This window comes from Paenibacillus sp. J31R122, assembly GCF_056269185.1.
The window spans coordinates 230,686-346,028 of the sequence record NZ_JBWDNM010000001.1; the positions used below are offsets into that span (position 1 = coordinate 230,686).

Genomic DNA, 115,343 nt, shown 5'->3' on the forward strand with positions numbered 1-115,343 from the left:
AATCCCTTTCGGACTGCATCATATTCTGAATAATATCGCATGGTTCCAGATCGGGACTTACACTGAAGCTACTGGGCAGGTATATCACGGCGATATTAACCGCTTTTTTGCTGGTGATCCTACAGCAGGGCTGTTCATGACTGGTTTCTTCCCGATTATGATGTTCGCGCTTCCGGCAGCCGCACTTGCGATTGTTCATACAGCCAAGAGGGAAAACCGAAAGCTAATCTCATCGATTTTTCTGAGCGCGGCGTTAGCATCATTCCTGACTGGCATTACAGAACCGCTGGAATTCGCTTTTATGTTTGCCGCCCCCCTCCTGTACATTGTCCATGCGATCCTTACGGGTATAAGCGCATTTATTGTCGCTGAGCTAGGTATTAGACATGGGTTTGGCTTTTCTGCAGGATTTATAGATTATGCTCTTAATTACCCGCTAGCAACGAAACCTTTGCTAATCATTCCGCTCGGATTGCTCTTCGCCGTCAGTTATTATTTTCTCTTTAGAATTATGATTGTGAAATTGAATCTGATGACTCCTGGCCGGGAACCCGATGATGGGAATAAAGAGGAGATACCTGCTAAACGGGCACCAGTAGAGGAGAATATCGCTGTCCATGTTGCTAAGGCGCTTGGCGGGGCAATAAATATTCAAAGCATTGATGCTTGCATCACACGCCTGCGGGTAATCGTACACGATGAAGGCCTTGTGGACGAACGAAAGCTGAAGGAATTGGGAGCGGCAGGCGTCATTCGATTAGGTAAGGGATCCATACAGGCGATTTTCGGTATGGAAGCGGAAAAGCTGAAGGATCGAATTAAATCGATATTATAGGAGTGCGTTCCTTTGCAAAAAAACTACACGATTACGAATTTAACGGGAATTCATGCACGCCCTGCAAAAAAAATCGTCGAGGCGGCCATTCGATACTCTTGTGAGATCTATTTGATAAAAGAGGGAAATCGGTTCAACGCCAAAAGCTTGGTCGCGATGATTTCAATCGGCGCGAAATTTGGGGATAAGATTATTGTTGTTGCTGTTGGGGAACAAGCAGAGCACGCAATAGAGGAAATTGGCATTATATTATGCTCCGATCATTAAAAAATCAATTGCGGGAGTTGGATGTGACAAATATTTCCTTGGAGGTTAGAGGCATGCAGATGATAGGGATACCAGCATCCGAGGGGATTGCATTCGGTCAGGCATTTATTATACGCACGGCAGTTCGGTCACCACAGGAGACTGCGATGATTAAGCCGTCCATGGTCCTTTCTGATTTGAGTCGTTTCGATACTGCGGTTGAGCAAGCCAGCAGAGATTTGAATGAAATCCGCTTCGGGCTATTATCGGAAAATCGGAAGAACGATGCGGAAATTATAGAAGTGCAGCTGCTTCTCTTAAAGGACGCAGCGTTGATCGACACTGCTAGAAATAAAATCAAGAAGTTATTTTATTCACCCCAAATCGCGATTGATGAAACAATGAGAGAAATCGTAAAAGATATTCAACGCCTGGATGATGAATATCTGAAAGAAAGAGCAGCGGATGTAGAGGATGTATGTCGCAGAATTATTCGGAAGTTATGGGGAGAAGAAGAGGAACTTAAAGCGATAGAAAGTAAAACGGGATTGATATTGCTTTGTGAGGATCTTACACCTTCGGAAGCAGTGCGCCTTAATCCAAAGGTAGTAGCGGGTCTGGCCATGGTGGATGGAGGGACGATGTCGCATTCGGCTATAATTACCCGCTCGATGGGAATTCCTACCGTTGTTGGTATGAGTGATAAGCTGTTCGAGATTCATGACGGACAATGGCTGCTGTTAGATGGTACGAACGGTATATTAACCGTAGACACATATGAGATGCTTAAAGATGAGTATCAGAAGTCTTTGGTGATTGAAAAGCCTGGGAGCTCGGTAATTGATATACAATTGCTTTCTACGACTGTAAAGAATGAGTTCCCGGTAATCGTCTCCAACATTAGCTCGGTTACGGAGGCACAAGCCGCGAAAATGAATGGAGCGGAAGGGATCGGTTTATTTCGCACCGAGTTTCTGTTCATGGGAAGGGAAGACTCCCCTTCGGAGGATGAACAATACGAAGCATATAGAGCCGTAATTTCAACCTTTGATCAAGGGGCTCCAATCGTTATTCGGACGATGGATGTGGGAGGAGATAAGCAGCTTCCTTCACTAAAGCTTGAGAGAGAGGATAATCCCTTTCTCGGCAATCGCGGTATTCGTATTTCACTTCATCACATCGATCAGTTCAGAACGCAGATCCGTGCTGTTCTGAGGGCAAGTCGATTCGGAAACGTAAAACTACTGTTCCCGATGATCTCCACACTGGCTGAGTGGAGGAGAGCTGTTGCCGAAGTGGAAGCTATGAAGTCCTCGCTTCATGAGAAGGGTGTGCCGTTTAACGACAAGATGGAACTCGGGATGATGGTCGAGGTTCCTGCGGCGGCACTGATGGTAAATCGGCTGGCGGACGAGGTTGATTTTTTCAGCATTGGAACAAATGATCTGATCCAATACATGATGGCCGCAAGCAGAACGGCCACTCACTTGAATGCATTGAACGATCCACTTCAGCCGGCGGTATTGCATTTAATCAATAATGTCATTACAGCAGCGCATGCGAAAGGGAAAAAAGTAGGGATGTGCGGCGAGATGGCCGCTCATCCTTTGGCAGCTCCGTTACTGCTTGGAATGGGATTGGATCTGTTCAGCATAAGTGGAGCGACGGTTGTGCAAATGAGAAGTCTGTTGAGCCAATATGACAGAAAGCTTCTGGGGAGTATGGTGGAAATTGTCTTGAACTTGGATGATGCGGAAGAGATTAGACATTATATGGTGCGAGAACTGCAGCGTAGTTGAGTTCATAGAAAGACGGACTTCATGTTGTCGGTTAGGATTACACCCTGAATTGTGAATACGAGAGCAGCAACTGTAGCCCCTATTTTTTCTGTCTAACTTAGTTCAGCCTATCCACAAGATATCTTGACAGGGGTAGGGTTCTGCTATATTATGGAATCAATCAAGCGATATTGTTATATGTAAATTAAATATAGCGTTTACGTGTTACCCTGAGGGCTAGACAGAAGGGGCATTAGTAAAAAAGTTCACACTTTTTGCTAATGCCCTTTTTTTGTTGGAAAAAATAGCCAAGCAAGACACAACTAGTCGGCGGGAGCCCGGTTGAAGTCTCGCGATTATAGGTGAAGACCAATGTCACTATACAAAAAAAGGGGGGGAGGTGTATAGTTTGATACAAATTGTATCCAACACAATCAAACAATGATTACCATGAACAAGCTATAAGGAGATGAAATGAATTGAGAATAGTAGCATAGAGGAGTGATAAAGTGAAAATATTAGTTGGAAAAATAGTGAGTATCATTTGCATCATCACGATGGTTCTATTTTCAATTCCGCTTCAGTCTTCATCGGCTGCTGAAGCATCAACTAACCCCAAGCCTAAAGTCATTCCTAGTTTGCAGCAATGGAGCGGGGATTCGGGCATGTTTACCATGAGTGAACATACTCGTCTAGTCATTCCCGGTGCTAGCGATTTTGAAGTGTACCAGCCTAACCCGAACAACGAACCGGTACCGAAAATTCGCTATGAGCAAAACTTCGAGGATAATCAGGTCGGAGGCTGGCAGCACGTAATAGGTACGGGGAGCGGCAGTATGGCTCTGGTAAGTGGTCCGACACAAGCAAGTCAGTATGCGCTTCAGCTTACGGCTAACAATGTAAACAACGTCTTTATCGATCAGAATTCGCCGAACATTAAGGATGGCGAGATCGAATTTCAGATCACGCCGACAAATACAGGCAATATTCGCGCGGGCATTATATTCCGTTATACGAGTAAGGATGCTTGGGCATCTGTCGGTTACGATAACGGCAGCTGGTATTGGGTGAATGCACAGGACAATTACGGACTGATGACCAACAATGCCGGGGCCAAACTGGCACAGGGCGTCACATCTACGGTGAAAGTGAAATTCGATGGATCGCTCATTACTCTGTTTGTTAACGGTATGCAGTATTACCAAGGTACATTGACCTCCCTCCCGAGCGCAGAAGGTAAGATGGGCGCCAGAGTGTTCGGTCCGACGGTAGCCGTCTTCGATAACTTCAAATATCGCAATAACGTGCCGGATACGGCAGTGCCTGTAACTGGAGTGCAGCTTGATAAACCGTCATTATCGTTAAAACTCGGGGATACGGCGGAGCTTTCAGCTACCGTATTGCCGGAGAATGCCACGAATAAGAACGTAATCTGGAAAAGCAGCGATGAGAATGTAGCGAAGATTGAACAAATTGGCGGCAAAGTGACGGTAATCACTAAAAATGCCGGCAGTGCAAAAATAACGGTGACTACGGCGGATGGCTCTTTTGTGGCAGAGTGTGTCATTACTGTAGAGGAATCATCCGCTCCAAGGCTAAGGGTTCTTACTTATAACATTCATCATGGTGCAGGTACCGATGGTGTTTTGAATTTGGATCGTATCGCGAATGTAATTAAGAGTGCGAATCCAGATGTTGTTGCACTTCAAGAAGTTGATGTAAATGTACCGCGTAGCGGAAAAGTAAACGAAGCGACGGAACTGGGAAGATTGACGGGCATGAATGTCATCTTTGGCAAAGCAATTGATTTTTCCGGAGGAGAATACGGCTTGGCGATTCTGTCCCGATTCCCGATCACCTCTTCGGAGAAAATTTTCTTACCAAATATAAGCGGCGGTGAGCAGCGGATTCTATTAACGGCCAAGATCGCTCCGCAAAACGGTCTCCCTGAGTTCACATTTACAGACACGCACCTTGAATATATTCAAGAAAGCATTCAAATGGCTCAGGTAAATAAAATCGTAGAGCATTATGGTACTACCTCTCCTTATATTTTAGCGGGTGACCTTAATGCAACTCCGGATACCGATGTCATAAAGACTTTGACGAATAAGTGGACTGATGCAACGTCTAACATTACCGATTGGACCAATTTGGAAGGCGGGAAAATTGACTATGTTATGTATGGCAACAACAATCAGTGGCGAGTAGCCAGTGCACAAGCGATCCACGAAGATATCGCTTCCGATCATAGACCGGTATTGGCCGTATTGGAATGGCTAGGTTCGCAGGAGCAAGCAGTGACCGGAGTGCAGTTGGATAAAACGGAGATAGCACTGCGTCCGGGCGAATCAGCAGAACTTGTGGCCACCGTATTGCCGGAGAACGCGAGCAACAAGAACGTCACGTGGAAAAGCAGCGATGAAGCGGTAGCCAAAGTGGAAACGAACGGTGGCAAAGCGGTCGTAACTGCCCTGAAGGAAGGAACCACAAGCATTACCGTCACGACTACTGAGGGCGGATTTACATCTGTCAGTAATATTACGGTGCGAGCGGGTACGGACAGTCCTGCGACAACGCTTAGCGGAGCAAGCTCCGCCACGGCAGGCAGTACGTTCGCAATCCGGCTGGGGCTGAAGGATATAACGCAAAATGTATACGGCCAGGATATCACGCTGAGCTATGACACGAGTGCTATGGAATTTGTTTCGGCGAAATCGTTGATAGAAGGCGTCAACATTGTCGAGTCTAGGGATCAAGCGGGTACGCTCCGCCTGATTATGGCGAGCCTGGGCGCCGATCATGCCGTTACGGGTATGTCAGAAGTAATCGAAATCGTCTTCAAGGCGAAGGACGTATCGGCGCCGGTTACCGGAACCATTGAGGTAACGGATGCAACGCTTGGCGATGACAAAGGAATCGAAACGGAAGCGATTGGTTCGTCAATCCGTATTCAGGTTACGCCAGTTCCGATAGGCATCCCGGGAGATGTCAACGGGGACGGAAAAGTCACCATCGGTGATTTAGGCCTCGCGGCGGCGAACTACGGCAAGGACTCTACGAGTCCGGATTGGCAGCTCATCAAAGGCGTGGATATGAATGGCGACGGTAAAATCGACATCGAGGATCTTGCTGCCATTGCCAGAATACTCATTCAATAGCTTCATATAAGAAAGGTGAGACGAAGGAGCGGGAAACTTCTCCTTCGCCTCAAAATGAAGCTTAGAATTGTTTTTTGGGTTCAATATCGACAGACAATAGGCATGACCTAAAGGAAATATAAAATGTAGAAGAGGTGAAAGAATGATAAAAAAATCAATTGTTAAAAAAGTAGTTTCTACAGCCTTCGCTTTACTTTTATCAGTGAATATTATGAGCTCAATTCCTAATATTGCTAACGCTGCAACAAGTCAGCCTTCGATATTGCCAAAGCCTGTTAGCTATACCGTTGGATCCGGGCAATTTCTTTTAGCACAAACCGCGTCCATCTTTGTAGCTGGTAATACCGCTGAGGAAACAGATGAGCTATTCAAAATTGGGCAAGTACTCGCCAATAAGCTGAATGCATCGACAGGGTACCAGATCAGCGTCATAAAATCAAACAATCCAAGTGCAGGTAGTATTTACCTAACTACAATAGGTGGAAATGCTGCCCTAGGCAATGAGGGTTATGATTTAATCACAACTTCCAATCAAGTTACAATCACTGCCAATAAACCGGTAGGTGTTTTTAGAGGCAATCAAACCTTATTCCAGCTCTTACCGGCAGATATTGAAAAGAACACCGTTGTATCCGGGGTACAATGGGCGATCCCTAATTCCAATATTAGTGATAAACCTGCTTACGAATATCGTGGACTCATGCTTGATGTGGCACGACACTTCTTTACCGTGGATCAAGTTAAACGTCAGATCGATCTGGCATCGCAGTATAAGATCAACAAGTTTCATATGCATTTGTCAGATGATCAGGGTTGGCGTATTGAAATTAAATCCAGACCTGATCTGGTGGAGATTGGAAGCAAGGGACAGGTAGGCGGTGGTCCTGGCGGACACTACACACAGGAGCAGTTTAAAGAAATCGTCAACTATGCGGCTGAACGATATGTTGAAGTCATTCCAGAAATCGATATGCCTGGTCATACGAATGCCGCTTTAGCTTCCTATGGTGAACTAAATCCTGATGGCAATAGAAAAGCTATGCGTACCGATATAGCAGTTGGGTATAGCACACTAATGCCCCGATCAGAGGTTACCTATGAATTTGTTGATGATGTCATTAGTGAGCTTGCTGCAATATCACCTTCACCGTATATTCATATTGGAGGAGATGAAGCTGATTCAACTTCATCTGCTGATTACGATTACTTTATTGGAAGAGTTACAGCTATTGTTAATAGTTATGGTAAGAAAGTGGTTGGATGGGACCCATCGGATACTTCAAGCGGAGCAACTAGCGATTCTGTTCTGCAGAACTGGCATTGTAACGCTTCAACTGGAACTTCGGCGAAAGCAAAAGGGATGAAAGTCATCGTATCCCCAGCAAACGCTTATCTCGACATGAAATACTACAGTAACTCGCCAATTGGCTTACAATGGAGAGGATTTGTCAATACAAGCAGAGCTTATAATTGGGATCCAACTGATTGTATATCAGGAGCAAATATTTATGGGGTTGAAAGTACATTATGGTCAGAAACCTTTGTGACTCAAGATCATTTGGATTATATGCTTTACCCAAAATTAATAGCGAATGCTGAAGTCGGCTGGACGGCTAAGAGCGATAGAAACTGGGATGATTTTAAAGAGAGAGTAAACGGTCATACTTCAAGATTACAAAATAAAGGAATTAAATTTTTCGCCGATCCTGCTGTATGGGAGGCTCCGATTGTCCCAATTAATTCCGAATGGAAGATGGATGAAGGAACTGGGACTGTAGTAGTCGATACGTCAGGTTATAAGAATGGCGCTCTAGTTGGCGGCGCAACGTGGACAGAGGGTAAACATGGAAGCGGGGTGAGTTTTAATGGAAGCACCGGCTACATTAATCTAGGCGGCGAAGATATAACAGGAAACTGGACAATAGGCGCTTGGGTTTACGGGAAGCCGAACACGGTAAGTAATGAGGTGCTTCTAAGCGGCTCATCTTCATCAATTAAGATTAACCAGTGGAATAAAACAGGTAAAGTCGGGATTTCCATTTATGGTGTTGATGACTATATGTACAATTATAGTATTCCTGCCAACCAATGGACTCATCTGACTTTTGTAGGCACAAGCACCGGAACTGCTCTTTATGAAAATGGTGTGCTAAAAGAAAAAATCGCTGTTAAAATGAATGGCCCAATGGCATCTGTTGGAGTAGAAAAAACGCCAGGGACTGGAACTTTAACTTCTTTTTTCAAAGGCAGTTTGGATGAATTGAGAATTTTCAACAGGGAACTAAGCGCTAGCGAGATTGTTGCTTTGACAAAATCATCAACAGAGCCGAGAGCAGTATTAACAGGTCCTCAGTCGGTGATTGCAGGCCAAACGGTTGATCTAACGATGGGATTGGCCGACGTTCCTCAAAGTGAATACAAGCAACTCTATGCGCAAGACTTAACACTTCACTATGATGCTACAAAATTACAATTTGATTCGGTTACATCGCTGAAAGAAGGATTTCAGATTATTGAGCAAAAGGAGACAGCACCTGGTCAAATCCGGATTCTTGCTGCCAGTGTGGGTGTAAACCAAGGGGTGCTTGCTCAAGGCAATATGTTTGCTTTCAAATTTACAGCGAAATCAGCTAGCGATGCAACGACAATTACAGTAGACAATATTGTGATTGCAAACGGACAAGGGAATGAACTGGAGCTTAACGGAGCCTCCCATGAAATACGAATTAGTATATCTGTGGATAAATCACTCTTGAATGCTTTAATCACAAGTGCTCAAGCTAAGTACGATGCTGCAGTGGAAGGCAATGAGCACGGGTTATATACGATTGGAGCCAAAGTGCAATTGCAGTCGGCTATCGATGCGGCTCATACAACAGCAAACGATCCGAATGCGACCCAGCAGCAGGTGGATAGTGCGAAAGCCACATTGGAAGAGAAGATTCAAGTGTTTGACAGCAAGAAAATAAACGCCGATATCAATGGACAAAGTGGTGTCACGATTGGAGACTTGGCTATCGTTGCAAGTGCCTATGGAACACAAAAAGGTCAAGCAAATTGGAATGAGAAAGCGGATGTGAATCACGACGGTAAAGTTGACATATTAGACCTTGCAATCGTAGCCAATGCGATCTTGCAATAGAACAGCCTGTACAATGTTTAATTGAAGGCCGGATGGCATGATCTTTGTTGCGAAATTTTGGATTGATCGGTAACGAGAAGGGGAGAGCCAATGTTCTCCCCTTTTCAATTAGACATGTTTCATAAATATCCAATTTGATTTCATCCGCTATCCTGTACATTTATTACTGTAGTGAATCTATAAATGGAGGTTTAATGATGAAGACAATGAATTCCCGTAAATCAAAACGATGGCTAGCAACCTTTTTGATAGCGACAACGGTTGCTTCTCAGCTTCCTATACATTCCAATGTCTTTGCTGCAACGGCAGGTGATTTGGCGCTGAATAATCCCGTCACGGTCTCATCCTCTGAAACAAGCGGCTTCTCCGCACAGAAAGCGGTAGACGGCGATTCTACGACACGCTGGTCAAGCCTTTACACAGATGGGGAATGGATCTCAGTGGATTTGGGTCAAATCTATGAAATAAATGGTGTCAAGCTGAATTGGGAAGCAGCATACGGCAAAGGATACAAAATTCAAGTATCGACGGACGGAAATACGTGGAAAGATGTGTTTACCACGGGCACGGGAGACGGTGGATTCGATTATATAACTTTCGATCCGGTCCAAGCGAAATTCGTCAAAATGCAGGGAACAAGCCGCGCTACGAGATACGGTTATTCATTATATGACCTCGAGGTCTTTGAACCGACGAATGAAGTTACAGGCATTCAAATGAACCAGACGAGACTCACGATCAAGGAAGGCGAGCTTGGGAAATTGGAAGCGTTACTGCAGCCGTTTAATACGTCCAATAACCAGATCAACTGGACAACTAGCGATGCGTCAGTTGTGAAAATTGTAAGCGCTAGCGGCGGCAAAGCTACACTAGATGGTATAAAGGAAGGCACATCAACCGTGACTGCCACAACAGCGGACGGCACCAAGCTGACAACGGCTACGGTTAAGGTTGCTAAAGAAATCATTAATCCTTTTAATCCTAATTACCGCGCCTTCGAGCCGCCGCCATCGACTTACCAATATAATGAATTTCAGCTTGCGGGCAGCGTCCAATTCGAGAAGAATAACGCACAAATTCGATCCCACAAAAATAAATGGACCGTTCGCATACCAGGGCAGACAGTGAAGGATGAATTGACATTGGGCGATGTAACGGTGACCGGGTTGCCAAATGGATTAAGTTACGATTTAAAGAAAAGCTCCAATGAGACGATCGACATCATTGTGAAGGGCAGCGTCGCAGTTCCGGTTCAAGATGATACACCTATTCAAATAGTAGTGAAGCAAAGCGCCTTTAGCGGGACAAAAGACCTCGAGCCGATACCAGCAATAATTCATTATGGCGGACTTGAAATTCCTTCGTTCGCCCAAGTCAACTGGGCAAATCAAGAGATCGGGATGTTCATGCATATTAACCGTCATCCCAATGGTTCAGCCCTGCCACCGTCGCAAATGACATTGTCAAAATTGAATACGGATCAATGGGCAGACGTTGCCGAAAGTTTGGGCGCGAAATATATGGTTGTCGTTATTAAACATATGGATGGTTTCGCATGGTGGAATTCCCCGGATAATGTTCTCGGTATCCATCAGATACCTTATAAAGACGGAGAAGGCGACGTCATGGCGGATCTCGCCAAATCTGCGAAAGAGCGCGGGCTGAAACTTGGATTCTACCTCTCCCCGCAAGACAAAGCTTTTGGTGCTGGATTGGGAGGTACGATTAGTGATCCAAACAAAATGGAAGAGTATGTTGACTACTATGTACGGCAGTTGGAGGAATTAACGACGAAATATGGCGATATTTTTGAAATTTGGTTCGATGGTAATTTGGATCCTCGTCTCGTAGAGCGTGTAAAAGAAACGATCGACCGCAATCAGCCGAATACGATACAGTTCCAAGGCACATACAACCTGGTGCGCTGGGTAGGCAACGAGGGAGGAAGTAAACCGTATAAGCCATGGAATACGGTCTCTCAGGCCGGTTTGGATCGATTTATGAACAAAGAAGGTGATGTGACGAGTGATTATAGCGATCCGAACGGCGTTTATTGGCTGCCGAATGAGACGGATACCAGTTTGCATGAAGGCGGAACATACGAAGGACAGTGGTTCGGGGGAACGCCAAAGCCGCTGAATACGCTGGTAAATGCCTTCTACAATTCGGTAGGAGAAGGAACAAATTTGCTGTTGAACGTATCGCCGCAGACCGATGGCATGATTCCCGATAATTATGTTCAGCGGGCCAAGGAGTTAGGGAACACCATTTCGGAACGGGTCGGCAATCCACTTGCCGTCACCAAAGGGGAAGGCAAGACGATCGAGCTTGACTTGAACGGTGCCAAGGAGATCGACCATATCATTGCCATGGAAGATATCGCATTTGGTGAAAGAGTCCGAAAATATACGTATGAAGGACAAAAGGAAGACGGAACATGGATAAAGCTTGCGGATGGCGATGCGATCGGCCACAAGCATATTATCAAATTGAATCCCGTAACGCTCAAGAAAGTTCGTCTGCAAATCAGCGAATCCGTTCTGACGCCGAAAATTTCGAAATTATATGTTACTCGAACGGGTGTTACAACCTTAGATCTAACACCGCCAACGATTCCAACCGAACTTAAGGGCGAGGCGAAGAATGATACCTCCGTTACGTTATCCTGGAAAGCCGCCTCAGATCCGGAAACGGGAATTAAACAATATTATATTTACCGTAACGGGATTAAGGTCGGAGAAACGTCTGGAGCAAATTACACCGATAACGGATTAATCGAGGCGAGTGAGTATACGTACCAGGTGTCGGCTGTAAATGGTCAAGGAATGGAGGGAGAGAAGAGCGGTACGGTGACCGTTCGAACAGGCGTGGATACGACTCCTCCTATGGTTGATAAAGTAACATCTCTCCAGAACGATAAGATTTCCGTTATATTCAACGAGCCTGTCGATCCGCATACTGCGCAAAATATAGAAAATTATGTACTGGACACACAAATCTCTGTGCGCTCTGCCGTGTTGGTAGACGACAGGACGGTGGAACTGACGCTAGCTGTACCGCTTGAGGAATTGAAAAGTTATACCCTTACGATGAATGGGATTAAAGATCGTGCGGCTGCGTCAAACACAATTGCAGCGAATACGAAAATCACATTCAAGGGCAATGCGAGTCTTGAACAATATTTTCAATTCGACGAGAATCAGGGCAATACTGTAGTCAATAAAGTAACGGGACAAAGCAGCAACATTCAAGGACCGGCTCCGCTCTGGGTGGAAGGCAAAGCTGGTCAAGCGCTCGACTTTAACGGCAAGGATCACTCGATCATTATTGATCCAATTGTTACTCGCTCTAACTTCACGTTATCAGTCTGGATCAATCCGCGTTCATTTGATGATAAAAAAATGATTTTATCGCAGGGACAGCAGAACAAATCTCCATATCAATGGGATTGGTGGATTTCGAAAGGGAGAATGTACTTCCAAATAACAAACGAACTTGGCCAAGATTTTGGTCTATATGAGTTTGTTACGCCGGCAGGCTCGATCCCACTTAATGAATGGTCCCATGTTGCCGTTACTCGGGATGGGAATAAATATAAAATGTTAATAAATGGGGAAGTGGCAGCAGAGAAGGTGATCTCCGGATTTATCGATCAACCCTATAACCCTTACCAATTTCGGATTGGTTCTAGATTGAATGAGAACGGATCGACATTGGTGAATGTGTTCGATGGCGCGTTAGACGAAATTCGTTTATATAGCAAGCCGCTATCGAACGAAGAAGTGCGCAACCTATACACGTCAGTTAACGTGGTACCTACTGTAGATCCTGCTGCTGTGTTAACAGGTGCGCAAACGGTTCAGGCGGGAGATACCTTCAAGCTGAATTTGGGATTGGAAAGAGTCAAGGGGATTTATGCCGAGGATATAGTCTTTAATTTCGATCCGAATATGTTCGAATTCGTCTCGGCAAAATCGCTGCGGACGGGAACGGAAATTCTGGATATGGTCAAAGAGCCCTTAGGCAAGCTCCGCTTCATTCTTGCAAGCCAGGGTGGCGACCATGCTATTGACGGGGATGCTCAACTATTGGAACTAACGTTCCGGGCGAAGGATACAAATGAGGATACTTCCGGGATTGTGGAGCTGAGTAAAGCGCTATTAGCGGATGGACTTGGCCAAGAGACACTGCTTCCGAATGTATCCGCAACAATCGACATTTTGGCAGCCGGCATGATCGAGGATGTGAATAAAAACGGCAAGGTCACCGTTGGCGATCTGGCAATGATCTCATTCTATTATGGCAAAGATCAATCCGACGGCGACTGGCAGGAAGCGAAGAAAGCGGATGTGAACCGTGATGGCAAAGTGGACATTTCCGATTTGTCGATGGTTGCAAGCAAGATCATTGGCGGTTGATGCCTCAATTAAGCGTCATGCCGATGCTGGCAGTCACATCCTAACGGCAATCGGAGATGCTAGTGTCATTGTGGGCCAATCCTTTGATGTGACCTACGTCTTGAGCAATATTACAGAAAGCGTGTATGCGCTGGATCAAACGATCCATTATTACCCGACCCAATAGGAATTAGGCAAAATAATATTTTAAATGGCTTCCGCTTCGTCGTATAAGACGATAGAGGAAGCCATTTTTATGCAGCCTGATCGATTTTACACCTTATTGAGGTAGCAATTATAAGTAAATTAAAACGTACTTGCTACTTTAACAGCTTTTTCAAGCCCTGCGGCAATAATTTCTTTTGCTTTATTAGGGAATTGGTTGTGACCTTCAATTATTACTGTCGTTATATCTTTTACACCGAAGAAACTCATCATGCTTGTCATATATTTAACAGACATTTCCACTTCAGACGCTGGTCCATTAGAATATACACCGCCACTTGCATTTAATAATGCAACTTTCTTATTTCCAAGGAGACCTACTGGACCTTCTGAACTATATTTAAATGTTTTGCCTGCGCGGTTTAAGTAATCAAGATATGTGTGAAGTACAGCTGGGATTGTTAAATTCCATAATGGAAAACCAAATACTACTTTATCAGCTGCAAGAAATTGATCTAAATATTTATCAGCAACAGCTACTGTGTTTGCTTCCTTTACTGTTAAATCAAGTCCTTTATTAGCCTTAAATGTTCCGTTAATCATGTCTACTCCTACATATGGCAATTCTTCATTGTATAAATCAAGCTCTGCCACTGTATCATTTGGATGTGATTCTTTATAGCTCGCTAAAAAAGTTTCATATAATTTCACGCTAACCGATTGTTCGGCTGGACGATTGTTTGCTTTTACAAATAATACTGTTGTCATTTTCTGTTCCTCTCGTGTTGCCATATTTTCTGCGAAATTGTCTTGATTCATACACGAACCAAAGGCAATTACGTGCTCTTATTTTTGATGACAAAGTGTCGAACATTGATTTTACAATATTTTTTTAAAACTATACTCCATTTCTCCAGCCATAGCTTCAGGAGTATCACCAGTTTCTCTGAAATCATGCGTATAAATTTGTTCAAACGGTCCAAAGTTTACTTGCTTATAAAATTCAAAACAAGGAAATCCATCATGTGCTCCTTGCATATTGACAGTACCATCTTTTTTGACATGTACTATTAATAGGTAGTCAACAGGAGGAGCATATACATTTAATGGATTGCTAGCACTTGCATTCATTTGAAACTTGACGTCATCAGAACCCCATACAATATCAGTACACAAAATACCTTCTGTACTAGCTTTTCCTTTTTTTTTAATAACAGAACCATCTGGAGTTGTGACTCTTTCTGTTGTTATGCCAGTATTTGCATATGTGAAAATTTCTTTTTTGTAAAAATCTACAACTACTTCTTGTTCAACTCTGGAGCGCATAGCGTTGACAGCATATGGTGTAAACTCACGTGAGTCACCTTCGAATTGGATTATGTTTCCCGTTTGATTATCTTTCTTAGGTTCAGTCCAGGACATAGGGATAAATACGCTTGCTCTAATTTTAACGATATTAGCCATGAGAAACCTCCATAAAGTATTGATTTTTATTTCAGCGAATCCTATTTCTTTTATAAGTGAAACATAGTCAATTTGATTGACCATGTTTAGCATAGTACAATAGGACTTAAATAAAGTCAACTTAATTGACTTTATCTGAGGAGGTTTTATGTATGAATCATCAAATATATAGTGAATTGGATTTCACATCACTTTTGTCATTTTCCTTTAATGCATTGATTGATGAATTACATGGCAGATTGAGCGAATTAGGGTTTGCAGATATTAGACCTGCACATGGCTTTATGTTTAAATATATGACTACTAGTGGAGCAACAGGTATAGAACTAGCTGAGTATTTAGGCATTACAAAGCAGGCTGTAAGTAAAATGGTGGATTATCTAGAGAAAAATGGTTATGTAATACGTCAGAATCATCCCACTGATAAAAGGGGGAAAATTATTATTTTGACCGAACGAGGTTGGTTAGTAGTGAAAGCAAAAGAGAAGATCCTAACTGAGATTGAGGGACGCTGGATTGAAGACATAGGTATCGAACGAATGCAAATGCTCAAAGAAGATTTAACAAAATTAGTTTATAAAGCAAATGAAGGAAAATTATCATCTAGGTCAAGACCTGTTTGGTAAATATTATAACCAACGCTTCGCTACCCGATGTCACATTGGCTTCGATCAGTATTAAACACTCTTATTTGGAGGTCAATCAGATGGTAAACGATAATCGATTTCGTGGTTGTTTTATTGGTCTTGCTATAGGGGATGCGCTTGGTACGACAGTAGAATTCAGTGCTCCGGGTACATTTGATCCGGTAACGGATATCGTCGGCGGTGGTGTATTTGGTCTGCAGCCTGGTCAATGGACGGATGATACTTCAATGGCATTATGTCTTATGGAGAGTTTAATTCAATCAAACGGATTTGACCCTGAAGATCAAGTGCATCGTTATGTACAATGGTTTAGAAAAGGTCACCTTAGCAGTACAGGGACATGTTTTGATATAGGGAATGCGACAAGACAAGCATTGTTGCATTTTGAACGTACTGGCGAGGCTTATTGCGGATCTATGGATCTGTATTCCGCAGGAAATGGATCGATCATGCGGTTAGCCCCCGTTCCAATGTATTATGCTCAGGATCCCTATCGCGCTATTGAATATGCGGAACAAAGCTCCCGAACAACACATGCAGCACAGGAATGCATTGAGGCATGCGGCATTATGTCTGCTATCATACTATCTGGTTTGCACGGATCAACGAAAGAACAGATGCTTGATCCTGAAGCTTATACTCAATGGAGGAAAAAAGAAGTTTTAAGTGAAAGAGTCGCAGATATCTTGGGAGGGTCCTATAAGAGAAAAGAACCTCCAGTGATTCAGGGGACAGGGTATGTGATCCAATCACTAGAAGCAGCGCTGTGGGCATTTTACAAGTCTTCCAGCTTTGAAGAAGGAGCCTTATTGGCGGTTAATCTTGGGGATGATGCTGATACAACAGGGGCTGTATTTGGACAGATCGCAGGGGCTTTTTATGGATACAGCGGAATTCCAGAGAAATGGTATCGCAAACTGGCCATGAAAGACCTTATGGATCAATATGTTGATCAACTTTATGCCAAGAGCAAGAATATAGTTACCCACAAATGATTCGTACAGAACCGATGAAACGTACATCAAAATCTCGACACAAGTGAAGAATTTCATCATAGTGGAGGCGAGGGGAGTTCAAATCCACTCGCCTCAACCATCTGAACACCACTCACATAAGGCATTATCTACTATTAGAGAAAGTACTATGTTAAGTGAATGGTATAAATATAATTCTTGAAAATTTGGATGTCATTATAAACCAGAGACAAAAAAATAACGATTTGATATAATTATATAAAAATACAGTAAAGGAGATTTCTGGATGGTCAGTGTGCATAAATCACCCAGCAGGATTAGAGTGATTTTATATATTTTTTTAATCATATCAATTTTAATCATTGCACTGACCTTGTTCATCAAAAGAGGCGACCAAAACACATTAGATTATACAGATTTTCAGAATAGTGTGGACAAGTATTTAGAGGAAAAAGAGTTTAACGGGGCTGTGCTTATTGCTCAAAGGGGCAACATTATCGTCAATAAAGGATATGGGATGGCTGATTTAGAACAAAACAAGCCCAACAATTCGGATACGGTATTTAGAGTTGGTTCCTTTACTAAGCAATTTACAGCAATGGCGATATTGCTTTTGCAGGAAGAAGGATTGTTAAGTGTACAGGATCCTATAAGTAAATACATAGATGGATATCCAGACGGTGATGAAATGACGATTGCACACTTACTTACCCACACCTCTGGCACGCCCCAAAATCAAGAAGTTGTAACAGCGAGTGGCGATATTGAGGACATTATTGAGCAAAACAAAAAGATGTCGCTTGACTTCAAGCCTGGTGATCAATTCGCATACAGTAATACGGGCTACGGTATTCTGGGATATATTATTGAACAAGTATCACAGATGACTTATGAGGAATATTTGCAAAAGAATATATTTGATAAGGTAGGTATGAGTTCTAGCGGTATAGAGGACAAAGAGTATAAAGTATTCGATAATCGGGCTTGGGGATACACGAAATTCGATCAAAAGAACACCAAAAAAGAGCCGTTTTTCCTGCATTATAAAAGTGCTTCGGGATTATATACGAATACTCATGATTTATTTTTGTGGGATCAGATGTTATATAAAGATGATGTGTTTTCAAAGGAATTAATAGAGAGTATGTTTACTGACTACGGCAAAGGATATGGGTATGGCTGGTTCATTAATAAGGATGATCAACAGAGAACAATTTATGAACACTCGGGTGTTGTTTCTGGGATTGTGTCAAATATCATAAGGTATCCAGAAGAACAAGCTCTCATTATTGTCATACGGAATGTGGTGCCACTGAAATTGCATGATGACAAAATGCAGACTGATTTGGCAAAGATGCTGTTAGAACTTGAGTAATTATGGCGTGATCTTCGGACAGGGGTTCAAATCTCAATTCAAAGTCGTGGACATTTTTAGAAAAAGTGCCCCATCCAAAAAAATGGTAGAGATAACTTTAGAATTTGTTCTAATTGATAGCAAGCAAATGTTGACCTCTCCCCACAGCGGTGGAGGTTTTTTCATGCGAAAATATACTCGAACATAGAGAAGCATGGATTGGGTATTGTTAATTTGACTAATATGAGCTACTACGGTTAAAAGCCTATTCAGAAGAAAATTGAGAAACGCAAGGTTGCTTGTATTTGGTATGATCGATGTGTTGGTTATTGTATTATGGATAATAGAAGCAGTGCCTCAATAGGTATTTATTATATAGAACATAGGAGGATATATGTCCTGGAGCAAATTGAAGCAACAATTGGAGAGTTTTCTCTGTCCTGCGTTATATGGAAGGGTCGAATACCGTGCAACCAGCTACCGTTATTTACCTGATAAATCAGGACTTTGTTATATTGCGGTAGATAAAAAGAACGTACTCAATATGAGTGATATAACTACCTTAATCAGATGGTATCAGACAGAGCTGGAAATTAAGAATGATTCAGATATCCAAATTCCTATCAACAATGAAGAAATTGAAGCGGTCAGAAAAGATACCAAGGGGATAGTTCCGGAGGATCGTCTAAAAGTAATTGCAAGAAGTAGAAAAATATCAGAATATGCAAAGGAGCTTCTGTCAGCACAGTCATCATTAAGTAAATCAAATTTTATCGTTGTAGCTAATAAGTTTTTATCCGTTTCTATAGAGGAAAGCATAGAGAGCAATGATATCTTATTGAATATTCTAGCTTTGGTAGATAGACGAGTTGGAAAAAAGCGGATTTTAAACATGGCCGAGAAGATGAAGTTAAAGCATCCAAGTGTGCAGTATTTTTATGAACTACGGCTTAGTACATTATGAAAATAAATAACTCATTCACCTCCAATCGGGAGGGGATGAGCGGACGCAGCGGGAGATTGCGAAGGAGCTGGTGATTTCACGGAGCTATGTGTCGCGTATAGGCGATATTGACGACATCCGAGGTTGAGGGTTACCATAAGAATGGGAACCTCCTGTACAAGTAGCCTTTGTTTGGGCCGGAGGCTTTTGCCGAACTGCGGAGTATTTTTGAAGAGTAATTGGCCCAGAAGGGCGCCAAGCTATCAGATGAATTGGATACGCCACATTTCCGCGAGGAACGGTTGCTGAAGTTTTTGCTGAGCGACGAGGTGCTGACCTGGTGGAACGATTATCGGTTTCAACATTGGGCTCTGGTCGAGCCATTTTATTACGGATGCTGCCGGTTCGAACGGAACGAACGTAATGGGAGAAACAAACGGAACGACCAGTGAGTCGGATAGCCGTCACCTACACCCTTCGATAGGCAGCGATGTGATTTTCATCCAGCATCACTTCCGTGACCCTCTTACGCTACGACGTAGCCAAGCATGCCGGTCTGTCATTCAATTACTTCAGCGAGTGCTTCCGCAAACAGATCGGTGATTCTTTTCAAATCTATTTGTATGAACAGTGGCTGCAGTTTTCTCATTCGCTGCTATGCGTCACAGCGCATCCCGTTACGGAAATTTGCTTAGAAGGAAGAAAAGTAAGGGGAGGGCAATATGCCATTCAGGCTTGTGATATTGTTCACTTGAAGTTTGACAGATACTTTAGCCAACAGATGAAAGTGTAAAGAACTCAGAAAGCTAAAAGGAGAAAACAATGAGCACAAGAAAAGACTTACAACATTACCCTTATATGAATGCAAGCTTGCCTATTGAAGAAAGAGTTGCGGACCTTATATCGAGAATGTCACTTGAAGAAAAGGTAAGACAGCTTGATATTTATTCTGGAAATGAAATTTCCGATTCAGTAGAAAGCTTAAATGCAGATTTACTTAACTACGAAAAAATGGAAAAGGTATCTGCAGGAATTGGTATCGGATGCATCCAAAACCGTAGTTCCAAAGCAGAGACTGCTAATAAAATTCAAGAGTATATCATCCAAAATACAAGATGGGGAATTCCGGTACTCTTCAGTGAAGAAGGACTTCACGGTTTTGGTTGGAAAGGCTGTACAGTGCTCCCTCAGCAGGTTGCACTCGCATCAACCTTTGAGCCTGAACTTGGATATAAACAAGCGAGAGTTATCGCTTCCGAGGCACGCAGCTTTGGTATTCATGAGGTTTGGGCACCAGTTCTCGATCTAGCTAGGGAAATCCGGTGGGGACGAGTGGAAGAAGGATACGGAGAGGATCCATATCTGGGGGCTCAATTCGCGGAGAATATCGTAAAAGGACTTCAAACCGATGACCTTACAAGACCCGATGCCGTGGTGTCGGAGCCGAAACATTTTACGGGATACGGCGCTCCTAGAGGAGGACACAATTGTGCTCCGGCCATGATGGGGCAGCATGACAATGCCTTCTACTGTCTGCCTGTATTTGAGGCTGCATTCGAAGCGGGTGCAATGAATACAATGTGTTCTTACAACTCCATTGATGGTACTCCTGTGGCTAGCGACCATTCGTTGCTTACTGGTGTACTTCGCGACAAATGGGGCATGAAGGGCTTCGTACGAGCGGACATGACGGCTGTCTCCATGCTACATACGATGCACTTTACTGCTGAAAACGATCGGACAGCTATCAAAATGGGCCTAGAAGCCGGTGTTGACATGCAACTTTACGACTTTCCGCATGATGTATACCAGGACAACATTATTGACCTTGTAAAATCAGGTGAGGTGGACGAGAAGGTTGTCGACACAGCCGCAGGGCGCATTCTTACCGTTAAATTTACAGTAGGAATTTTTGAAAATCCATATACAGATGTCGAGCTTTCTGCGAAAGTGGTTCACAGTGAGGAGCATGTGCAGACGGCTCTCGAAGTGGCTAGAAAGTCGATCACCCTGTTGAAAAACAGTAAAAATACGCTTCCTCTCAAAAGAGACATCGGCAAGATTGCGGTAATCGGACCAAGCGCGGACGTACCTCGTTACGGAGATTACAGTAGCCCTGTTGTGCCTGAGTATGCGGTTACCCTTCTGAAGGGCATCCAAAATATCGTTTCGGACAAGACCGAAGTTATCTATGCCAAAGGCTGCGAGATTTTGGAGTCCGACCTGATGACTATACCGGGCAAATGGCTCAAGGACAATGATGGCAACGACGGACTTGTAGGTGAGTACTACAATTCACTTTCTTTTGAGGGAGATCCTGTTTGTGTAAGAAATGACAAGCAGATTAACTTCAACTGGATTTACACAAAACCTGCTGATGGTGTAAACTACGATAACTTCACCGTTCGTTGGACAGGCAAAATAAAACCGGACGAGACAGTGGAAGGTTATATTGGACTCAGCAGTATGGACAGCATGCGTTTGTGGATCGACGGGACGATGCTTGTTGACGGTTGGGGTGACCTTGATTCCAATCAGATGGTTGCGTTCAAATTTGTCGAAGGTGAAGAGTACGACGTTAAGGTTGAGTATCTCAATGATTCACGAGGAGTAAGAGTAATCCTCGGTTACAGCCTTGGTAACGACTATATGGACGCAGCGGTTAAAGCTGCACAAGAAGCTGATGTTGCAATTGTTGCGGTGGGTGACAACGATCAGACTAGTGGAGAGAACCTGGACAGAGCGGACCTTAATCTTCCGGGCAGACAACTTGAACTCGTCAAAAGAATTTATGAAACAGGAACGCCTGTTGTTCTTGTTCTCCAAAACGGTCGTCCGATGTCGATCACTTGGGAAGCAGAGCATTTACATGCGATTATAGAGGCATGGTTCGTTGGCGAGCAGGGCGGAAATTCCATTGCAGAAGTTATTTTCGGAGATGTCAATCCTGCTGGTCGCCTTCCGATGTCTTTCCCGAGATCCGTTGGTCAACTGCCTGTATACTATAATCGTACACCATTCTATGGGCATAAATATGTTGAAATGGACTGGACCCCGTTGTATCCGTTTGGGTTTGGTCTAAGTTACACAACATTTGCGTACTCGGATCTTGAAATTTCCGCAAAGGAGATTGCACCAGATGGAGCAGTGGATGTATCGTTTAACGTATCCAATACGGGAAATGTCGCGGGTGAGGAAGTTGCTCAGCTTTATATCAGGGATGAATACAGCAGCACGGTCAGACCAGTCAAGGAGCTTGCAGGGTTTAAGCGAATTCACCTTGAAAAAGGTGAAACAAAGCGCATCACTCTGACACTGGGCTACAAACAACTGCGTACACTTACTAGAAGCCATGATTGGGTTGTGGAACCGGGTAAATTTGAGGTGATGGTCGGACCTAGCTCGGCCGACGTTCCGCTAACAGGAGAGTTTTTCGTTCGGAAATAAAATTGTAAGAGTTACTACTGCCGATTTGATCCGAAATTAGGGAGACAGTTCATTTGCCGCGTATGCTTTTCATGCGTTGGCAGGGAACTATCTCCCTTTCATTACCATAAGAGTAGCCAAAACAAGCACGCCGATTCAGGCGTGTTTTTTTGTGTATATGGATTTTATTCGTTTAATAGAATCATGATATACTAAAGCTTATTAAATAAGTGAAGCATAATTACAATACTTAATAAATAGGAGGGCTCAAGCTTGCCGGTTATACACTTGGAGTTACTTGAAAGATGGAGAGGTAGAACCATGTATCAAGGATCAAAAACCACAGCTGAATCGAATGCTGCGACGTGCGGCTGCACGCTATATTCCACACATGTAGAAACTATCACTCTGCTGAGACGTATAACACCAGTATTGATAAGAAATAATTAAACTGTAACGAACCCTGCCTGAGGCAACGTCAGAAATTATTAATGCATCAGGATCTGTGCTTATTAGGAAAGTGGGGCAATAAGAGAATGAAGTTTTTAGGAGCAGGTACTTTTATTCTATATAGCATCGTTACAGGAGGGATTGTTGGGCTTCTCGTATGGAGCTTTCTCGCTATTCTTTCTGTAACGACTCGCTTTTTATGGGTTGATTTGCCGAATGTAATTGATATTGGAGCTTGGCCACTAATCGTGTGTGTAGTTGGCGGTATTTTGATAGGTTTATCTCAAAAGTACCTTGGTAATTACCCGCGTTTAACAGATGAAGTAGTAGCAGAATTTAAGCAAACAAAAAGAATCGATTACAGTTCAATATTTAAGGGCACCATAACTGCAATTTGTGTACTTTCTTTTGGAGCCAGTCTTGGTCCCGAGGCGGCTTTAGTCGGAATTGTAGGAGGCCTTTCTACGTGGGCAGGAGATGTTTTGAAATCATTAGTTAAGAAAAGATCTGTATTAAATGAACATGGAGATATCATCATCGAATATAGTATTGAGGCAACAATAGGTATGGTTTTTAGGGCGCCGCTATTTGGAGTTAGTACATTGTTAGAAGATACAAAAGAATCAAGGCATATTAAGCTATTAAAGACTGTTGTATATTCATTAACTACTGCCGCAGGTTTTTCTGTATTTATCCTTTTATCCAAAATAGATAACAGACAATTTTCCATAGCGGATTTTGGTGCACCAGCATTAGGCGGATATGAAATATTAGCTATAATTCCGCTGATTCTTTTAGGAGTATTGCTTGCAAAATTATATGAATTATTTAGTCATAGTGCCCATAAAGTACTCAAACCACTTGAAAATTATAAAGTCATTAGAGCTGTTATTGGCGGGTTAGTACTAGGATTAGTCGGTACGATTCTCCCTATTACTTTATTTTCGGGGGAGCATGAGTTAACCGAAATAGCTGCTAATTGGACCGGTATGTCAGCATATTTATTATTGGCAATAGGTATTGTAAAGCTATTTTTAACTGAATTTTGTTTAGCCTCTGGTTGGCGTGGAGGACATATATTTCCTATTATTTTCGCAGGGGTAAGCATAGGCTATGGAATTGCGTCGTTATTCTCGATAGATCCGGTAACATCCATTGCCGTAGTTACCACATCACTCGCCAGTGCTGCACTCCGGAAGCCGTTGGCAGTTTTTTTGCTTTTAATCATGATCTTCCAAGTAAAGCTGGTTATACCTATGTTAATTGCGGCATATTTACCAGTGTATTTATTAAAGCTGAAACGGGTATAACTTAGGGCTGCCCTTTGGTAGCTTGCAACCTTAAGGGCAAAACCTCCAATAAGAAGGAAGTGTTAAACATTGAATTTAGAAATGGTTATGCAGGAGCTTGAAGCTCTAGGTAAGGAACGAACCAAGAAAATTTACCAATCCAATGGTGCGAATGAACCGCTTTTTGGCGTGGCTACAGGCCAAATGAAGCCCATTGTCAAAAAAATAAAAATAAATCAATCGTTGGCTGATCAGCTTTACGTGACAGGGAACTACGACGCGATGTATTTTGCCGGAATTATTGCAGATCCAAAAGCGATGACTGAAGCAGATTTTGAGCGTTGGATCGATGGGGCTTATTTCTATATGCTGTCCGATTTTGTGGTTGCAGTAACCTTGGCAGAAGCGGATATTGCACAAGAAGTGGCTGATAAATGGATCGCAAGCGGAGAAGAACTGAGAATGTCTGCGGGCTGGAGTTGTTACTGCTGGCTTTTGGGGAATCGACCGGATGATGAATTTTCAGAAAGCAAAATTGCCAAGATGCTAGAAATTGTGAAAAATACGATTCATGATTCTCCCGAACGAACGAAATACTCGATGAATAATTTTATTTACACAGTGGGGGTATCCTATTTGCCGCTTCATGATAAAGCGTTCGAGACCGCAATGGAAGTAGGCCCGGTAGAAGTCAAACAGGACAGGAAAAAAAGTAGTTTCCTACTCGCTTCTGAACGTATTCAAAAGGCAGTAGATAAAGGGGGTCTTGGTTTTAAACGCAAGCATGTAAGATGTTAGAAGTAATGCTTAACTACGCCATAGATAATTTATAGCGCCATTATATCTTTTGAGTGTCTCGGAGACTTTCTCCGAGGCTTTTTTATTGAAGGGAGTGAGAGGTGAAACTCAAGTACAACCCTGTCCAGTCCTTCCCCTTGGCTGAGCAGTGTTTTAAGTTCTGAAACGTTAGGCAGCCCAATTTCTTCTGAGATTTTCATAAGTTGTTTTCAATTTGCAAACAGCTGCATGAAAAAACAAATTAAAGATAAGAAACAAAGGAGCTCCACGCCACAATTGGCGAGGGGCTCCTTTGTTTGTGCGCCAAGAATGGGTGAAATCCCAAGGTAATCCATGTCATGAATTGATTTGTTTAGTGTTGAATTTGATCAGCAAACCGCGAAAAACTCAGTCCTATTAAGGCGTGACATTAGTCACAAATTGATTATTGATGGGAAGCCCTCGAGCTTATAGTATGAAGTCCAAAGCAAAGATCATCAGACTAAGGTGAGGTGCAGACCATGAGTGCTGAAGCAACGAACCACATTGATGAACCATATCTAATTGATACGGATGTCCATAATGGAATGAGAAGGTCAGAGGATTTACTTCCTTATCTCGCAAAGCCCTGGCATAGCCAATGGCTGGCAACTGGAACTGGAGTGGGAAGCCCCTATTATTCGTCTGTAGGGGTAATACGTAAGGATGCTGAACCAGATAGCGGAGGTGCCTCTGGAAGTGATCCGACTTATATGATTAAGGATCATCTGGATCGGTACGGCATTGATTATGCTATCTTGACTGGTGCGAGTGTATTGGAAATGTCAATCAATCCCGATTGTGACTACGGGAATGCTATTGTCGCTGCTTATAATGATTATTTGGTGGATGTGTGGCTTAGTGCAAGTCCACGGTTCAAGGGCTCAATGGTCATTAATCATGCAGACCCGATAGCAGCAGCTAAGGAAATTGATCGCATGGGTAAGCATCCGGATATCATCCAAGTCATTATGTGCAGCGGAGCTCGCACACCATTCGGACAGCGCTTTTATCATCCCATCTATGAAGCAGCAGAGCGGAATGGTTTACCTATGGCTATTCACCCCGGTACGGAGGGGAGAGGAATTGCAGGGGCGCCAACTCCTTCTGGTTATCCTTCTCGCTATATGGAGTGGCACAATATTTTGCCTACCAACTATATGACTCACATCAATAGCTTAGTTTGTGAAGGGGTGTTCGAGAAATTCCCGAGCTTGAAATTTGTAGGTATCGAAGGCGGTATTGCCTGGCTTCCTCATCTCATGTGGAGGATGGATAAGAATTATAAAGCTTTACGAGATACTACACCATGGTTAAAAAAATTTCCCTCGGAATATATTCGAGAGCACATTTATTTGACAACACAGCCGATTGAGGAGCCGGAAAACCCGGAGCATCTCGTGCAAATCATTCAAATGAGCGGGTTTGAGGATAGAGTAATGTTCTCCAGCGATTATCCACACTGGGATTTCGATCATCCTAAGCTGGCGCTTACTGCTTTCCCAAGAGAGATTCGGAGCAAGATACAGGCGAATACTGCGTCCAATCTATATGGATTACATGTTAGGCCGAACCTGCAAACAGGGGGTAAGCCGTGATCAATAAAGGGATAAGAGTGTTGAAGGATATAAAGAGAGACCGTTGGATTTATATTCTCTTGGTGCCGGGTCTCATTTACTTCCTGCTGTTCAAATATCTTCCGATGGGCGGCGTCGTCATTGCTTTTCAGGACTATCATCCTTTCAAGGGATTCCTAGGAAGCGATTGGGTTGGAATGAAGCATTTTACTCGTCTGTTTGGAGATCCAGATTTCTTCAAGCTGCTGGGGAACACCTTAATGCTGAGCTTTTACAATTTGGCATTTGGGTTTCCCGCACCGATTATTCTGGCCTTAATGTTGAATGAACTTAGACATATGAGGTTTAAACGTACGATCCAAACGCTAATTTATATTCCTCATTTCATGTCATGGGTCGTTGTCGTTTCGATGTTCTTCGTCATTTTCGAATCACAGAATGGCTTGTTCCAATCTTTGTTAAAGACAGCGGGCTTTGATCAATTCTCTATTATGATGGATAGAGATTTATTCCGTCCTATGTACATCTTGCAGGTGATCTGGAGAGAAAGCGGCTGGGGTACAGTTATTTACTTGGCTGCGCTGGCAAGCATTAGTCCTGAATTATATGAAGCCGCACGAACGGATGGTGCTAATCGTTTGCATCAAATATGGCATATTACACTGCCAGGCATACGGAGTACGATTATCATCTTGTTACTATTAAGGCTGAGTGATGTTCTGGATCTGAGCTTCGAGCATGTCTATCTGCTGCTCAACTCGCTAAACCGTGAAGTCGGCGAAGTGTTCGATACTTACGTGTATCGCGTTGGATTGATCAATGGTCAACTCAGCTACGCGACTGCTGTAGGTCTATTCAAAGGCTTGGTTGGATTGGTTTTGGTTATGGTTGCTAACAGGGCAGCTAAACAAGCCGGGGAGGAGGGCATTTACTGATGAATGATAAAACCGTAGCCAGTCGAATGTTTGACGGAATTAATTCCACGCTGCTTGTTCTTTTCTCTATCGTGACCCTTGTACCATTTATCCATATTATAGCTAGCTCATTTGCATCTGCTTCCGCCTACAACGAGTCTAATTTCATGCTTTTCCCTACAGAGTTTTCCCTGAAGGCGTACGAATATATTTTCACAACGAATGCTTTGCCGAAAAGTCTATTAATTACCATCTTCATCACTGCTGCTGGAACAGTGCTCAGCTTGATTATAACTTCACTTACGGCGTATTCCTTGTCCAGAAGGAAATTACATTTCCGTAGGCTGATTATGTTCTTGATTGTTTTTACGATCATTTTTCATGGTGGGCTCATCCCTGATTATTTGGTTGTTAAGGAGTTGGGGTTGTTGAACTCTTACTGGTCACTCCTTATTCCGAGAGCGATGATCCCTTTCTATCTCATCATTCTAATCAGCTTCTTCAGAGGATTGCCGGAAGAGATTGAAGAATCGGCTAGAATGGACGGCTGCGGCGATTTGCGAATGCTGTTCCGTATCATCATCCCCTTATCCATGCCGGCGCTTGCCACATTAACATTGTTCTACGCTGTATACCAATGGAACACTTATGTGCATGCCATTCTCTACATTACCGATTCAACAAAATGGCCGATCCAGGTGCTGCTGCGACAAATCGTATTGATTTCGCAAGCTGGCTTTGTTGAGCAAGGAGTGGTAGCAGGAGAGCAATCTATTCCGGCGGATACAATCAAGATGGCGGTAATCACGGTAGCGACCTTACCGATATTGTTAGTCTATCCGTTCTTGCAAAAGCATTTCACTAAAGGGGTCCTCCTGGGCTCTGTTAAGGGATGATCGATTGGGAGGAATAGAGAGTGGAGAAGCATTGGGTAGCAAGAAGAGATGAGATTCATGAAGGGAAATGCAAGCTTGTCACTGTAAAAGGCATTGAATTTGGGCTATTCGAGGTCAAAGGACAATTAGTCGCTTGGAGAAATGTATGCCCGCATTTCGGTGCTCCGGTATGCAAGGGATCGATTACGAGTACACGGTTGCCTTCACAGGTTTATGAATATAAATTAGGCCGTGAAAATGAAATATTACGATGTCCTTGGCATGGATGGGAATTCGATCTTACGAATGGGGAGCATCTGGTGGATCCCGAGGTGAAGCTTAAGCGCGGCAATCTGGAACATGAACACCTGGAAAAGGGCGAGTTGGAATTGAACAACAAGGACATCTATCTCCTGCTCTAAAGGTACACAATCAGCGGTTAAATGATGGGGCGTCAGTTGCGCCAGCATCTTTTAATAAATAAAATAGAACATAGAATGAGGGAGGTATTGATTTGAAAAAAGTTGTAGGTAACAAAACGTGGGGTCTGATGCTGTGTACGATACTGGTGCTTACAGGTGTATTGTCGGGATGCGGCAATGCGGAAAATGAGGATGCTGGAAATAGCTCAAAGAGTCCTTCAACTGCTACGAGTCCTTCAACAACTGCGGATGCTTCGACGGATGTTGCTGCGGAAGAAATTGTGAACGTTTCCATGATGAACATTTATCACACTGACACGGCTCCAGCGGATGATGGTGCGGTGATCAAGTCAATTGAAGAGATATCTAAAGCAGATTTGAAAATGACATATGTTCCTTCGAACGTATATGCGGAGAAAATCAATGTTACGATGGCTTCCGGGGAAATGCCACAGGTTATTATGGTAGATAATCCATTTACAACCTCGATTATTAATGGTATTAATTCTGGAATGTTCTGGGATATCAGTCCCTACCTAGATGAATTTCCTAACCTTGCAAACTATAACGAACAAATGTTGAACAATTTGCAAATTGATGGGAAAATGTATGTTATTCCTCGTCCTCGTCCGCTTGTCAGAAATGGATTGGTCATCCGTAAGGAATGGCTGGAGAAGGTAGACTTGGAATTACCAACGACAGTTGATGAATTCTATAATTTGGTGAAGGCCTTCAAGGAGAAAGATCCAGACGGTAATGGAAAAGATGATACTTACGGTATGATGTTATACGAAGGTGTTATTCCTGCTGATATCTATTCTTGGTTCGGGGCGCCGAACAATTGGAAAGTCGAGGAAGGTAAATTCATTAAAGATATAGAGACAGCAGAATACAAAGAAGGTCTGAAATTTGTTAGAAAATTGTATTCGGAAGAGCTGGTCAATGCGAATTTTCCAGTTGTTGTTCGTAATGAAGCAAGGAAGGATTTGTATAACAATAAGGTCGGTGTCAGCCTTGAACCGCTAGATGCGGTCGTTACTTTCTACTATTTCCAAATGGAAGAAACCAAAAACCATTTTGATCTGGTAGCTGGACATCCGATCGCAGGTAAAGCGTTCGCTACTGCAGGGCATTACGGCGGAGCGATGATTCCAAAGACTAGTGTGAAAACGGAAGACGAGCTTAAAAAGGTTTTGCGCTATTTCAATACCCAGAATAGTGCGGAAGCGACGGAAAAATTTACGAAGCTAGTGACTGAGAATGAAGAAAAGCCGGGTGACGAGAAATTCAATATTGACGATTTGAAAAACCTTATTGTCAACAATGCAGCTATGTATCCACCTGGGAAATCCGAATTGAATGTTATGCTGAAATCAAGAATGGAAGAGCATTCAGCTGTCAGTATCTCTGATCCGTCGATTGGGCTGATCTCTCCAACGCAAATAGAAAAAGGTGAACAATTAAAAACGATTCTTCAAGACGCGTCAATCCAGTTTATTCTTGGTAAAATCGATGAAGCGGGTCTAGATGCCGCGATTGAGCAATGGAAGAAAATTGGAGGCAGTCAGGTAGCGAAGGAATTGGCAGAGTTATATTCTCAGAAATAATAACGAATAGAGGGGATTGCGTCCACAAGAGCAATCCCCTTGTATTTCTTTGATTATGGGTTGATAATTAAAATTAACGTGAATTTTGTATCGAGATCATTTCAGGAGGCTTACATGAAACGATTCAAAACACCTAGTTTCTTTAAAAGCCTTGTTCTTATTAGTTGTATACTGGGAATCCTGCCTCTGCTCCTGCTAGGTTATTTGTCGTACACGAAATCTGCGACGATTGTTCAGGAGGAGGTTACAGCGGGAAACCGACTTATTCTGCAACAGAACAAGGAACAGGTGGAGTCCCATCTGAGAACAATCGATACGCTCACGACCCAGACGATCGGAGGACCAGTGACGACAAACGCAGTTTCCATGTCTACTGCGCTTGATCTTCCCTACCAATATGAGTATTTAACGACGTTTAAGAGCTTGATTTATAAGCTGGTACAAATCCAAGTATTCGAGCTGGGCATTAATGATGTTCATCTGATCAGCTTTCGTAAGAACTGGCTAGTGGAGAGTGGGTCGGTGTACCCCATGGAAGCTCGAAAATCGAATAATGTGCAGGATGAATATCTTCGACAATTGAAGCAGCAGCTTACAGCCTACCGAGACGATCAGAAGCGTTCCTATTGGAAGTTAATTAAAGATGAGAAGTTAGGCTTTGTATTAAAGCTGATTAAGCATATTCCTCTGAATTCCTCCGACCCCTATGGTTTGATCACGGTTAACGTTCCCATGAACGAGATAAGTAAACGTTTAACCGGGGGAGGGCAGCTGGGAACCGTTATGATTGTAGATTCCGATGGGGTCATCCTCTCTCATATGAATTCTGATGAAATTGGGACGAATGTAAGGAATAGCACTTATTATATGGAGCTTTTAAAGAAGACTGAGCCTGCGGGATTTTTTAGCTATGAGATTAAGGGTAAGAAGTATGCAGTCATCTATAATCGGTCCTTATACAATCAATGGACTTACATTTCTCTAACCCCACTGGAAAGCCTCACTGAAAAGTCGAAAATCATAAGAGGCTATACAATAATCGCGATTGGCATTCTTATTGTACTTGTTGTTATCACCTCAATTATTGTTTCCCTTCGAATGTATTCACCGATACGTCGAATTTATAGGTTCATCAAACCTGATGCCATACTGTTAAAGGGAAATGAGCTACAGTATATTGGTGATCAGGTTCAGCATATGGTACAGTCGCAAACGAGAATGGTCGATGAGATCGAGAGCTTAAACAGGCAAGCACGCGTGTTCTATGTCATCAGGTTGCTTCTAGGAGATATTAAGGCGGATGAGCTGGAGGACAATCTTGAAAAGTATGGTTATCCGGTCGATTGGGATCAGTGGTGCATGATTGCCCTGCAAATTGATACATTAGAAGATACGCAATATTCGGAAAAGGATACTGACTTGCTGTTGTTTGCCATTCATAACATGGTTGAGGAAATCATTCCTACGGGCATGAGGCTTAGTCCGATCATTCAAAATCAGTGTCTGCTATTGTTTGTTGGCTCCCCCGTAGACGTCGCCATACCACTTAAGGTATCGGTGTTCAATAATGCAGAAAGTATTCAGAGAAATATAAAGCATTACCTGAAATTAAAGGTCAGTGTTGGCATAAGTCGTGGCTATAGTCATTTCGTCCATGCACCTGTTGCGCATCAGGAAAGCTTAGATGCATTAGCCTATCGAATTCGATTGGGACAGGAGTCCATCCTTTTTATTGATGAGGTTCAACCGGAGAAGCAGGTTCACTTTCGCTATCCTAAGGATATGGAGTTCCGCATTTTAGAGGCTGTCAGACAATTGGATATCGTACAAGCGAAAGAGGGCCTCGAGCAAATGGTTTCTCGTTATTTTGAGAACACTGTGAACCACTACGACTATCAAATATTCTTAGGTAGATTATTCAATAATTTGACGGGGATGGTGCAGGACGCGGGAGCATCTGTACAAGATATTTTTCAGAAGGATGTCTTTACATCGGATATCTTGCTAAGAATGCAATCTCCTGACAAAATTCAATCGTGGTTTGAACAAGAGGTTTTGATGCCCTTGATCAAATGGATGGAGGATAAGCAAAGAAAGCAAGAGGTTAATATCTCTAAAGAAATAATTGAAGCCATTCATGAAAGCTATGATAAGGATCTCAATATTGAGCTTTTTGCTGCCCGTCTGAATTATCATCCTAGCTATATTAGCAGGGTTTTCAAGAAGGATACGGGGATCAACTTCACAGAATATTTATCGCAATATCGAATCGAAGTGTCCAAGAAGTGGTTGAAGGAAACAGATATGAAGATTTCCGATATTGCAGAGACGCTGCGTTATAGCACAGCCTCGAATTTTAATCGTAACTTCAAGAAAATTGTACAAGTAACTCCGAGTCAGTATCGAGAGCAATTTAAATAGAGAGCCTCGTAAATTCCGCCATGACGGCCGTAACAAACGTCAAGGTAAATAAAATTACCCACGTGGATTACAAAGAGTTGGACTTGCTTCGTAAGTTAATCAGCTGCGGGAATTGGAGCAGCTAAGCCCCCAGGGAGCGAGGCAAAATCTTGCCACGTCGCGTGACGGGTACGAAGACTGAGAATTTGATATTGAAACTAACCACCGTGGGAGTCTAAGTATGGGTGGTTACACTACCATAGGAAATTGCAAATGATTTATCGTGGGGGCTTAGCTCAGCTGGGAGAGCGCATCGCTGGCAGCGATGAGGTCAGGGGTTCGATCCCCCTTGGCTCCATACAAAAGGAACGTCATCACATTACGTGATGGCGTTTTTTTGTATGGATTGCCTAGGGGGAGATGAACCCCAAAATAGGGGTTCGCCCGCGCGCAGGGAGTGAATGTGACGCTTCGAAGGAAAACCTCAAACGGACGAGCACGGCGTCTGAATCTACCGCTAAAGGTCCTCGTCGAGTAAACTTCAGCCATTCGATCAAGATTCTGCCATCCCATGACGGGTAGACGTAGGGCGTATCCCCTAGGCTCCATACGAAGGGAACGCCATCACAAATCGTGATGGCCAGGCTGTCGAGACTTTCTCGACAGCCTATTTTACTCCTAAATAGTTCTTCGTCTAGTCTTCGATATTCTATAACATGAAGAAAAGCCACTTCTACTGAAATGGCTTTTTTCTTTTTCACTACTCTTCGAAAGGATCACGATTTTGTTCTATTAATTGGCAACAGATATGACCGAAATGCTAGCATGCTTAGCCTTGATTCACCGTAGAAGGCCGAATGTCAACATTTGTATATGGATTGTAAACACAAGTATATCGATGAAACGAATGCCCCTACTTATAATAAAATTGCTGCAGCAGTTGAGCATGGAGGGTCATGCGGTAAGCTGGAGTAAAATTCGAGCTAATAAACAACGGGGGGGATCTTAGTGCGTTTACGGTATAGGAATATTTTTTTAGTGTTTTTTGTTATCGCTTTCATCTTAGTTGCCGTTTCATCGGAGAAGTCCGAAGCCGCAACAGGGAACTTGGCTTTAGGAAAGACGGCTTATTCGTCGTCGAACGAAGTAGACTTTTTCGGGCCTGAGAAAGCGGTCGACGGCGGCAACAAGAATTCAAGCCGCTGGTCATCTGAAAGAACGGATAACCAGTGGTTCTACGTTGATCTGGGCGGGCCTGTAGAAATCGGAAGAGTCATCATCAACTGGCAGACGCCGGCGGAACAATACCAAGTTCTCGTGTCTGACGACGCGGTAACCTGGAAGAACGTATTCGCGGACAACCGCGTGCTCGTCGCCCGCGGACCAGTCGAAGATACGATCGATTTCGAGCCGACAGTGGCGCGATACGTCAAGTTCCAAGGAGTAACGCGACGTCCAATTGAGGGTGTCTATTACGGATACTCCTTCTGGGAGTTCGAGGTATACAAAGGCAGACCGCAGCTGCCGCCTATGATGGATGCGGTCAAAAACAGCATCGTCGTCTCCGAAGGGGACACTCAGCTGAACCTGCCCGCTGTACCGGATGGTTTTACGCTGACGCTGGTGAACACGGACAGCTTGCCGGTGATCGACGCGCAGGGCAATATTCATGCGCCGCTTGTGGATACTCAGGTTCAGCTGCTGCTGCAAATCCAGAGCGACAGCGATCCGACATATCTCTTAGCGGATAATGCGCTAGTCACCGTACCCGGTCTCTACGAGCAGACGAGCGATCGGAACCCGGAGCCGCGAGTCATTCCTTCTTTGCGTGAGTGGCTGGGCGCAACCGGTGAGTTCCGCTTGACGGACAAATCCAATATCGTCATTCGCGCGGAGGATGAAGCGGCTCTGCGGGGGACGGCCAATATTTTGCGGAAGGACTTGCTTGATTTAACGAAGCTTCCGCTGACGGTAACGTTTGGTTCACCTCAAGAGGGGGACATCTATTTGGTGCTGGATGCCGCGCAAGCGGGATTGGGGACAGAGGGCTATGAGCTGAATATCGGCGAATATGCTTCCGTCGCTGGCTCCGATCAGACGGGCGTCATGTTCGGCACAAGAACGATCCTTCAACTGCTCGGCCACGCTGCCGATCATAAGGCGATGCCCAGGGGGCAAACGCGCGATTATCCGAAATACGCGGATCGAGGCTTCATGCTCGATGTGGGCCGCAAGTTTTATACGATCGAGTTTTTGCGGGACTATGTCAAGCTGATGTCCTACTATAAGATGAATCGGTTCCAGATTCACCTGAACGATGATGTCGGCGATGTCGGTTACTTCCGTCTGGAGAGCGAGACATTCCCGGGAGTGACGAGCAAGGACGGCTTCTATACGAAGCAGCAATTCAGAGACCTGCAGCTGCTTGGGATGGAATACGGCGTAAACGTTGTGCCGGAAATCGATACGCCGGGCCATTCCGGCGCGTTCATCGCTTACGACCCTAGGATGGGCAGCAACAATCAGCTGGATATCAAACGTCCGGAGACGCTCGACTTCATTAAAGAACTCTTTGACGAGTATCTCGACGGCAGTAATCCGACCTTCGTCGGCCCGGACGTGCATGTCGGCACAGATGAATATTTCGGCGACGACAAGGAGGCGTTCCGCAGATACGCGGATATGCTCCTTAACCACATTAACAGCAAAGGCAAGCGTGCCCGTCTGTGGGGCAGTCTGTCCGCATACGACGGCACGACGCCAGTCAGCAACAATGCGACGATGGACATCTGGTATGAGCCGTACGGAAGCGTCCTGCAGGCCATTGAGCTTGGCTACGACGTTGTCAATACCAACACGAACTTGCTCTATATCGTTCCGCAGCTGTACCGCAGCTATTTGAATTACGATTTTATTTACAAGGAGTGGGAGCCTAACGATTGGCTGGAGACGAAGCTTCCTTATGGACACCCGCAGGTAAAAGGCGGCATGTTCGCGCTCTGGAACGACGTGTCCGTAGAGAAGGGCGTCTCCATGGCGGACTCGCATCAGCGTATCTTGCCTTCCATGCAAGTGTTGGCGGAGAAGCTGTGGAGAGGCAATCGCGTCGACCGGAACTTTGCAAGCTTCCAGGCGGATGCCGCAAAGTATGTGGACCCGCCGGGTGTTCATCAGTCGCACAAGCTTCAAGTCGACAATGAGCGCAATATTGTGCTCGATTATACTTTCGACGAAGGCTTGACGGATCGTTCGGGCAACGGCTTTGACGGGAACGCGGTGAATGCAGGCACGGAGAAGGGAATCTTCGGGCAAGCAGTGAGGCTCGAAGGCGGAGCCAGTTATGTGGAAACGCCGCTTCGCACGCTCGGTTTCGGCTGGACGATGTCCATGTGGATCAAACCGGACGCTGACAACCCGCAAGGAGCTGTGCTGCTGGAATCTCCGGACGGACAGCTGAAATACAACATTGGGGGCAGCGGCAAACTGGCCATCACGAAAGAAAATTACGTCAGCGAATTCAATTATAAGCTGCCGACCGATCGCTGGACCCATGTCATTATGATCGGCGACGACACGGGGACCTCCATCTTCATTAACGGCAGTGAGTATACGGCTACTCTCAAAGACGGCTCCAAGCTGGAAACGTTCGTATTGCCAGTAGCCAAAATCGGCAGTGAAACGAATGCTTTTAAAGGCCTGATTGACGAACTCATCGTAAGGAACACCTACGTGGACCTGCATGGAAATCTGGCTTTGCATAAGCAAGCCGAATCCTCGCAGCCGGAATCCTCGTCCTACACGGCGGACAAAGCGGTGGACGGCAGAGGGGACACCAGATGGTCCAGCGATTGGGTGGACGATACCTGGTTCATGGTGGATCTGGGTGAAGTGAAGAACATTGATGCTGTATCTATTTTGTGGCAAACGGCTTACGGTTCGAAGTACCGCTTTCTCGTGTCCGAGGACAAGGAGAACTGGACGAACGTTGTGAAAGACAACAACGGCGAGATTAACGGCAAGCCGGGACGCGTCGTAACTACCTTCCAAAGCACGCCAGCCAGATACGTGAAGTTCGAAGGCGTGTCCAGAGCTACCATGTTCGGCTATTCCTTTGAGGAATTTGAAGTGTACGGCGAGGAATATAAGCTCGGCAATCTACGGCCGATTATCGACCTGTTGACGGCTATCGAGGCAGACAAGCTCGTGGAGGACAATTACTCTCCTGAGGGCTGGGCACAGCTTCAACAGGCGATGGTACAAGCGACTGCGGCGATTCAAACCGCCCAGCTGACTCGTCCTGAGGCCGAGCAGGCGTATGCCGGGCTGAGCGTTGCGCGCGATCGTCTAACGATCGAAGACGTAATGGGTCTGATCGAGCTTAACGTGAATGAAAGCATTGCCGCGAATCTCTATCTTCCGCAGAAAGGACAGCTCGGCACGCGTATCGTCTGGAGCAGCTCGAAGCCCGACTATCTGAATGCCAACGGACAGTTGTTGCAACGTCCGTCAAGCAGCGAGATGGAGGTCTTGCTGACCGCGACGATCAGCAAGGGAGCTGCATCCGCGGAGAAAACGTTCAAGATCAAAATCAAAGCGTTGCCTAGCTCCGGTGGCGGAGGATGGGTTCCGACTCCAATAACTCCAGATCCGGAAGAAGGCCAAAACGGCGGTTCGAATCCGGGAGGTGGAGATCCAGGCAATGGCAATGAGAACGGCAACGGCAATGGCGGGGAGTCTGGCGGATCGACAACGGTTCGACTGAACGATATTGCGAGCCATTGGGCAGAAGCGTCCATCAAACAGGCCGTAGAGCTTGGATTTGTAGCGGGCTATACCGACGAGATGTTCAAGCCGAATAAGACGGTCAGCAGAGACGAATTCGTCGTCATGCTGGTCAAAGCGTTGAAGCTGCAAGGTGCGAACCGTTCGCTGGACTTCGCGGACGCAGGCTCGATTCAAGCCTGGGCGAATCCTTATATTGCGCAAGCCTTGGAATCCGGCCTGATCAGCGGCTATGCGGATGGGACATTCCGACCGAAGGCTTCGATTAGCCGAGCAGAGCTGGCAGCGATGATCGTTCGCGGCTTGGGCTTGAAGACTGCGGAAGGGCATGAGCTCTCTTATGCGGATGCGGATCAAATCCCGGCTTGGGCGAAGCCGTACGTGGCAGCAGCCCAGGAAGCGGGAGTAATGAACGGTCGCGGGGACAACCGGTTTGCCCCGGCCGCCTCGGCGACGCGTGCTGAAGCTGTGGTCGTCATTCTGAACATGCTCGATGCGCTTGCAGAATTGCAAGCGCAGGAGCAGAACTAATTATGCATAGAAAGAGAGCGTGAGCTTAGGTGAAAACTAGACGAAGTTTGACTGCTTTGTTGCTTGTTCCGGTCATGCTGTTCTCGTTGATATCCTCCGTGTATGCGGAGGAGGCGGGCGGAGAAAACGCCGACTTCTACAATGTGGCTCAAGGGAAAACGTACACTTGGTCGGAACAGCCGGAGGACGCTTTCCCGGATGACGGGACGAAGCTGACGGACGGCAATGCTGCCGATCTATCGCGTAACAGCGGCAACTGGGTGGGCCACCGCAACATGAAATCCCGTTCGGTTGTATTTGATCTAGGCGAGCAAAAGACAATCCAGGAGGTGAACGCTCGTTTCCTGCACGATTGGCCGAACAATGAAACGCTCGTACCGCTCACCGTTTCATTCTACGTGTCGGACGATGAGGTGAACTGGGGCGTATTGTCCCATAATGCGACCAAATTGTTATGGGGCGATCAGACCGACATCGAGACGTTTACGTGGGACGGCAGCGCAGAGACTGGAGCCGTCAAGCGTGGCGATTATACCGAAGGACTCGTGTACGCTCGGTATGTGAAAGTGGTGTTCTCCATGCATCCAAGGGCATGGAGCATGATCGACGAGGTGACGATTACCGGCGCGGACGGCTTGATCGACGGAGCTCAACCGGTGCAGCCTGAGCCTTACGGTCTCCAGCAGTCTGGGGATGCTACTGGCGGGATTCAGAATCTGGGCTTGCTGTATAACGGGCATTACCCGGACGGCACAGGAACTTGGACAAAGGAACGGGTTATCCCAAATATCAGCTATGTGAACAAGCAAGGGGAGCCTGTTGATTGGTTGTTCGACGGCGTGCTGTATCTGGGTTTGACGTCGGAGAACGGCAGAGGCTTCGGAGCGACGGAAGCGCCCGGCAAAGCCAGAAAAGAGGAATGGGAATGGTATTTGAATAAAACGTTTAACGCCGGCGGGGATATGAGCGCGTTGAACGAGGCGACGGTCGAGGTCGGCGCGAAGCTTGGAGAGCCTGACCGTAAGACGAAGGTTGTGCTGATGATTCCCGATCCGGGCGAATATCAGTCCGATTTCGGCAGCATTAACGGTGAAAATCTGAACTTCAATCTAAGTGTGGTCGGTAATGTCGCATCGCTGGACAACCGGGCCAAAGCGATTCAGTGGTGGACCGATGAAGTCAAGTCCAGATGGTCGGCTGCGGGCTACTCGAACCTGGAGCTCGTCGGCATGTATTGGCTGGAGGAACAAATCAGCACGCATTCGACTGGCCCGGAGATGGTCAAGAAAGCGAGCGAAATCGTTCATAACGCTGGCCTGAAGATGTTCTGGATTCCTCATTTTATGGCCTATAAGGCATTCATGTGGAAGGATGTCGGCATTGATGCCATCTCTCTGCAGCCGAACTATTTCTTCGAGAAACTGGATCCTTCGCGTCTGGAAGATACAGCGGATATGGCGAAACGGTACGGCATGTCGCTGGAGCTGGAGTTCGATGACCGGATGATCAACGACGCCGTCTTCCGCGAGAGGTTCATCGATTACTTGAACAGCGGCGTGGATACAGGGCTGATGCAGCAAGGGTATAAAGCTTACTATCAAGGCAACAACGCCGTTTACAACGCGGCGAAAAGCGCGGACCCTGCTACTCGCGTCCTCTACGATTGGCTATATCAATTCGTGAAAGGCACTTATCAGAAGCAAGACGCCGCTCCGCCTGATGTTGTAGCGCTCATGAACGGGGAGCCGATCTCGGAGCATACGATTGTGCCTGATACGACACAGGCCGCTTTCACCTGGACTATTCCGGGAGATGACGGCAGCGGGATCGTTAAAGTAACGGCCAAGTATGACGGCAAGCCTTATACGGAAGGAACTGTTGTAGATCTGACGGGCAAGCCGGGCAAGCATGTGCTGGAGCTGACGGTGGCGGCCGCCAAATCCAAGACGGTTAAATTCGTAATAGAAGCACGTTTGGGCGCTGAAGGTCTATTGGCTCTTGTTGATAAATACGCGGACAACAAGCAGCTTAGCAATGCCGATACGATCCGCGCTATGCGCAACGCCCTGATCATGATGGAGCGTACACAAGAGAGCGATCCTGAGCAAGCCATAGGCTATTTGCTGGCATTCAATGCGAAGCTGGAAGGGGCTAAAGGCCTTGAATTTGTAACGGAAGGCGCTTATACGGCGCTGAAGGAAGGCGTGTATTACGAGATCGGCAGCATCGCGCAAGACAAAGAAGCAGAGGCATCCTCGACGGAAGCCGCAGGTCTGGAGCCTTCGAAAGCGCTGGATGGCGCACCGGGCACGCGCTGGGCGAGCGAAGTGCGCGATACCGCTTGGTTCCAGATCGATCTGGACAGCAAGCAAACCTTCGATACGATCCGCATCGATTGGGAATATGCGCGCGCGGACCAATACCGTCTGAGCGTCTCGGATGATAAGCAGACGTGGGAGCCCTTGAAAGTCGGCAACAATGGCGTGGTTAAAGCGTCCGACGGCAAGAATACGCTGGTATTCCCGGCAACGACGGCAAGATACATCAAGTTTGAGGGACTGAATCGGGCAACGTTCTACGGTTATTCCTTCTATGAATTCGGCGTGTACGATCTTGCCCAGCAGCAAGAGCTGAAGACATTGGACGGCATACAAGCCGCCGTGGACGCCTCCACGAAGAAAGTCACGATCGACGGGTTGGTCATGAACGGCAAGAAAGAACATTTGTATGTCAAAGTGCTTGACCCAAAAGGCAACATTCAATATACAGGTCAGACGGGCACTGAGGATGACGGAAGCTTCCGCATCGCCTTTACGTTGACCGGAGAAGAGCAAGGACTGTATATGGTCGAGCTTGAAACGGATGACATGACGACTCCAGAGCAGGCCGCCTTCGAATATCGCAAGCCGCCTTCCACTGGCGGAGGCAATGGAGGCAGCATTGGAGGCGGTCCGGCGCAAGATCCGTATACGTTGCAAGCGGACGGTTCAGTCAAAGCCGTGCTTGTCCCGACATTGAAAGGCAATCAGGCTGCGGCTTCGGTCGGAGAAGCGGATCTGAATGCCGCGATTCTTAAGGCAACAGCCGACAGCAAAGGCAACAAGCATATTCGTCTTGAATTGAAGCCGTCGAACGCGGCTGGCAGCTATGCTTTGGAGCTTCCGGCATCTAATCTGACGAACCAGTCTAATCTGATTCTGCATATCTCCACGCCGTATGCCCAGCTTGCTTTGACTGGCGACATGCTGGCTGGAGTCAAGGAGAATGCCGGAAAGCTGCTCGTTATCGTAAGCGACCATGCAGGCGAGTATCGCGGCAACGAAGCGGCTGGCCGGATCGGCAACAGGCCAATCGTGGAAATTGCATTGCAACTGGACGGTGAAGCTCTGTCTTGGAACAATGCGAAGGCACCGATTTCCATTGCGATTCCATATTCGCTTCAAGCGGGAGAGCAAGCAGCTGATCTGCAAGCTTTTGAGCTGACGGGCAACAGCGCGGCGGCAATTGATGGCGCGTCTTATGACAAAGACAAGGGCGTACTGCGATTCTCCATCGACCAAGTCGGCGTCTATGCTGTCGGCGGCAAGAAACCGGCTGCGTTCACTGACCTTGGCAAGCATGAATGGGCGCGCGAGGCGATCGAGAAGCTGGCCGAAAGAGGCATCGTCAAAGGCACCTCGATCGAAAATGGCACTTTCAGCCCCGCAAATCAAGTAACGCGAGCTGATTTTATCCTGATGCTGGTGAACATGCTTGACCTGCGCGCCGAGATTACCTCGACGTTCGCCGATGTGAAGCCGAATGATTATTACTACGATGCGGTGTCCATCGCCAAGCAATTGGGAATCGTTTCGGGAGTGAACGAAGTTAACTTTGCTCCTCGTGACTCAATCAGCCGCCAGGACGCTATGGTTATGCTGACCCGAGCGCTGCAAACGACGGGGGCAATCAAGCCGTCCGCATCCGGTTCAACACTTGAGGGCTTCCGTGATGCGAGCCAGATTGCGCCATATGCTGCGGACAGCGTGGCAACGATGTTCGAGCATGGGCTGGTTACGGGCTCCAACGGCTATATGAAGCCGAAGAGTACGACCAGCAGAGCGGAAGCAGCGACGTTCTTGTATCGCGTTCTTCAATTAATCGAGGGGCAGCAGCAGGAGTAGACGCGGGAACAATTGATTTAAGCACATTCCGATTAGCGCGGCAACGCGCCCGGGATGTGCTTTTTCGACGATACAGAATAAACTTCCTGAATGGACGGATGAAGCCGGTAAGCCGTCCCGCGCTTCCGCGATGAACTGCGGGCGCGTGATGGCGCCTCCGACCCCCACGTAAGACGCCCCAGCGCGCATGGCCGACGCCGCTTCCTCGGGCGTCCCGATGCGCCCTTCCGCGACGAACGGTAACGCGCAGCGCTTCGCTCATCCACCGGACGAGCTCCAGGTCGGGGCCTTCGGACCGAGGGCCATGCGGCGTATAGCCGGATAACGTCGTCCAGACGAAATCCGCGACAAGCCGCTCGGCGGCAAGCTATGCGAAGTCGTAGCTGCTAGGCTCCACCAGGGGTTAGTTAGCGCAGCGGTGGAGCACGACATGGATATCTACTGATAGGTTTTTTACGTTAGATAACCATTGCCACAGGTTCATAGAATGGATTGCAAGTTGGCAGCCAACTGATTGATTGGCTTATCTACATGGCAGTGCAGCCGATACAAAAATGAAGGTCGCGGTTGTTCGATTAGCTGTTTATTCACTGCACCCAAGTCATGCAACTCACCCAAGCGAGATGCTAGCATGCGCGGCGTCACTCGCTCAAGGGCATGCCTTATATCTTGAAAGTGTTCGTAGTTGAAATGGAGAGCAAGCAAGACGGGCATGTTCCATGCTTTTGACCGTCCACTGCCCCGACAGCTCTTGCGACAGTTGGAGTACACGGCTTTCATAACTCTGAGCGGAACCAATTCCTCGGATAACATCAGGCTGTGTCCGTTAGGATCCACGAAAGTTGCAAGCTTCACCATATCCGGTACTGTTTCTATCTCCCCAATAAACGTTACGCCATTCTGTTCCAATGATTTCCTTGCCGCCTCAATATCATAGACTTCAAATACAGTCGATGAGGTGGAAGGAATAACCTCTTCCGCTTCCGAAAATCCAATGATACAACCTTGGGTTGATGTATTCATCATGGCCATTCCTGAGGATATGTCGTGGAATACGACCTCAAACCCCAACTTTTCCCTATAAAAAAGAATCGATTCGTCCAAACTTTTTACGCTGTACCATATCGTTACGCCTGGTTTAAACACGGAGCACCTCCAAATATTTGATACCGGTATTACATCAAGTATACTTTCGGTAGTAAAGTTTTTTCTGGAAAATTTTTGATTGCCTCGGGGTGTCTTTGGTAGTGAAACCAACAACGGTGGGAGAGCACATCGCTGGCAGCGATGAGGTCAGGGGTGAGGGTCCCCTGCCTTAACACATATCGGAACAATTGTCTAAGCCGATCCCCCGATGTATTGCCTGAAAGTTCAAAATTACTTTGAAAAATATCTTTTGTTGTTAGATGACGCACCTCTGTTCGAACAATTGATGCTTATCAGGAAAATAGTGGTATATCCGCGTAAGGGGACAGACTTTGAGGATTTTGATGACACTGGCATGAATTTTATTAGTAAGCCGGAATGGAAAATGATCCTGAAGCATTGGACGCAACTTGCAATCAATAACCCATCTAGCGCTGAATTTATAGATTATGTAAGTCGGTGGTTGATAGCAACGCTAGAGCATGTGGATGAAATTGTGATTGAAGGGAATTTGTAAGTTGCCGATCCCGTTTATGAAATCTATAAGGATCACCCCCCTTTAGGTATTTTGACTATTAATTATATTGAATTTCTCTGGATTTGATCATCTCGATTACTTGTTGGACTTTAGGATCGGTATCGAAATTTATTGTAAGGGCGGCCATTATTTGGCTGTCAATTAAAAGTATAGAATCCAAACCTTTATTCAACGTTGGATAGATATAATCATAACGTATACTAGTAGTGCTGTGATAGAGTGAAGTCCAAGTCTGCAATTAACAATACTCAAAAAGTGGATAAAAGCAAATTTTTGATAAAAGAAGGTATGAATTAATCATGTTCCGGTTATGTTTCCGCATACGACACATGTAGAGTGCTGTTAACTGTTAGTGAGGAAAGACTAATAGTTGAGGTGTATTGGCGGAAATAGTAAAGAGGAGCTTTCGCCCCTCTCTTTTTTTATTAGAACATGTAAGGCAAAGCTGATAGGAATGTTTTCAGAAAAATACAACCGATAATCGCAATGATTATTGTTAAAATCCATAAAACTAGACCAAGTATAAATCTAATTAGAGGATGTAAACGAAGGCTTGCGCCACAGTGGGGGCAGTTGTTTGCTGAAGAAGCAACTTTCTTGGAGCATACTTTGCAATTTTGCAATTTAATTATTTTCCGAGGATTTAGAAACCTCGTAAATATGAAATACACAAGCACGAAACATAATAATGCAAATACGATTGATAAAGCTTCAAAGACGGTATAACGCAAAACAGTAATTCCCCTTCCTGAGTAGTACAATGATGCTTATTTTCTGGTAATCTTTAACACGCGACATAACGAAATGGTATCATAATCTAGTTCGTATTGTATATAATTTGTGTTATCTAGTATATAGGGCGGAACTTCACGTGACCCTGCAACCTCTCAAACTATACCCGGTTCATTTTCCTGTAGGCAGAAGGACTGATTTTCAACATTTTAGTAAATACACGGCTTAAATAAAACCCGTTGTTGTAGCCGCAAGCCAGCGCAATTTTCTCTATGGGAAGCTGGGTATCGATCAGCAGGGATTTTACTTTCTCCAATCGAATATGGCTTAAGTATTGTGAGGGCGTCATTCCCATGCTTTTACTGAATCGGCGGCTAAACTGTACGGGGCTGATTCCGAGCTCGGCTGCAAGCCCCAGCATGCTCATATCCCCGAACCCATTCTGATGAATGAACAGCTTCGCTTGCTCGATCAATGGGTCCATCGGTTGAATTTCCATATCGCCAGCGGGAGCTTTAGGCTGCTGGCAGAAGCGCCATATATCATTTAAAGCATGATTTTGCCAATAATGCTTCTGGTCAAACACCGCATCGGCATGCTGCTTTAAGAACCCCAAATTATCGACAAGCCGTTCCAAATGACTAATGCACAGCTTATAGGCTGAAGAGTCTAGTTGAAAGCGGACAGCAAGCTCATCCTCTTTCTTCTGATCCAGGTCGTCCGAGACGGAACCGAAAGAAAATCCAATAAAATGAAAAGATAGCGTGTTTATAACGCTGCGATGAAAGCTGAGTCCCGGCGGACAGACGATCACATCGCCCATTTGGGCCATTCCCTCGACCTCGCCTATTTGGTAGGAAAAGCTGCCTCCCTCTACGGCAAAAAGAACCCAATGATCGTAGGTGTCCACATTGAATTGAAACTTTACTTTATGATTCCAAAAGACATGATGTGAAAGAATGGGAAAAAGACTGGAGCTTTGAACGGTCATTTCTCTAAGCCTCCGCAGTGAAATAAAGTATATGCTATTATGATAGCGCAGTGCATGTTAAATAACGAGCCCCTCGTATAAGATGAAATTAAATTTATGCTTGGAGGGGATTTAAATGAAGCTAGAATTAGTAAAAAGCGATATTACCGTTATTGGCGGAGGATTGGCGGGCGTATGTGCTGCCGTGGCTGCTGCACGTCTTGGACAGACTGTGTCGCTCATTAATAACAGACCTGTACTTGGAGGCAATTCCAGCAGTGAAGTACGGGTATGGGTGTGCGGTGCCACTGCGCATGGAACGCAGCGGTATGCGAGGGAAACCGGCATTATGGGAGAAATGTTTGTCGAGAACCAATATCGGAATCCTGAGGGTAATCCTTATTTATGGGATCTTGTTGTGCTGGAGACCGTTCGAGCGGAGCAAAACATCCAATTGTTCCTGAATACGGATGTGCACGAGGTGGAGGCGGAGGGACTGGAAGATGACCGGATCATTCATTCCGTTACAGGATGGATGATGGGCTCGGAACGAAAGATACGGTTTGAAAGCAAAATGTTCATTGACTGTACCGGAGATGGACTCGCGGGTTTTCTTGCTGGCGCCAAATACAGGATTGGCCGTGAAGCCAAGGAGGAGTATAACGAGGACTGGGCACCGGACATAGCTGATGACATTACGCTTGGCAGCACGCTTCTTTTTTATACGAAGGAGGCAGACCGGCCGGTTAAATATATTCCTCCAAGCTTTGCCAAGGATATTACGCAAACGACAATTCCAATGAAGCGAGTTATCCGCAGCGGGGATTCCGGCTGCCACTATTGGTGGATAGAATGGGGAGGCGAATTGGATACGGTTCATGATAATGAACGAATTCGCGACGAGCTCTGGTCGGTTATTTACGGCATTTGGGATTATATCAAAAATTCAGGTAACTTCGAAGCCGATAACATGACGCTGGAATGGATCGGATCTATTCCAGGCAAACGGGAATATCGCCGTTTTCAGGGTGACTACATGCTGAATCAAAACGATATTATCGCGCAGGAGCCTTTCAACGATCGCGTCGCCTTCGGAGGCTGGTCGATTGACCTTCATCCGCCGCAAGGAATGTATTCGACGGAAAGCGGCTCGAAGCATTTGTATTCTGACGGCATCTACCATATTCCATTCCGCAGTCTGTACTCCAGCAATGTAAGCAATCTGATGTTCGCTGGCCGGGATATTAGCGCTACCCATGTCGCCTTCGGTACGACAAGGGTAATGGCGACCTGTGCCGTAATCGGGGAGGCGGCCGGCAGCGGCGCCGCATTATCTATTCAGAAAGGGATATCACCGCGCGTGCTGCACCGAGATCATATGAATGACTTGCAGCAGATCATGCTGCGGCAGGATGCGTCCATTATCGGGATCGCAGGAGAGGATCCGCATGATCTGGCGAAATCAGCCCATATTACGGCATCGAGTACATTGAATAAGATTTCCATCGCAAGCCCAACGTATAATCATCCGCTTGATAAGGATCTCGGCGTTTTGTTTCCTGTTCAGCCTGCTCTTGAATCGGTCGAGCTGCTTTTGGATGCCGTACAAGCTACGACGCTTGAAGTGGAGCTCTGGCATACGGGCAAGGGAGAAAATTATGTGCCTAAGCAAAAAGTAACAGCAACATCTACGCTAGTCACCGAAGGCAGTGGGCAATGGGTTAAGCTGGATCTGCCATGGCAGCCGGATGCGAGCTGTAATGCTTTCCTCATTATAAAAGCTAATGAAGCGATAACGCTTCACGGATCAGATATGCCGCTGACCGGCGTGCTGTGCTTTGAGAAGGGTCCTAAGCCGGTCGTTTCCTCCCTCTTGGAGGATCATCAGCCGGAACAGCCAGTAGCGCAATGGAGCATGCGTCGATGGAATCGCCGTCCATTATGTTTGCAAATAACGCCAAATACAGAGGCATACTCGGCCATAAAAGTGACGGACGGATATATCCGGCCATTTGCCGGCCCGCATCTATGGGTGTCCGAAGAAATGATTGTGGGCAAGTCGGAATGGATACAGCTTGAATGGGAGGAAGAGAAAAGGATCGCCGAAATCCATCTAACCTTCAACGACGACGTCAATGAAGATTTAATCAATTTGCACCATCACCGCACGGCTTTCGAGGCTATACCCGAGGTTGTACGCAGCTATCGGATTCAGGCATTCATCCAGGATGAATGGGTTGAGGTTGCGGGGGAACGGGATAACCATAAACGAAAAAGAGTACATGTGCTCGAGCGCGAGATCGCATCCAAGCAAATTAGATTATGGATCGATGGCACGAACGGCGGCCCACGGGCGGAGGTTGCCGAAATTAGAGTCTATGCTCTATAATAAGCTAAATCAGTTGATAACGCTTTCAAACCATATCGATTAGGGATCAGGAATTTGAAAGGAGAGGGAATCATGGCCGTGAAGCCGCTTAGCGTTCTGATCGTCGACGATGAGATTCCTCTAAGACAGGAGCTTCGGATATTCCCATGGGAGAAATGCGATGCTGTATTAATTGGCGAAGCCAGCAACGGCTTGGAGGCTTTGCATCTATGCAGAGACTATACGCCAGATGTCGTAATTACAGATATTACGATGCCGGTTATGGACGGTATCACGCTCACAAGAGAATTGAGGAAGCGATATCCTAATGTTCAAATTATTTTGCTGACCTGTCACAGCGATTTTCATTATGTGCAAGAAGCGCTTCGCCTTGGAGCGCTTGAATATATTTTGAAGGTATCGATGGAAGAGCATGAATTAAAGCAAGCGATGGACAAAGTAAGAGCGGTGATCGTTAAGGAGCGTATTGCTCAGGATAATGAAAAAAGGGAGCAAAGGCTGCTGCAAGCCGCATTATTCGGAAAACTGCTGCACGGACAAGAGCTGGACAGCACCGATTGGCATCCAATCGCGTTGAATGGGGAAAACCCTGTCTTATTAGTACGCTTGATTCTTGACGCTCCTTATTCAGCATATTTGCCGGTGAAACAGCGTATTCAGCAAACGCTGACCGATATGGAAAGATCGGATTTAAATTGGTTGACATGGCTGACGATAAGGGAAATGGAGTATTTCATTCTTATAGGCGCGCGGCAACCTTCCGAGGCTGTCTTACAATCGCTGGGCAAAGTGACGCAAGCCTTAACGGACCTGATGAAGAGGGATTCTCCTCTGTTCGATCATAGCGGAGCGGCACATGCCATTGTCAGCGAACCGTTCTCAACCAAAGAAGAGCTGACGCAGTCTCTCACTTATTCGACTGAATGGAAGGACGCGCTTTTTTATGATAGCTCCTTGGAAAGCCAAGTGTTCATTGGTCATCCGTTGCCTTTAATGGATATGACAGATAAGAAGGCCAAGGAACTGAACGAAATGCTAAGAAAGGCTTGCTGGTCCACTGCGAGCTTGAGAGATTTTTTGCAGGGTGAATTTATTAGTTGGTGCTTAATAAATCGCATCAAGCAGCAGCAGCTTAAGGAGCGCATGCTGAATTGGCAGGTGGAGTGGCTGAAGGTACAGGAAGGCGCAGAGCTGGACGGATCCAGCATTTCGCATTTGATGGGGTCGCATACTTTGACTCAAATGGTCGCCTGCATTGTCCGTGATATCGCAGCAGTGGAGGGGGGAAGGACGCGCTCGCGATTCGAGATTCGTTCGGCCGTTCAATGGATCAAAGAGCATATGCAGGAGCCGATCTCACTTCCCCATATTGCTGAGCAGGTAGGTCTTAGTCCGCATTATGTCAGTAAATTGTTTCGCGAAGAAACGGGGAGCTCTGTCAATCAGTATATTACCCGGCTGCGCATGGAGAAGGCAGTCGAGCTGCTGAAGCATACGAACAAGAAAGTGTATGAAATTGCAGAAGAGGTCGGGATCCCGAGCTATCGCTATTTTACCGTTACGTTTCGGAATTGGACGGGGGTGTCCCCTACGGATTATAAAAGGCATAGTTAACTGCACGAGAGACCATGCGCGGGGGAATGGGAATATGTCGAAGCTGTTTAATTGGTATGCCAGCCTTGGTCTTGCTACCAAGCAGTTTATCTATCTATTTATCGTGACTCTGCTGCTGTTTCTGGTGCTTGCATGGCGCAATCTCCATGAAGCTGAGAGTATGCTTAAGAATCAAGTGATTCGCGATGCTGAGCTGCTTTTAAGCCGTACCAATCAATATATTGATGCCAGCCTGGACAATGTGGAAAATATGCTGCTTCTGCTCTCAACTCGTTCGGATTTGCTGGAGGAGGGAAATGAGGAAGCGGCCGTCGATACGCTGCGCAAATTTTCCGATTATAACAATTCGATAGCCAAAACACTGTACATGGTTCGAGCCGATGGCGATGTTTTTGCAAGCACACAGGTGTATTATGAGATTATTGGCAATCCCCGCTTGCATGAGCTCTACGAGCTTGCGCTTCAGAACTACGGGGCCATTAACGTCAGTGAGCCTTACTATTCGCCTATGTCCGGACATACGCTTGCCTACGTATTGCCGATTACGGATGAAAGCAAACAAGTGCAGGGAGTTGTCGTTGTCGAGTTGGATCTGAATTTGCTCACGGAGCGAATCGCCCCTATGATCTATCAATCTTATATTTTGTTTACAAAGGACGGAAATGTCATTAACCGGCTGGATTCACGTGATAAGCTGCTTCCCTTTCAAGAGTCTACCTATCCGCCGATTCTTAAGGACGACTTTCGAAAGCAGCTTGTTTCACTTAAAGTCGGCGTTAGCGGCATAGAAGGACACTCCTTGAATCCGCTAGTAGCTGTGAAATCGACGAAAAACCGTTTGGGCTGGACGCTTGCAGCTTTTATCGAAGAGGACTATTTCTATCAGGACCTGCAGAAGTTGAACAATAATTACAGGACGGCTAGCATCATTTGGATCGTTGTGCTGCTGCTCAGCGCGTACCTTCTCAGCCATTCCTTCACACATCCGATTCGCAGGTTCGTCGAGAAAATGGATCGGCTTAACGACCTGCAGGTAGTGGTGAAGCTGCCGGTCACGAGGAAGGATGAAATTGGCAGGCTGACGCAAAGCTACAATGCCATGCTCGAGAGGATCCAGAGTCTCCTGCTGAAGATGAAGTCGGCGGAGGAGCAGAAGAAGGAATACGAGCTGAAGATGCTGCGAAGTCAAATCGCGCCTCACTTTCTATATAACACACTTGCTTGCATAAGCAGTCTAGCCAAGCAGCAGCGGATAGACGAGGTGCGCGATACCATCCGCTCACTAGTGAAGCTGCTAAGCTTCAGCTTTGACAAGCAGTCGGAGTATGTCTCGTTGGATGAAGAGCTGGAAGGCCTGCGTATGTACATGCATATACAACAAGTCCGTTATGGAGAACAATATAGATATGAGCTTGATATCGATCCAGGCCTGCTTCATTACCGAATTCTTAAGCTCACCCTTCAGCCACTCGTGGAAAACGCGTTGTTTCATGGGATAACGCCTCATAATGGAGGTCTTATAACTATTAAAGGAGTGCTGGAGAAGGGTATGCTGAGGCTCTATGTTCGTGATGATGGCATAGGCATGACAAGGGAGAAGATAATCAAGCTGCTTCAAGACAATATAGAGCAGGAGCGTTCTATGTACAGATTTACAGGCATTGGACTGCGAAATGTGCATGAAAGAATCCGAATTCATCACGGCGAGCCGTACGGCTTACGGATTGGAAGCGCGCGGGGCGCGGGAACCGTTATTCGTGTCGATATGCCGATTCTCACGGAGAGCGATGAACGCTTAGGCATTTGGAGTTAAGTTTATATCTAAGATTTAGAGGCTGTCCCGCGGGACAGCCTCTTCGTGTATTAAGTCTGATCAATGATGCGTGTCCTATCAAGTTTGTTTCCTTAAATCTGTACATTTTTTACGTTTTTGTGTATATCGGCGCAGCGTGCGGATGTTTATACTTACACTATTGGAAGCGCATACACCCAAGGAGGGATAAAATGAACGCCAATCAAAGCTTTACGCCCACCCCTCGGATACGGCCTGCTCCGCAAACAAAGCTGGAGTCGTTTCTCAGAACCATCTGGCGATTCCGGGCATTTTACATCATGCTGCTGCCTGGTGTAATCTATTTCATCATATTTCGGTATTTTCCGATGTATGGGGTCATTATTGCCTTTAAAAACTTTGCCATCCTGGATGGTATAACGGGGAGCTCGTGGGTCAATCCGTGGTATAAGCATTTTCAGCAATTTTATGAATCTCCCTATTTCAGCCAGCTGTTAAGCAATACGATATTAATCAGCTTATACAAGCTGGTATGGGGGACGCTGCCTCCGATTGTACTGGCACTGCTGCTGAACGAATGTCGTGTTCGTTGGTTGAAGTCTATCGTTCAAACGCTTACTTATATGCCGCACTTCTTATCATGGGTCATTATTTTCGGTATTCTTCTGACACTGTTCTCTCAAAACGGTGGCTTGATAAATCGCTGGATTGTAGAAGCGGGGGGCAGCTCAGTCCCGTTCCTTACCTCTACAGATTATTTCCGAAGCATTCTGGTCGGATCCGAGGTTTGGCAAAATCTCGGCTGGGGGGCGATCATATACTTGGCCGCGATGGCGAGCATCGATCCTACCTTATACGAAGCAGCTAAAGTGGATGGCGCGAGCCGGCTGCGCATGATTTGGCATATTACGCTGCCGGGTATCAGAAGCATCATTATCTTGTTATTTATTCTAAAGCTGGGCCATCTGCTTGATGCCGGCTTCGATCAAATCTACATTCTGTACAATATACAGGTTTATCCGGTTGCGGATATCCTCGACACCTGGGTGTACCGAACAGGCTTGCAGCAGTTGAATTTCAGCTTGGCGTCTGCCGTCGGATTGTTCAAGTCCGTCATTGGGCTGATACTTGTATTAGGCGCCAACCGTATGGCGAAGAAGTGGGGTGAGGGCATATGGTAAGAAGCCTCGATGATAAAATTTTTAACAGCATTGTCTATGTCATTCTGGGGTTATGCGGTCTTGCTGCCATTTTGCCGATTTTGTACGTAGTGTCAGTATCCATCACCCCCTTCGGAGAAGTATTGCGCAATGGCGGATTTATTTTGTTCCCAAGAGAAATTACGTTTTCTGCCTACCGAACACTATTAACGGAATCGAATATTCCGAAGGCGTTCCAAATTACCGTTCTTATTACGGTTGTCGGTACGGCAGTCAATCTTATATTGACCGGCCTGATGGCTTATCCGCTTAGCCGCAGAAACCTGCCGGCAAGAAATTTTTTTCTGATGATGATCGTGTTTACTTTGCTGTTCAGCGGAGGAATCATTCCAACCTATTTGGTTGTAAAGTCCATGGGGCTGCTTGACTCCATTTGGGCTATGATATTGCCTAACGCGGTTTGGAGCTTTAATGTGCTTATTATGAAGAGCTTTTTTGAAGGGCTGCCTGAGGAGCTGTTCGAATCCGCGAGGATGGACGGAGCCAAAGAGTTCCGTATCTTGCTCCAAATCGTAACTCCGCTCTCGATTCCTGTGCTCCTTACCGTAGGATTGTTTTATCTGGTCGGTCATTGGAACGAATTTTTTCAAGCGGTTTTCTACGTTACAGACCGCACGCTGTATCCTTTGCAGGTTGTCGTCAGGGAGATTCTAATGCAAAGCCAGCAGCCGCTTGAGAACGCGGAGAATATGATGCCGACTCAGACCATGCAAATGGCTTCCGTTATGATCGCCAGTCTGCCCGTTATCGTCATTTATCCTTTCCTTCAGAAGCATTTTACGAAAGGCATGCTGCTAGGATCGATCAAAGGTTGACTAAGGACGCATAGATAACTTATCAGCTATGCGGACCTATACAATACTAAAAAGTTTAGAGAGGGGATTTGAAGATGAGAAAAATATTTTCCTTGATGTTAACCGTTTCGATTTTAGGAGCCCTGCTTGCAGCCTGTTCCGGAGGAGACGGCAATAAAAAAGTTGGCAGCGAGCCAAGCAATACCGCCCAGCCAAGCACAGAAACGGCGCAGCCAAACAGCAAGCCGGTTAAGCTCGAGATTATCGAGACTGGAAACAACCTGCCTTCGCCGGATAAGGATATTATTAAGCAGGAGCTGGACAAAGCACTGAACATCGATCTGAATCTGACCGTTTACCCATCGGCGGATGATTACAGCAATCAATTGAATGTCCGCATGGCCTCGGGAAATTTCCCGGATCTGTTTATGGTCGACCGTCAGCAGCTCATTCAGTTTTCTAAACAAGGGCTGCTGCTTGATTTATCGCCATACATGGATAAATTGAAGCAAACGGTAGCCTACATAGGTGAAGACAGTGTCAAAAAGGGAATGGTGGACGGAAAGGTATACGGTATTGCCAAATCTCCGCAAATCCCTTACAACACCTTATGGATTCGCAAGGACTGGCTGGATAAATTGCAGTTGCAGGTGCCTACAACCCTGGAGCAATTAGCAAACGTGGCGGAAGCCTTCACCAAAGACGATCCGGACGGGAACGGAAAGCCGGATACCTTCGGTTTAACGGGTGGCAAGCTCGGCGCATTCTCGGTAATATTCGGCGGATTCGGCGTAGGTATGCCAGGCAACTTCTATGAGAAACAAGGGGCGGTCGTCAATTCTCTGTATGATCCAGCGATGAAGGACGCGTTGGAGTTTATTCGGAAAATGAATGCTTCAGGATCTGTTGATCCCGAGCTGCTGGCCAATAGCGGACTACAGCATCAAGAGAAGGCAATCAAGGGTCAGGCGGGCATTGTTTATATCGATTGGCCGAATATCACCAAGGAGCAGTTCGTGGAACAAATCAAAACCGTTAATCCGAAAGCGGAATGGCTGCAGATTGCGGCGCCAACCGGGGATGGGGGACAATACGACGGATATTGGGATATTGGTGCGACGCCGGGCCGATTCGCCATTCCGAAGGCGCTGGAGAAGGATCCGGAGAAGCTGCAGCGGGTATTCGATCTGCTAAATTATATTTCAAATCCGGAAGGCGGCTCGATGCTTGTGCAATTTGGGGTGAAGGATACACACTTCACGATTGATAACGGCAAGCCGAAGATGACAGATAAATCAGGTGAAGTCGGTTATTCCTGGCTGTACCAATTTACTGGCAGACCTGAAATGGAGTATTTGCAGGCTAAGTTTGCCGCTCAGTCCGATGCGATTGCATTCGCCAACGATCAGCCCCGTATTGAAGCGCTGAACGGATTCATAGATAATCCGGAAGGCTTCAACATAGCTGACGCAAATCGTTATATTGAGGAAGAGATTGCGAAATTTATTTATAATAAACGTCCGTTAAGTGAATATGACGCCTTTATCCAGACATTGGAGACGTCTATGAACTATAAAGCTTTTCTGGACAGTGCTAATGAGCAGCTGAAAGCTTTAGGATATGGCAGTTAAATAAATCGATGACATCAAACAAGCCGACCGGTCAATTTACGGTCGGCTTGTTTATTAGACACTATACGTTTTTCTATAAGTGGACGGGTTGATGCCGAATAGCTTCTTGAAGCTTTTGCTTAAATGGTGCTCGTCTGTAAATCCGCAGTGCTCGGCAATTTGGGCAAGGGTCAGTGAGGAATGGACCAGCAGCTGCTTGACTTTGTCCATTCGGAGATTAGCGGCATAGGTGCTGGGAGCGATGCGGAACTCACGTTTGAACAGCCTAGTCAATTGAACTTGACTTATGTCGAGTTCTGAAGCGATCGTTTTTAGCGAAACTCCAAATTCAGCTTGCTGCTGCAGCATGTGCACTGCACGCTGAAGGAGAGGCTCCTCACTGAACAAAGGCGTCGTTTGCTGGTCGGATAATTCAATCTGCAGCAGATAGAGCAGATCCTTAAGAAGATGTTTTTTGTACTCGAAACCAAGGCTTGCATTTAAGTAATGGGCTTCACGAAACTGAGAGAGGGAAGAATGAAATCTCTTGTTGTTCATTAAACGAAGTTTTCCGATCGGCGGGAAATCTTTTGTGCTCGAATGGTCAAGGTCAAGGTTAGCGTTCCATTGAAATCCCATTAAATGAAAGGATAAACCATTAGTTTTACGGTAAAAGGTTAAGTCAGGCGGGCACAGCACGACGTCATCTTTAACAGCTCTTCCGCTTTGGCTGCCCATTCTGTATTCAAAGCCGCCGTCTTCGACAATAAACAAAGCCCAGTGATCGTAAGTGTCATGCGTTTTTTGGAAATGCACAGCGTCTTTCACGTATACATGGTAATGCAGATCGGGCTCATGAAATCGAGTAAGTTCCAAAGGGAAGCTCCCTCCAAATGTGAAATTATATACAAGGATTTTTAATTATTCATACATTATAACATGTAAATTCTTTATATATAATCAAATTAAATACAAGTAGGAGGTATGAATGATGAAGACAGCCGAGCTGAATATTCCGGAATTGATGGATCAATTTAATGAGCAGGGTTATTTGGTTTTACCGGGAGTATTATCGCAAGAAAAGGTGGATCGTCTGAATATCGCAATCGACGAAATTATCGCGAACGAGCCGGACACGCTTGCCCATAATATTTATAACAGCGTTGAGCGTCATGCCGAGATTGCTTCAATGATCGATCAACCGGCTATTCTGCCGTTAATCGTTAATTTGCTCGGTCATAATATTCAGCTGCATATTTCCCACCTAACGATCAGAAAGCCAAATCCGAACGAAGCAAAGACAGCCTCGCACAGCTTTATCGATTGGCATCAGGATGGACCTCATCCGCAGTTTCCCGTAATTGCCGGCTTGACAGCTACCTACTATATTAAGACTTGTTACATTTTAAGCGATATGTCGGAACCAGACCGCGGCAATACGAAAGTTATTCCGGGCAGTCATAAGAAGCCTTATAACCCCAACAATAAGGATGTGCGGATGCAGCTGGACGGGGAGGTTCAAGTATGCGGGAAACCGGGAGATGTGTTCATTTTTGCGCAGAACTTATGGCACGCAGGCTCTCCGAACCAATCCGAATACACAAGAAGACAGCTGTTTCTCGGCTACAGTCCGATCTGGATGCGCCCTATCGATTATCATACCGCTTCGGACAGCCTCCTGAAGGATGCCGATCCGATCCGCCGTCAGCTGCTCGGGCAAATCAGCGATAACAAATTCAAGTATTATGTTCCTGAGGATTCGATGGTTCCTCTTAAATCGATGCTTATCAACGTAGAGCGAGAGACGTCTGCTTGAATGAGCAACATAAGCTCTACTTTTTAATAAAGGGCAGCTACAATTAGAAATGAAAAAACTATAAAAGCAGCTCGCTCCTCATTAGAGGTCGAGCTGCTTTTACTCTACTAGCTTCTTCATTCGTTTCACTTTTATAAAAAACGCGATGATTTACAACTGTTATCCCTTCGAATCATTTGTACAGGAAAATGTGCATGTTGTATGATATAATCAAAATGGATGCAGAGTTAATATAATCATTAAGTGAATGGATTGTAAGGAGGAGACCTTTATTACGACGAATAAATTAATCTATCTTCAGCAAGTTAAACAACAGAACATGTCAACCATATTGAAACAAATATGGAAAGTGGGACAAGTTTCGCGGGTAGAATTAGTGAAACAGACGGGGTTGACATCAGGCACGATTACTAATCTGACGCATGAGTTAATAGAGCAAAGGGTGATTCGAGAATTCGAATCTGTATCAGGAAATGTTGGGAGAAGACGAGTTATGCTTGGCTTTGATACGGGGTATTACCGTCTAATCGGGCTGGACATTGGTCGATCCTCCTACGAGATTGTGTTAACGAACTTGAAGGGTGAAATACTGGAATCGATTAGTAATGATATAAATGATCCTGACGGACCAGACAGGTATTTTCGCGAAATACTTCCTGTATTGACAAAGCTGCAAGAAGAGGTGGAGAAATCCGGTAATCATCATATACTCGGTATGGGAATCGGGGTTCCCGGTCCAATCGATTATAAGAAGGGAGCTTTACTGAGTCCTCCGAATTTTCCGGGATGGAGCGGGTTTGATCTTCAGTCCAAAATAAGCGAGCATTTCTCTAAAATAATATTAATTGAAGACGATGCTCGAACTTCAGCCTTGGCGGAATATTCGTTCGGTAACGGTAGAAATGTGGAAAACTTATTGTTCATTACGATGGGGATCGGTATAGGCGGTGGACTTGTTTCTAATGGTGAAATCGTGCGGGGTACGAACGGGCTGTATGGACAAGTTGGTCATATGACGATTAAAATGGACGGAAAAGTATGCGATTGCGGCAATAAGGGATGCTGGGAAACGGTAGGTTCGATCCCGGGAATTTTAGAACGCTGGTCCGGGGGAAATTCGATGCAATCGCTGAAGGAAGCGATATCGAATGGAGATCCAGAGGCATTGAGGTGCATGAATGACACGCTGAACTATTTGGAGAATGCACTCATCAATGTGTTTAATCTTTACGATCCGGAAGTAGTTGTGCTTGGTGGAAGATTGTTTCCCTACTTGTCTGAATATTTGTCACCCGTCTTGTCGAATTTGCAGCTTCGTCAGTATAGCTTTGTCAAGGACAAGCTGCGTCTGGAGCCGTCTACTTTCGGGAGCTCTCAAAGCGCAGTAGGTGCTGCCGCTCTTTTATTCAGACATTTGTTGGATGAGCCCATCAACAGTCTCGAGTACCGCGCTCTAGCTGACAGTAAGGAGGATTTCTAGTAATTGTTTACAAACTATGTATAATTACTGGAAATTAACTTAATAAATAAGTGAATAGTAGCTGCAAAAAAGTGCCGCTAGGGATCATTTCCCTAGCGGCACTTCTTATACGAACTCAGTATGGGCGCATTGGTTGCTAGTTGGCCCTATACTCGAATTCAAGCTTTAATGGGAGTGTCCTTCATGATTGTCCGGTGCGCTGTGTCGATGCATAACGCCGTGGTGATGCATGCGATGATGCAGCTCACGGTGAGCACTCGTCAGTGCCATTAATAGTTTTTTGTAGGCTCTTTCGTCCGCTTGTGTAGCTAGTGTCTTCACGTATGCGGTTGAGCCTTCGATTTGCTCCAGGATAGTAACGGCGTCAGATGAGCTGAAGCATGGCTTGCCCTCTACCGTGATCATTACCGCGCTGGAATGGGCTGCGATAATTTCGGTTTGATCGTGATCACTGCCGCGCACACGCAGAGCGATCCAACAGCTTTCCTTTACTTTCACTGACCAATGCCCACTATTGTTCATACGCTCGGAACCTGTCGTGAATACTTCTCGGAGTTCACCGTTTACGACAAGCTCTACTTTGGTTACAGGTATTGTTGCTGAGGATACTTGCCAGACAACATCTACCGTACCTCCAGTTGATTTCAATTCGAACTTGGTGCCCATCTCATGACCATTGACCTGGAATTCAAGCAGTGGACCGTATGTAGCGAACGTTTGGCCTATCCTGACAGCCTTCATCCAATTATCGTACGTAAAGGGAAGATCCTTGATAAGGGCATAGGTTCGGATGGTGCCGACCGCTGTTTCCTGAGACATCTTATCTGTGCCTCCAACGGCAGGCAACAAATAGCCGCAGTTCAGATAACGGTACCAATCCGATAACGAATACGGGTTGATCCCTTTGTTTTCGAAGGAGCATAGTTCAATGGCATCAGCTTCCCCCAAAATAATAGTAGCCGCCTCTTCGGCTCTAGGATTCGGAAGATGCGGGATTACACTGATGCCGTTCTGTTCTCTGCAAAGTCTGGCCCACTGCGTAATGGAGATATCTACAGGATCTCCCAGTCCAGACTCATCCGGTCCGCCAGTACACAAGGGCAGAATCATTTTACCGCTATAGCCAAGCAAGGAGATATGTCCTAAAATATGCTGGCGATTTTCTGTCCCGACCCGTACTAAGTATTCTCCGCTGCCCCCGTTCTCGACACATCCAATTGTAGTTTTACCATCAAAATCCCCGAGATTGCTGAACATCTCTCCCCATTGGCTGGTGAGCAGGTTGACCACATTCACACCTTCTGCTTCCCCTTCTAACAGTGCGGTTTGTGGAGATAGAAAGTGAACATGCGTATCGGCAGTAACCCAGCCCTTAGACCGCCATGGCAATACATGCTCAAGGATGATCTCGATCGTATCCACTTCGTCTGTAATCGTGAAGGTTCCGCGAATCGGTTTTATCTCAAATCCTTTGGTGACTTCAACATATACGGTATCATACGGCAGATTGAATTCTGCTTCCCCATTTATGTAGCAGCTGAAATGATTGCCTTGAACATGCTCTGTTCCATAGTCCTCGAACCAATGTGCGTTCGGAATGCGATGGCCGTTAATGGGAGAAATGTAATCGCCGAATTTTCCGTGAATATGAATTTTGGAGGGAACGGGCTGTCCGGATATTTTATCGATAGTTTTGAGTGTAACCTTCCGTTTACGAGTTTCCATCGTCTGGAATTCATCATAAGCAGCCATATTTTTTAGTTCGATACAATCTTCCTCATTTTCACCTAGGTAGAGATACGCTTCACTATGTGCCGTGAGCTCAATGATCCACTCATTTGTCTTCGGTGTCGGCAGAGAAGGGTTGGTATGATCAATCCAATTCGAATGATTATATTCAAGGACCGGCGTGACTGAGATAACTTCGCCAAGATCCAAGCGAATATTGGGATGACTGCCGAAAGGGTTAGGTACAAAGCCAGTTTTGGACGTATAATGCACCTTTCTGCGCACGTCCCAACGCAGGGGATTAGTTGCCATATTAGTTCGGGTTATACCGAAAATAAAGGCAGTACCGTCAACAGGATGAAGAACCAATCGAGTTAGCTCTTTCTCGGGATACGGATTCGACAGGGAGTAGATCCAATGATGCATGACGCTGCCGAAGCCTTGGAAAGTATTGCGCAGCTGACTTTGACCCCATGGAATTTCCGGTGCTTCGCCTCGCGGAATATCCGAGTTGGTACGCATCGTTCGCGGCTTAACATGCTTCACGGCTTCAAATCCGTTTTCTCCCCACTTCACTTGAAACTCGCTGATCTGGTATCGCCTCTTAATAGGGATTACCGCTTCCGTACCATCCGAATAGATGAGCTTATATTCACAAACAAGTTCACCAAGCCGTGGTGTCCCCATCATAGGACTGGTAATGCCGTCTTCATTAGTCATTGTTTCTTTGAAATCAGCGCTATGCAAAAAGATAAGCTGGTGATCATGGAGAGGAGCTTTGAAGTCGATGTGGATGTCCTCATCCTTCAATAAAATAATATTGGCGGATCCCTCCTCTCGGCCAAGTGTGAAAGGAATTCCCCAGAGCTCATGCTGACCGATTAGCAGATGCTCCGAGTTTTGAACAACACGCGCAGAGCAGTCGGTTTCACGCAACGCAGCTATGTTTCTGTTGTAATGCTGGGTGAGGTCAATTGAAGTGAATCGATTCCCTACATAATCATTTGAGTTTGCGTTCATCGTTATCCTCCATTGAATATACAAGAATGAGTGCTTTACAAAGTGATTATTCATTTATATAATACATTTAATTAATGATTAAGTAAATTGATTCTTCATGAATGTTTGTTGGATGAGAAGGGAGGTAGAGTGACTATGTTCAACACGCGAAATAGGTATGAGAAGATTGAAAGTACAGGAGCTTATCTGACAACGAATACTGCAATGAATAGTGAGAATAACATTCTTAATCAAATCGTCGTGAAAGCGCTATCCAAAGCTCAACATTCACATTCCTATGCTGCTGTTCGATTTTTTCAAAAGATAGATGAAGAGCTTAGGGAGAAATTGCGACGATCCTTTGGTGATGTATACACAGACAGTGAGGACGGCTATATCATAGAGGCTTCCGATGATGTTTGCGTATATGCGACCAGTATCAGGGGACTAATATATGGCGCTTATAGCTTGCAGCAACTCACAATTAATGGCTATTTGAATCATGGACTTATCTATAATATTCCTTTATGTCCGTTTCGCGGTCTTAAAATCTATCTTCCAGCCAAGGAGGATATCGATTTTTTCAAAAGCTTTATTGATATGGCCTGTTATTATCGCTACAACACGATCGTAATCGAGATCGGCGGCGCGATGGAATATAAACGTCACCCGGAGATAAATGAAGGGTGGGTAGATTACAGTAATGAGATGCGGAGATATTCGGGCAGAGCGAAAGAAATACAGAGATCTAGCAACTGGAAAAAAAATGCGATCCATAGTGAGAATGGCGGCGGTGAGTGGCTTGCTCAAGAGACAGTGAAGGATTTAGTCTCGTATTGTAAGCAGCGGGGATTAGATGTGATTCCTGAAGTCCCCTCATTAAGCCATAGCGATTATCTGCTCACTAGGCATCCTGAGCTCGCGGAAAGGAAGCTGGATTCGTATCCAGATACGTATTGTCCGTCTAATCCTGCAAGCTATGAGCTCCTGTTCGATGTATTGGATGAAGTGGCTGAAGTATTCGAGCCGGAGGTCATCCATATCGGACACGACGAGTATTACTCTATTGGCGTCTGTGATCGATGCAAAGGTAAGGACGCAGCGGAGATCTATACGGAGGATTTGATAAAAATCCACAGTTATTTGAAGTCCAAAGGCATTGAAACGATGTTATGGGGCGATAAATTGCTTAAAGCTGTTTCCAAATCTGGAAATGCTGAAGGAGGCTCTGAACGTGAGGTACATAGACATGGACAGTTCCAGGAGATCCTTCCTGCAACGTACAAATCGATTGACATGATTCCGAAAGAGCTTCGGATTATGCACTGGTACTGGTCCGTTCGCCGAGAATACGATGATGAATTTCTTGATCGCGGCATGTATATGGTGTTTGGCAACTTTTCGGGAGCTGGAGTTCCCGAGTGGAGCCGAAGAATATCTAAGGGCGTTCAGGGAGCGTGCATATCCAATTGGAGTGCTTTGCGCGAAGACTATTTACAGCGCAACGGAGTATTTTTCGAAATGGCCTACTGCTGTCGATTGTTCTGGCAGGAGGGCTACGATGAAAGTATGTACACGGCATTAACGGAGGAGACCTTGGAGGACTTGTTCCGATATAAAAATCAGGCGACGCTTTCGGGACCGCATATTGAAATTACGCATGGAACGACCTTTACCCGTGAGTACCAGCCGTTCGTCGACGGTATATTTATCGAGCCTGAGCAGGACCTGCTTGGTGAATATGTGCTTGAGTTTGAAGATGGCGCGGCAATGTCCCATCCCGTTTACTATGGTATCAACATATCAAGCTGTGACCGATCATGGGAAGCACCGTTGTCAGACAGACATGATGTGCACATGAGCGATAGCTCGCTGCTGCAGGTTTCATGTACGGCGCTGCCTATTAAAGAAAACTCCATAACCTTTTATAAAATAGTATTGGAGCATCCTTTTTCGGATCGAAAGCTTATAAATGTTCAATTTATACCAAAACCGAATCTTGAAGGTTATGTAATTGTTCGAGAGGTTAAGTTGTGCTAGAGCACAGATGTGTTGGTTTTATTTATCGAGTTTCCATTTGGGAGGGATACAATTGAACAGCTTGAACCCTATGTTATTGATGATTCAGAAAATGGAGAAGCGCATTGCCGAGCTGGAGAAATATCGTTATACGAACGAAATACAAATTCCAAGCTATGATTTTTGGATTGATGAGGAAGCCAAAATAGGCGCGCTTCCCCCGTCAGATGCTGAATGGAGCCGAGTCCATATTGGAGATCGATGGAAGGGGCGAGATCTGACCGCTTGGATGAGGACAGAGGTAGTCGTACCAAAGGAATGGATAGGGCTTCAAATATTGGGTCTGTTCGATTTCGGCAAAACAGGGGACGGACATAATTGGGGCTTCGAATCATTATTGTATATTAACGGCAAGCCATTCCAAGGGGTAGGCAGCAATCATAAGGAGGTTTTTCTTCCGGATCATCTTGTCGGCTGCAAGATTGAGCTGTTGTTCAAAATATGGTCGGGCTTGAATGGTGAGACAGGGATAAGAAGTGATCTGGAGCATGAAATCAAGCATTCCTCGCTCGCGTTACTGGATACGGCGACGGATGATTTATTTTATACGGCATCTGCTGTTTGGCACACGCTGAATGTAGTTAATGAGAATGGCTTCGATTATGGACGACTGATGCAAGCGCTGGACAGGTCACTTTTGTTGATCGATTGGCGTGAGCCGGGCAGCAGCTCGTTCTATCAAAGTGTTCAGCTGGCGAATGAGAGACTGAAAGAAGAATTGCAGCAAATACCGAAGGCCAGTGAAGTTATTGTTAGATGTATTGGCCATACCCATATTGACGTAGCCTGGCTGTGGAGACTGAAGCATACGCGGGAGAAAGCGGCACGGTCATTCTCCACCGTTCTGCGCTTGATGGAGCAGTTTCCTGAATATATATTTTTACAGACGCAGCCTCAATTATACGATGATTTGCAGCGTGATTATCCAGAGATCTATGAACAGATCGAAGCGCGAATAAAGGAAGGACGATGGGAAGCCGGCGGAGCAATGTGGCTGGAGTCGGATTGCAACATACCGTCTGGGGAATCCCTTGTCAGGCAGCTTGTATATGGGCAGCGGTTCTTCGAGCAGAAATTCGGAGCTCGCTGCGAATATTTATGGCTTCCTGATGTTTTCGGATATAGCTGGGCTTTACCGCAAATATTGAAAAAAGCGGGCTTGCGCTATTTTATGACGACGAAGATCAGTTGGAATGTGTATAATCGATTCCCTCATGACACCTTCTATTGGGCGGGTATCGATGGCACTGAAATTCTTACTCACTTCATTACGACGCCGGATCCGTTCCGCAGTCCAGATAGTATTATGAAATTTTATACGTACAACGGTCATGTGCTTCCGCAGACGGTATCAGGTATATGGCGTGATTACCGCGATAAAGAAATTAATCAGGAATTGCTGCTCTCCTATGGCTATGGCGATGGCGGCGGAGGACCGACACGAACGATGCTGGAGATGAGAAGGCGCTTGGAAAATATGCCAGGCTTACCGAAAATCACGACAGGCCGGGCAGATGAGTTTTTCAATAAATTAGAGGAAAAAGTGGCGAGCACCGATCGTTATGTTCATCGCTGGGACGGTGAGCTGTATCTGGAGCTGCACCGAGGAACATATACATCGCAGGCGTATAACAAGAAGATAAACCGCTATATGGAAAATTTGCTGCGCAACGCTGAGATGGTATCTACCTTCTACAGTACGCTGACTCAGTTTACGAATTATGATCAAGCTTCTCTGTATGACAGCTGGAAGATCGTGCTGCGCAATCAGTTCCACGATATTTTGCCGGGCTCATCCATCGCAGAGGTGTATGAGGATTGCCATGTCGAATACGCGGAAGCGGAGAAGCTGGCCGAGGCTCCACTTGCTGTGAGTACACAAGGTCTCTCTGCAATGATCGATACTAGCGAGCAAGCGGGCTATATGATCTTCAATTCTTTACCTTGGAGCCGGGAGGAGCTTATTGAGCTCCCAGCAGATATGAAAGCTGATGCACAGCCTGCAAAAACGCAGCTGCTCAAAGTAAATGTACCTGCCATGGGTTACACATTCCTTAGCATCAAGGAATTGGAAGCCAAGCTAGTGCCAAGCAAGCAAGTCCTTCATGCCACAGAATCAGGAATCCAGACACCATTTTATGAAATTAAGTGGAATGAGAACGGTCAGATCACACAGCTATACGATATTCGGAATGACCGTCAGATTATAGTTCAGGGACTGACCGGCAACCGGTTCGATGTGCATGAAGACAAACCGCTGGCAAGCGAGGCTTGGGATATTGATATTTTCTATTATGAAAAATCGTACGTTATTGAGCAGTTGAAGTCAGTGGAAGTCGTGGAATGTGGATCACTGCGCGCTGTCGTCCGGTTTGTTTGGGGGTATGGCAGGTCCGAGCTGCGTCAGGATCTGGTCGTTTATGCTGATGATCCGAGAATCGATTTTGTTACGGAAGTGTCTTGGCATGAACCGCAGCAGCTGCTGAAGGTCGCTTTTCCAGTCAATATTCGCGTTACACATGCAACATACGAGATTCAGTACGGCAATGTTCAGCGTCCAACTCATTGGAATACGAGCTGGGACTTTGCAAGATTCGAGACATGCGCCCATCGATGGGTTGATCTGTCCGAGAGAGATTATGGTATAAGTCTGCTCAATGACTGCAAGTACGGTCATGATGTGAAGGAGCAAACGATTCGCCTTACATTGATCAAATCGGCAACCAGTCCGGATGCGAAGGCAGATATAGGAGAGCATGCCTTTACGTATTCCTTGCTGCCGCATGCCGGCGATTGGTTTACATCTGGAACACAAGTACAGGCCAGGCGTCTGAATACGCCAGTTATTATTCAGGCTATACCAGGCGGCGCTGCTGCAACTGCTCCAGCCTCTTCAACTGCAGCTGAGAAGCTGCCTTCCACGCTCAGCTTCTTCTCAAGTGACAGTGAGCATGTGGCCATTGATACGATTAAGAAGGCGGAGGATTCCGATGACTGGATCGTAAGATGCTATGAGTATGGCGGCAAGCGGGGAAGCGCAAACTTCAATTCCTATTTCGAAATGAAAGGGATCGAAGAAGTAAACTTGTTAGAGCAGGATGCTGAACCAATGGATGGACAAAGTCATTATTTTTCCGCTTTTTTCAAGCCGTATGAATTAAAAACATTCAAAATAAAAATGACATAGTGCCAATTTATGCTCGTAATGCAGGACGCGCTTAATTCTAATTGACCTGGAGGTGAAATGATGCAACGCAGCAGCGGGTGTCGAATATTTGGTGATTTGATCTATAACAAATATCGTGCTGTTCTTCTTGAAAACGAGAAGCTGCAATTAATCCTCCTACTCGACAGGGGAGGTGAACCGATTCGCTGGCTTCACAAGCCGACGGATACGGATTTCATCTGGAAAACCCGGTTAGGGCTGCAGCCGCCTCATGCGCTTTATCCCGATTATCAGATGACATATCCGGGCGGTTGGCAGGAAATGATGCCGGAAGTGAGCTATACACACACTTATCGGGGAACTACGGTTCATCGCGGAGAAACGGCGGTAAATCCATGGGAGCTGCAAATTATTCGTAATGAGGAGGAAGAAGTTCAAATTCGCTTGACTCATCGGTTGCGCTCCCTCCCATTATACGTCGAGAAGGACTTCATTTTGAGAAGCGGAGAAACGACGGTCAGAATCGAAGAAACCGTCAGGAACGAAGCTCCGGTTCCAATGGAGACAAATTGGGGTTATCACTTGGCTTATGGAGCGCCTTTCGTAAATGAAAACTCCAGAGTACATTTCCCCCCGGGCGCGACAGTGATACAGCAGTCGCCATTGCAGGACGAATGGTCATGGCCCAACGCGATGCAGGATGGAATGACGATTGATTTGACACGTATGCCTCCGCTTGGAACGCATAGAGAGCTGTTGGCAGTGAAGACAACAGATGGAATATACACGATCGAAAACCCCGATAAGGGACTTGATCTGGAGGTACGCTGGGATCAGCGCGTTTGGCCTTATGTATGGTATTGGCAAAATTTCGGGTCAGATGGGGATGCGCCTTTTTTTTCTTGCGAATACAATATTGGATTGGAAATGTTTAATGTACCGCCCAAGCTTACACTGGCAGAAGCGGCAGCTGCCGGCTTGGCCATAAAGTTAAAGCCGTTTGGCTCACTGTCCTCTTGGCTCGAGTTTGAAGTGAAGGAGGCATACAACAAGTGATTAATGAATTAGACCACGCGCAGCCGCTAAACAACCGTTTCGTACTTGGCAAGGGACGGTTCGGAGATATTTTGAGTAAAATTCCATTGCTTAAGGCAGGTGTCATTGGAGACGTAAGTCTTGATGTATATTGGGAGTCCGATATGGTGCGAAGTGAGCTTTCAAGGGAAACTCCCCATTATACATTACCGGTTACGAGTGAAAGGTATTCTCCTGGTGCAGCAGGCAATGTCGCTGCCAATCTGAAATCTATCGGCTGCAGCCATGTTTATGTCTGCTCCGTCTTTGGAGATGATTGGCGAGGAACATTGCTGAAGCGTTCGTTTCTTGATCTGGATATCGATTTGACGTATTCACTTACAAGAAAGGAATGGTGTACGCCAGCATATTGCAAACCCATACGAATCGGCCTTCAAAATGTGAAGCAGGAAGATCCCCGTCTGGACTTTTATAACTATAAGTCATTGCAATATGATGTCGTGGCTCAACTGGTGAAGCAGCTGGATGCGATGGCTGATAAGGTTGATATAATTGCAGTAACGGATCAATTTAAGTTCGGCGTTATAGGAGACGTAATCAGGGATTGTTTAAGACGTTGGGTTGCCGAGGGTAAAATCGTTCTTGTCGACAGCAGAGAGCGAATTCATTTGTTTCAAGGGATGATGATTAAACCAAACGAGGTGGAAGCTGCCCATTCCTTTCAGTTGCCGCAGGATAGTTCGAATTATGCGATGTCCCATTGGGCGGAGCTTGCTTTGCGCATGTCAAGTAAAATGGGCTCACGTTGTTTCATTACGCTTGGCGAGAAAGGCTCGATCAGTGCGGAAGGAAGCGATTATTCATGGGTACCTGCCCTTCCGGCAAAGCCTCCACTGGATACAGTAGGGGCCGGTGACTGCTTTGCGTCGGCGCTGCTATCATCTCTGGGGACCGGCAGCACCTCTGTGGAAGCAATGGCATTCGCCCACCTCGCTTCCGCGGTAAGCATTAAGAAGCTCGGAAGCACAGGAACCGTATCCCCGAATGAAATGAAGGATATATACGACTATTACGAGAAGATAAGCTTAAATAACTAGTAAGCAATTGAGACCGCGATTGAGCTAGAAAAAAACCTCCAAAACCACTTTGCAGCGGCGCTGGAGGTTTTTCGGTATTGCGAAAGATCACGATATAGATAAATTGAAGGCTTCTGGACGCATCGCCTTAAGCTGTCTCTCATAGAGATCATGGTATAGCCCATTGCGGGCTAAGAGAACCTCATGCGACCCCCATTCTTTAATTTGTCCATCCTCCATTACGAGGATTAGATCGGCGCGTACAACTGTTGCAAGACGGTGGGCGATAATAAAGGTCGTTCGATTTTTCATCAGCCTATTCAGAGCTTCGGTAACGAGTGCTTCCGATTCGGCATCTAGAGCAGAAGTAGCTTCGTCCAGAATGAGGATTTTAGGGTCCTTGAGCAAAGCGCGCGCGATGGCAAGCCGCTGCTTCTGGCCGCCGGAAAGCCTCATACCGCGATCTCCGAGCAAGGTGTGATAGCCATTCTCCCAACTGTCTATAAATTCATGGCAGTTCGCAGCCCTTGCTGCATCTACGACTTCTTCTATGGTTGCGTCTGGTCGGCCGTATACAATATTTTCGAATACGGTGCCGGAGAACAAAATATTGTCTTGTAAAACGATTGCAATATGTTTGCGGACATCCTGAATATCGTATTCCTTTATATTTATATCGTCCACATACACACCGCCGTGCTTCGCATCGTAGAAACGAGCGATGAAATTGATCAGCGTGGATTTTCCCGCGCCGCTAGGACCGACTAAGGCAACGACCTGACCGGGTTTTGCATGGAAGCTGATCTGCCTTAAGGCAACTCTTTTCTCAACTCTAGTGGGAGGAGGGGAGCTCCTCGTTTTTGGCGGGATCCAATAGAATGACTTTGCTGGCTTTTGACGCAGCACAATATCGGGATCCTGCCAATTGTTATCATCCTTCGGCAAAGGCACCTCAGAAGCATACGTGTATGAGACATTTTTGAAACGAATATCACCGCTGCATTCTTTCATTGGCACTGGGTCGTCTGCACTCTTTATACCTGGCTCGATATCCATCAATTCGAAAATACGTTCAATATGAGTTAGAGAATTTTGAATGGTCACATTAATATCGGAGAAGCGCTGGATCGGACCGTAGAGCTGACCAAGATAGGCTTGAAAGGCAATAAGAGATCCGATTGTCATATCTCCTTTCAATACGAATGCGCCTCCAACAGCCCAGGAAATAAGCGTACCCGAGTGACTGATCAGCTCACTGATTCTTCCAAGAGAATTGGCGAGCAGCTGGGCTGCAAGCGAGTGTCGAATATGTGATTGAGTCTGCTTGTCAAAGCGTTCCAGTTCCGCTCGCTCGCCATTAAATGCCTGTACGATCTTCATACCGGATATGCGTTCAACTAGCAAGCCGGATATCAGCTCCATCTGTCGGTTGACTGCACGTGACGTTAAACGTATCCGAATATTGAGATTGGTGAAAATCAAATAATAGACCGGCAGTATCCAAAGCGACATGAGGGCCAACTGCCAATTCAAGGAGAAAAGGAGGAAAGCGGCAAACCCAACCATGATCAAGTCAAAAATAGCATTGAGCACATTGTTCCCTACCAAATTTTGAGCTCCGTTTACATCGTTGGTTATACGACTTAGCAACACGCCCACCTGTTGATTGTCGAAAAAAGTCTGCGGCATTTTCTGAATATGCTCATAAAGCTGTCTGCGTATACTGGCTACCATCCGGCTTGACATCATTGAAGCCAGCAGGTTTCTTAGAAAGGAAGCGGCTAAGTGCATCATGTATATACCGCCGAAAACTAGCAGGACACTTTTCAGTGTCCATTTGGAATCAGAAGGTACAAGAATATCATCGATCAATATTTTTGTCAGCCAGGGGCTAGCCAAGGGCAGGACGAACTGCAATACACCGACGCTGAGTATGGCAGCAAGATAATAGCGATAAGGCTTAACAAACTTTAAAAACCTACCGATCAGTTCCATTCTGGGTGCGTGGGATTCCGAATTGACACCGCGCTTTTCACTCATTTGAATTCCTCCGTATTCCATCCGTCTCGTGTGTGGATGATATGAAACAAACTTATGACTCCACCTATATGATTTCACATTGTATATGACGGACGGAAAGTTGTTAAGGTCGCTGAGAGCGAAGGGTAAGCCGTTTGAGTTAACTTTGCGATTAAATTATATGCTTTGCTCTTGATTTCTCCCTATTTCTTTTTTTTTACATTTTACACGACTTTAACTTTACTATTTGACGGATTAACTTTATTATTAAATTAATTGCAATGGAACAATGACGAATGACTGAGGAGATGGTCAATTGACACAGCATACAGCAGCACAGTTGAAGGAAATGTTCAGTGGAGTATATGCGTTATTACTTACTCCCTTTATGACAAATAAAGAAATTGACTGGGAAATTTATGAACAGTATGTGGATTGGCAGTTATCGAATCATCCGCATGGCTTGTTTGCCGTTTGCGGCAGCAGTGAGATGGAGCAGCTTACACAAGACGAGCGACGTGAGCTGGCTTCCAGGGCAGTGCGACGTGCCGGCAATATTCCAGTATTGGCAACTGGGAATGTAAGCGTTATTATAAAGGAACATAGAGATGAATTGCTAGGTATGGCCGAGACTGGTGTTTCAGGAATTGTTCTAATCCCACCTGGAAACATGGGAGAGGATCAGAATCAGCTAGAGGAATATTTCGGAAATCTGGCAGACATTTCTCCAGTGCCCGTTTTTTTGTATGAGTGTCCGCTTGCAGCTCCTAGACATATTAACTCACAGGTGTATAAACGATTGGTAGAGCTGCATGGGATCGTCGGTATCAAAGATACCACTTGTACGAACGAAGGCATACTCGCCAAAATTACAGGAGCCCCAGAGGGGTTGGTCTTTCAAGCCAATACACCATTTATGGCCGATGCGTTGCGCAATGGAGCTTCTGGCGTTATGTCAACGACGACAACAGCAGCTGTCGATGTCGTGCTGGAATTGTGGGAAAAGGTAAGGAGTGATGATGCAGCCAGGGCCGATACTGCTCATGAATTGCTTGTATTTCTGGACAGTGTATTGGGAAAGGGCTACCCCGTTACAGCTAAGCATCTTGTTTCCTTGCGAGGCGTTCCAATGCTGACCCAAGTACGCAAAGGAAAAAGTATGAACGCCTCGGCAGCTAAGGGAATAGAGGTTTGGTTAAAAGCAGCGGAAAAGCTGCTGCTGAAATGGAAGTAACCAAGGACTGAAAATAGCAAATAATAATAAAAAATACGGTTATAAGTCCGTATTGCTAGAATAAAGTTTAATGATTAAGTAAAAAGAAACGGGTCGTAAGGAGGAAATATTTTGCTGCTGCTTCGCAAGTACATGGTTCTGCTTATAGGATTATTGCTGCTCAGCGCCTTATTCTTTTTATCTAGGAGCACGTCGAATGATGCCGCCATGGCTAGTGTACCGGAATATAGTGAGGACTTTCAGCGCTCTATAGCAGCCGATGCCAATTTAGTATCAACGATGGGACAGTCATATTTAAGCTATCTTAGCGCCATGAAAGCCGAAGGGATACAAGATACGACGGGGTACAGCGAGATTGTCAATGGAGCAAAATACAGTTCTCTGAGCACTATCGGGGCTCATACTGCCGATGATCCTGAAGGTTCGGGCAAGGAAGTAGTCGTAATCGCGGATGAAGGCGGATGGGTCGAATACGAGGTAGACATAGCTGAAGCTGGGTTTTATCAGATGGGAATGACCTATTATTCGTTAGATGGCAAAGGTTCTTCGATTCAACGAAAGGTTTCGATTGACGGACAATACCCGTTCTTTCAATCCGAACGCATTGCCTTCTCTAGAATGTGGAAAGAATCGAAGCTGCCCTGGTTTGACAATTTGGGAAATGAATTTAATTCAGCGCAAGAAGAGGTAAAGGGCTGGCAATATCAGGAGTTCAGAGATCCCGAAGCCAGAGTAGAAGAGCCATTCCGTTATTACTTAACCAAAGGAACTCATAAAATTCGAATTGATTATTTGCGCGAACCAGCGGCGATTGGCGAGCTTCATATCTTTTCTCCGATTATGCTGCCTACGTATGAAGATGTGCTGAAATCCTATAAGCAAGCCGGGCACACAGAGGCCGACAGCTTTGAGTTGAAGTTGCAGGCGGAGAACGCGGCTCTTAAGTCAGATCCGACATTGCGGAGAACGAGCCATAGAGAGCCGGCAACAGAACCATTCGATCAAGATGCCATGCTAATGAATACTATAGGCGGCAGTTCTTGGCGCGATGGCGGTCAGTGGATAGAATGGGAATTTGAGGTTCCAAAATCTGGATTGTACGAGATTGGCAGCAGATTTCTTTCACAATGGCTTAACCAAACTCCCGTGCAGCGCACCGTATATATAGACGGCATTATTCCATTTAAGGAAATGAACGCAGTTAATTTCCCGTACGCTAATCAGTGGCAAGCTGGCGGACTTGGGAGGGGAAATACGGATTATCTTTTTTACTTGGAAGAGGGAGAGCATAAAATCCGGATGGAGGTACAGGTTGGTCAACTAGGCCAAGTATTCGAAGTGCTGCAGCAGGTCTCTCAAAAGGTATCGTATTTAAGCAGAGAAATCATTATGCTAACTGGCACGAATCCTGATAAAAACCGAGAGTGGGAGCTTGAACGCAATATTACAAACTTAATTCCGCGCCTTCACTTGATGGCTATCGACTTGCAAAAGGCTATCGATTTAATGAAGGAGATGGGAACAGAGGAGAATAGTCCTGAGCTTGCTCCGCTTGCAACTGCCCGGGATCAACTAGTAAACTTGGCAGCCAAGCCAGCGACCATTCCGAGCCGTATTGGCAGCCTTTCGGATATACAGTCGGCAGTCGGCAGCTGGATTACATCCATGAGCAAACAGCGTTTGCAGCTTGATTATATTGTTATCAAGTCTCCCGATCTCCCTTGGCCATCTGCAACAGCAGGGATGCTGACAAAGCTGAATATTGAAACCAAGGACTTTTTTACTTCCTTTGTTAAGGATTATACAAAAATCGGCTCAACCTCCGTGAATAAAGATGGAGCGCTACAGGTTTGGGTCGCCCGCGGACGGGACTGGGTACAAATTATAAAACAGCTGGCTGATGAAGACTTTACAGCACAAACTGGCATTCCGGTCGAGATTAATATTATACCCTCGCAGGCGATGAATTTGTTGATGCTGGCTACAACATCCGGCAAGGAGCCAGATGTCGCTCTTGGTGTCGAAGCTGGAATTCCTGTAGAGTTTGCCTTGCGTAACGGATTGAAAAATTTAAATGAATATCTGGATTATGAAGAAGTAGCCGCTCGTTTCCGACCGGGAGCATTAATTCCTTACAGATATCAGTCAGGGAATTATGCTCTGCCAGAAAACCAGAACTTCTCTATGATGTTCTACCGAACGGATATTATGAAAGAGCTGGGTATGACCGAGATTCCAGAAACTTGGGATGATGTTATGGAGATTATTCCTACATTGAAGCGTCAAGGGATGGATTTCTACTACCCACATTCGCAAGCGTCTGCTGCGAATGAGTTCGCCCCCTTCCTATTCCAAATGGGAGGAGAGTTTTATCGTAATGAAGGCACGGCATCTGCTCTTGATACACCGGAAGCGTTGGGGGCTGTTTCTTTATGGACCAGTCTGTACACGAACTTCAATATAAGCCGGGAAGCTAATTTCTACAACCGGTTCCGTACCGGTGAAATTCCGATAGGCATTGCTGATTATTCCACCTATGTACAATTAATGACTACCGCCCCCGAGCTTACAGGACGCTGGAAGATGGTCCCGATCCCGGGCTTGCGGACTAGTGATGGCAGTATTGACCGATCGGTAGGCGGAGCTTCGCAAACGGGAATTATTTTCGATAGCACCGATCATTCAGAAGAAGCTTGGCAGTTTCTGAAATGGTGGACTAGTGCGCCGGTTCAGCAAAGATTTGGAACGGAGCTGGAAGCCATCATGGGAGTCGAGGCACGCTGGAATACGGCGAATGTAGAAGCGCTAACGAATCTTCCTTGGCCGAAGGAAGACATCGACGCCATATTAGAGCAATGGGACTGGTTCGAAGAGCGTGAAATTGTTCCTGGAGATTACTATACAGTTAGGTATATTAACAACATATGGAGCGAGGTTGTGCTGAAGGGTAAAAATGTTCGTGAAGCATTAGAGGACGGTGTTAAGGAGATTAATCGTGAGATTGTTAAGAAACGTGAAGAATTCGGGCTCGATTCACCTGCTGAAGTGAATATGGGTAACAAGGGGAGGTAGTACAATTGAGTGAAATTGCCGTTCGTACCAAACAGCCAAGCATATGGAAGCGGATCTTCAGCCATCGTACCTCCTTTTTGTTTCTGTCACCGTTTTTCATCCTTTTTTTAATTTTTACGATTATTCCTGTAGCCGCTGCTCTCTACTTTAGCATGACGTACTACAACATCCTTGAATCTCCCCGTTGGATCGGACTGACAAACTATAGGAATTTGTTCCTTGAAGATGATATTTTCTTGAAGGCATTAGGCAATACTCTACTTTTTGCAATTGTGACCGGACCGATAGGATATTTCATGTCTTTCATTCTTGCATGGTTAATTAGTCAAATCCCCCAAAAATATCGCTTCCTATATACTCTCTGTTTTTACACACCGGCGATTACGAGCTCGGTTGCGATGTCCGTCGTATGGTTGTATTTATTTTCGGGTGATCGATACGGGATGATCAACTATTGGCTGATGAATTTTGGAATATTGAATGAGCCTTTTATCTGGCTTCAAAATGTGGACACTATTCTGCCGGTTATTATTATCGTATCGCTGTGGATGAGTATGGGAACAGGTTTTCTTGCCTTTCTCGCCGGACTTGCGAATGTCCCCAAGGATTTATATGAAGCGGGGGAAATCGATGGTGTTCGCTATCGATGGCAAGAGCTGTGGTATATTACACTGCCATCAATCAAGCCTATGTTATTGTTCGGAGCTGTATTAACCATTGTGAATTCGTTGCAGGTCGCTGAGATTACTGAACAGCTAGCGGGATTTCCCAGCACCTTATACGCTGGCCATATGATAATGAACCATCTGAAAGACTTTGCTTTCATTCGATTTGACTTAGGGTATGCCTCTGCCATCGCTGTCGTATTATTCCTCATGATGCTCGGACTAAATCGATTTATATTCAATATTCTCGGGGAAAAGGAGTGATTCGTATGTCTAGCCGCAGTTCTACTGTTTCCAGAAGACGTACGGATTGGAGCGGAATTTTCATTTATTCACTAATGTCCGCTTTCGCTTTGCTGATGCTTATGCCGCTGGTGTACCTGGCTTCAACGGCATTCAAGCCTTTGCCTGAACTATTCTTGTTCCCTCCGAGATTTTTTGTAATGAATCCTACCATGCAAAATTTTATAGATCTGTTCGCAGCGGCGGAATCGTCGATCGTTCCTTTCTCCAGGTATGTATTTAATAGTGTGATTGTCGCTTTGATCATAGTGACAGCTGGGGTGTTCATCAGCGCGTTGGCAGCGTACCCGCTTAGCAAGCATAAGACGATGCCATTTCGGGAACCGTTGTTCCGATTAGTCATTGTGGCGCTGATGTTTGCGCCACAAATAACTCAGATACCCCAATATATCGTCATGTCAAGAAGCGGTTTAATGGATACTTATTTTGCCCTTATACTACCACCGCTCGCCGCTCCGCTTGGATTGTTCTTAATGAAGCAATTTCTTGATGTGGTGCCGGATGCTTTGCTTGAAGCCGCGAGAATCGACGGGGCGGGGGAAGGAAGAACATTTCTCTGGATCGTTCTGCCGATGTTGAAGCCGGCTATTGCGACGATGACGCTGCTTACCTTTATCAGCGCCTGGAATGACTCCGGTGCGGCGATGTTATATACAACGACCGATCAGTTGAAGAACTTGCCCTATGTAATTAACACGATTAGCGGTGGAGCAGGGCAAGTAGCAAGGGTTGGCGCGGTGGCTGCTGCCAGCTTCTTGATGATCATTCCTACTCTTATTATGTTTATCGTGACGCAACGCAAAGTCATGGAGACGATGGCACATTCAGGAATTAAAGCATGAGATCATGCTTACGAAATGAGTTTTGCTACGCAAACTTCTGGGAGGCATTGCGATGAAATATACCCGATACATTGCGGTTGTGCTTGCTCTGCTCCTCGTGCTGCAAGGGTCGGCACCAATGGCTGCATATGCGTCGACCCCCTATGAGGGATATGTTTATAATCAAAAACAAAATACGGTTCCGTCTATTAACGGGTACGAATATGTAGATTCAATCGACGGTTCAATGGAAGAGTATGGCACCTTCAAAAATCCACAGGATCTGTTCGTAGCGGCTGACGATTCCATCTATATTGCGGACACAGACAATCATCGTATCGTTCATTTAAGTCCTGATCTCAAGCTGCTTCGAATTTACGGAGACAAGGATGGAGCAGGTAAGCTGAACGGTCCAAGAGGTGTGTATGCCGCAGAGGATGGAACCGTATACGTCGCTGATACGAATAACGAAAGAGTCACTGTATTTGCAGCTGATGGGAAGCTTGTTCGTGACTATAAGTCTCCTGATAGCAAACTAATGGACGCTAAGTTTCAATTTCTACCTGCAAAGATATCTCTAGATAAATTCGGACAAATGTTTATTGTCGTAGAAGGCTTGACCCAAGGACTGCTCCAGCTCAATACAGAAGGAAAATTTATGGGTTATTTTGGCGCCAATCACGTTCCATTCAGCTTCACTCGCATTATTACAAAGCTGATTGCATCGGAGGAACAACGAAAGCAGATGGCCCTGACACGTCCTCCTGCTTTCTCCGATCTGTTCAGGGACAATCAAGGATTCGTCTACACGACAACAGTCGGTATCGATAGGCAGCAGGTGAAACGATTGAGCGCGGTTGGTGTCGATGTATTAAACGCCCAAGAAGGTGCACAAGGCATATACGGAGATCTCCGCTTCCAAACGACTACCAAGCTTTCTACGGATGATGAATGGCGTGTAACCTCAGAGACGGTTATGCGGACTCCCGTCTTCGTCGGAGTGGCGGTTGATGATCGAGGATTTATAACAGCACTTGATCAGATGACAGGCAAAGCGTTTCAATATGATCAACTAGGTAATTTACTGTTTGTGTTCGGGGGGCTTGGAAACCAGCAGGGATTGATGATCACGCCATCCAGCATCGACATCGCTTCTGACGGTACCATTCTCATAGCTGATCAAACGAGGAACCGGATCGACCGCTATCGTGAAACGTACTTCGGCAGTCTGGTACATAAAGCCTCCGTCCTTTACTCGGAAGGACGTTATGAGGAAGCTCAGGAGCCGTGGATGGAAGTGCTCAGTTTGAATAGCAACTATATGCTTGCCTATACAGCCATTGGCAAGTCCTTGCATAAGCAGGAGAAATATAAGGAAGCCACAAAATATTTGCATACTGCGAGAGCATACAACGAGTACTCCATGTCCTTTCTGGAGCTGAGAAAAGGCTTTATACGCGAGCATTTTGTATGGTTTGTTCTCGGTGTTATCTTGTTAGCTATTCTTTTGAAAATTTTGCTCGATCGACTCCGCCTGAGGAAGAGAAAGCTTCAACAAAATTACTATAAGGCTAGCTTGGAAGAAACAGAGGTTAAGCGAAGGCCGGTTATGGACTTCTTCCATAATGTGGGTCAAGTATTGATTCATCCGATTGATTTTTTTCATAATTTGCAGGAGCCGGGACGAGCCAGAAAACGAGATGCATTCATTATTATAGCCGCGGTCATTATATGCCGAATGCTGAGCTTGTCGATTTCGAGCTTTTTGTTTCAGCGACGGGAAGCTTATGAGATCTCGTTTCTAACTGAGGGGCTATCGATTATCATCCTTTGGTTGACTTGGTCTGTGGCGAATTGGGCGATCAGTACGCTTCAGGATGGGGAAGGAAAGTTTAAAGAGGTGTTGGTTGGCAGTGCCTACGCGCTAATGCCTTTCGTAATCTTATCGGTTCCTATCGCTTTCCTCAGCAGGTTTCTGTCCTTGCAGGAAATGTCGGTCTACTTATTTCTCACAGGCTTCATGTCTGTGTGGGTCGCATTTCTATTTATTATGAAGGTTAAAATTTTGCATGACTTTACGCTTTATAAATTAATAATCATCCTTATTCTATCGATAGTTAGTATGTTAATTATGTGGTTTATCGTCATTCTGATCTACGGACTCATGTATCAAGCTTATCAATTTGTACTGAACATCACTCAAGAGCTGAGCTTCAGATTCTAGAAAGGAGTGAAGAGCATGCTAAGAAGGTTCATCAAGATTGGCATACATGTCTTGTTGCTCGGCTCTTTGCTGGCTATGGCTGTCGGTTACGACATTTATTATAAGGCAAGGGATGAAGAAAATCGATTGCAGAAAGCAGCGGGAAATACAGAAACATTCCGTAATGTATGCGTAGAAAATAACGACACTGGATCTCTTCAATTAACCGGACTTGATGGAGCATCAGCTGCAGCAATTCGCCAGGTGGCCAGTAATGAAAAGTTCAGCTTGGTTTACGATGAGAAGACGAGCGCCATAACGATTGAAAATAGGAATACTGGTGAGCAGTGGTCGAGCTTTCCGAAGCTGCCGGAGGGAGCTGCGCCTGCACAGCAAGCTTTGGTCCAGAAGCAGGTGCAGATTCGCTATTCGTCAGGGTCGGAGGCGGTACTATCCGATTTGATTAAGGAAGTAGGAACGATTACGCCTTCTCTAATTGATGACGGTCTAAAGGTTTCTTACGAATTGAAATCATTAGGTATTAACTTTGCTTTGGAGTATCGACTATCTACTGAAGGATTAGAGGTTAATATTCCTGAATCATCCATTGCGGAATGGGCCAAATGCAAGCTAGTTAGTATCGAACCTATGCCTTACTTCAACGCAGGCAGCTCTGATGAAGAAGGGTATATCGTAATTCCGGATGGATCTGGTGCATTGATTGAATTTCAAAAAAATCATTTGCAATTTTTCGACCGATATTATCAATCCGTTTATGGTGTAGACCCGGCATTCGCATCAAATATAAAGTCGACGGTTATGCAAGAAGAGTTTGAGGATATATATCCCTACGCAAAAGAGAAGGTCGCTCTTCCGATCGTAGGCATCCATCGTGAAAATCAAGGCTTCCTGGCTATTATCACGGCCGGCGACCATGATGCGAATATTATCGCGTCTCCGTCAGGATTTCAGAATGTTCCATTATACAGGGCTTCCGTTGAGTTCAAATATCGGAGCAGCGACATGATCTTCATTGGTGACTCGGGAATTATTCCAGTCTTGCAAGGGGCAAGGCTAATCGGTGATCGAACAGTTCGTTATGTGCTTCTAGAAGGAGAAGAAAGTAAATATGTGGGTATGGCAGGCGTTTATCGCAATTATTTGATGAATGAGCAGGGTGTTACGGAAGTGGTTCAGAAGGAAAGTCCGCTCCGTATTCAGCTAGTGGGCGGCGTGATAAGAGATGAAATTATTGGCAGCAGTTATTTGGCCATGACCACGTTCAAGCAGGCTCGGGAAATTATCGATCGTTTCTCCGCAGCGGGAGTTCAGCAGTTGGAGCTCGTCATTGAGGGCTGGTCTGATGGAGGGGTATTTGGCAAGCAGCCTGTCCATTTCCCGGTGGCGAAAGGTCTAGGGGGAACAACGGAGCTTAAGAAACTGATCGAGTATGCGCAATCCAAACATGTTCAGCTTTATCTGGATGCGAATTATGTGAAGCCTTTCGTACCTAGCGGCTCCTATAATGCTTCGAAAGAGGCGATTCATGGCATGACGCGTCAGCCCGTCAAATACTACGAACAGGATCCTGCAACCATGCAAGTGAAAGAAGGGACATCATTCCATCTATTGAATCCTGATAAAGCTGTGAACAAATATTTGAAGGCTGAGTTGAATCAATTCAAGAAATTAAAGGTGGATGGACTGCATCTCAGTTATATGGGAGAGGAGCTTTACTCCGATTTGAGAACATCCTCGCCAATATATCGCGAAGATACAATTGCGAGTTGGCGCGAGGCTATGGAGGCAGTACGCACAAAAGTGGGGCAGGTCAGTGTTGACTATGGGCTAGCCTACACATTCGGGTATGTGGATCGAATCGTCAATGCACCAATGGATTCCAGTCATTTTATATATGAAGGCTCTACAATACCATTCTATCAGATCGCACTGCGAGGACTCGTTCCTTATTACGGAGAAGCGGGCAATCTTGGAGTAAATCCGCAAAATGAGATGCTTCGAATGCTGGAATATGGGGCACTCCCGTACTACCAACTGACCTATAAGCATTCTTCTAATCTGCAGCGAACCCCGCTTGATGGGCTGCTCAGCTCCGATGTTCATGATTGGCTTCAGCCAGCAGCAGAACTGTATAGCCAAGCAGAAGTTGTATTGAACCAAGTAGCGGGTAAGGCAATCATAAATCATGAACAGCTAGAAAAAGGCTTGTATCGGACAACATTTGAGAATGATGTCAGTATTATTGTGAACTATGGTACAGAAGCACAGACGGTTGAGAGTACAAGGATAGAAGCTGGCAGCTTTGCTTGGTCAGGGAAAGGAGAGTAACGACGATGAAGAACCGTTTAGGTATGTCGCTAAGCCGAAAGAGAACGCTGGAAGGCTATGCATTCGTATTGCCTTGGGTCATTGGATTCGCGCTTTTTATGGCGTATCCGCTCGTCGAATCCATTATCTATTCGTTTCAGGATTTGAAATTGTCGTCAGGGCAATTGGCGGCAACACCTGCAGGATGGAAGCATTACCGCAGTGCTTTCACGGTTGATCTGGAGATGGTACCGATCTTGCGCGGAACTCTGGTCTCAATGGCAGTTCAGACACCGCTTATTTTGATCTTTGCCATGTTCTGCGCGCTGCTCTTGAACCGTCCCGCGAAAGGCAAAACGGTGTTCCGTGGAATATTCTTCCTCCCGGTAATTGTTGCTTCTGGAGAAGCTCTGACCACTTTACTGAAGCAAGGGGCTGCGACGCTGCCGATCTTTCGGCAAGCAGGTTTGAAAGAAACGTTAGCGGATTTTATCCCCATTCAATTATTGAATCCGCTGCTCGCAATGATGGATACGTTATCACTTGTCATGTGGGGAGCCGGTGTCCCGATTCTTATTCTGCTTGCTGGGCTGCAGACGGTATCACCTTCTCTATACGAAGCAGCGAAGTGTGATGGAGCTACCGCCTGGGAGAGCTTCTGGAAGATTACTTTTCCCATGCTGATGCCTATGCTGCTCGTAAGTACATTGTTTGTTATTGTAGATTCCTTTACTAACGCATCCAACAGCATGATGGGATTTATATATGATCAGATCTTCATTAAATTAAGCTTTGGCTACGCGGCTGCATTAGGCTGGATCTATTCGACTATGATTTTGTTCGTAATCGCCATCGTGTTCTTCATGTACCGCAATACGAGCGCTTTGTCGCAAGAGGGGAGGTAAAACAGTATGAAGGGAGTGACCGTGACCAAACTGTTGTCCCCCAGATCGCAGGACACAGAGCTTACATTGCCTACTATCAAACAGAAGGTAAAAACAGTTTTACTTCGTTTAAGCAAAATAATAAGTCCGCTTCTGCATTACATTATCGTCTTAAGTCTTTCATTCGTTTTTGTGTATCCAGTCATGTTCTTGATCAGTCAATCTCTTATGTCACCAGAGGACATCCTGGATGGCACCGTGCAATGGATTCCAAAAAATTTCAGCATGAAAAATTTCACTTTTGCTTTTGAGAGGATGAATTACTTACAAACATTCTCCAACAGCGTATTCGTTTCTGTTGGTGGTGCACTATTCCAATTAATTGGCTGCTCCATCGCCGGATATGGCTTTGCGCGATATCGTTTCCCAGGCTATTCGTTATTGATGGTTTTGCTGCTGCTTACATTCCTTGTTCCGCCGCAGACGATTGTCGTACCCTTGTACTTGTTTTTTGGAGCTAAACTCGGTTGGTTGAATACGTATTATCCGATTCTTGTTCCAAACTTGTTCGGTCACGGGCTGCGTGGTGCTTTGTTTGTACTTGTATTCATGCAGTTTTTCCGTGGTTTGCCTCATCAGATGGAAGAGGCAGCTAGAATCGACGGAGCCGGAGCGTTTCGTACATTTATATCCATTATGCTGCCTATGGCGAAGCCTGCTGTGCTGGTTGTTTTATTGTTCTCAATCGTATGGCATTGGAACGATTCCTATTTCCCTAATTTATATGTGAACAATGCAAGTATGCATACGCTGAATCAATCTCTCTCTACTTTTCAAGCTGAAAATATTGGTGCCCAGGATGAAAAGTTGGAAGATACGAAAGAAAACATCGGTCAGCTCCCTACCAATTTTGAGAAAAGGATGGCCGCTGCGCTCCTGACCATTCTGCCCATTTTGCTCTTGTATTTATATACGCAGAAGCATTTTGTTGAAGGTGTAGAGCGGTCAGGCATTGCAGGGGAGTAAATTTCGATTAGGGGGAATGCCGGGCGTCGCAAAGCGATAGTAAAGGAGAAAGTTCAACAAAAGAATGATTTATAACAGTGATTCAATTCATGTATTGCCAAAAACAATAGAAGGTGGGCGAGGGAATTGAGTAAACATGTGAAAATTTCTTTGATGATCATGCTCGTATTCAGTATGTTGGTCGCGTGCAGCAATGGAAATAACAACCCAAGCAAAAATGCAAACAAAGGAAATTCGAATCCAGCTACAAATGCAGCTACAAATTCAGGGACGAAGACTGACCCGGAACCGTCGGCAGAGACGAAAGAGCTTTCGGGAACGATTGATGTGTGGGGCGGCAATTCAGATATAAGCAAAGCGTTTATGGAAAAATATCCTAATGTTACAGTAACCGCTAATGAGCCGGATGATCACGAGGATGCAGCACTCGTTGCGATGGCTGCGGGGACAGGAGCGCCAGATGTGCTCTCGCTCTCGCAAGCACATTATTGGAAGTTCAGAGCGGTAGACGGATTGGAGAATTTGCTGGACGCACCTTATAATGCTGGCGATATGCAAGGCGATTTCCTCGAGGTTGCATGGAATCAAGCCATTTCCATGGATGGAAAATCAATGATTGGCTTGCCAATCACCTATGTGCCGTACGCAATGGCCTACCGCTACGATATTTTCGAGCAAAATGGATTGCCAAGCGATCCTAAAGAGGTAGCTGCGCTGTTTGCCGACCCTGAAAAGTTTTTTGAAGCTGCTATCCAGCTAAAAAACCAAGGCCTGTATTTATTTAGATCCTACGACGAAGTGGTCAACCTTTCTCTGCCGGATACCAACTTTTTTGATAATGAATTGAACTATATCCGCACCGGAGATGCCTATGTGAAAAGCTTGGATTATTTGAAGAGAGCCGCTCAACTGGATCTTGTTTTAGATGCATCCAGCGATGAGATCAAAGCAGCGATGAACAATGGAACAATGATCACTTACTTTAATACATTGGGTTCGTTCGATAGCGTGTATCAGCAGGATGGCAGCAGAGCGGGACAATATGGTAAGTGGAAGCTGGCGGAAATTCCGTTTGGCTATCCAAAAGGCTGGGGCATGGATATCTACTCCATTCCATCGCAAAGTAAAAATAAGGAACTAGCTTATGAATATATTAAATTTGCAGCAACTTCCCCAGAAGCAGCAGAGCTCTTTTATAAAAATATAGACCTTCCCGCGTTTAAACCATCTTGGGAGCTGCCATCCATTGCGGAGATGAAAATTCCAGGGCTCGACAATCAAAATGGCGTGGAATTTGGTATTGAATATGTACAAAAAACAGTGATGTCGCCGCGTACTCCGTTGTACGAAGAAGCTGACGACATCTTCTCAGAAGTGATTGAAGAAATGTTATCCACCAATCAGGATTCACGTGCAGCGTTGACACAGATCTCCGAAAGAATTGAACGGGAGCTGGCAAATCGGAAGAGCGAAATTTTAGCTGAGATTGGGAAATAACGCATTCAAATGTCAAAGCCGGGCAGAGAGTACTACTTTCTGTCCGGTATTTTCTAAACGAGGGGATGAATGTGAGTGAGGCAGGCAAAGATGACTTTGCGGCTAGGGAAGTTTCCGCAATATGAACGTACGTTTCATACGGTTCAGCAAGGATTGCCATCAGATAATGTGACGGGAATCGCTCTCGCGGCAGACACGGTATGGGCAGGCACGGAGCAGGGCTTGGCATGTCTTGACGGGGACCGCTGGGTGGCTGTTGATGATAAAGGAGCGGATAATCCTCCCGCTATGCCGATTCGTTCATTGTATACGGATCGACAAGGGACATTGTGGGTGTCAGCAGGCGACGGACTGTACGGGCTGAAGCGCGGTGAGTGGAGGAAGGCGACTCTGGAAGCGAAGATTGTGGCTCTGGCAGATGATTTGGACGGCAAGCTGTGGGCAGCGTCGGACGATGCGCTCTATTGCTTAGCAGATGGTGTGTGGGGGACAATCGCATATTTCAAAAAATCGGAGCAAGTGCGTCATATCGTCTCACTTGGCGGCGGGCACGTATACGCATCAACGGATTCGGGATTGCTCGCGTTATTTGGCAAAAGGCCGCATTGGTTCCGTATACGTGCTGGGGACGGAGGAATCGTCAGCAACGACTTGCGCGGAATGGCAGTAGACCGTTGGGGTCATCTGTGGATCGGCACCGACAAAGGGATATGCATTCATGATGACGCGAACTTATTTTATGTATTGAACGGCTCCAAAGGCATCGCATGCGAAGATATTCGGACCATCACGTTTGGAGAGGACGGCTCACGCTGGTTCGGTACTCCACACGGAGCGATTCGACTTCAGGACGGGCAAACTACTTATTTTGCCTCCAAGAGATATATGCCGAACAATGACGTGCGGGCGATCGCGATTGAATCAAACGGCACTGCTTGGTTCGCTACGGCTGAAGGAATAAGCCAGCTTTCCATTCGAATGATGACACTAGAGGAGAAGGCCGATCATTTCGACCGGATGGTGGAGCGTTACGAAACCCGATTCGATTTTGTCACTCGCCGCGCATTGACGGTTGAGGGCGATATCGAGAGCGGGAACGTCCGCATATCCGATAATGATGGTCTGTGGACGTCTGATTACGCCGCGGCACAAAGCTATCGCTACGCAGTTACTGGTGATGAGCGGGCAAGGGACAAAGCAAATCGTTCGATTCATGCGTTGATGAAGCTGCTGGAGGTTACCGGTCGTCCTGGCTTTTTCGCACGCTCGGTTCGCCACAAAGCGGAGGCTCAGTTCGGCCTGCATAAAGTTAATCCGGAGTGGAGACTTTCTTCGGACGGTGAATGGGAGTGGAAGGGGGATACATCGAGCGACGAGCTGACCGGACATTTATATGCCTATGCCGTTTATTATGATTTGGTGGCGTCCGAAGGGGATAAGCCGCTGGTCCGCACAGCAGTTCGCGAGATTATGGACCATGTGATCGAGCATAATTTTTGCTTGACCGACATCGACGGTTCTCCGACGACATGGGCGATCTGGACACCAGACAAATTGAACGGAGATGCGAAATGGCTTGATCAGCGGGGGATCAATTCCTTGCAGCTACTGTCTTTTCTGAAAACGGCAGTTCATATTACTGGCGATGAGAAGTATGAACGCATTTACCGAGACTTCATCACTCGTCACCACTATGCTATGAATACTTTGGAACAGAAACGGACGTATCTCGGTGAAGCATCGAGCATTGATGACAATCTCGGTTTCCATGTCTATGTACCGCTGTTAATGTATGAAACGGATCCTGATTTGCGCGCTCTATATTTAATGAGCCTGGAGCATCATTGGCAGTTCGAGCGTCGGGAGCATAGTCCATTCTGGAATTCGGTATACGGAGCATTGACAGGAAGAGCTTGTGATATAGAGCAAGCCGTACAAACGCTGGCCGCAATGCCGCTTGATTTCATACACTGGAAGGTTGTCAATAGCCATCGAGCGGACGTGAAAATGAATGAGGAGCTGGTGAAGCAAGGCTACCTTCTGTTGTCGGAGCCGCTGAAGTACGAGGAGAGACCGGTTCATCGCTGGGATAAGACGCCATACATATGCGACAGCGGGAATGGATACTTGCTTGAGGACGGCACCGTATATTTGCATCCATATTGGCTCGCGAGATATTGGAAATTAATCGAAGAAGCGGAGCATAGTGTATGAATTTGAAATATCGTGACGACGGCATGTTTACGATTGTGCAATTCGCCGACGTACACAACGGCGGAGGCACGCCGGAAGACTTGCTTTCGTTTGCCTTAATTAAGGATGTTTTGCAGAGGGAAGCACCGGATTTGGTCGTTTTTACCGGAGACCAAATTCGCCGGGGGCCCGATCCGGAGCTCCAATTCCGTCAAGTAATGTCGCTTGCAGAGCAGGCAGGTGTCCCTTATGCGTTCGTATTCGGCAATCACGATTCACGCGGCAACATTACCCGTCAAGAGCTGATGGCTATGGAGACTGCAAGGCCGCTTTGCTTATCGGTGGCCGGTCCGGAGGATGTAAGCGGAACGGGTAACTACACGTTGACTATTTCCGGTTCACGCTCTTCCAGCGTCGAGACGGTACTATATTTGTTCGATAGTGATTGCAACGCCCCAGAGGGGATAGGAGAAGAGAAACGGAAAGAATGGATCGATCCGGATAAGAAGGCATGGTATATTCAGCAATCTGCGGCGTTTGAAGAGAAGAATGGCGGTGTGATACCTGCGCTCGCCTTCTTCCATATCCCATTACCGGAGTACGAGGAAGTGTGGAATACTCGTCCGTGCTGTGGCAATCGGTTAACCGAGGTGCGCTGTCCGCCGTTCAATACGGGATTATTTGCGGCAATGGCGGAGCGGGGTGATGTGATGGGCACCTTCGTCGGTCATGATCATTCCAATGATTATTGCGGAGAGCTGGCAGGGATTCGGCTATGCTACGGACGGGTTAGCGGCTTTAACAGTTCCTCTATAGCTGGATACCAGCGCGGGGCACGGATGATTCGGCTGCGCGAGGGCAAGCGCGGCTTCGACACTTGGCTTCGCTTAGATGACGGAACGGTAGTTGACCAGCAGCATGGGCTAGGGCCAAATAGGTAACTAAGACGATCATGAATGCATGGGAGGTTAAAGTGAATATGGGAACGAAGCCAATACTCCGTTTTCGCGAAGACGGAACATTCAAGATTGTGCAAATTGCTGACTTGCATGTGGAGCAAGAAGGACAGGAGGATGCTCGCACATTTGCCGGAATCGAAGCCGTGCTTGAGGCGGAACGGCCGGACCTCGTCGTGTTTACCGGCGATGCGGTGAAAGGCAATCGCTGTGCAGACCCGCTGAATCGCCTGCAGGATGTACTTGGACTGTCAGAGAAGTATGCTATTCCTTATGCTTTCGCGTTCGGCAATCATGATTCGGAGAATGATGTTTATACGCGCGGCGAAATGATGGAAGCTCTGTCGCAACGTGATTTATGTTTGGCTGAAGCTGGACCGGATGAAGTGACGGGAGTGGGCAACTACGTGATGACCGTGGCAGGCTCGGCAAGTCCGGAGGCAAAGGCGGCTATTTATGTATTGGATACGGGCTGCGCAGCACCCAGAGAAATTATAAAAAGTTATGCGTGGATCGAGCGCGATCAAATTGAGTGGTACATTCGGGAATCGAAGACGCTGGCTGGAAGGAATGAAGGGCCGCTGCCTGCATTGGCCTTTTTCCATATTCCGCTTCCGGAGTATAACGATGTCTGGGATTTTCATTTGTGCCGAGGCGGTAAAAATGAAAATGTAGGCTGTCCCCGCCTTAATACAGGTATGTTCGCGGCCATGAAACAGATGGGCGACATTATGGGCACGTTCGTCGGTCATGATCATACAAACGACTATGGCGGCGATTTGTATGGTATACAGCTTTATTACGGGAGAGCAGGAGGCTTCAATACAGTTGGCGAGCAAGAATACGCTCGTGGTGCGAGAGTGATCCAGCTGCGAGAGGGTGAACGCGGATTTGACACGTGGCTTCGAATGGCGGACGGCTCTGTCGTGAGTGAACAACCGGAGCATGCGGCGGAAGGCCGCAAGCCGCCTGTTCCGCGGCCGCCATCGGAAGCGCCAACGTCAACGCATACATCAACGCAAACGTCAACGCCAACGCAGGCGGTCCAAGCAACCTGAGTTACTTGCTAGCCCATACAAAGCTCAACCGTTAAGCATGCGAGACTCTACAGACAGGTTCGGTTGAAGGAGGTTCATGCTCATGCTCAAGAAATTAGGCTACAAGGAAACGGATCGGCTGTTGATCGTTAACGCAGATGATTTCGGCATGTGCCATTCAGCCAATGAAGGGATCATCGCTTTGCTTCATGAAGGGGTGATATCGTCGGCTACGCTGATGACTCCTTGTCCTTGGGCCGCGGAAGCTGCAAAGTCGGCTGTCGACAACCCACACTTCGACATAGGCATTCATCTGACGTTAACAAGCGAGTGGAAGAATTACAAGTGGGGACCGGTTACGAGAAATGCCATCGTGGATACGCTAATTGCCGATACAGGCTATTTTCCAGCTAAATGCTTCGAAGTGGAAGAAAGGGCAAGTTCGGATCAAGTGAAGACGGAGCTGCGCAATCAAGTACTGCTGGGTTATAAGCTTGGAGTCGATCCGACGCATTTGGACAATCATATGGGCAGCATCTATGGGATAACGAGAGGGCGGGATTTTCTACAGGAAGCAATTGACTTATGCGTGGAATTCCGACTTCCTCTTCGTATGCCGCGCTATATCGGCGGTCAAGGCGTCAAAATGTCCACGGCCATGAAGGCAACCTATCAGGAACGGGTGAACTGCGCGGACAGTAAAGGAATTGTACTCATTGATCATTTGCTCGGGCTGCGCTACTCCTTAGAACAGGGTGAAACGTATCATTCCTTCAAACAAAAAATGTTCAATTTATTTGATCAGATGAAGCCTGGCATCTCTGAAGTGATCATTCATCCCTTTAAGGCTTCGGATGAGCTGAGGGCTGTAACGAATCAATGGGAGAAGAGACAGATGGAATTCGAGCTGTTTCGCGATGAAGAGGTAAAGAAGTTTTTGCGTGAGCAAAATATTCATATGATCAATTGGAGATTGCTGCGTCAATATCAGCGAGGGGGATAAATGGATGGAGCTTTCTGTCATGACATTTAATCTGCGCTTCCAAACTTCATATGATGAAGATAACGCGTGGTCCTTCCGCAAAGATCATGCGGCGGATATGTTGAAAAGATATCGTCCAACTGTGGCGGGCACACAAGAAGGCTTGTATGAAATGATGACCGATCTGCAGGATCGGCTGCCGGAGTATGCTTGGATCGGGGAAGGCAGGAAAGGCGGGACTGCCAGTGAGTACAATGCGATATTTTATCGGAAGAATGAACTCGACGTTGTGGAGTGGGGACAGTTCTGGCTGTCCGAGCAGCCAGTAGGACCCTATGAGAAAAGCTGGGGCGCAACACATAATCGGATTTGCACATGGGCTCATTTTATGTTTAAAGGTGAGCCTGATTATGAGTTTTTTCATTATAATACCCATTTGGATAACAGCAGCCAATTGGCTAGGGAGCATGGGATTCGTATGATTTGGACACGACTCTCGGAGCATCATATACGGACAGGGTTACCAGCAGTATTAACAGGTGATATGAATGCTGAGCCGGGAAATTCGGTGATCGACTTTCTTCGCGGCGCACCTGACGATAATGGGACGATATGCGACCTTAAGGACGCCTACTCTGTCATGCAGTCTCCACCCGGCCTGTCGCGTCATGATTTCCACGGCGGCTCGGATGGACACCCAATCGATTATATTTTTGTTAGTCCAGAGATTCACGTGGATGATGTAGCGATCATCCGTGACCAACAAGGCGGCAAATATCCGTCTGACCATTACCCTGTGCAAGCAAAGTTATTCCTTTAGGAGGATACAATTATGGAGCTGTTTCTTATCCGTCATGGCGAGTCCGTGACGAATCTGTCTAAGACACCGCTTGCTGACGGCGGTTTGACTGATCTGGGGCGTAATCAAGCGGCTAATATGGCGGAATGTATGTCTGAAGCGGGCTTGACCCACATCTTCTCGAGTCCGCTGATGCGAGCCATTGAAACGGCCCAACCACTGGCGCGGGCAGCCGGACTCCCAATAGAAGTGTGGTTAGATGCGCATGAGTTATGGACGAAGGAAGGCTATCGAGGACCGACGACAGAGGAACTTACAGATATGTATCCTGAAGTCCAGTTTGCAGAGGGGACCGTAGCAGACCCGCTTGGATGGCAATGTCCCGGAGAAGAAACTTCCGAGACGGGCTTTTTCAGAGCTAAGCGATTGTTGGAGCGATTGAGCAGCCAATTCCCAGGCAATGAACGCGTTGCCTTCGTTGGGCATGGCGCCTTGAACCGCCGCATGATGCTGGCTGCACTCGGACTTGAGTATTCGAGAAGCTTGCGCCCCTATGGGGCAAATGCCTGTATATGGTGGCTGGGCCTTGATCAGGGTAGGTTGGACATTCGTTATATCGGGCCAGCAATGCCCGGATTAATCGATAAGGTTATTTGAAGTTTCTAGCATCCAATTTTGATTGGAGTGGTGAAATGGAAAAGGTTATAACAGAGGAAATGCGTGAATTTTTTTATACGAACGGTTATGTCGTTGTTAAGAATGCAGTGCCTAAGCAGCAATGTGATGCGGTTATTGAGACGATATGGTCTTTTACCGGTCAGAATCCGGATGATCCGGATAGCTGGTACCAGCCCCCAGCAGGTATGGACACGTTTTGGAAGCATCAGATTGACGGCATGATTCCGTTGTTCAATCACCAATCACTATGGGATAATCGGCAGCATCCGAAGCTTTATCAGGCTTTCGCAGAGTTAATGGATGAGACCAAGCTCTGGGTATCCATGGACAGGGTGAACATGAAGCCTCCAGTGCGAGAAGGGTATGAAATGTTTGACCACGGATTTATTCATTGGGATGCCAGTTCATTTAATCTGAGCTTTCCATTGCCGAGACCGCGCAGAGTTCAGGGTGTATTGTATCTGGCCGATACGGAAGCGAATCAGGGTGGATTTCAATGTGTTCCAAGTATTTATCGCGACTTTGAACAATGGATTAGGACACAGCCAGCAGACAGAGATCCATATATTCCAGATATCACAGGACACGAGGTGGTACCCATACCAGGCGAGGCAGGTGACCTGCTGATTTGGGACTTCATGCTTGCTCATGGAAATGGAAAAAATTTCAATACAAAGCCGAGATTTGCTCAATATATCACTATGTTTCCAGCCCATCATTCAGGTGGCGAGAGAATCGCGGATATCGAATGCTGGAAAGAGCGCAAAGGGCATGCTCAAATGACGATCGATCCACGAGGCTTAGAAGCGCAGATGAGTGAAAAGCCTGCTGAATTAACTCCGCTCGGGCGCAAGCTGCTGAGTCTTGATCCTTGGTGAACGAAGCATCACATTTTAATAATCAAGGGAAAGGAATGATAGAGATGCTGCTAGAAAAAGGTGACAGGCTTCTTATGATCGGCGATTCGATTACTGAAGCTCCCAAAGGCGGCGGATATGTTGACAGTGTAACCGCGTTGCTTCAATCTTCTTATCCACAGCTTGGCATAGGCGTCATAAATAAGGGAGTCGGCGGTCATACGTCGCGCGATCTTAAGCTTCGTTGGCAGGAGGATGTTCTGGATCATCGTCCAGAGTGGCTGTCGATCATGATCGGCATCAATGATGTCTGGGGACAATTCGATATTCCAAACCGAGATCTACATTCGGTGGATCCGTATGAATATGAGAGCACATTACGTGAGTTAATCAGTTCTGTGCGAGAAGAGGTGAAGGGTCTTGTCTTGATGACCCCATATTATATTGAATCGAATAGGAACGATGCAATGCGAATTAGGATGGATGAATACTCGTCTATAGTTAAGGGGATCGCCGTAGAAAATAACGCAATACTGGTAGACACTCAAGCCGCTATGGATGAGTTGATGCAGTATTATTATCCGGGAGCAATTGCTTCGGATCGCATTCATCCGAAAAAGGTGGGACATATGGCGATTGCCAGTGCCTTTCTGAAAGCTGTCGGATTTGTATGGTAGCGGGAGCATATCTGATTAGCAATAATTGATAATTGATTGGCAAGGAGTGAGGGGGTGTGACAGCAATGAATCTATCGAATGCAACGATAGTTTGTTCCCATTACGCGAAGGGGCCTGAGGCCAAGGCGATAGACGTACTAATTGAGGAGGCTGCAGCCCGCACGGGAATTAAGTTAAATCGCATTACTACATTTCCAAAGCTGTCCGACGCGGTTATTGCGGTGGGGACGATTCAATCCTTGCAACTTATTCCCGGGATCAGCCTGCCGGATCCTATGCCGATATTGCAGCCCGAAGGCTATATGCTGAAAACTTACAGCGAAGAGCATGGCGATGTTGTATTTATAATAGGGGCAGACGCCCGCGGTGTTCTGTACGGAGTAGGCAAGCTGCTTCGCTGCCTGCATTGGGAAGACAATCTTTTGGAGTTGGGTGAAGCTTTGGATATTGTAACGGCTCCAGCTTCAGCAATTCGCGGGCATCAGCTTGGCTACCGGCCCAAAAATAATGCGCTCGACGCATGGTCTGTCGAACAGTTCGATCATTATATACGGGAGCTCGCCTTATTTGGAGCCAATAGTATTGAAATATTGCCGCCGCGTACGGATGATCATCCCACTAGCCCGGTAATGAAGCTAGAGCCTATGAAGATGCTGGTAAAGCTTGCGGAAGTAATAGACAGCTATGGATTGTCTACATGGCTGTGGTATCCGAATATGGGTGACGATTATTCAGATCCGGATACAATCCGAGCGGAGCTCGCAGAAAGGGAAGAAGTGTTCCGTAATATTCGAAACCTGCAGGCAATATTCATTCCTGGGAGTGATCCAGGAAAAATGGAGCCGGAGCCATTGTTCGAATGGACATCACAAATTGCCCGGCTATTGAAGAACTATCATCCCCATGCAAAAATATGGCTCTCCCCGCAGGTTATGCGTTACGAAACGACAAAATGGATGAGTGAGTTTTATCACCAGGTCAACAAGGAGCCGGACTGGTTGGGAGGAATTGTGTTCGGTCCTCATGTTGATGTTGCTCTTCCTAATCTAAGAGAGCATATACCGGCAAAGTATCCGATCAGACGTTATGAAGATATTACTCATACTTATCATTGCCAGTATCCAGCTGTGGAATGGGATACAGCCTTTGTCCTTACCTTGGGAAGAGAAAGCTGTAACCCGCAGCCGGCTGCCATGAAGCATATTCACAATGTTATCGCACCGTATGCGGATGGCACGATCTGTTATTCCGAAGGGATAAATGATGATGTCAACAAATTCGTCTGGTTGGATCAGGAATGGAACCCAAAGACAGCAGTTCTCGATACTCTCAGAGAATACGCTGGGTTATTTCTTGATAGCTTGCAGGCTGAGGCAGTAGCCCAAGGCTTATCCGCGCTTGAAGGAAACTGGATAGGGCCTTTGCTTACGAACGATGGAGTGGATGCAACGCTGCGGCAATGGCAGCAGATGGAACAGAACGCGGCGCCCCGGATGAGGAATCATTATCGATTCCAGATGCACTTGTTGCGAGCGTACTTCGACGCGTATACGAGACAAAGACTTCTATATGAAACAGGGTTAGAGGCTTCCGCGAAGGAAGCGCTGCGCTTGGCTCCCACTCTCGGCAGTGAGAATACTTTAGATAAAGCAGAGCAAATGCTAGACAGGGCTAAGACAGAACTGGTTGCTGAAGATTACCGCATTCGTTGCGATGAATTAGCTGATCAGCTCTTCATTAACATAGGCTATCAATTGACCGTTTCTAGACACTTCGCTCGTTCACAAGGGAGAGGAGCTTTCATGGACGCTATCCTTGCTCCGTTGAACGATGTTCGGTGGCTGAGTGTCCAATTCTCCTTCATCCGAGAAAAATCGGTTGAGGAAGAGCGGCTTATGATGATAGAGCAATTACTTAACCGAACAAACCCAGGGCCAGCAGGGTTCTATGACCATCTTGGTTCATACCGCGGCATAAGACGAGTCGAACCCGGAGCGGGCTGGCAGAAGGATCCAGGCTACTTGGCCTCGCCAAGAATCGGACATTCTATGTCTTTGCTCTCCATGTCTGCGGAACGGCAGCGGAAACTGGGCGGAATACCGCTCGCTTGGGTCGCGAATGCGACTGTGATTTTGGATACGCCAATCATCGTACACTACGATAAGCTGAATCCTAGTGTTCAGTATACCGTAAAGGTTGCTTATATCGGCGATACGAACAGCAGCAGTACTCCTAGAGACTGCTGGGCGCGGTTGACCGCGGGTGACAGCATCATTCTTGATGCAGAGGTGTTCGTCGAATCCGGAACGGTGACGATTCGAGAATGCGAGATTCCGCCGGAGGCTGTATCTAGCGGCAATTTGAAGCTAACGATCGAGCGCACCAGCGGTTTTAAACGGTTAAGCGTTGCTGAAATCTGGCTTATGCCAAGTCGATAAATGGAAGCTTGAGGAGGATGCTTAAGCATGATTAGAGTAACGATTTGGAATGAGTGCCATCATGAACGGAAAGAACGTATAGCCGCTATTTATCCGAAAGGGATGCATGGTGCTATCGCGGATGGGATTGCGGCAGATGATTATGTGATTCGGACAGCAACGCTTAATCAGCCCGAGCATGGACTTACAGATGAAGTTTTGCAAGAAACAGATGTGCTTATATGGTGGGGGCACAGCCGTCATGATGATGTGGATGATACAGTTGTAGAGAAGGTGTGCGCTAGAGTATTGGACGGGATGGGGTTTATCGCATTGCACTCCAGCCACTACGCCAAGGTGTTCAGGAAATTGATGGGTACTACTTGCTCCCTGCAATGGAGAGTGGCGGATGAGAAGGAAAGGCTATGGGTTGTTAACCCTAGCCATCCAATCGCTCGAGGTGTGGGCCGCTATTTTGAACTCGAGCAAGAGGAAATGTATGGGGAATATTTCGACATTCCCGAGCCGGATGAGTTAGTATTCGTGAGCTGGTTCCAAGGCGGAGAAGTATTCCGCAGCGGATGTACATTCCAGCGTGGAAGAGGGAAAATCTTTTATTTCCGTCCGGGTCACGAGAAGTATCCGACATTCCATGATCCGACGATTCTCAAAGTGATATCTAACGCGGTTCGGTGGGCAGCTCCAGATCCGGGAATGGAACCGCCCTATACTTTTGGCGGACCTGCTCCTGCACTTGAGCCTGTACCGAACGAGAAGAAATAGTTCAACTAAACTAAAACATGTCGTTTAAAGGTTGAAGAACTTTGACCAACGCGTAAGCGACAGATCAGGGAGGATGGCGGCAATATGAAAAAATTAAAGCTGGGAGCCGTTGGTACAGGCGGCATGTTCAAAGGTGCTCATATGAGAGCTTGGCTCGCAAGCTCTGAGATTGAGATTGCAGCGCTATGTGATGTTAGGCTGGAGGTCGCGCAGGAAATTGCGGAGGAGCATGGCATTCCCGATGTATATGCGGATTACAACGAGCTGTTAAAGCGAGAAGACTTGGATATTATCAGCATTTGTACATCGAATAAATACCATTCTGAAATTGCAGTCGCTGCGTTGAAGGCTGGTAAACATGTATTTTGCGAGAAGCCGGATGCAATCAATCCTGAAGAAGCAATCAAAATGAAGCTAGCAGCTGAAGAGAGCGGCAAAGTGTTAATGGTCATGCGTAACAATCGATTCCGTTCAGTGGCACAGTTTTTGAAACGTTATGTAGAGAATGGTCAGATGGGCGAATGTTATACGGGCCGGTGCGGCTGGATTCGCAGGAGAGGCATACCAGGCAAGGGCGGCTGGTTTACTACAAAGGAGCTGTCTGGCGGCGGTCCGCTTATCGATCTGGGCGTCCATATGATCGACCTTGCGGTCTGGATTATGGGCAATCCGACTCCAGTGGCGGTTAGCGGAGCGGTGTACACGAAATTCGCGGAGACAGAATTGTCCGACTCGGAGCACAGCACATTCGGAACTAAGGAATCCGAGGGAGTTTTTGATGTAGAGGATTTGGCTACCGGATTTATCCGTTTCTCTAACGGTGCAACGCTGCAAATTGAATTTAGCTGGGCGTCTAATATCGAGGAGGAGACACGGTTCGTCGAGCTGCGAGGAACGAAGTCCGGCTTTAGTCTGATAAATGACGATTTAAGCCTCTTTACTGAAATTGAAGGAGAAATAGGTGATATTCAGCCGCGTGTCAATAAGAATGGACACGGGCATGTTGCCAATATCCATCACTTCATCGATGTGGTGCAAGGGCGCAAGAAGCCTATTTTCACACCGCAGCAAGGAGTCGATATGATCAAAATTATTGATGCAGTTTATGAATCAGCCCGATTGGGAAGAGAAGTACAGCTTGTATAAGGGGGAAAGTGAAAAACTTTCGCCAGTTGGTCTATTCATATACATTCGTAAAGGTGGTATATAGCTATGGAACTATTTATTGTTCGTCATGGGCAGTCCATTGGCAATCTGATCGTGGAGGATATGCCGGATGGTGAGCTGACAGAGCTAGGCAGACAGCAGGGTGCTAAGGTTGGCGAATGTCTGAAAGATGCTAATATCGGCTACATCATTGCGAGCCCGCTTGTGCGTGCGATCGAGACGGCTCAGCCGCTCGCGCAAGCGCTGCAACTGCCTATAGAAGTATGGAAGGAAACGTATGAGGTCAGAAACAAGGGCGCTTATACGGGACCGAGCACGAAGCAGCTATGCGAATTGTATCCAGAGACAAGGTTTAATGAGGATATGGAGCCGGATGGTTGGTATTGCTCTGGGGATGAGGATGCTGAGGCTGGCCATCTACGCGCAACACGGATATATGATCAATTGCGCAGTCGATTTGAAGGCAAGCGAGTTGCTGTATTCGCACATGGCGGCTTCAATCGTCATTTGCTTCTGGTTGCATTGGGGCTGCCGTATGACAGCCCGGTTTATTTTCATCAAAACAATGGATGCATCTACTGGCTCTCGGTATCGCCTGAGCGGACCGTACTGAATTATGTGGGAGACACACGAGTCATTTTAGATGGTGAGAATATGCAGAAGCCAAAGCTTGCCTGATACTGTAATACTGTAATACTGTAATACTGAGCCCGACAATAAGCTAGAGCTGCCATAATGCAAAGGATTGGAATGAAAGGGGATGCTGCTATGCAATCAAAAGATTTTAAGATTCGTCCCTTAGCCCCTGACTTTATAAAAATATTCGAATCACCAGACCCGGAAAACCTGTACTGCTATAGCCCAGGGATTGCTGTGCTACCAAATGGCAATCTGATTGCAACGATGGATCTGGGCGGTCCTGGAGCGGAATTTGTTCCAGGAGCGATAGAAAGGCTTCGGAAAAAGGGGCGTTTTACACTCGGGAAAGCTTTTATTTCCAAGGATAAAGGAACGAGCTGGGAGTCCTGTGTAGACTTTCCCTTTCATCATGCACGGCCTTTGGTGTCTGGCAGCGCGGTTTATATAGTAGGACATTTCGGCGATTTAATGATTATTCGATCTGATGATCAGGGCGAGACATGGTCTCGTCCAACTGCACTGACGGAGGGTGGAGCGTGGCATCAAGCTCCATCAAATGTACATTTTGCTAATGGGAATGTGTACTTGGTCATGGAGAAAATATGTTATTTTGACGTGAAGGATTGGCCTGTAAGTGCGATGGCTCCTGTTCTTATGAGGGGCAGAATTGGCGATGATCTCACCAAACGTGAAAATTGGACTTTTGCATCCGACCTCGTTTTCAGAGATGCTGTTAAGCTGGAGCAGATCGAAATGATTGCCGTCCCTTTTTTTAAGACGAATCTTCTGGAAAGAGCTGAGGTCTCCGAAGGAAGAAGCATAACACCAATAGGATGGCTTGAAGCGAACGTCGTTCAAATTGTGGATGAGGATCATTATTTCTATGATAAAACGGGGCACACATTTCATTTGTGGATGCGTGCCCATACTGGAGGGACGGGATTTGCGGCAATCGCAAAAGCAATAGAAAATGCGGATGGCACAATAACAACAATGCTGGAGGAAGTCCCATCAGGCAAGAAAGTCGTATTTGTACCTTGTCCCGGTGGACAAATGAAGTTTCATATTCTCTATGATGAAAATACTAGACTTTACTGGCTGCTGAGCTCACAAGCGACTGATAGTATGACCAGAGCAGATTTGCTGCCGACAGATCGATTTAGTCTTCCCAATAATGAAAGGCATCGGCTTCAGCTGCATTTCTCCAAAAATTGCATAGACTGGTGCTTCGCGGGATTAGTGGATGCCGGTACTTCCTATAAACAATCCCGCCATTATGCGAGTATGGCTATAGATGGGCAGGACCTCTACATAGCAAGCCGAACTGGGGACGGCAATAACAAAAGTGCTCATGACACGAATATCATATCTTTTCATGTTATTAAGCAATTCAGAGAATTGGTTTACTAGGAAGTCGCGGTATAGTCAGATCACGTAGCCTTTTAGTATAGTAGTTTTTTCAGCTGCTCCACATATTGCGATGTTCCAACGTAATCTAAGCTGTGCGCGTCGGTACCTAGATTAAATACAACGCCAACTTCTTTGCCAATATTCCAATAGCGTTTCGCAAAATCAGGGTCGCCAAATATCGCAGCGGTGTTGATTTCCCAAGCAACCTGACTGTTTTTTCCCTTTTCTAAAAGCTCACCAAGCTCGTTGTCGGTAAAGGCTTTCGTTACTAGAGTACGATCGTCAAAGCAGCGGATGAACCGACCGGTGAAGGGGTGGCAAATACAGTCTGCTCGATCGGTCTTAAAGAGAGATTCCAGTACATCAATTGCATGCTGTACGTATCCCCTTGGCGTTTTCTCTTCAGGATGCTCCCAGTAATTCATATGGTAATGGTTATATGCGTAAAGCCTATAGTCGATTAGCCGATTGACTTCTATACTATCTAAAAATTTACCTACGCCATACGCGGTGAGCTCTGCAGAATATAGTATTTTTACGTTCGTATCACATTGTGCGGCTTGGTCTCTGAGCTTCTGGTTGTTGGCTATAATTTCGAAATCGGTACTATTATAATGATCGGTAAAAGAAATGACTTCAATATTGTCCTTTTCGGCTTCCTGAATAATAGCTCGAACGTTCATTTCTGGCATTGCACAGGGTGAATGGGTGGTATGGATATGCAGATTACGCTTAGCTAACTCCTCGAAATCGTAGGTGGCTTCCGTTTTATACATGTACTTCACTCCAATCTATTATTTTTTTGTAGGGCTTGATTATTCAAGCGGAAGACAAAATTAAATTGGCTATACAGCTATTTAACTTAATGATAAAATAAATAGGAGTTATATACAAGAAATATATATTTTGAAAAGTAATTCCTGTAATTCCTTAAGAAAAATGAGGGAGGCAGCCAGTTATGACTCAAATTAAAGTCGTTTTATTCGATTTTGATGGAACATTATCAACACTTCGTGCCGGTTGGGAACAAATTATGAAACCGTTCATGAAGGATTCCATTGTTGGAGGAAGCGAATTATCCGAAAGTCAGATCGCTGATTTGGAGCAGGAGATCGATTTATATATCGACCAATCGACTGGTATCCAAACGATTTATCAAATGAGATGGCTGGTCGATACGGTACGTGCTAAAGGCTGGAATGAGCAAGTGCTGGATGAATGGGAATATAAAGCCGAATACAATAGACAGCTGCTTGAGCGTGTGAAAGCTAGGGTTGAAAAACTAAGCCAGGGTGAGCTTCAAGCAGAAGATTACCTGATGCGCGGCGCAGCTGATTTTGTACGGGAGCTGCACCGAAGGGGAGTAGACATGTATGTCGCTAGCGGAACCGATCATCCTGACGTCGTTCGTGAAGCGGAAGTGCTAGGTTTAGCTAGTTATTTTAAGGATATAGCGGGTGCTCCGCTTGGCAAGGCAGAATGCTCTAAGGAAAAGGTGCTGCAGGATTTAATCCATTATAAAGGTCTAGCAGGCGAAGAACTTGCTGTTATCGGTGATGGCAAGGTGGAGATTCAGCTGGGGAAAGAGTCCGGCGGCCTAGCATTAGGCTTGGCTAGCGACGAAGAACGGAGAGAGGGTATCAATCCGATCAAAGAAAAGCGGCTTCGCTTGGCGAAAGCAGACTGGATTGCCGGCGACTTTAGCAATATGGACGAATGGTTAGTACAACTGGGATTTTAGCATGATGATGGCCAGTGTTTTGAACGACATGGCTTGGCTTGTATGAATGCTAAAGTATCTCGGGCTAAGTCCAAGGAGGACAGTATCCAATGAAGATTCATGAGAGATTGTCGTTTGCTTCAATTAAAACGAATTCGGTTCATTCGAGAACGAATCTGGTTACGATCCGAAATATGGCGGAGCCTTATGTTGGCACTCCTGAAGAATGGCGTCAGACACCGGATGAGCAACGAGCGTTCGATGAATTGATTGATCTCATCGTTAGTACGAGAGCAGCGGGAAAGCCAGTAATCTGGTCGATGGGCGCGCATGTTATTAAGAATGGGTTATCTCGTTATGTCATTGAACTAGTGCGAAATGGGATTATAACTCATGTATCTGGGAACGGAGCAACGAGCATACACGATTTCGAGCTGGCTTTTCTAGGAGAAACGTCGGAGGATGTGGCGCGATCGATCGAGGACGGCTCGTTCGGCATGTGGGAGGAAACTGGACGTTATATGAATGAGGCGATCCAACAGGGAGCAGTGGAAGGTCTAGGTTACGGCGAAAGTTTGTATCGTTACTTAAACAAGCATCCCGAACGGTTTCCGCATTATGACGATTGCGTTTTTGTCCAGTGCCAGCGCTCGGGTGTACCTTATACCTGCCACATATCAATTGGCACTGATATTATCCACCAGCATCCCATTGTTGATTTTGAAGCACTTGGCCAAACGAGCGGCAAAGATTTTGATACGATGTGTCAATCCATATCTGAATTATCAGGTGGCGGTGTATTTCTTAATTTCGGATCTGCGATTTCGGGGCCGGAGATTTTCTTGAAGGGTCTCAGTTTATGCCTCAATCAGAAATTGCCAATGACGCCTATAGCAGCCGCCAACTTTGATATCGTGCCAGCTTCCCAACATTCTGTTCCATCCACAACGGAATCGGATTATTATTATCGGCCTCGCCGTAACTTTATCGATCGTCTTAGTCAGATTGACGGAAAAGGATACTTGTTCCATGGCTTGCATCAAGTGACAATTCCCCAATTATTTCATCGTGTACTGCAGCGCAAACGGGAAAGAGGAGTAGAATTTCCGCCATATGCCCGCAAGGCTATGCTGTCTAGAACACAGGCTGAGCTTTATCCTATTGCCGAGCGCCAGGCTGATTTGAAAGTAGAAGAAATGGTCGTGGAACCATTAAAAGAGGGCTTTGATTGGGCGGGCTCAGAAGACCAACAGTTTAGTGCAGTTGTGAAACGTATTATTGAAGCACGTAATAACGGCAAGGAAGTGCTTGTATCCCTTGGCGGAAATGTGATTGGAAGCGGTGTCTCTAGAGAGCTCATCACGCTGATCGATCAGGGCTTTATCACCCACTTGGCCTTGAATGGTGCTGGCGCGTTTCAGGACTTGGAGTTATCAGCATTCGGGCAAACCGAGGAGAAAGACATGGGATCACTGCAGAACGGAACTTTCGGCATGTGGCGGGAGCCAGGTCAATTGCTGCATGGAGCGCTTAGAGAAGGCTATGCGAAAGGGCTTGGCTATGGAGAAAGCCTCATAGCTTATATGGAAGAGAAACCTGAGCTGTTCCCTCATCGCCAATATAGCTTATTAGAGGCTTGCAGCAGGAAAGGCATTCCTTGCACCGTGCATGTGACAATTGGCATTGATGCCATTCAGCAGCATCCGGATGTTGATTTCAAACTCCAAGGTGGCGCGAGCGGCAGAGATTTTCAAGTGTATACGAATACGGTTTCCCGTTTGGATGGAGGCGTATTTGCCAATTTTGGCTCAACGGTAACCGGACCGGAGGTTTTTCTTAAAGCTCTATCGATTGCGCGTAACCTAGGACATATCGTTCATCACATTACAACGGTTAACTTCGATATCGTAAAACTTGGTGACTACCATCGTAAGGTTGGCTATGAGGATTGGGATTATTATTATCGCCCGCGCAAAAATATCATTCACCGTCCTACTAGTCTAGGTGGAGAAGGCTATCACTTCGAAGGATTGCATCAGCAGACGATACCTGCGCTTAGGCTGGCTCTTCTAGCATCAGGCGCTACCGGCAAATCCAATGCAACCGGCATTTCAGGAATCAAGGAAACAACCTTGTCGCCAAAAATACAGGAATCATAGGGAGGAAATACGGTGGAGTTGTCTGAGCGAAACAATGGCCATGGAAAAAGTGAAATGGTACTCCTGCAAACAAACATTGATGATATGAATCCGGAGTTCTGCCCTTATGTGGGAGAAAAGCTGTTGTCCGCAGGCGCGCACGATGTTTATTGGATTCCAATTCTGATGAAGAAGGGGCGCCCGGGCTTTCTGCTAAATGTGCTGACGCACACGAAGCGGCTTAGTGAGATCGAAAGGATCGTTTTTGAAGAAACGACTACTCTTGGGATACGTTACGTTCGGACGGAGGGCAAAGCGCTTGAACGACATTGCGAAGAAGTGAGCACACCTTGGGGAGATATACGGGTGAAGGTAGGTATATACGAAGGCAAGGTAGTGCAAATTGCCCCTGAGTTTGCCGACTGTGAGTTAGCGGCGAAGGCGAATCATGTTCCGATCAAAGAGGTGTACGAATCGGCTAGAAGAGGTTATTTCTCAGAAACGTAAGAGTGACGATACAGCGTTTAAATAGGAGAGATGGAATTTGTCTAATATCATAATGCGTAGTATCGGAGAAGCTGGAAGCAGAGATGAAGAAATACGGAAAGCTTTGGACAATTGCATCAGCAAGTACCCAGAATTAAGCATCTGTATGCATGAGGTCTGGCAAGCTTTCGAACTGATTAGAGACAGCTATCGTAATGGCGGCAAGCTGCTTGTTTGTGGGAATGGCGGGAGCGCTTCAGACAGCGATCATATCGTTGGGGAATTGATGAAAGGCTTCATGCACAAACGTCCCTTGCCAGAAGAGGAGAAAGCCGAGCTGATTAAGCTGTTTCCCGAGTCAGGTGAGCTGCTGGGAAATCAATTGCAAGGCGCGTTACCTGCTATTTCTTTGAGTACGCATAGTGCGCTTATTACGGCTTTTGCCAATGATGTGAACGCCGATTTGATATTTGCTCAACAAGTATACGGTTACGGATTACCTGGTGATATGCTGCTAGCACTCAGTACATCAGGGAACTCCAGCAATGTCCTGAACGCAGTGCGTATAGCTAAGCTCAAGGGGATGCGTACGATTGGACTGACCGGTATAAGTGGAGGGGAGCTGAAGGAGCTTTGCGATGTCACAATCTGTGTTCCTTCTATATCTACCCCGGACATTCAGGAAAGGCAACTGCCAATTTATCATACGTTATGCATCATGCTGGAGAAAGAGTTTTTCGACTCATAGGCTGCTCGTCCAAACAATAGTGAAGGTGGTGACCATATGCCGAACATTAAGGTGCTTTTTTGGCTCGATGTCGAGGATTACATTAATCCTGAGTCACAGGAAGGGCTGCTCGGAATGCTGCAATTGCTGGAGGACAGGAAGGTGCCTGGCATATTCAAAATAGTAGGGGAAAAGGCGCGTCAATTACGTACTAACAATCGCAGCGATATTTTATCACTTCTTCCAAATCATGAGGTAGGGTATCATACGGATCTCCACAGCCAGCATCCCGTCATTTCAGAGTATTTGGAGCATTACGATTTCCTTACCGGATCGGAAGAGTTCGATAGGAGGGAGAGAGGTGGGTTTGAAGATGTTAGGAGTATAACGGGAATGCCAGTTAAGTGCTACGGACAGCCCGGATACTCGTGGGCTCCTCAAGCGTTCCCCGCTCTTAAGAAGTGGGGAATTCCTGTTTATTTGGACGACCACGATCACATCTCCTGGGAAGGGAAACCGTTCTGGTATGGCGGCTTGTTAAATATTACGAATGTCACAGGAACGATGAGAATGGAGCTGAAAGAGGGAGGCCTTGAGAAGGCGAAGGATTCCTTTGACCAGCTATATGAACAGTTGTCCGCTGAACAGACAGGGTTTGTCAGTATATATTATCATCCAAACGAGTTTGTTTGCAGCAGCTTCTGGGACAAAATTAACTTCGGACGCGGACTACAGACTCCACGCGAGGAATGGAAGCCGGCCCCACTTCGTGAGAAGGGTGAAATGGAGCATTATCTAAACCTTCTTGGTCAATTTATTGACTATACGCTTTCGAAGAAAGATGTCGAATATATAACATCTGAGCAAGCGTTAATGTTGGAATGCTCTCGGAAGGATGTAGTCGACGCTGGAGATGTGAAGGTGTTGGCTGAACAACTAGGCAGCAACCTGATCTTCAAAGTAATTAATGGTCACAGCCTTTCATCCGCTGATCAGTATTCAATATTTCGCGGTATGCTGCTCGGCGAACAGCTTGTGCCGGAATTTATGTATGGACCGGCGCGTCACATTGAAAGCGACGAACCAGTCTTTCTCGTTGTGGATGATATTGTGCAGGCGCTAAGAACGGTTGAAATGCCCAGTGTGCTTGGCTTCAAGATGCTGCCAGATTATTTCATGTTAGGGGAGCATCGAATTAATCCAGTGGATATGACCTGCACGATGGCAGCCATCATTGCCCGAGGATTGCAAGGCGAAGAACGAATCGAGCTTGTACGAGGGGATCTTCAGGCTAGCAGTTATGCTGGAGATAATGAGCTTTGGGGACCGCGCTGGTCCATATTCGAGAAGGAATTAAGAGTACCGAAAATTGTGAGCATGTCCAAGCTTCAGACATGGACGTTAAAGCCGGCAATGTTTGGGAACTCCGACTCCAACTAGTGAGAGGACTGTTGTATATATGCTTAGCAGAGCCTTTATTTTTGAAGATGATCGTGATTTTATAAGCTGCCACGCCTCCACTGTTTTGCCATTAAAGGACGGCGATCTGCTTGCAGCCTGGTTCGGCGGGACTGAGGAGGGTGCTGGCGATGTAGCTATCTGGTGCTCTAGAAAGAAGAATGGAGAATGGACAAAGCCTGTAAACCTGACAGGGGAGCAGGATTTGCCACACTTCAATCCAGTGCTGTCATATAATTCGACCGGCCAAATTATGCTGGTATACAAAACGGGATGGAAAATTCGAGACTGGATTTCAATGGTCATGCTTTCGGAGGATTCCGGCTATACGTGGTCCGAGACGAAGGAGCTGGTCCCTGGGGACTATACGGGCGGCAGAGGGCCTGTTAAAAATAAATCGATTATTGCTTCAAACGGTAACCTGCTCGCTCCGGCTTCAATCGAAACGAGAACAGAATGGGACGCTTTCGTAGATATCTCGTCTGACGGCGGGTTGACCTGGCGGAAGAGCGCACAGGTGCCTCTTGATCGGACGGCGGTGACTGGCAAAGGCATTATTCAGCCTACTCTGTGGGAATCTTCTCTGAATCAGCTGCATATGCTGCTTCGCACGACTGAAGGGCAAATCTACCGTAGTGACTCCGCGGACGAAGGCAATAGCTGGACTGAGGCGTATCCCATTAGTCTGCCGAACAACAACAGCGGTATCGACCTAACCCGAATGCCGGATGGAGACTTGCTGCTGGTGTATAATCCGATCTCGGAAAAGTGGGGACCGAGAACGCCGCTTGTGCTCGACGTATCCAAGGATAACGGGGTAACGTGGAGTCGGCTGTACACACTCGAGGAAACAGAAGGCGAATACTCGTACCCGGCCATTGTATCGGACGGGAATGAGGTGCACATTACTTATACATGGAAACGTGAACGAATCGCTTATTGCCATTTTACTTACTAATAAGAAAAAAGCAGCCTAATCCCAGTCACTATATAGAAGGGATTAGGCTACCTTTCGTATACTTATCCGGTCTGGAGGGAATAAGGCCGCTCCTCGCTAGGCCTTTTCATATATGGTCCCGATCGAATTGGTTATTGTCCAGATCAGCCATGAAACCGACTATTAGGTTGATTATGATGAGAGTAGAAATTATAACTCAGACGGAAAGGTGGTGAAGTTTCCGGCCAGTCTAATAAGGCTAAGGCCGGGAACGCGAATATGGCGATAAAAATCGGGATTGTCGGAATGAACGGGATCGGGAATAACCATGCAGTCTGCTATAAGGAAGATGAGCTCGCTGAAGTAGTGGCGGTGTGTGATGTCATCAAAGATCGAGCGGACGCTGCTGCGGAAAGGCATGGCGTAAAGGCGTACTACAGCCTAAGGGAAATGATCGAAGGGGAGCCCGACCTTGAGGTTATTGACGTAACGACAGGCGGAATTGACAATGGGAGCTGGCATTTTGAACCGGCCATGGAGGCATTGAGCTATGGTAAGCATGTACTGGTCGAGAAGCCGCTGTGCAACGATGTCCGGGAGGGCAGAGAGCTAGTTGCTTTTGCTGAAAAGCAGAAGGTTTATCTAGGGTGCAATCTGAATCATTATTTTACGCAGCCTGCGGAGAAGGCGAAGCAATATATGGAGAGCGGCGAAGTTGGTGAGCTTGTTTATTGTCTTGCCAAAATGGGATTTAACGGCGGTGAGCTTAATTACGGGCTTTCCAGTTCTCCGAAAATCAAGGGCCATCCATATTTCCACATGAGAGCATTCTTAACCCATCCATTCAGTGTGATGCGCCATTTTTGCGGGGATATCACTCATATCCAAACCTTTTCTGACCGTCCCGGTTTTCGACGAAGCGCTGGGGATGTCATGGTATCAATCAACAGTATTCACGTGAAATTCGCCAATGGAGGCGTTGGTTACCTGCTTAGTCAGAGGGGGGATGCGGTATATGGCCTTGGCGGCTGGTGGAGCCTTGAAGTGGCGGGCTCACGAGGCACCTTTTGTATCGAAAACTGTGTGGAAAAGGTATCGTTCTGGAAGGCGGAAAAAGGCATACCGGCGATCAGCACTCCTATCCAGGCGGAGATTACCGACTTCGGAACGCAAGATTTCAACCGAACCTTTAACAACAGACTTCATGCGTTTCTGGAGGATGTCTCCAAAAACGTATCCCAGGATCAACTGCGCGCAAGCGGCAGAGACGCTCTAGCTGTATTGGAATACGTACACGCGGTTCAGGAATCGTATGAGCGGGGCGGGGAAGTTGTAAGGCCGCATTCGCTTCCGCCGCTGCACGGAGATCCGCTTTTTATGAAGTAGTGATAAAAACGAATTATGAGGGAAGCTCACTGTTTAGTGAGGCTAATCTCATTAATATGAGTTAATTAAGGTGCAGAGTTCGGTATTGTGAGGTAAACCTCATTCCCCGTGAGGTTAGCTTCATCACTAGTGAGGTATACCTCACTAATTTAAAAAGAGAAAAACAGATGCGACTAGAATAGTGAGCCTAACCTCAGTCTTATTGAGTTTATCCTCACTATCCAGCGTAACTTGGGCTAGAGTGTGTGGCTCGTCTAACTATCCAGCGTAACTTGGGCTAGAGTGTGTCACGTCTAGCTATCCAAAGAAACTTGGGCTAAAGTGTGTGGCTCGTCTAACTATCCAGCGTAACTTGGCTAAAGTGTGTGGCTCGTCTAACTATCCAGCGTAACTTGGGCTAAAGTGTGTGGCTCGTCTAACTATCCAGCGTAACTTGGGCTAAGGTGCGTGGTTCGTCTAACTATCCAGCGTAACTTGGGCTAAAGTGTGTGGCTTGTCTAACTATCCAAACAAACTCGAATAAGGTACATCGCTCGTCTAACGTCAGTCATAACAAAACCATTAAAGCGGTAAGTTAATTCGCCTAAAACACCGATTTCAATTTACTTTTGGGATTGTATCCGAAAATAAAAAAACCTCTTGCGAGAGTAGGAGGACTGCAATCATGAAAGAGGTTCATGATAACCTTGCTCCATCTCCCTCGGCGAATGCCGAGAGTCCATTTAAAATTCAGGGAGGTTTACCCTACATGATTAAGCTTGGTGTAAACTCTGTGCTATTTAAACAATTCAACTTTGCCGAAGCTGCAAAGCAGATCGCACTTTGTGGATATGACGGTATTGAAATCGCCGCTATACATGAAATGTGCGAGCATTTGGATTTGAGCCGCTGGAGAGATCAGAAGAACGAACTTCAATCTATCGTAAATGAGAACGGTCTTGTGTTTCTATCTACGGAAGTAGCTTCCTTGAAGGAAGAACGATTGCTTCCCGCATTTGAAGCGGCGGCAGAAATAGGAATCCCGATCGTTAATGTTGGACCCGGCGGCAAGCTTGGCGTTGAAGAGGATTTGAAGGCTTCCATCGAGACATTAGCTCGAATGACGGAAAGAGCTGCTTCCTATGGCATTACGTTGTGTGTGAAGGCGCATGTCGGCAGTGCTATTCATAATACGCACACAACTCTCAGAGCAATGGAGGAAATTTCATCGCAAGCATTGGGAATTGATATGGATCCAAGCCATATTCACAGGGCGGGGGAAAATGCAGAGGAGGCTCTGCCTGCCGTATTGAGCAGAGTGAGGCATATTCATATCCGCGATTGCAAAGGCAGGGAGCAGGGACCTGGACAGATTGAGATGCAGGCATGCGGACGGGGTGATATCGATCTATTCGGCTATTGCAAAGTGTTAGTAGATGGTAATTATGACGGTCCGGTTGTATTGGAAGTGATCGGCGCGGGATCAGGTCATTCACTAGCGCAAGTCTCAATCGTCGCGGCGGAATCCTACGGATACTTAAACGCTTGCTTGAAAAAACTAAACGCTCGCTAGGAGGGAATCAATGATGTCAAACAAAAAACCTAATGTCATCATTTTTGGAATTGACAGCTTGCGCCGTGATCATATGAGTTCCTATGGCTATTCTCGGTTGACTACGCCTCATATGGATAAGGTTGCTAGTGAAGGCGTCATATTTGAGAAGCATTTCAGCCCAAGCATTCCGACAACACCTGCTTATGCTTCGATGCTGACAGGGAAAGACGTATTTGCAACTGACGTAGTGGCTCTAAGGCACAAGGGTCCTATGGGCGATCACCTTCAAACATTGGCAGAAGTACTTGGCGGAGTGGGCTACAATACGTCTTGTATCGGATTTTCAGGCAATCCAGCCTCTCGTGGTTTTCATAGCTATCTCAATTATGAATCATGGGTACCGGATGATACAGGACGAACTCCTAAGGCACAAAATCTAAACGATGTAGCCATTCCGGAGCTCGAACGTCTTGCGGCGGAGGAAAAACCGTTTATGCTGTTTCTCCGGCATATGGATCCACACTCGCCGTATTTACCGCCGAAGCCGTATGAACGAATGTTTTATGGCGCTGATGAGAAGGACACTTCCAATAACTCGATGGAGCCAGTTTATGCGTTCAAGCCTTTTGCGGATTTTCTGAAATCATGGATTCCGGAAGGAGTCACGGATTATAATTATGTAACGGCCCAATACGACGGCGCGGTCGCTTACATGGATGCTTGCATTCAAAGCCTGTTCGTCAAGCTGAGCGCACTCGGACTTGAAGAAGAAACACTTATTGTAATCACATCCGACCACGGTGAGACGCTGTATGAGCATGATTGTTATTTCGACCATCACGGCTTATACGACTGTACTCTTGTCGTTCCGCTTATTATTAAATTTCCGGGTCGTGTGCCTCTAGGGAAAAGGGTGTCTGACGTTTCTCTCATTTCCGATATTATGCCAACTATACTTGATCTGCTCGAAGTGGATAGCGATATTTCTTTTGACGGACGAAGATTGACTAAAATGATGACCGGTGAAAAAACAGATCCTATTAGCGAGTTCTACATTACCGAATGCACATGGATGCGTAAGCATGGATGGCGAACACACGAATGGAAGCTTATTTGTGCTCTTGAACAGGACTTTCACTTTAAGCCTGCTGTGGAATTATATAATCTAATTCAGGATCCGGAAGAAAACGTCAACGTTGCAGATCAAGAGCCGGAAGTCGTCGCTTTGCTTACAAAGCGGATGGAAGACCATATTGCGAGACGCGAGAAGGAAGTGGGTCGAGTCAATCCCATTTATACGAATCTGAATTGGCATGGCAAAGGAAAGCCATTTACCTCGTCCCAAGAAGCGTACGATTCCCTTCATATTGGTTCGATTGTGAACGCTCGCTCGCTTCAAGCTAAAGAAAAGGAAAAGTAGAAAGAGTAGGCTGCTATCGCGTCGCAGGAGGAAAGGAAGGATTTTAATGATTAATGTTGCGGTTGTAGGCGTTAACCATATCGGAAAAATTCACTGCCGCGCGTACCAGCAGCATCCCGATACGAAGCTTGCCGCCGTATGTGATTTGTTGCAGACTAGAGCTGAGGCGGCAGGCAGCGAGTTTGGCGTACCTTTTTTTACCGACCTCAAGGAGTTGCTGCGCGTAGTGCCGGTTGATGTTATCGTTGTAGCTACGGCGGGTGTCGAGAATGGAAGCCACCACTATGAACCGGTTATGACGGCCATCGAGGCAGGCAAGGATGTGCTTGTCGAGAAGCCAATTTCAAACCAAATAGTAGAAGCGCGCCATATGGTCAGCTTTGCCCGTGAGAAAGGGGTACGATTCGCTTGCAATTTGAACCACCGCTTTACGCCGGCTGCTTATAAGGCAAAAGAATTGGTGTTGGAGGGAAAGCTCGGATCGTTGTTATTTCTAAATATGCGGCTCACCATTCAAAATTCAAGGGAGGATTCGGAGTGGCTGCAAATGCGCGCTCTGCATCCTCATTCCATCGATGTCATGCGTTATTTCGCAGGAGATGTGAAGCGGGTGCAGTCCTTCATGACCAAGGGGCCGGGAAGAAATTGTTGGTCGACTGTATCCGTTAATATGGAATTTACTTCAGGGGCTGTCGGACATTTGACAGGCAGCTATGACATGTCGATGCGTCACCCGATCGAGTTTTGTGAGGTGGCAGGCCATGAAGGGCGGCTCGTTATTGACAATTTGTACGAGAGCATGACTTATTATTCCCATCATACCGATGAACTGACGGTTTTACGGAATCCGTTATTCGGCGGGATGCAGGGATTCAATGATACATTTAAACTGCGAATCAATCGTTTTATCGAACAGATCAAGGATGGAGCCGCGCCTGATGAAATTGATGCATCCGGAATCGATGCACTGGCGGCACAGGAGGTCATTGAGGCTGCCATACAATCACATCAGTCTGGCGGGGCTCCTATAGAGGTAGCTTCTGTACTTTGACTCTTAGGAGGTATACATTCATGGACGCGCAACTGGGGTCCGTATTATGGTTTATTGGTTTATCAGGTGCTGGGAAGACGACAACCGCACAGCATGTTGCGTCAAGGCTGATTCAGCGAGGTCGCCGTGTCGAACTACTGGATGGCGACGAGCTTCGTCAAACGATTTGTAAGGGACTTGGTTTTAGCAGAGAAGACCGTATCGAGAACATTCGGCGAGTCGCTTTTGTATCTAAGCTATTGGCACGCAACGGCGTAGATGTTCTAGTGTCAGCTATTACGCCTTATAGTGAAATGAGGGAGTTCCTAAGCAGCGAGCTCCCTAGATATGTTGAAATCTATGTAAAGTGTTCACTAAGTGAGTGCGAGAAGCGTGATGTCAAGGGGTTATACGCGAAGGCACGCAGCGGAGAGCTGAAAAATTTTACAGGCATCTCCGATCCTTTCGATGAGCCGGCAAATCCCGATATTACAATATGCACCTCCTCTTATTCCGTTGAAGAAAATAGCGAGATTATTCGATCCTGGTTGGACAACAAAGGAAAGGTTTTAAAGGTTGCTCCTTAGGAGGATATAGAACAATATGAAGATTATTCTGATTTCTCTAGATACGCTGCGAGCTTCCCGATTAAGCGGATACGGTTATGCCAAACCGACCAGTCCATATATGGATAGTATTGCCGAGCAAGGTGTGTTATTTGAACGGGCATATGCGGCGGATATTCCGACTGAGGTGGCACATACCGGTATATTTACGGGGAAAATCGGCCTCACAACAGGTGTCGTATCACATGGTTCGGAGCTGGCGCATTTTTCTAAATCGATAGAATGGCTGCCGACCATGCTGCGTTCTGCAGGATTCACGACTTCGGCGGTAGATAATTTGTACCAGCTGAAAGAATGGTTTGCAAGAGGATACCGTTATTATATGAACAGTGTCGGCGGCAATCGCTGGATCGATGGGAAAACCGTCAACGATCTGGCGTTGCCTTGGATCGAGCAGCATAAGGATGAGTCATTTTTTCTTTTTTTACATTACTGGGACGCACATACGCCCTACTTGCCGCCGCGATCCTACATTCCTGATTTCTACGAATCCGGCCGAGATCCCTATGATCCAAACAACAAAAGCATGGAACGCGCTTATAATCACCCGGCTTATCCTTTCTTCAAGCACCATCATTATGATTTAGTTGGACCGATTACAGACAGCCAATATATCGATTCGCTTTATGATGCGGAAATTAAATATTTGGACGACAGGTTGAAGGATTTGGACGAACATTTGGAGAAGCTTGGTATTCAAGAGGATACATTGCTTATTCTATTCGGCGATCATGGTGAAAGTCTTACTGAGCATGACATTTATTGGGATCATTGCGGATTGTACGAGCCTACCGTTCATGTTCCATTAATAATTCGATGGCCGGGGCGGATTTCAGCAGGGCGGCGGGTTTCTGGACTTGTTCAGCAGGTTGACCTGCTGCCTACGATATTAGAGGCAGCGCGTAATGAAGCTCCTGCGTGCATCGATAGGTCAAAGCTCGTAGATCCAAAAAGCATGGATGGAGTTAGTCTATGGGATGTCATTCGAGGTGAGGCAGACAGCACCCACGAAAGAGTTTACCTCAGTGAATGCGCCTGGCAGGCTGCAAGAGGAATACGCACGGCGGACTACAAATTTATCCGCACATATGATGCGGGACCGTTCAATCGACCTCCAAGGGAATTATACGATTTGGCAGCTGATCCTGATGAAATAATAAACTTAGCGGATTCACAGCCAGAATTAGCCGACCAGTTAGAGCGTCAGCTCACTGATTGGGTAACATGCAAGTTGGCGGGGCGGGAGGATCCTATAGAACGTCAGTTAAAGGATGCCGGCTTGCCGTTTAAGAAGCGGATCGAACAGATTCTGGGCACCGCGGGCATGAGCTGGGAGGAATGGTTCCGGGAGCCGAAGCGCGAAGCTTACGATCTAGCAGTACAAAATCATCGCTAAAGTTCGAGGGATCAATAGGACAGAGGTGAAGTACGGGTGCAGAAGATAATCGGCAGCAAAGGATTTATGAAGGATGAGTTCCCTTTCTGGATCACGCGCACGGAGCAAGGATCGGTTACCGAGCATGGACATGAGTTCGTTGAGCTTGTCTATATTGTGAGCGGAAGTGGTGTTCATATATTCCAAGGCATTGAATACGATATTCATGCAGGTGACGTGTTTATCATCAACCCCGGAGAAACGCATTCTTATTATGTAGAGCCTGGGGCACATATGGAGATTGTTAACTGCTTGTTTATGCCTTCATTTATTCCAGATGCTTTGCTCCATGAGCTCGAGATTACGGCGTCAATGGACTATTTTTACGTTCACCCGTTTCTGAAGCATGACGTACGTTTCAACCATCACCTCAATTTGCATGGTCAGGACGCGGCTTTCATTCTATCGCTGCTTGAGAGCATGATTAGGGAAATCGGGTTTCGTGGATTAGGGCACGTGACGCTGATTAAGCTTCAAATGGTCCAATTGCTCGTTCTGCTCTCCCGTCATTACAGCTTTATGCGGCATCATAAAAGCAATCATTATAATTCCCCGCGTCAGTTGGATCGTGAAATTGGCGCAAAGCGGATCTATGGTTATTTGGAAAGAAATTTCGACAAGAAAATTTCATTGCAAACGCTTTCCAGACTGTTTAACGTCAGCACCAGGCAGTTAAACCGTATGATGAGGGAAGAGTTCAATAAGAGCATTTTTGACGTGCTTCATGAAATTCGAATCGAGAACGCTAAACGTATATTGCTTGAATCAGATGAAAAGGTCATATCTGTAGCAACGATGGTAGGCTACGAGGATCCCTCTTTTTTCAGCAGGCTGTTCATGCGATATGCAGGGTGTTCCCCAAGCCAGTATCGTACGAGACAATAAGACAGAGCATGCTCTCTAATCTTCCCAATCGTCGCTATTTAAGTACCTATTATATCTCAGAGCTACTATTGGAATAAAAAAAGACTTTGCTGCTGGATTATAGCGACAAAGTCTTTTTTCACTTTCGTAGGACGCTGAATCCAACTGTCATTTACGGTTATATTAACACCGGTTGACCTGTTTTAATAGAGGAGTAGCCAGCTAATGCTGCAATGGTTGAGCGCATGCCGTCTTCGCCCGTGATCGGGACAGGCTGACCGCTCCGAATGGCCAGTACGAATGCCTGAATCAGATGCTCATCCATATTATCTCCCCAGTAATTCCATTGTCCTACACCCTTCTGACGGCTGTACAGCTCATTGACCTGAGCGA

General features: G+C 46.3%; 83 protein-coding genes, 1 tRNA gene and 1 pseudogene (2 of these 85 only partly in view). 75 read left to right on the forward strand and 10 right to left on the reverse strand.

The window, feature by feature from the left end; translation table 11 throughout:
• From AC0YN7_RS00820 to AC0YN7_RS00850, 7 genes are all read left to right on the forward strand, one after another.
• A protein-coding gene (locus tag AC0YN7_RS00820) for a PTS transporter subunit EIIC (RefSeq protein ID WP_475808047.1) crosses the window boundary here: on the forward strand, nucleotides 1–835 show its 3' portion. It extends 614 nt beyond the left edge of the window; 835 of the gene's 1,449 nt are visible here — the last part of the coding sequence; its start codon lies off the left edge, out of view; it ends in the stop codon at nucleotides 833–835.
• A 12-nt stretch (nucleotides 836–847) separates the two neighbouring features.
• Nucleotides 848–1,102, forward strand: coding sequence for an HPr family phosphocarrier protein (locus AC0YN7_RS00825; protein ID WP_475808048.1), 255 nt, complete (start codon nucleotides 848–850; stop codon nucleotides 1,100–1,102).
• Between the two features lie 53 nt (nucleotides 1,103–1,155).
• On the forward strand, nucleotides 1,156–2,880 hold the full coding sequence (ptsP, locus tag AC0YN7_RS00830; protein WP_475808049.1) for a phosphoenolpyruvate--protein phosphotransferase: 1,725 nt from the start codon (nucleotides 1,156–1,158) through the stop codon (nucleotides 2,878–2,880).
• Between the two features lie 488 nt (nucleotides 2,881–3,368).
• Nucleotides 3,369–6,020, forward strand: a complete 2,652-nt coding sequence (locus AC0YN7_RS00835) for an Ig-like domain-containing protein (RefSeq protein WP_475808050.1) — start codon at nucleotides 3,369–3,371, stop codon at nucleotides 6,018–6,020.
• A gap of 142 nt (nucleotides 6,021–6,162) precedes the next feature.
• On the forward strand, nucleotides 6,163–9,162 hold the full coding sequence (locus tag AC0YN7_RS00840) for a family 20 glycosylhydrolase (protein ID WP_475808051.1): 3,000 nt from the start codon (nucleotides 6,163–6,165) through the stop codon (nucleotides 9,160–9,162).
• A gap of 194 nt (nucleotides 9,163–9,356) precedes the next feature.
• The gene (locus AC0YN7_RS00845; protein WP_475808052.1) at nucleotides 9,357–13,580 is read left to right on the forward strand and encodes a discoidin domain-containing protein; all 4,224 of its coding nucleotides are present in this window, start codon (nucleotides 9,357–9,359) and stop codon (nucleotides 13,578–13,580) included.
• A complete protein-coding gene (locus AC0YN7_RS00850) occupies nucleotides 13,522–13,746 on the forward strand; it encodes a hypothetical protein (RefSeq protein ID WP_475808053.1) in 225 nt (74 codons plus the stop codon). Before AC0YN7_RS00845 ends, AC0YN7_RS00850 begins: the two co-directional genes overlap by 59 nt.
• Before the next feature lie 119 nt (nucleotides 13,747–13,865).
• On the opposite strand, the gene AC0YN7_RS00855 is transcribed toward AC0YN7_RS00850, so the two are convergent.
• Nucleotides 13,866–14,492: an FMN-dependent NADH-azoreductase gene (locus tag AC0YN7_RS00855; RefSeq protein WP_475808054.1), complete on the reverse strand. Its 627-nt coding sequence runs from the start codon at nucleotides 14,490–14,492 to the stop codon at nucleotides 13,866–13,868.
• Nucleotides 14,493–14,603: 111 nt separating this feature from the next.
• The gene (locus AC0YN7_RS00860; protein ID WP_475808055.1) at nucleotides 14,604–15,188 is read right to left on the reverse strand and encodes a DUF3238 domain-containing protein; all 585 of its coding nucleotides are present in this window, start codon (nucleotides 15,186–15,188) and stop codon (nucleotides 14,604–14,606) included.
• A gap of 152 nt (nucleotides 15,189–15,340) precedes the next feature.
• Between AC0YN7_RS00860 and AC0YN7_RS00865 the strand changes: the two genes are divergently transcribed.
• The 20 genes and pseudogenes from AC0YN7_RS00865 to AC0YN7_RS00960 all read left to right on the forward strand — a co-directional run bounded on the left by AC0YN7_RS00865 (nucleotide 15,341) and on the right by AC0YN7_RS00960 (nucleotide 42,358).
• Nucleotides 15,341–15,814: a MarR family winged helix-turn-helix transcriptional regulator gene (locus AC0YN7_RS00865; RefSeq protein ID WP_475808056.1), complete on the forward strand. Its 474-nt coding sequence runs from the start codon at nucleotides 15,341–15,343 to the stop codon at nucleotides 15,812–15,814.
• A gap of 80 nt (nucleotides 15,815–15,894) precedes the next feature.
• Nucleotides 15,895–16,830: an ADP-ribosylglycohydrolase family protein gene (locus AC0YN7_RS00870; RefSeq protein WP_475808057.1), complete on the forward strand. Its 936-nt coding sequence runs from the start codon at nucleotides 15,895–15,897 to the stop codon at nucleotides 16,828–16,830.
• A gap of 265 nt (nucleotides 16,831–17,095) precedes the next feature.
• Nucleotides 17,096–18,184, forward strand: coding sequence for a serine hydrolase domain-containing protein (locus AC0YN7_RS00875; protein WP_475808058.1), 1,089 nt, complete (start codon nucleotides 17,096–17,098; stop codon nucleotides 18,182–18,184).
• Nucleotides 18,185–18,557: 373 nt separating this feature from the next.
• The gene (locus AC0YN7_RS00880; protein ID WP_475808059.1) at nucleotides 18,558–19,127 is read left to right on the forward strand and encodes an SF0329 family protein; all 570 of its coding nucleotides are present in this window, start codon (nucleotides 18,558–18,560) and stop codon (nucleotides 19,125–19,127) included.
• 218 nt (nucleotides 19,128–19,345) lie between these two features.
• Complete coding sequence (locus AC0YN7_RS00885; RefSeq protein WP_475808060.1) at nucleotides 19,346–19,558, forward strand: hypothetical protein; 213 nt, start codon at nucleotides 19,346–19,348, stop codon at nucleotides 19,556–19,558.
• Nucleotides 19,559–19,623: 65 nt separating this feature from the next.
• A complete protein-coding gene (locus AC0YN7_RS00890) occupies nucleotides 19,624–19,899 on the forward strand; it encodes a helix-turn-helix transcriptional regulator (RefSeq protein WP_475808061.1) in 276 nt (91 codons plus the stop codon).
• Between the two features lie 29 nt (nucleotides 19,900–19,928).
• Nucleotides 19,929–22,553: a glycoside hydrolase family 3 protein gene (locus AC0YN7_RS00895; protein ID WP_475808062.1), complete on the forward strand. Its 2,625-nt coding sequence runs from the start codon at nucleotides 19,929–19,931 to the stop codon at nucleotides 22,551–22,553.
• A gap of 515 nt (nucleotides 22,554–23,068) precedes the next feature.
• Nucleotides 23,069–24,292 carry a chloride channel protein gene (locus AC0YN7_RS00900; protein ID WP_475808063.1) on the forward strand — a complete coding sequence of 408 codons (1,224 nt, stop codon included), beginning with the start codon at nucleotides 23,069–23,071 and terminating at the stop codon, nucleotides 24,290–24,292.
• A gap of 69 nt (nucleotides 24,293–24,361) precedes the next feature.
• A complete protein-coding gene (locus AC0YN7_RS00905; RefSeq protein ID WP_475808064.1) occupies nucleotides 24,362–25,069 on the forward strand; it encodes a DNA alkylation repair protein in 708 nt (235 codons plus the stop codon).
• A 500-nt stretch (nucleotides 25,070–25,569) separates the two neighbouring features.
• Nucleotides 25,570–26,685, forward strand: coding sequence for an amidohydrolase family protein (locus AC0YN7_RS00910; RefSeq protein WP_475808065.1), 1,116 nt, complete (start codon nucleotides 25,570–25,572; stop codon nucleotides 26,683–26,685).
• Nucleotides 26,682–27,599 carry an ABC transporter permease gene (locus AC0YN7_RS00915; RefSeq protein WP_475808066.1) on the forward strand — a complete coding sequence of 306 codons (918 nt, stop codon included), beginning with the start codon at nucleotides 26,682–26,684 and terminating at the stop codon, nucleotides 27,597–27,599. The genes AC0YN7_RS00910 and AC0YN7_RS00915 overlap by 4 nt, the downstream gene beginning before the upstream one ends.
• Nucleotides 27,599–28,474, forward strand: coding sequence for a carbohydrate ABC transporter permease (locus AC0YN7_RS00920; RefSeq protein WP_475808067.1), 876 nt, complete (start codon nucleotides 27,599–27,601; stop codon nucleotides 28,472–28,474). Before AC0YN7_RS00915 ends, AC0YN7_RS00920 begins: the two co-directional genes overlap by 1 nt.
• A gap of 20 nt (nucleotides 28,475–28,494) precedes the next feature.
• Entirely contained in the window at nucleotides 28,495–28,875 is a 381-nt protein-coding gene (locus tag AC0YN7_RS00925) for a Rieske (2Fe-2S) protein (protein ID WP_475808068.1), read from the forward strand.
• A gap of 92 nt (nucleotides 28,876–28,967) precedes the next feature.
• Nucleotides 28,968–30,482, forward strand: coding sequence for an extracellular solute-binding protein (locus AC0YN7_RS00930; RefSeq protein ID WP_475808069.1), 1,515 nt, complete (start codon nucleotides 28,968–28,970; stop codon nucleotides 30,480–30,482).
• 114 nt (nucleotides 30,483–30,596) lie between these two features.
• Complete coding sequence (locus tag AC0YN7_RS00935) at nucleotides 30,597–32,903, forward strand: helix-turn-helix domain-containing protein (RefSeq protein WP_475808070.1); 2,307 nt, start codon at nucleotides 30,597–30,599, stop codon at nucleotides 32,901–32,903.
• A pseudogene (locus tag AC0YN7_RS00940) lies at nucleotides 32,884–33,007 on the forward strand (30S ribosomal protein S18); the annotation flags it as partial. The gene AC0YN7_RS00935 and the pseudogene AC0YN7_RS00940, both read left to right, overlap by 20 nt.
• A gap of 45 nt (nucleotides 33,008–33,052) precedes the next feature.
• On the forward strand, nucleotides 33,053–33,121 hold the full coding sequence (locus AC0YN7_RS00945) for a hypothetical protein (protein ID WP_475808474.1): 69 nt from the start codon (nucleotides 33,053–33,055) through the stop codon (nucleotides 33,119–33,121).
• Between the two features lie 47 nt (nucleotides 33,122–33,168).
• Nucleotides 33,169–33,240, forward strand: a tRNA-Ala gene (locus AC0YN7_RS00950).
• Between the two features lie 680 nt (nucleotides 33,241–33,920).
• A complete protein-coding gene (locus tag AC0YN7_RS00955) occupies nucleotides 33,921–38,195 on the forward strand; it encodes a discoidin domain-containing protein (RefSeq protein ID WP_475808475.1) in 4,275 nt (1,424 codons plus the stop codon).
• Nucleotides 38,196–38,224: 29 nt separating this feature from the next.
• Nucleotides 38,225–42,358 (forward strand): DUF4855 domain-containing protein, encoded by a 4,134-nt coding sequence (locus AC0YN7_RS00960; RefSeq protein WP_475808071.1) that lies wholly within the window; start codon nucleotides 38,225–38,227, stop codon nucleotides 42,356–42,358.
• Here AC0YN7_RS00960 and AC0YN7_RS00965 read toward each other — a convergent pair.
• Nucleotides 42,332–42,547: a hypothetical protein gene (locus AC0YN7_RS00965; RefSeq protein ID WP_475808072.1), complete on the reverse strand. Its 216-nt coding sequence runs from the start codon at nucleotides 42,545–42,547 to the stop codon at nucleotides 42,332–42,334. The two genes, AC0YN7_RS00960 and AC0YN7_RS00965, sit on opposite strands and share 27 nt — an antisense overlap.
• Nucleotides 42,548–42,838: 291 nt before the next feature.
• Nucleotides 42,839–43,504: a VOC family protein gene (locus AC0YN7_RS00970; RefSeq protein ID WP_475808073.1), complete on the reverse strand. Its 666-nt coding sequence runs from the start codon at nucleotides 43,502–43,504 to the stop codon at nucleotides 42,839–42,841.
• Nucleotides 43,505–43,712: 208 nt separating this feature from the next.
• Between AC0YN7_RS00970 and AC0YN7_RS00975 the strand changes: the two genes are divergently transcribed.
• A complete protein-coding gene (locus tag AC0YN7_RS00975) occupies nucleotides 43,713–44,021 on the forward strand; it encodes a hypothetical protein (RefSeq protein ID WP_475808074.1) in 309 nt (102 codons plus the stop codon).
• A 913-nt stretch (nucleotides 44,022–44,934) separates the two neighbouring features.
• On the opposite strand, the gene AC0YN7_RS00980 is transcribed toward AC0YN7_RS00975, so the two are convergent.
• Nucleotides 44,935–45,765: a helix-turn-helix domain-containing protein gene (locus tag AC0YN7_RS00980; RefSeq protein ID WP_475808075.1), complete on the reverse strand. Its 831-nt coding sequence runs from the start codon at nucleotides 45,763–45,765 to the stop codon at nucleotides 44,935–44,937.
• A gap of 115 nt (nucleotides 45,766–45,880) precedes the next feature.
• Between AC0YN7_RS00980 and AC0YN7_RS00985 the strand changes: the two genes are divergently transcribed.
• The 6 genes from AC0YN7_RS00985 (at nucleotide 45,881) to AC0YN7_RS01010 (ending at nucleotide 55,184) form a co-directional block, all read left to right on the forward strand.
• Nucleotides 45,881–48,133, forward strand: coding sequence for an FAD-dependent oxidoreductase (locus AC0YN7_RS00985; protein WP_475808076.1), 2,253 nt, complete (start codon nucleotides 45,881–45,883; stop codon nucleotides 48,131–48,133).
• A 72-nt stretch (nucleotides 48,134–48,205) separates the two neighbouring features.
• Nucleotides 48,206–49,747, forward strand: a complete 1,542-nt coding sequence (locus AC0YN7_RS00990; protein ID WP_475808077.1) for a response regulator transcription factor — start codon at nucleotides 48,206–48,208, stop codon at nucleotides 49,745–49,747.
• A 34-nt stretch (nucleotides 49,748–49,781) separates the two neighbouring features.
• Entirely contained in the window at nucleotides 49,782–51,560 is a 1,779-nt protein-coding gene (locus tag AC0YN7_RS00995; RefSeq protein WP_475808078.1) for a cache domain-containing sensor histidine kinase, read from the forward strand.
• Nucleotides 51,561–51,751: 191 nt separating this feature from the next.
• A complete protein-coding gene (locus AC0YN7_RS01000) occupies nucleotides 51,752–52,720 on the forward strand; it encodes an ABC transporter permease (RefSeq protein WP_475808079.1) in 969 nt (322 codons plus the stop codon).
• Nucleotides 52,714–53,574, forward strand: coding sequence for a carbohydrate ABC transporter permease (locus AC0YN7_RS01005; protein ID WP_475808080.1), 861 nt, complete (start codon nucleotides 52,714–52,716; stop codon nucleotides 53,572–53,574). Before AC0YN7_RS01000 ends, AC0YN7_RS01005 begins: the two co-directional genes overlap by 7 nt.
• A 74-nt stretch (nucleotides 53,575–53,648) precedes the next feature.
• Nucleotides 53,649–55,184 carry an extracellular solute-binding protein gene (locus AC0YN7_RS01010; protein WP_475808081.1) on the forward strand — a complete coding sequence of 512 codons (1,536 nt, stop codon included), beginning with the start codon at nucleotides 53,649–53,651 and terminating at the stop codon, nucleotides 55,182–55,184.
• 54 nt (nucleotides 55,185–55,238) lie between these two features.
• Here AC0YN7_RS01010 and AC0YN7_RS01015 read toward each other — a convergent pair whose 3' ends face one another.
• Nucleotides 55,239–56,039 carry a helix-turn-helix domain-containing protein gene (locus AC0YN7_RS01015; RefSeq protein WP_475808082.1) on the reverse strand — a complete coding sequence of 267 codons (801 nt, stop codon included), beginning with the start codon at nucleotides 56,037–56,039 and terminating at the stop codon, nucleotides 55,239–55,241.
• Nucleotides 56,040–56,154: 115 nt separating this feature from the next.
• Between AC0YN7_RS01015 and AC0YN7_RS01020 the strand changes: the two genes are divergently transcribed.
• Both AC0YN7_RS01020 and AC0YN7_RS01025 read left to right on the forward strand, forming a co-directional pair.
• The gene (locus AC0YN7_RS01020) at nucleotides 56,155–56,979 is read left to right on the forward strand and encodes a phytanoyl-CoA dioxygenase family protein (protein WP_475808476.1); all 825 of its coding nucleotides are present in this window, start codon (nucleotides 56,155–56,157) and stop codon (nucleotides 56,977–56,979) included.
• Nucleotides 56,980–57,355: 376 nt separating this feature from the next.
• Entirely contained in the window at nucleotides 57,356–58,459 is a 1,104-nt protein-coding gene (locus tag AC0YN7_RS01025) for an ROK family protein (RefSeq protein WP_475808083.1), read from the forward strand.
• 165 nt (nucleotides 58,460–58,624) lie between these two features.
• Here AC0YN7_RS01025 and AC0YN7_RS01030 read toward each other — a convergent pair whose 3' ends face one another.
• Complete coding sequence (locus AC0YN7_RS01030; protein ID WP_475808084.1) at nucleotides 58,625–61,207, reverse strand: CehA/McbA family metallohydrolase; 2,583 nt, start codon at nucleotides 61,205–61,207, stop codon at nucleotides 58,625–58,627.
• 135 nt (nucleotides 61,208–61,342) lie between these two features.
• On the opposite strand from AC0YN7_RS01030, the gene AC0YN7_RS01035 reads away from it, so the two are divergent.
• From AC0YN7_RS01035 to AC0YN7_RS01050, 4 genes are read left to right on the forward strand one after another with little or no spacing between them, the layout of a single operon-like run.
• Nucleotides 61,343–63,226: a family 20 glycosylhydrolase gene (locus tag AC0YN7_RS01035; protein WP_475808085.1), complete on the forward strand. Its 1,884-nt coding sequence runs from the start codon at nucleotides 61,343–61,345 to the stop codon at nucleotides 63,224–63,226.
• Nucleotides 63,227–63,278: 52 nt separating this feature from the next.
• Nucleotides 63,279–66,452: an alpha-mannosidase gene (locus AC0YN7_RS01040; RefSeq protein WP_475808086.1), complete on the forward strand. Its 3,174-nt coding sequence runs from the start codon at nucleotides 63,279–63,281 to the stop codon at nucleotides 66,450–66,452.
• Nucleotides 66,453–66,509: 57 nt separating this feature from the next.
• The gene (locus AC0YN7_RS01045) at nucleotides 66,510–67,487 is read left to right on the forward strand and encodes a DUF4432 family protein (RefSeq protein ID WP_475808087.1); all 978 of its coding nucleotides are present in this window, start codon (nucleotides 66,510–66,512) and stop codon (nucleotides 67,485–67,487) included.
• Nucleotides 67,484–68,563: a bifunctional heptose 7-phosphate kinase/heptose 1-phosphate adenyltransferase gene (locus AC0YN7_RS01050; protein WP_475808088.1), complete on the forward strand. Its 1,080-nt coding sequence runs from the start codon at nucleotides 67,484–67,486 to the stop codon at nucleotides 68,561–68,563. Before AC0YN7_RS01045 ends, AC0YN7_RS01050 begins: the two co-directional genes overlap by 4 nt.
• An 87-nt stretch (nucleotides 68,564–68,650) precedes the next feature.
• Here AC0YN7_RS01050 and AC0YN7_RS01055 read toward each other — a convergent pair whose 3' ends face one another.
• Nucleotides 68,651–70,582: an ABC transporter ATP-binding protein gene (locus tag AC0YN7_RS01055; RefSeq protein WP_475808089.1), complete on the reverse strand. Its 1,932-nt coding sequence runs from the start codon at nucleotides 70,580–70,582 to the stop codon at nucleotides 68,651–68,653.
• A 295-nt stretch (nucleotides 70,583–70,877) separates the two neighbouring features.
• On the opposite strand from AC0YN7_RS01055, the gene AC0YN7_RS01060 reads away from it, so the two are divergent.
• The 22 genes from AC0YN7_RS01060 to AC0YN7_RS01165 all read left to right on the forward strand — a co-directional run bounded on the left by AC0YN7_RS01060 (nucleotide 70,878) and on the right by AC0YN7_RS01165 (nucleotide 99,189).
• On the forward strand, nucleotides 70,878–71,795 hold the full coding sequence (locus AC0YN7_RS01060; RefSeq protein WP_475808090.1) for a dihydrodipicolinate synthase family protein: 918 nt from the start codon (nucleotides 70,878–70,880) through the stop codon (nucleotides 71,793–71,795).
• 111 nt (nucleotides 71,796–71,906) lie between these two features.
• A complete protein-coding gene (locus tag AC0YN7_RS01065; RefSeq protein ID WP_475808091.1) occupies nucleotides 71,907–74,867 on the forward strand; it encodes an extracellular solute-binding protein in 2,961 nt (986 codons plus the stop codon).
• Nucleotides 74,868–74,872: 5 nt separating this feature from the next.
• Nucleotides 74,873–75,796: a carbohydrate ABC transporter permease gene (locus tag AC0YN7_RS01070; RefSeq protein WP_475808092.1), complete on the forward strand. Its 924-nt coding sequence runs from the start codon at nucleotides 74,873–74,875 to the stop codon at nucleotides 75,794–75,796.
• A 5-nt stretch (nucleotides 75,797–75,801) separates the two neighbouring features.
• A complete protein-coding gene (locus AC0YN7_RS01075; protein WP_475808093.1) occupies nucleotides 75,802–76,677 on the forward strand; it encodes a carbohydrate ABC transporter permease in 876 nt (291 codons plus the stop codon).
• Nucleotides 76,678–76,729: 52 nt separating this feature from the next.
• Entirely contained in the window at nucleotides 76,730–78,880 is a 2,151-nt protein-coding gene (locus AC0YN7_RS01080) for a YIP1 family protein (protein ID WP_475808094.1), read from the forward strand.
• Nucleotides 78,881–78,895: 15 nt separating this feature from the next.
• Complete coding sequence (locus AC0YN7_RS01085) at nucleotides 78,896–81,208, forward strand: DUF5696 domain-containing protein (protein WP_475808095.1); 2,313 nt, start codon at nucleotides 78,896–78,898, stop codon at nucleotides 81,206–81,208.
• A gap of 5 nt (nucleotides 81,209–81,213) precedes the next feature.
• Entirely contained in the window at nucleotides 81,214–82,092 is an 879-nt protein-coding gene (locus AC0YN7_RS01090; protein ID WP_475808096.1) for a carbohydrate ABC transporter permease, read from the forward strand.
• A 6-nt stretch (nucleotides 82,093–82,098) separates the two neighbouring features.
• On the forward strand, nucleotides 82,099–83,097 hold the full coding sequence (locus AC0YN7_RS01095; protein ID WP_475808097.1) for a carbohydrate ABC transporter permease: 999 nt from the start codon (nucleotides 82,099–82,101) through the stop codon (nucleotides 83,095–83,097).
• Between the two features lie 126 nt (nucleotides 83,098–83,223).
• A complete protein-coding gene (locus AC0YN7_RS01100; protein WP_475808098.1) occupies nucleotides 83,224–84,594 on the forward strand; it encodes an ABC transporter substrate-binding protein in 1,371 nt (456 codons plus the stop codon).
• A gap of 75 nt (nucleotides 84,595–84,669) precedes the next feature.
• On the forward strand, nucleotides 84,670–86,808 hold the full coding sequence (locus AC0YN7_RS01105; protein ID WP_475808099.1) for a ligand-binding sensor domain-containing protein: 2,139 nt from the start codon (nucleotides 84,670–84,672) through the stop codon (nucleotides 86,806–86,808).
• A complete protein-coding gene (locus AC0YN7_RS01110; RefSeq protein WP_475808100.1) occupies nucleotides 86,805–87,728 on the forward strand; it encodes a metallophosphoesterase family protein in 924 nt (307 codons plus the stop codon). The genes AC0YN7_RS01105 and AC0YN7_RS01110 overlap by 4 nt, the downstream gene beginning before the upstream one ends.
• A 38-nt stretch (nucleotides 87,729–87,766) precedes the next feature.
• The gene (locus tag AC0YN7_RS01115; protein ID WP_475808101.1) at nucleotides 87,767–88,801 is read left to right on the forward strand and encodes a metallophosphoesterase family protein; all 1,035 of its coding nucleotides are present in this window, start codon (nucleotides 87,767–87,769) and stop codon (nucleotides 88,799–88,801) included.
• A gap of 82 nt (nucleotides 88,802–88,883) precedes the next feature.
• Nucleotides 88,884–89,783 (forward strand): polysaccharide deacetylase family protein, encoded by a 900-nt coding sequence (locus AC0YN7_RS01120; RefSeq protein ID WP_475808102.1) that lies wholly within the window; start codon nucleotides 88,884–88,886, stop codon nucleotides 89,781–89,783.
• A gap of 4 nt (nucleotides 89,784–89,787) precedes the next feature.
• On the forward strand, nucleotides 89,788–90,582 hold the full coding sequence (locus AC0YN7_RS01125) for an endonuclease/exonuclease/phosphatase family protein (protein WP_475808103.1): 795 nt from the start codon (nucleotides 89,788–89,790) through the stop codon (nucleotides 90,580–90,582).
• Nucleotides 90,583–90,594: 12 nt separating this feature from the next.
• A complete protein-coding gene (locus AC0YN7_RS01130) occupies nucleotides 90,595–91,218 on the forward strand; it encodes a histidine phosphatase family protein (RefSeq protein WP_475808104.1) in 624 nt (207 codons plus the stop codon).
• 35 nt (nucleotides 91,219–91,253) lie between these two features.
• Nucleotides 91,254–92,117, forward strand: a complete 864-nt coding sequence (locus AC0YN7_RS01135; protein ID WP_475808105.1) for a phytanoyl-CoA dioxygenase family protein — start codon at nucleotides 91,254–91,256, stop codon at nucleotides 92,115–92,117.
• 44 nt (nucleotides 92,118–92,161) lie between these two features.
• The gene (locus AC0YN7_RS01140; protein WP_475808106.1) at nucleotides 92,162–92,773 is read left to right on the forward strand and encodes an SGNH/GDSL hydrolase family protein; all 612 of its coding nucleotides are present in this window, start codon (nucleotides 92,162–92,164) and stop codon (nucleotides 92,771–92,773) included.
• A gap of 65 nt (nucleotides 92,774–92,838) precedes the next feature.
• Nucleotides 92,839–95,211 (forward strand): alpha-glucuronidase family glycosyl hydrolase, encoded by a 2,373-nt coding sequence (locus tag AC0YN7_RS01145; protein ID WP_475808107.1) that lies wholly within the window; start codon nucleotides 92,839–92,841, stop codon nucleotides 95,209–95,211.
• A 27-nt stretch (nucleotides 95,212–95,238) separates the two neighbouring features.
• A complete protein-coding gene (locus AC0YN7_RS01150) occupies nucleotides 95,239–95,973 on the forward strand; it encodes a ThuA domain-containing protein (protein WP_475808108.1) in 735 nt (244 codons plus the stop codon).
• Nucleotides 95,974–96,057: 84 nt separating this feature from the next.
• Complete coding sequence (locus AC0YN7_RS01155; RefSeq protein ID WP_475808109.1) at nucleotides 96,058–97,119, forward strand: Gfo/Idh/MocA family protein; 1,062 nt, start codon at nucleotides 96,058–96,060, stop codon at nucleotides 97,117–97,119.
• Nucleotides 97,120–97,185: 66 nt separating this feature from the next.
• Nucleotides 97,186–97,818, forward strand: a complete 633-nt coding sequence (locus tag AC0YN7_RS01160) for a histidine phosphatase family protein (RefSeq protein WP_475808110.1) — start codon at nucleotides 97,186–97,188, stop codon at nucleotides 97,816–97,818.
• Between the two features lie 90 nt (nucleotides 97,819–97,908).
• Nucleotides 97,909–99,189, forward strand: a complete 1,281-nt coding sequence (locus tag AC0YN7_RS01165) for a sialidase family protein (RefSeq protein ID WP_475808111.1) — start codon at nucleotides 97,909–97,911, stop codon at nucleotides 99,187–99,189.
• A gap of 32 nt (nucleotides 99,190–99,221) precedes the next feature.
• On the opposite strand, the gene AC0YN7_RS01170 is transcribed toward AC0YN7_RS01165, so the two are convergent.
• Nucleotides 99,222–99,965, reverse strand: a complete 744-nt coding sequence (locus tag AC0YN7_RS01170) for a hypothetical protein (RefSeq protein WP_475808112.1) — start codon at nucleotides 99,963–99,965, stop codon at nucleotides 99,222–99,224.
• Between the two features lie 182 nt (nucleotides 99,966–100,147).
• On the opposite strand from AC0YN7_RS01170, the gene AC0YN7_RS01175 reads away from it, so the two are divergent.
• The 13 genes from AC0YN7_RS01175 to AC0YN7_RS01235 all read left to right on the forward strand — a co-directional run bounded on the left by AC0YN7_RS01175 (nucleotide 100,148) and on the right by AC0YN7_RS01235 (nucleotide 114,971).
• A complete protein-coding gene (locus AC0YN7_RS01175; RefSeq protein ID WP_475808113.1) occupies nucleotides 100,148–100,930 on the forward strand; it encodes an HAD family hydrolase in 783 nt (260 codons plus the stop codon).
• 89 nt (nucleotides 100,931–101,019) lie between these two features.
• The gene (locus AC0YN7_RS01180) at nucleotides 101,020–103,068 is read left to right on the forward strand and encodes a GSU2086 family protein (RefSeq protein WP_475808114.1); all 2,049 of its coding nucleotides are present in this window, start codon (nucleotides 101,020–101,022) and stop codon (nucleotides 103,066–103,068) included.
• A gap of 12 nt (nucleotides 103,069–103,080) precedes the next feature.
• A complete protein-coding gene (gene larC2, locus AC0YN7_RS01185; protein WP_475808115.1) occupies nucleotides 103,081–103,554 on the forward strand; it encodes a nickel pincer cofactor biosynthesis protein LarC2 in 474 nt (157 codons plus the stop codon).
• Between the two features lie 37 nt (nucleotides 103,555–103,591).
• Entirely contained in the window at nucleotides 103,592–104,281 is a 690-nt protein-coding gene (locus tag AC0YN7_RS01190) for a D-sedoheptulose-7-phosphate isomerase (RefSeq protein ID WP_475808116.1), read from the forward strand.
• Between the two features lie 36 nt (nucleotides 104,282–104,317).
• A complete protein-coding gene (locus AC0YN7_RS01195) occupies nucleotides 104,318–105,700 on the forward strand; it encodes a polysaccharide deacetylase family protein (RefSeq protein ID WP_475808117.1) in 1,383 nt (460 codons plus the stop codon).
• A gap of 19 nt (nucleotides 105,701–105,719) precedes the next feature.
• Nucleotides 105,720–106,676 carry a sialidase family protein gene (locus AC0YN7_RS01200; protein WP_475808118.1) on the forward strand — a complete coding sequence of 319 codons (957 nt, stop codon included), beginning with the start codon at nucleotides 105,720–105,722 and terminating at the stop codon, nucleotides 106,674–106,676.
• A 258-nt stretch (nucleotides 106,677–106,934) separates the two neighbouring features.
• Nucleotides 106,935–108,041, forward strand: coding sequence for a Gfo/Idh/MocA family protein (locus AC0YN7_RS01205; protein ID WP_475808119.1), 1,107 nt, complete (start codon nucleotides 106,935–106,937; stop codon nucleotides 108,039–108,041).
• A 664-nt stretch (nucleotides 108,042–108,705) separates the two neighbouring features.
• Nucleotides 108,706–109,593 carry a sugar phosphate isomerase/epimerase family protein gene (locus tag AC0YN7_RS01210; RefSeq protein ID WP_475808120.1) on the forward strand — a complete coding sequence of 296 codons (888 nt, stop codon included), beginning with the start codon at nucleotides 108,706–108,708 and terminating at the stop codon, nucleotides 109,591–109,593.
• A gap of 10 nt (nucleotides 109,594–109,603) precedes the next feature.
• Entirely contained in the window at nucleotides 109,604–110,995 is a 1,392-nt protein-coding gene (locus AC0YN7_RS01215) for a sulfatase family protein (protein ID WP_475808121.1), read from the forward strand.
• 46 nt (nucleotides 110,996–111,041) lie between these two features.
• Entirely contained in the window at nucleotides 111,042–112,046 is a 1,005-nt protein-coding gene (locus AC0YN7_RS01220; protein ID WP_475808122.1) for a Gfo/Idh/MocA family protein, read from the forward strand.
• Entirely contained in the window at nucleotides 112,043–112,612 is a 570-nt protein-coding gene (gene cysC / locus AC0YN7_RS01225) for an adenylyl-sulfate kinase (protein ID WP_475808123.1), read from the forward strand. Before AC0YN7_RS01220 ends, cysC begins: the two co-directional genes overlap by 4 nt.
• Nucleotides 112,613–112,628: 16 nt before the next feature.
• Nucleotides 112,629–114,047 (forward strand): sulfatase family protein, encoded by a 1,419-nt coding sequence (locus AC0YN7_RS01230; RefSeq protein ID WP_475808124.1) that lies wholly within the window; start codon nucleotides 112,629–112,631, stop codon nucleotides 114,045–114,047.
• A 36-nt stretch (nucleotides 114,048–114,083) separates the two neighbouring features.
• Nucleotides 114,084–114,971, forward strand: a complete 888-nt coding sequence (locus AC0YN7_RS01235) for an AraC family transcriptional regulator (protein WP_475808125.1) — start codon at nucleotides 114,084–114,086, stop codon at nucleotides 114,969–114,971.
• Nucleotides 114,972–115,128: 157 nt separating this feature from the next.
• Here the strand turns inward: AC0YN7_RS01235 and AC0YN7_RS01240 are convergent, their stop codons facing one another.
• On the reverse strand, nucleotides 115,129–115,343 hold the 3' end of the coding sequence (locus tag AC0YN7_RS01240) for a Gfo/Idh/MocA family protein (RefSeq protein WP_475808126.1). It continues 772 nt past the right edge of the window; 215 of the gene's 987 nt are visible here — the last part of the coding sequence; its start codon lies off the right edge, out of view — the gene reads right to left on this strand; it ends in the stop codon at nucleotides 115,129–115,131.

Coding starts and splice junctions, on each gene's coding strand:
- AC0YN7_RS00870 (WP_475808057.1), top strand. CDS start 15,895: ATGGTAAACGATAATCGATTTCGTGGTTGTTTTATTGGTCTTGCTATA.
- AC0YN7_RS01120 (WP_475808102.1), top strand. CDS start 88,884: ATGCTCAAGAAATTAGGCTACAAGGAAACGGATCGGCTGTTGATCGTT.
- AC0YN7_RS01010 (WP_475808081.1), top strand. CDS start 53,649: ATGAGAAAAATATTTTCCTTGATGTTAACCGTTTCGATTTTAGGAGCC.
- AC0YN7_RS01145 (WP_475808107.1), top strand. CDS start 92,839: ATGAATCTATCGAATGCAACGATAGTTTGTTCCCATTACGCGAAGGGG.
- AC0YN7_RS01000 (WP_475808079.1), top strand. CDS start 51,752: ATGAACGCCAATCAAAGCTTTACGCCCACCCCTCGGATACGGCCTGCT.
- AC0YN7_RS01125 (WP_475808103.1), top strand. CDS start 89,788: ATGGAGCTTTCTGTCATGACATTTAATCTGCGCTTCCAAACTTCATAT.
- AC0YN7_RS01175 (WP_475808113.1), top strand. CDS start 100,148: ATGACTCAAATTAAAGTCGTTTTATTCGATTTTGATGGAACATTATCA.
- AC0YN7_RS01195 (WP_475808117.1), top strand. CDS start 104,318: ATGCCGAACATTAAGGTGCTTTTTTGGCTCGATGTCGAGGATTACATT.
- AC0YN7_RS00935 (WP_475808070.1), top strand. CDS start 30,597: ATGAAACGATTCAAAACACCTAGTTTCTTTAAAAGCCTTGTTCTTATT.
- AC0YN7_RS00985 (WP_475808076.1), top strand. CDS start 45,881: ATGAAGCTAGAATTAGTAAAAAGCGATATTACCGTTATTGGCGGAGGA.
- AC0YN7_RS01210 (WP_475808120.1), top strand. CDS start 108,706: ATGAAAGAGGTTCATGATAACCTTGCTCCATCTCCCTCGGCGAATGCC.
- AC0YN7_RS00900 (WP_475808063.1), top strand. CDS start 23,069: ATGAAGTTTTTAGGAGCAGGTACTTTTATTCTATATAGCATCGTTACA.
- AC0YN7_RS00840 (WP_475808051.1), top strand. CDS start 6,163: ATGATAAAAAAATCAATTGTTAAAAAAGTAGTTTCTACAGCCTTCGCT.
- AC0YN7_RS01055 (WP_475808089.1), bottom strand. CDS start 70,582: ATGAGTGAAAAGCGCGGTGTCAATTCGGAATCCCACGCACCCAGAATG.
- AC0YN7_RS00995 (WP_475808078.1), top strand. CDS start 49,782: ATGTCGAAGCTGTTTAATTGGTATGCCAGCCTTGGTCTTGCTACCAAG.
- AC0YN7_RS00865 (WP_475808056.1), top strand. CDS start 15,341: ATGAATCATCAAATATATAGTGAATTGGATTTCACATCACTTTTGTCA.
- ptsP (WP_475808049.1), top strand. CDS start 1,156: ATGCAGATGATAGGGATACCAGCATCCGAGGGGATTGCATTCGGTCAG.
- AC0YN7_RS00855 (WP_475808054.1), bottom strand. CDS start 14,492: ATGACAACAGTATTATTTGTAAAAGCAAACAATCGTCCAGCCGAACAA.
- AC0YN7_RS01075 (WP_475808093.1), top strand. CDS start 75,802: ATGTCTAGCCGCAGTTCTACTGTTTCCAGAAGACGTACGGATTGGAGC.
- AC0YN7_RS01045 (WP_475808087.1), top strand. CDS start 66,510: ATGATGCAACGCAGCAGCGGGTGTCGAATATTTGGTGATTTGATCTAT.
- AC0YN7_RS01005 (WP_475808080.1), top strand. CDS start 52,714: ATGGTAAGAAGCCTCGATGATAAAATTTTTAACAGCATTGTCTATGTC.
- AC0YN7_RS01160 (WP_475808110.1), top strand. CDS start 97,186: ATGGAACTATTTATTGTTCGTCATGGGCAGTCCATTGGCAATCTGATC.
- AC0YN7_RS01135 (WP_475808105.1), top strand. CDS start 91,254: ATGGAAAAGGTTATAACAGAGGAAATGCGTGAATTTTTTTATACGAAC.
- AC0YN7_RS01165 (WP_475808111.1), top strand. CDS start 97,909: ATGCAATCAAAAGATTTTAAGATTCGTCCCTTAGCCCCTGACTTTATA.
- AC0YN7_RS01080 (WP_475808094.1), top strand. CDS start 76,730: ATGAAATATACCCGATACATTGCGGTTGTGCTTGCTCTGCTCCTCGTG.
- AC0YN7_RS00920 (WP_475808067.1), top strand. CDS start 27,599: ATGAATGATAAAACCGTAGCCAGTCGAATGTTTGACGGAATTAATTCC.
- AC0YN7_RS00965 (WP_475808072.1), bottom strand. CDS start 42,547: ATGCGCGCTGGGGCGTCTTACGTGGGGGTCGGAGGCGCCATCACGCGC.
- AC0YN7_RS01130 (WP_475808104.1), top strand. CDS start 90,595: ATGGAGCTGTTTCTTATCCGTCATGGCGAGTCCGTGACGAATCTGTCT.
- AC0YN7_RS00895 (WP_475808062.1), top strand. CDS start 19,929: ATGAGCACAAGAAAAGACTTACAACATTACCCTTATATGAATGCAAGC.
- AC0YN7_RS01150 (WP_475808108.1), top strand. CDS start 95,239: ATGATTAGAGTAACGATTTGGAATGAGTGCCATCATGAACGGAAAGAA.
- AC0YN7_RS01030 (WP_475808084.1), bottom strand. CDS start 61,207: ATGAACGCAAACTCAAATGATTATGTAGGGAATCGATTCACTTCAATT.
- AC0YN7_RS01110 (WP_475808100.1), top strand. CDS start 86,805: ATGAATTTGAAATATCGTGACGACGGCATGTTTACGATTGTGCAATTC.
- AC0YN7_RS00875 (WP_475808058.1), top strand. CDS start 17,096: ATGGTCAGTGTGCATAAATCACCCAGCAGGATTAGAGTGATTTTATAT.
- AC0YN7_RS01020 (WP_475808476.1), top strand. CDS start 56,155: ATGAAGACAGCCGAGCTGAATATTCCGGAATTGATGGATCAATTTAAT.
- AC0YN7_RS00990 (WP_475808077.1), top strand. CDS start 48,206: ATGGCCGTGAAGCCGCTTAGCGTTCTGATCGTCGACGATGAGATTCCT.
- AC0YN7_RS01090 (WP_475808096.1), top strand. CDS start 81,214: ATGAAGAACCGTTTAGGTATGTCGCTAAGCCGAAAGAGAACGCTGGAA.
- AC0YN7_RS01215 (WP_475808121.1), top strand. CDS start 109,604: ATGATGTCAAACAAAAAACCTAATGTCATCATTTTTGGAATTGACAGC.
- AC0YN7_RS00910 (WP_475808065.1), top strand. CDS start 25,570: ATGAGTGCTGAAGCAACGAACCACATTGATGAACCATATCTAATTGAT.
- AC0YN7_RS01205 (WP_475808119.1), top strand. CDS start 106,935: ATGGCGATAAAAATCGGGATTGTCGGAATGAACGGGATCGGGAATAAC.
- AC0YN7_RS00845 (WP_475808052.1), top strand. CDS start 9,357: ATGATGAAGACAATGAATTCCCGTAAATCAAAACGATGGCTAGCAACC.
- AC0YN7_RS01140 (WP_475808106.1), top strand. CDS start 92,162: ATGCTGCTAGAAAAAGGTGACAGGCTTCTTATGATCGGCGATTCGATT.
- AC0YN7_RS00975 (WP_475808074.1), top strand. CDS start 43,713: ATGTATTGCCTGAAAGTTCAAAATTACTTTGAAAAATATCTTTTGTTG.
- AC0YN7_RS01035 (WP_475808085.1), top strand. CDS start 61,343: ATGTTCAACACGCGAAATAGGTATGAGAAGATTGAAAGTACAGGAGCT.
- AC0YN7_RS00980 (WP_475808075.1), bottom strand. CDS start 45,765: ATGACCGTTCAAAGCTCCAGTCTTTTTCCCATTCTTTCACATCATGTC.
- AC0YN7_RS00880 (WP_475808059.1), top strand. CDS start 18,558: ATGTCCTGGAGCAAATTGAAGCAACAATTGGAGAGTTTTCTCTGTCCT.
- AC0YN7_RS01085 (WP_475808095.1), top strand. CDS start 78,896: ATGCTAAGAAGGTTCATCAAGATTGGCATACATGTCTTGTTGCTCGGC.
- AC0YN7_RS01230 (WP_475808124.1), top strand. CDS start 112,629: ATGAAGATTATTCTGATTTCTCTAGATACGCTGCGAGCTTCCCGATTA.
- AC0YN7_RS01095 (WP_475808097.1), top strand. CDS start 82,099: ATGAAGGGAGTGACCGTGACCAAACTGTTGTCCCCCAGATCGCAGGAC.
- AC0YN7_RS00860 (WP_475808055.1), bottom strand. CDS start 15,188: ATGGCTAATATCGTTAAAATTAGAGCAAGCGTATTTATCCCTATGTCC.
- AC0YN7_RS01220 (WP_475808122.1), top strand. CDS start 111,042: ATGATTAATGTTGCGGTTGTAGGCGTTAACCATATCGGAAAAATTCAC.
- AC0YN7_RS01180 (WP_475808114.1), top strand. CDS start 101,020: ATGAAGATTCATGAGAGATTGTCGTTTGCTTCAATTAAAACGAATTCG.
- AC0YN7_RS01170 (WP_475808112.1), bottom strand. CDS start 99,965: ATGTATAAAACGGAAGCCACCTACGATTTCGAGGAGTTAGCTAAGCGT.
- AC0YN7_RS01155 (WP_475808109.1), top strand. CDS start 96,058: ATGAAAAAATTAAAGCTGGGAGCCGTTGGTACAGGCGGCATGTTCAAA.
- AC0YN7_RS01115 (WP_475808101.1), top strand. CDS start 87,767: ATGGGAACGAAGCCAATACTCCGTTTTCGCGAAGACGGAACATTCAAG.
- AC0YN7_RS01200 (WP_475808118.1), top strand. CDS start 105,720: ATGCTTAGCAGAGCCTTTATTTTTGAAGATGATCGTGATTTTATAAGC.
- AC0YN7_RS00850 (WP_475808053.1), top strand. CDS start 13,522: ATGGCAAAGTGGACATTTCCGATTTGTCGATGGTTGCAAGCAAGATCA.